Source organism: Pseudalkalibacillus sp. NRS-1564 (assembly GCF_050467905.1).
GTDB classification, from domain to species: domain Bacteria; phylum Bacillota; class Bacilli; order Bacillales; family Guptibacillaceae; genus Guptibacillus; species Guptibacillus hwajinpoensis_B.
In genome coordinates, this window is the sequence record NZ_JBITPM010000002.1 from 1 (window position 1) to 115,343 (window position 115,343).

The following is a 115,343-nucleotide window of genomic DNA, read 5'->3' on the forward strand; positions in this document are numbered from 1 at the left end:
CGAGACCAGTGAAAAAGTCGAATTAAGACCAGACCGGTGAGTAAAATTTAAAATTCTCCATGAAAAAACCCCCTGAATGGTATAATGGGTACGACCAAATACCGACCATTAGGGGGTTTTACTTGTGCTTCGATTACAGTCAAAGCAATCAAGTTTTCACTCTGTATTATACGATAAAATTCCGGAAAATCATATCCTTAAGAAGATAACGACCGTTATTGATTTTTCTTTCATTAACGATCTTTTGAAGGACAGTTACTCCGAGCGTTTTGGCCGTCCTGCCAAAGAACCAGAGTTAATGTGTAAACTTTTATTTTTACAACATTTATATAATTATTCCGATGAACAAATGAAGGCAGAAGCTGAACTGAACCTCGCGTTTATGTACTTTCTCGGTCTCAATCCAGAAGATTCCCTGCCAGACAAAAGTCTTCTGTCCAAGTTTCGAACGCAGCGACTTGGAGAAAATACTCTTGATGAAATGATGACTGAAATGGCGAGACAATGTGTAGAACAAGGAATCCTCGAAGGAAAAAGTGTCAGTATTGACGCTACTCATATCGAAGCGAATACTAAGAAGAAAACACCTGAACGATTGATGAAACATCTGGCCCGGAATATCATTCATACACATGAACGAGAAACCGGGCAATCACTTGAGAATTTACCAGAGGTTCCAGATTATCAGGAGATTCCGGATCACCGAGAAGCGAAGGCTGTGATGAAAGATTATTTATTGAACGTAATGAATCTAGTAGAAAAACAAGCATCAAATAACAATCCAAACACAAAGGAATCAATACAAAAAGCTCAGGAGATCCTAGCGGATCCTAAGTTTCTCAACCAAAAAGGCATTCGGTCCCTTATTGATGAAGATGCGAGAGTGGGCAGGAAAAGTAAGACGCAAGACTTCTATGGATACAAAACTGAATTTGTGATGACAACAAACGAACGAATTATTACGTCCGTACGTACATCGGATGGGGCTTACACAGATGGTAGTTATGCCAAAGAAATGTTAGCTCAAACCTTAAAATCAGACATGATCATCACGGAAGTGTATGGGGATAAAGCTTATTTCAGAAAATCTATACTGGATGATATAAAATCCTTAAAAGCGCACCCTTATATACCTGTAAGCTCCCTTGTTTACAGACTTGATGAAAGTCAATTCACCTATAACAAAGACGCTGATGAATGGCAGTGTAGCCAAGGGAATATCACCGAAAAGAAGAAATATTTCAGAACGAACGGAAAAGATGGTGGCCGTGAAGGATACAAATATTACTTTGGATTGAAGCAATGTAAAGCCTGTCCACTTCATGATAAGTGTGCAAAAAAGCGTGCAAGAAGATTACTGGTTGTAGGGATTAACACAGCGGAATTTTATGAAATATCGCAACATCAAAAGTCTGATACGTTTAAAGAAAAATATAAAAAGCGAGCTTCTATAGAAGGAAAGAATGCGGAGCTCAAACGATTTCATGGCCTATCTCGAATCAGGGGGTATGGTCTATTAAGTGCATCCATTCAATCGAAATTAGCCGCCATCGCGGTAAACATAAAGAGGATCGCTACGATAGCGTCCTCTTTTTTCGTGTATATTTGGTTGAAAATCTCCTATTACACTCTTTATTTAGAGTTAGCTATTAAGTCTTTGAAAAAAACGTTAGTTTTTCACTGGTCTCGAACCGTCCCGGCGATTCCGGCGATTCCCCTTCATTGGTATTATCAGTTTACAAAAGCAACGCCGACGATGATCAATAGAACGAACAAGACAACAATTAGGGCGAAGCTGTTATTGTATCCAGACATAGTTATCACTCCTGTGATTTTCAAGTTAAGAGGTAATGGATCACTCTCATTAATAGAATATGCAATGGTTTGAAAGGAGTGAGGACAAGTAGTGAAAATAGTCTTTAGTGGTTTAATGTATCGGGGGTCAGGTACGTGCCTGACCCCCTCTTTAGTTCCTGACCCCCTCTTTAGTTCCGGTTCACAAAAAGCTCATATCAGCTGATAATACAATCCGAATTTCGTATCATACCACAATAATTTGCCATGCTTGCTTTTAGGAAGGCGTGCTTGTAAATTCCATTCCGGATATTGCTTCATAATTCGAACTTGATCTCCAGTTGCAAAAGCAATAAAGGAGATATAGTGATTTTTAGACATCGGATGTTCGCTAGAAATATACCATTCATTGTCAATATCCATGATGGTAAGTTGGTTTTCAGTTGTTGCTTTCTTTGCTTCTAATCGATCTAATTTTCTTCCGCAGCAAGATATGGAAATATCTCCAGTTGCTAAAGCGATATTTTGACATAATTCACATACAAAGTAATTTGATTTTTTCATATTTCCTCCTACAAAATCATTTGACGCTAAATCACCATCTAAGATACTTTCAATGTTAACTCCTAACAGTTCAGATAACTGTGGTAATAGCGAAATATCTGGACAGCCATAACCTCGCTCCCACTTTGAAACGGTTCGATCAGAAATGTTCATTAGATCGGCTAATTGCTTCTGAGTAAGGCGTTTTTCCTTCCTCAAACTATAAATTAGTTCTCCCACTTTACTATTGTTCATCGTATTCTCCTCCTACTACGTTTCTATCTTAAAAGCTAATAAGCTCAGTAACAACAAACGTTCCGTAGAGTTTTTTATAAAGAAACAGGGTGACGATTCGAGATTGAAAAAAGGTCTAATTTGGTCTTAATAGTTTAGGTCATTTTATCGTGGGTGATTCGCACTGATTTTTTCATATCATCCAAAGGTCACGCTTTTTATGAAGCTTGTAAAAATTGTTGGGAACATCTACTTAAAAATGAGAGAACGCTCACTAGCTCATATGAACCAACTTTGATTATATGTCTTTGAACGGTAGAACATTGTTTGAAAATTATGCTAGATTTAAGGCGCGCTCATACATAAAAGAAACATCCTGCTTGATAAAAGAGGTTACTACGCTTTGTTATGTCTCAGTTCTTTTTTGACTTAAAAGACTATTAATATCTCTTACGCCTGAACGAAGGTGTTAGGACATAAATAATCAAAAAAGTAGGAGGCATTACTATGTTTAAGAAATCAATTTTAGTTGTTTTTACGTTGGTTCTGTTGTTTAGTGGATATCAATTTGGACTTCCGTCCGCTCTTGCGATCCCTCCTGGAACGCCGTCAAAGTCTGCCGCTCAATCTCAATTGGATTCCTTGACTGTACAGTCTGAAGATTCTATGTCAGGATACTCACGTGATAAATTCTCACACTGGATTGGACAGGGGAATGGCTGTGACACGCGTCAATTGGTGCTGCAGAGGGATGCTGATTATTACAGCGGTGACTGTCCTGTAACGTCTGGTAAATGGTACAGCTACTTTGATGGCGTGCAAGTGTATGACCCGTCTGATTTAGATATCGACCATATGGTTCCGTTGGCAGAGGCGTGGCGTTCTGGAGCAAGTAGTTGGAGCACACAAAAGCGAGAGGATTACGCGAATGACCTTGATGGTCCGCATCTTATTGCAGTAACGGCAAGCAGCAACCGCTCCAAGGGTGATCAGGATCCGTCTACTTGGAAGCCAACGCGTTACAGTGCTCACTGCGGGTATGCAAAGTGGTGGATCAATACGAAGTATGACTATGATTTAAGCCTTCAGTCTTCAGAGAAATCGGCTCTTCAAAGCATGCTGAATACGTGTAGTTATTAATTCGGGTTAGTTGATAGTTTGATCGTTTCGACAAGCTGAGGAGGTGCGCTCAAATGAAACAAAAGTCGTCCATTTTCACTGCAACTCACGGTGTTATGACCGAAGAAGTAGGTGTGATTAGCGGGGAGCTTGAACTGGTGACTTCCTGTGATGAGAAAGGCGATCTCACGCTTCGCATCACGTATGTAGGAGCAGAGGAGTGGTACACGCTTCCTGGGAAAGAATATCGCTTACACGATGTGCGTGACCATGAAGTCATTCACCGTTTGCTCGTTTCGGTGCTTGAGCGCTCATAAAATTCGACAAGTGACAGGCACCAAAAGGGGTCAGGTACGTACCTGACCCCTCCATCTCAACCATGCATCCCCCCAACCAACCAACTCTTAGCCCGATGAAACCCTACAGGAATTTGAATAATTGTCGTTTTCTGTGCAGCTTCCAGTTCATAAATGTCATCACAACCATTGATATCAAAACCAAGCAGGGGATGACCGTTCATACCAAGTGCGCTGGCCGTTAATAATAGTTGCTGAAGAAGCATCCCAGCTTCCATATGTTGAATGCGATAGCCTCTGTAGCCAAGTTCTGCTTTGTGATACGTGCGATCTCCGACTAAATGCAGGCAGATCGGAACTTGATGCAGATTAACGTTGTGAAGGGACATTCCAGCTTGGAGGTCTAAACGAAAGTCACCCTCTTTAATGGGTAAAAGGGAATGAGAAGTAGGGTCATACCGATAAGCCCCATTTGGAATGCCATCAACTTGATAAAAGCATCCGTAAAGAGAGACGCGTGACAATTGATTTTCTCCCTTATCTAAATCGTTAGCGTACGTGTAGGAATCGGTGCTTTCCTTCAGAAGGGAAGCGAGCTGAATCTGATCGATTCTTTGTCCGTTAAAATCCATTTCTGGTGAATAGCGATTCTGGCAAACGTGAGCTAAATCTTTGGTGATCGCCCTTGCTTTAGGCAAAGCAATCTTTGACTTGTTTTCGAATTTCTCTTCTCTTTTTTTAAGCCCCCGTATCAACCCGGTAGATTCAAGCAGCGTGGCGTGATGAAGCTTTGCGATTTCAGGAAACGGTAGGACGTTTTGTGAACGCTGGTAATGCGTTGGTTTGATTATAGGGATTTCTTTCACCAATTCTGCTGCTGAGCATTCTCCAGGCGCCTCTTCATGCACAATATTATGCTTTGATAGCGGGATGACCGCGTAAATACTTTCCTCCAGATCCTTTATTCCCAGTAGGTGATTGATCGCTGAATCTAGAAATTGAAAATTTACTTCTGATGAAAAGGAGAAACGTTTACTAACCTCCAATAGCTGACCAATAAGCGCTCCCGCATCCAACCCTTGAAGACGATAGGAAAAGTTGTTGTATTTAAAAAAGTTCTTCCAAAACATCGTCGTGATGATGACGACCCCAAAACAGTTTGAAAGGTTAGAGCTACTTCCTAGTGCGCTGTTTAAGTAAGAATCAAAATGACCTTTACGTAGCAAAAGAAGGCGATGATGAGCTACATCATAATGGTAAATCCCGTTCGGTAGTTCATCTAGTTTAAGATATAGATACAGTTCACTCGGATATAAGCCGCCTCCTGATGGGGAGAAGCGGCGGAATGATTGCATCGTTTCCGCTGATTCTCCGTCCGTGTCAGAGGGAAAAGCTGTCTGGCTAATCTGAGACAGCCCATAAACATACCAGAGAAAAGTACCCATTGTCTTCAGGTTCGGTGGTTGGTGAAGTGACTGGTCTTGAAGCACAAGTGGAATGTCGTAAGAAAGTCGGTACTCCGGCAAATGACGATAGATCTTAAATGGCAGGGGAGCATCGTCCCAATCCACTTCCCAGTTCGGTGGCGTCACAAGGTCATTTTGGAAATGCAGTTGATGTAAGAACAAATCAAGATCCATCACTAACCTCCTCGCCACGTTAAGGGAACGGGTGCGGATAAGGGTTGAGCTCCTCAACTGTTAGTTCTCGATCAACATATCCGAGTTCTTTTGGAACTTTCAATACTCGGCTTAAGCCGGTAACGCGCCTTAAGTGATGGCCAAATGTCATCGGCAGCATGCCTGGAATGATGACCTTTGCGCAGTGAAGTCCGTTCCGATGAATTTCAGGTGTAGTTTGATCAACGACGATGACATCCAAGTGCAAATGGCGAAAGGTTTGTAACATCGTATTTAGATCATCCGTGAGGTCGGCATGACATTTTGACGGTTGAAAAGCTTCTTGGAATGTTTGCATAGGTCGATTCTGATTTAGTAAAAAGTGAAGGCGTTCTTCCGCTTCAGGAAGTCCGTACACCATGCCGTGATCATCCATTTTCTTCACGAGAGAAGAGTCGTGATACATGGCTAGAAATTCATCTTTCTTGTTTTTAAAATCTTTATTTAACGGTGGGATAAGTCCAACACTCTCAAAGATTGCACTTTTTACAGCTCTCACAGGGTCGAGATGTGCGCCAGCCGCACACATCAGATTTAAGCGATCGGTATGAGAAGTGCGGTTCCTCGTAATCGTTAAGATGCAGGGGATGTTGTGTTCCATCGTTGCATTGTATAAATAAAGATCATAGCCTAGTACTTCTCGCATGCGGTCGATCATCAAATGCAGCTCTTCGTCATTTGATGAGACTGGATCAATCCGAGGAAGAGAGAGCTTTGCATACCATGTTAATAGAAAAGAGTCGCGTTCAAGTACTTCCATCATGCCATAGAAAATGGCTTCTTCAAGACTTCCTCCGATTGCACAGCCGTTGGACGTTTCAAACACAAACCCATCCCCGCAGCCCATGCTGTAATAAGCGAGCCGCTCTGGCACGAGAATCGGCTTTTTTTCAATAAGAGAGTAGCCCCACACCCAGTTCATTTTTCGATCAGGATGAAATGGAGCGAATGGATAGCCTTGCTCTGCATACTGTTCATCGGCATGAACGCCGAGCTTAAGAGGGTTCAAGGCTAGATCCAGATTGCGATAGGAATCGTGAACAACGGTTCTTTTACCTTTTGGATCAATGCCACAAGACCGCTCCAACCCTTCCAATATCGCTGTCATTTCACTCATCGCATACGAATTTGTTCTTCCTGCAGAGCCTTCATTTCCATTAAACAGAGGAAGGTTAACGATCGCATCAGCATACGGTGTTTCAAAATCGATCATAAGACGATTTAATAGACCTGTTCGTGGATCGAGATAATCTCTTGAAAGTACGTTGCTTAAGTCGTCCATCGAACGACATCGATAGCTATCTTCACTAATTTTCAAACTTGGTTTAAGCGTAATCATCGCATCCGTTTCGGAGTCTTCGGGCAAATGACTGCAAACGGAACAATAGGCGTCTGGTAAGATACGATGGCGAGAGCTCTCAAGGGAACCTAAATTGGTAAATTGAATCGCCCTTTCTAATTGAGGAGACTTAAGATGTACCACATTGTGCACTTCATTTTTGATCAGTTGAGCCATTTGAAGAAGTCCCGTTTGAGAGAGCCATTCATCACGAATATCGTCAGCAGCCTTGCTTAAAACCTGTTGAATTTTCCATAGATCTTCCCGGTCGGTTGCTGCCATCATCTTTCTTGTATCCGCACATTGTGAACAGCCTTCACGACCGGGGCGAACGAGCGGACCAACGACACCTTCACCAAATGATAAGAAGCCCCGTAGCCAATCGATACCGTGTTCTCGCGCCACTTCCTCCGCAAGTTTATGGATCGATGGATTCCAATAGTCATGGATGACAAGTAACAATGTCGTCTGCTTAGGGATCGGCGCATCCAAATCTGGAAGAAGCGTGAGGTGAAGGTGGGGAGCGAGTTGTTCCGCTATGCATTCTCGTAGCAGGCCATTTCCTACTAATGTAATGTTAGCACTCACATCGTCTCCCCCTCTCTTAACAGAACGCCATAGATATTTACTGCTTCATCTTTTTTTAAAGTTTCAAGATTCACTTTTACGAAGGAAATCTCTTTTCCTTGTTGTTCAAAAAGGGTGAGGACAGACCGAAGAACATCAGCCTGAAGGCTTGCATCATAAGCAGGAATAGCGATGGATTGGATCGGTTTATCTTGAAACGGAATCGTTGAAAAAGAGAGTGCTGCTGAAATGGTCTTGTTTTGAGCTTCTTTCACGGCTTGTAGGAGCGCCCTTCGTAAAGCGAGCACGAGAGTCAGTCCGACGCTTCCGTACCAGCGCTGATCCTCGGCTTTTCTCCATACGACAGGCAGGCCGTTCGAATCTTTCCCTAAACCGAGATCGGGAACTTTCTTCATGGTCGTTAACACCTTCAAATAGAAGCGGCAGATATCGTCTTCAACTTTATCGACTGCACATCTCGATAGGCTTTCCATGCACTGATCGGCTTTCTGGTTCCATTCCTCTTCTACCATTGTTTGCAGTGCCCGATTGATCGCCTCAATGAACGTTTCTCCAGCACCGATGTGGAGATCGGTTTGCGAGTAAGTAGCTTTTTCATAAGGAGAGGGAAGTGACGAGATAATCTCCTCTTTTAACGGGAGGACGTATGCTTCTATTCCACTCATTCCGGCTTCCCGCCTTGCTTCTTCGTGTGTTAAAGCTGCACTTATAAACCTGGATGATTCAGCTGATTTAACGTTCACCGTCTGGATTTCACATTGAGCTAAAGGTAGTTGAATTAGCTCTCCTTCTTCCCACTTATGAAAAATGCCGATCTCACTTGAAGTTAACTGACTGAAATAGTAGAGAAGTTCGTTTTGATCTTTTTTCTCCATCCTTTCACTAGATTGTATAGAAACGGTTTCGACTTCGATCTTTCCTGATACTAGTGGATGAGGTTGATAGGAATGCCACTTACCCTCAAGCGTTTCTGAGTTAAGTAGAAATACATGATTGTTCGAATGCGTAGGGACGCCTGTGCTCTTTTTAAACCATTCAAAAACGATCACATTCGCTAGCATTGCACCAGCGGACGGTGAAAAGGAGCTCGTGTTTAGTGATTCATGATGTAAGCTTCGCCATGCGGATTCCCAGCAGCCGCTGTCTGCAGTAACGAGCGGGCCTGCGATTCCAACTCCTTTTGTATAGATGGCGGGAAGAAATGGTTTTTTCTTTTCTTTACAGGCATGCAGAAGACTGCGGAGCTCCTGGACATTGTCATCTGAGGAGACGTATAAAACTGCATCAAATGGTTCGATCTGCTTCTCCCAGGAGATTGGGTCTCTTTTTAACATGACCTCAATTGAAACTTCAGGGTCTGATTTTCTTGCAGCTGCTTCGAACTCTTTGATTCGGTGTTGGCTAGTCTGCTCATCTGTTAGCAGTGTATGGAAACGAGGCAAACCGGATGTAAGTAATGACGAAACCAGTCCAATTAGCATCGATCCTTCTCCAACAATGAGAACGTTTTTCTGACGGTATTGCTGAAACCGATAAGATCCAGAGTCAGTAAAGCTTTCGATGAACTCAATTTGTGAAGCAAACTTTTCCACGACCTTTGGTTTCAACTGGTGGGGACGATCTTGGCTAACGTCACGAAGGAACCCGTTCGTAAAGAGAGAGTCGGTAATCTCGTAAACCCGATCACGATACGGCTTTGATAGTCCATCTGTGAGACTTGCCAGCGAATATTCCCCGTTATACATCGGAATCAGTTTTTCAATCCATTGATGAATCGTGGTCCCTTCCATACGAAATGAACCTGAATTGTTCCTAAAATAAACGCTCCCGCTCGGCTCCGGCATGAAGAAAGTGCCCTTCTTTAGCTTTAAACGCATAGAAGGATGAACATTCATCATCAGACACCTCCTGCTTCACTGATCTGACTTCATACTAGGAGTCTATGTTCGTTGCTTTGTCTCATATGTGTGGACAAAAACAAGAAACGATGCTAGCGAACTTCATAAGATTTATTCGAATTGTTGTTAACGCCACTAGTCCATTCCGATAGGTTTCAGACATAAGGTAAATTTGATTTTAGAAAGGTTGTTAAATGGATATTTATGTTAAAGTTGGAGTGAAGCGTGATGAAATCATTACTGATAAGGACAGTGATTTTAGAAGACTCCGTTCCGAGATAACAAAACGCTTGAAATCAAATTTGATGCATATCGTATGAAAAATGAGACAAAAAGTGAAAGTTTAATAGAGGAAGTACTGACTCGTATAGGAGCAATGGCAACCAATAAAATCCTTCAATGTTGCGATAACTGACAATGAAATCGACGAATGAAGGGAGTATGAAAAAATGAAGAAAAAGAAGAAACTCATCCATTCCGAATGGAGATTGAGTGTGATGGCTTTGGCGGTTTTCATCGGAGGGAGCTTTGGAAGTCAACTCGTCTTTCTGCCTGATGTGCCCTATCTACCTCCTATATTTGGGTATTTAACCGGTTCTTTAATAATGGTCGCCGCTAATGCGATTTACGTGGTTTATAAGCGAAAGAAAATTACTAGGACGGGAGATCAGAAATAGAACCACGGGTAAGATTATACGAATATGAGGTGAAAGAATTCGTGAAGCTTTCGATATGAAAAGACAAGGTTAAAGAGATGGTCAAGACTATGAAAAGGAGGCTTCTTATGAAAAGCGAACAGAGCAGTAAACGGAATAACGTTCAATGGACTGCATTTGGGATTGTTATGCTCACTCTCGTTATTAGAATAACGTTAATACTATCGGGAATAGCACAGGATTTAGAATACAGCACAATGAATGCGATAACTTGGACAGGATTTGCGGTAGGAATTATTTTTCTATTGGTTTCTTACTTGTTTCCAAAAGAGACCTAAACCGTCATAGCGTAAACTAAATCGGAGCGAATCCAAAACTATATAACTTTAAGTAGATTACAAACATATTTAGAATCCACGTAAAGAATGATGGAAATATTGATAGGAAATAGGGGTTCTATATGAGGATTTTGCACAGGCAGTGGGTAAGAAGTTTACTTTTAGTATTTGTTTTAGCTTTTCTATTAATATGGGACTGGATTGTCTTATTTATTCTAGGGTTATTACTATTGGGCTTAATAGAGATGGTGGTTCATAAAAGTAAAAAGACCTCTTATTAGCGAAATTTTCACCTAGGGAAATTTTTCGTTTAAACATTGTACATCGATCGTTATTGGCATTCTAGCATATAGAAGAATGTAGGTTGTAAGTAAGAAGAGGTAAACTATCTTGTTTACGAGGAAAGATATCTCTTATACAACATTGAAGTGATGTGGAGGTTCAGCAACTGTTATTGATGTATCTTTAGGGGGGAATGACCAGGTGTTGAAATGCAAGATGTTCTTCATTATGACTGCTCTAACTCTTACTTTGATAGGTTGTTTTCAGGTTGAAGAAGGGACGTTTATTAATGGGGAAATAACAGAAATCAACAAAGAAAGTGGGGATATGGAAATTGATATCCAAGCTTGGACAACAGTTAGCGATGCAGAATCCTCGACAGAGTCATATCAATTTAAAGACAAACCAGACTCACCTACTATACGAGTTTCCGATCCTGAAAAATATGATGAGGGGCAAAGAGTAGAGGTGAAAGTGATCAAAAATTATGAAGAAGATGTCTGGGATTTAGATCGATTAAAGTTTGAAGTGGAAGAGGTGAATTAGATATTTAACCTATTAAATGCGTTAGTTAAAAATTGAGATCGAGTCTTCAGTCATCTCGGAGCTTATTCGTATATGAATAGGCTTTTTCTAATGTTAAACAAAAGATTGAGAAAAGTGTATTAGTTTGAAATAATTGGTACTAAGGTTTTTGGCAGAAAGGACGGGTTTTTATTGTATGGGATTGATCAGGGATTTTGGCTGAAGTTATTGATCTTAATTACAATCTTAGGGCTATTAATCTATTCTTTTCAAGCAATTATGAGAAGGTTGCTAAAGGTTGAAAAGAAGAAATTCTTTTCCAACCACCATCTCAACGAAACGCATAAGAAAGTGGATCGGAGTATTAGGGTCATCGTTATCGGCTTGCTTATTATTGGTTATGTTTATAATGTCACTAGACTGTCTACCGAATGGGTATGGTATTTGGAACCGTGGTTCTTAATGTGTCTCATGGTCGTTACTACTGAATCATCTACAGCATTGATGGAATGGAAATACGCAACAAATCGAAAGGATTATCTTTTTACAATTAGTCAATTACTCTTTTTTATCATATTGATGGTGTCAATGTTTTCTAGCAATTTTTTTGGATTGGTGTAAAGGGTAATCTTAGTTATGTGAAATGAGTGAATTGCGATAGGAGGAGTCCAGTTGTTACTTTTCACACCCATTAATATAGCTAAACATCGTAAAGAAGTCATAACGTTTCGTAAGGATTCCTTTCTAGTGAGTTTTGGAGATTTAACAAACTTTGGAGATGAAAATAAATACTTAAATTGGTTAGAAAATAAGGTGAATGAATTTCCAGGTGGTTTCGTTATGGTAGAAAAAGAGTCTGAATTCATCGGACAGCTCGAATTAACTGTAAAGGAATATGAAGGTAGGAAAATTGGCTATGTGAACTTATTTTATTTAGTCCCAGAAAGCCGTGGCATCGGTATTGGCAAAGAGTTACACAAATACGCTTCCAATTATTTTGCGGATCAAAATCTTAAAGAATTTCACTTGAGAGTATCACCGTCAAATCCATCTGCATTAAGGTTTTACCATAAACTTGGTATGGAAGAGATGGGTTTAGAGTTGGATGGAACAGTGATAAGGATGAGAGGGTTTATCTAAACGGCTAGTTAAAGAATAGAGAAGCGCTTGCTGATTAAAAGGTAAGCGCTAAACGTACGTTTAGAGCAAATTGGTTGAATAAATCATCAAAAAGGGATTGATCATTATCGGGTTTTCACTAGTGTTTTTAATGGTTTTAGGAACTATTGCCATTTTGACATTTATCGTTACTCCAATTAGAGCTGCTAGAAATAATGAGAAAGGAAAATCCCCTCGAAAAATCTCTTATGTTATCGTAGGTTTGTTGGTTTTGCACTGGGGATTTTTCTTATGGGGTGGTTACGCATTATTACCTGTGAATATAGCAGATGCCCTATTTATGCCTGTATGGGTAGTGCTTTGTGTCGCAGGCTTGATAATAGCGATCTATGAGTTTAAAAACAACAAAGTTTTTTCAATTCCCGTGGCTGGTTTTACAGCAATCAGCTTATTATTTAGCATCTTCATTAACGGCATATCGAATATGTAAGGAGTTCATTCCAGTGATATAGAAATTTTTATTTTTCGAGAGGTGGATCTAAATATGGATAGTATTATTTTTGATTTAGATGGAACGATTTGGGATCCGATTGATACTGTACTTGATGCGTGGAATGGTTGCATCAAGAAGCATAGTCAAATTAGCAGAGAACTAACTCGAACTGATTTTGAAGGAACTATGGGGCTACAAGTGCACGACATTAGTGAAAAATTGTTTCCGCATTTGGCAGAGGAAGTGCGTGACCAGGTGATGCATGAGTGTTTAAATACCGAGGAGCATTACTTAAAGAAACAAGGGGGCAAACTTTTCCATAAGGTAGAGGATGTCCTTAGTTTACTTTCGAAGAAATACAAACTCTATATCGTAAGTAACTGCCAGGATGGATACATCGAATCGTTTTATGAGTTTCATAACTTAGGTGATTACTTTTCGGACTTTGAGAATCCAGGGAGAACCGGGCTATCTAAAGGGGAAAATATTAACTTGATTATCGAAAGGAACAACCTAACTAATCCTATATACATCGGCGATACAGAAGGTGATTTAAAGGCATCAAGATATGCTGGGATACCTTTTGTTTATGCAAAGTATGGGTTTGGAGAAGTAAGTGAATATGATGAGATTATAGACAGGTTTGAAGAACTGGTGGAATTATATGGATCTTAAGAGATAGGGGTGTTTGTTGTGAAAGAAATGGTTGAGTGAGTTGTTCTATAACGAAATAAAATGGTATTGGAGTTACTTTGAATATTAGTAAAAAATTGAATAGTGAAGCTGTAAGACTAGTGACAAAAGGAGAATTAATAGCGTGTTTAAAGATATCTTCAATACACGGTTAAAATGTTCTGCGTGTGATCGCTTATTAAAATCAGGTGATGAAATTTTTGTACATATGACACTTCCAAATGAGAAAAAAATGCCTGTTGGTGTTTTAGATAAAATGTTAAGCAAACATGCCAACACCGTTTACTGTAAAACGTGTTATAAGGAATAGCCTTGTTATTCTCGGCAGATAAGTTAGTCATAGATTTAATGATACTCTCCGGAACAACAAGTATATATACGAAAAGTTATTAGTTCAATCAGAAAAACATACTTTCAAAAAGCGTCTTCTTGAGTAAAGATGCTTTTGTTTTATTCTAGATTGCTTATCTTTATTAGGATTAATATCGTGGTCTACAGTTTGAACTGTAGGCACTATATTTAAGAGATTGTGTTCTATTCCTTTAGAACTCTCCAGTAATGGCGACTAGCACCCTCTAGAATCAGATCCTTTTACCAGTCTTACATTAATAAATTCCATCTGTTTCATAAGAAGGAATGTCCTAACCCCCACCTTCATAGACTTAGAGAAAAGAAGGGAGGTGGTCTCAATAATTGAGTGGAGTGTTACCCTTGTAGCCATGGCGTTTATTGTTCTAGTCGTCTATTTGGTTTTGACTTTACGAAAAGTTATGACAACATTGGCAGAAACAAAGGAGACGTTGTCTGGCGTCCGTAATTCAGTAAACGGCATTTCAGACGAAGCAGAAGAACTGATTCATAAAGCCAATGAAATTTCGGTTGATGTCAAAGGGAAAATGGAAGCTGTTGACCCCTTAATCGAGTCCGCTCATGATGTGGGCGATATGATACACGACGTAACAAGCTCAATAAAAAGAACGGCACTGCAGAAGAACCGTAAGAAAACCATCCATACACAGGAAAGCAAGCCGGTACACATTAAATTGAAATAAGGAGAAAGAGACTGGGAATAGGTAGTGACCCCTGAAAGTTAGAGTTAAAACTAACTTCTGGGGTGCACTACCAAACCGGTCTCTTTTTAAATTTATGAGCTTCCGAGGCTAGGATTTATCTATATTGTATAGATATTTTTAGGCTGTTCACTATATCATTAGTCCTGTACGACGGCCATGCAGCTTTAATGAAATGAAAAAGAGCTTGGAAGCATTGTGCCTCTAAGCTCTTTTCTGTGGGGTTTTAGTTTATGATGTAATTCGTTTATCAAAAGCGTGATTAAAATCAATCCAATTTCATTTTATGTTAGGAATTGATCCGATCAGCGTCCACCACAACGACCACCGCCTCCACCGCAACGACCGCCACCTCCACATCTTGCGGCACAACCGCCGCATCCAGCGCATCGAGCACAACGCGCGCAGCCGCCGCCGCACCCGGCACACCCCGCACATCCAGCACAACCCGCGCATCCAGCGCAGCCTACACAACCCGCGCATCCAGCGCAGCCTACACAACCTGCGCATCGGAAGCAGCCATAGCAAACAAACCCGATTAAGCGGGAATCATTTGGATCAACATTTGTATGATAGTTGACTTGCTCACATGGTACTAAATTTTGGGCATGGTATTCTCCGACATCTAAGTGTTGAAGATCATTTTGAAATTGATTCATTTATGTCACCTCCACCGACGTTCTTTTCTAATGGTTTGAATATCCTAGTCGATTATCTAGTGAAACACTTTCTCCAACAAAATATGTAGAGTGACTGGGTAATGTTCCTAATTAAGGAGCGGAATACATCGGTACAAACTAGTGGGAGAAGGGACATTTATGAATAATCGCATCGTGTCAACGGTTCGCAGGATGCCTAACAGTCAGATCAAGTCACTCATTTATTAAATCTCTCAAGAATGCTCAACCAGGACCTCATGGTTAAATCCCCCCTTTTAATTTGTGGTAAAACCCTTGAAAGAAAATTAAATACGTCTAAATGAACAATATATATTGCAAAAAGACATTAATAATATATAATGGAAAAAGAAGGATAAATTAAATTTATAAAAGGGAGGAAGGGTAATAATGGGATTTGGATTTAAGGGGAAGCAGAAAGACGAACGGCTGACGACTCTTCAAAATAAGATTTACCGGGAAATGTATATTCTCATTGTGGTGATTTGTGCTCTATCAGTTTTGTATAAACAGTTTCTGGTTGAGGACGGAATACAGCATGTATGGACGGAGATTATTATTTTTAGTGCCAGTTCTGGGTATTATCTTATACGATCAACGATCCTTGGAATTTTTTCAGATGAGGTAGAGATGCACGATCGATCGAGGAAGGTGAGCTTTAGTAAACGGAATTTCTTGATCAGTCTTCTCTTGGGAGTGGGGTTTTCTCTTTTCCTTGCGGTTAGAAACTCTTTGAAGTATGGAGAAGGTGCTGAGGAAACATTTTATTTTTTTCTCAGTATTTTATTAGGGTGCTTAATGATTTACATTCCTGTCTTATTTGTCATAATGGTGGTACCCTATGCGGTAGCGAAGTATAAAAGTGATAAGATAAATGAGCAGGAATTAGAAGAGTTGGATGATGAAGATGTGCGGTGATCAGTTGTGAAAAATGTGAGACTAAAAACGGCAAGAGTGGAGCATGATCTCTCCCAGCAGGAGCTTGCCAAAAAGGTTGGCGTGTCGAGACAGACGATTGGGCTCATTGAGCTCGGAAAATATAACCCGACGCTGCAGTTGTGCTTGTCCATTTGTTGGGCGTTAAATAAATCGCTTGATGAGCTGTTTTGGATGGATCCTGAATAGAAGAGAAGCTACGTTGTTCTACGAGGTGTAGTGTAACGTAGCTTTTTTATTCTTATTTTGTTTTCTTACCGAAATTTTGGGCAAGCGAAATAATGCCTACAAGATAACAAGGAAAACTGACGAGTAAGGCCTCAAACCATGAATTTTCGATTGTACGGTATAAGAGAATGACGAAGATTGCAGCGATAAAGTAAGTAGGTACGAATTTTTTTGATAAAAGTAATTCACTCAGAATGAAACAACTCCTCTTAATCGGAACTATTTTTTCCGTATCCGGTTATTTTATCAGAAATGCCACCTCATAATATAGTAAAGTTAATCTATCGAAAAGGAAATCGATTGATCATGGAGGTCAAACAAATGCGACAGCGTCTTGTTGGTATTTTACTGTTTAATGAAGTAGAAGTCTTGGATTTTGCGGGTCCCTTTGAAGTCTTTTCGATTACAACTACATTAGAGTCGAACGTAAAGCCTTTTGTGGTTAAAACGATCTCAGAAAATGGGGAAATGGTTACGGCGCGTAATGGATTAAACGTGCAACCCGATTATGGTTTCGACGACCACCCTTCGTTTGATATCGTTATTATTCCTGGTGGGTATGGCGCTGAACAGATTGAAATCAACAATCCTCGGATAATTGCATGGATTCAAGATCAGAACTCAAAAGTGGAGTTGATGACATCGGTTTGTACGGGAGCTTTGCTGCTGGCGAAAGCAGGTGTGCTTGATGGAAGAAAAGCGACAACTCATTGGATGGATCTGGATCGATTAGAAGAGGAATTTCCAGAGGTCTTTGTTCAACGGAATGTGAAATTCGTTGATGAAGGTTCGATTTTAACATCAGGGGGCATTTCTGCAGGTATCAATTTGTCGTTCCATATGATTGCTCGGCTACATGGTAAGGAAGTCGCATTAAAGACAGCAAAACAAATGGAATATGATATTACGATCGAGTGATTTGTTAATCATGAAAAGCGAGCAATGTACCGATAAAGGAGTGAATTCAGTGGAGATTATAGTAGATGATTTAAGAGGACCTGAAGTGGCTAAATTATTGAATGACCATATCCAAAGTATGCAAAAGCATTCTCCACCGGAAAGTAAGCATGCGCTGGATCTAGAGGGGTTACGGAAGCCTGAGATTACGTTTTGGAGTGCTTGGGAAGCGGGTGACTTAATTGGATGTGTAGCGCTTCAAAGATTGAACAGCCTCCACGCTGAGATTAAGTCCATGAAAACAGCTTCTGCTCATCTAAGAAAGGGTGTCGCAAAAAGACTTCTTCAACACGTTATTGATGAAGCGAAAGCGCGTGGATACGAACGGTTGAGTCTTGAAACAGGTTCAATGGAAGTCTTTCAGCCGGCCAGGCGTTTGTATGCAAGCTTCGGATTTCACGAGTGTCAGCCGTTTGCGGGGTATAGGGAAGATCCGAATAGTGTGTTTATGAGTTTGGAGATGTAAGATTGTTTTCTATGATGTGTCATTTAGAGAGAAGTAAAAGGAGTGCTAATGGTTCAGTCAATTAGCACTTCTTTTCGTTGTAGGGTGGCATCTTGTATTAATTCAGAGTAATTTTCCTTTTTAGGAAATACGAAAAAGCGTTCATCGATAAGATAATCGTATAAAACAGGGTAGCCTGTATGGGCCGCTGGAGTTTTTTTATGTTTTTATGCTCCTCTTGATGGAAACAATAAAATCCAGGTTAGTTTACTCCTGACAAGGGTAGTTAGTAGAAGTGATATAAACTCTTAAGAACAGAATGGTGATCAAATGGGGTTCTTTTACTATATAAAGAAATATTTAAAAATGTCGAGACGTCAGCGGAAAAGTGAATTGAATTCAACCATTTGGTTTATGCCATTTTGGTATATTGTTGGAGCTGTAGGTTTATCTATTTTTACCTATTATCTCGACTATGTTGTGGATGTTAGCTTGTATCTGCCAGTTGGAATTGGCTTTAGTGGACAGACGCTACAGGTTCTATTGAGTGCACTTGTAGGAGGGGTGCTGACACTAAGTGCCTTTACACTTAACTCCTTACTTGTTGCCCTGACGACGTTTAGCGGGCAGTTTTCTTCTAAAATGCTTGTCAACTTCGTTAGTGACCGAGCGACGCAGCATGTACTCGGTATTTTTAACGGAAGTTTTATTTACGTCCTCTTAAACTTCTTATACGCGACGCACGGAGAAGAGGAGTATGTAGTTGCGACACCTGTTTTATCCATTCTGACAGCTATTACAGCCGCCATAACGTTTATTTATTTCATCAACCATACTGCTACGTGGATGCAAGTTCATAATATCAGTTTCAATATGAATGCTAAGTCAAAATTAGTGCAGGCTTCTCTTGAAGAAGAATTAAAGCCTTATCACCTTGAGAAGGAAGTACAGAAGGAAGACATTCCTTCAGATCCTGATGGAAAAGTTATCAAAACCAACCAATCTGGTTATCTTCAAGTCGCTGACTTTTCAAGGTTGATTAAACAAGCGAATAGAGACGACGTTCTCCTCAGGTTCGATGTTAGAATTGGAGAATTCGTCATAGCAGGCACACCACTGCTTACTTATTGGGAACATGGACAAGTGATGAATCCAGACCGCTACTTGAAATCCATTGAAATCGGGGTCAAACAAACAGAGATTCAAGATCTGGAATATGGTCTTATTAAGCTTGCCGAATTAGCTATTAAGGCTTTGGGTCACAATGATCCGCTTACGGTGACGAATACCATTCATCAGATTGCTGATTTGCTGAATAGTATTGGCAAATCAAAGAATTTCTCTCCCTACCTTTTTGATCAGGAAAAGAAGCTACGAATTATCTTAAATCAAAAAGACTTTAGTTATTACCTTCACAAGGGATTTGCTTCCATTCGTGAATATGCCAATCAAAACACAACAATTATAACGGCGCTTTTAACGATGATTGCCCAGCTAAGTAAAACAATGGATGAGGAAGCACACAAAGATCTATGGGAATTTGCCCGCCAGACGATTTTAGGGTTTGATAACTACAGCTTGTACGAAAATGATTGTCTTCACATTTTAGAGCCTTTATCCGTACTTGCTAAAAAGACGGGTAATGAGAAGGATTATCTGTTCCTGCTTGAATATATGCTGGAGCGGGTTAGTTCGAAGAGTGCTGCTAAGATGCCTTCTTCAAATTAAGCTATCATGAAAAGGAACAACCACGTTAAAGATAGTTTATTTCCTGGTAGGTATTGAAAAAACGATAAAAGACATCCTGCCGTTTTTCTTCGCAGGCATTGTGATTGTATTGCTTGTTACCTATATTCCATCTCTAACGCTTTGGTTGCCTGAGCTGTTTGAGTAAAGGAAATTGTTGGATGCAAATGAGAAAAGGACTTATCCGTAGAAGCGGGTAAGTCCTTTCTCATTTATTTTGAAAGTACTGCCTTCCTCACTTTCTGGCCATACTGAGGCTATTCGTTAAAAAAGAGGTGGGTCTTATGGATATATTCATGGATGCCTTGAAGGTCATCTTCCGGATAGTAACGATTCTTCCGTTCATGCTCGCCATCGGACTCTATATGGGGAAGCGGTCTATTGGAGAACTACCTGTATTTGATTTTCTAGTCGTTCTTGTATTTGGTGCTGTGGTAGGAGCGGATATCGCTGATCCTGAGATTGATCATATTCACACGGTTATTGCGATGATTGCGATCGGATTGCTACAGAAGTTAATTTCAAGGATAAAGATAAAGCATCAGAAGTTAGGAAAGCTTCTTACGTTCGAACCTACTGTTGTGATGTACAATGGAGTATTCCTTAAAGACAACATGAAGCAGATTCAATATTCGATTGATAATGTCCTTCAGATGCTTCGAGAAAAGGACGTTTTCCATACAGAAGATGTCGAGCTTGCCATTGTGGAGGCTAATGGAAGACTTAGTGTGAAACTATATCCAAGTAAAGAGAGCGTTGTTCGTGAAGATATGGCAATCGATAAGCAGGCGAATGATGTTGAGATTCCTGTTATTTTGGATGGGCGAGTACAGAAGGATATACTGCAGCACTTAGGGTTTACTGAAGCATGGCTAATGGATCAGCTTGAAAAAAGAGGGGAGCCTTGTGCATCTTCGTTATTTTACGCCGGAGTTAATGCAAAGCATGAGTTAGTTATTTCTAGGAAGGATCAAGCTTCAAATCATGTTCCGCCTTTTCGACACTGAACAGAGGGAGCGGCGACTAATACAAGAGGCTTGGATAGAAGCTGCATAAAGAAACTCAGGCGTTGGCCTGAGTTTCTTTATGATTTCCGCTTTGATTTGGTTTCTAGTGGACGACCACCTTGTTCACCTTGAGAAGGAGCAAGATCGGCTTCATTCGTGTACGATTTCTTACTAGCAAAAGGCTGCTTAGCATATTGTTTCTTGTTAAGTTTCATTTGAATCACCCCTGATTGTTAGAGTGTCTAATAGGAGCGAAACTATACATAGAGCTTAATCGACAAGTAATGACAGGAATCGGGAGGTGACAGGCACTCGCGACTCGCGAATTCGCCAAACTCCGTGCATCCTGAAATGGAAAAAGCTATGATGATAGTGGAACATTTAATTTCAGTGAGAACGATACAAAAACATCGAGTGAATCAGATAGGAGTTGGAGAAATGATCGAAGTGATCGTACAGAACAGAGAAGAAGCGATCGAGGCAGAAGCATTCGGAGCAGGTCGAGTTGAGCTTGTGACTGGTATTGAAGCTGGAGGGTTAACGCCAAGCTATGGAACGATAAAGTCGGTAATAAACAGTGTTACGATTCCCGTTCAGGTGATGATTCGTCCAAACGGATATAGCCACTGCTACAGCGAAGGGGAGAAAGAGGTTATTCTTAACGATATCCGCATCTTAAGTGAACTCGGAGGCAATCGGATTGTTATCGGAGGAATAACGAAGGATCATACCATTGACGGAGGGTTACTTGAAACGATCATTCAGCAGCAGCCGGATATCGACATCACCTTTCATCGAGCGTTCGAAGAACTCTCTTCTCAAAAAGAAGGGTTTAAAACCCTTGCTCAATACCGAAATGTGAAGCGAATTCTTACATCCGGTGCCAATCAGGAAGGGCAAGAACGGATCGCTCAGCTTCAAGAGCTTGTGCGCTACTCGGAAGAAAGTGGACCAACGATCATGCCAGGATCAGGACTTTCACTCGCTACTATTGAGAGCATTCACCAAGCGGTGCAAGCAGAAGAATATCATTTTGGTAAAGGCGTAAGAGTGGGAGAAGATTTTTCAAATCACTTTAGTGAAAAATCGATTAAATCGATTGAACAGGTGCTAAACAAAAGGAAGTAATCGTGGTTCATTAAATGCAAGAAGGGGTTCTTACATATGCTTCTCAGCAAATTCAAAACAGCACTGCTGACCGCCCTAATCACGTGGGTATTCGGCATTGTATTCACAACGGTAGGGTGTCTCATCTATCTACTGAGCGGGGGAGACGGGGATATTTCTGTCGCTATTGGTGGTGCTTTTTTAATGATTATTTATCTGCTACCGTTCCTATTAGTAGTAGGAATTGCGATTTCAATCGCCTCTGATGAGCTCACACGCGAAAGTAATCGCAGGAAGCGATATGCCTATATCATCCATGTCGGCCTCGGGATCATGCTATTCTCGTTTCTCTTTCCGATTACAAAAGTAGTAACGGACTTTGGTTATTTCATTAGTACGAGTCCCTGGCTGTTTACCGTGATTTTTACTGCTTCAGTCTTTTGGAAGTTTGATGAAAAGTCAAAGGGAAAGTTAGCGCGTACTTCTTTCGAGGTTTCGTAAACTCAATACAACATGTAAAGGTAAGGTGATGAGCAAATGGATGACGCAAAACGGAAACAGAAAGAAAAATGGAATGTGACGGTGCTTGTGGTTTTAGTCTTCCTATCATTCCTTTTTCAAGTCTCAATCGTATATGGCTTCTTAAGCTATACTATCTATTTGTTTATCAGCTACTTTTTCTTTTATAAACCAATACGAATGTGGGATGTTGTTTTTTATTTAGGTATGGTTATTGCTTTATTTATTGCACTTAAATTAACCACTTAGCGCTACCAATGTAAACAGCGACCTTCTCTCTAAACAACTGTAGCAAAGGATTTATCGTTCCAATCAGTATTCCGCCATCGATGCTTTCAGTTTCAATATTCTAAAAACATTCAAGAAACCGGTTTACAAATTTTTAGAATAATGTTGCTTTTCTAACGATATAATCTTATAATCAGTTTATGAAAACGCTTTACTTTGATGTGAATCGTTCATTTTTTTATTCATTTAGGAAACCGGTTTCCAAGCGTTTTTAAAAATCGCATGAGGGGGAAGTAACGGTGAAAATCAAAAGCAAAAAGAAGTGGTTGGGGTTAGGACTGGCGTCGCTGCTTGTATTTTCTTTAGCAGCTTGTAATGGAAATGACAGTACGTCTGGCGATGGCGGTGATGAAGAGGTTACGTTGAATTTCTGGGCATTTGGTGCAACGAATTATGAAGAACTTGCGAAGGAATACGAAAAGGAACATCCGAACGTGACGATTAAAGTGAGATCTGCAGAATCAGCAGAGCATCATGATGCGCTTTTTACAGCTTTGTCTGCTGGTAATGGGGCACCTGATATTGCGGCTTTGGAAGTGGATCTACTGGATCGATTCAAAGAAGCGCAGGGACGTTTTGAGAATTTATATGATCTTGGTGCGAAGGATGTGCAGGATCAATACTTAGATTGGAAATGGGAAGCTGGCGCGAATCAAGAAGGCGATTTCCTAATTGGTCTACCGACGGATATTGGCCCGAAGGCACTGTATTACCGCACGGATCTCTTTGAAGAAGCTGGACTTCCAACAGAGCCAGCGGAAGTAGAATCCCTTATTAATTCCCCTGAAGCATTTAAAGAAGCGGGAATGAAGCTGAAGGAAGAAACAGGAAAACCATTCGTGGATAGTATCGAAATGGCTTATCGCGCTTATTTAGATGCTTCTGAAAAAACATACTTAAATCCTGACGGTGAACTATTGCTAGGTGAAGAAGGAAACGACGTGAAGAAGGCATATGACTATGCTGTTGAGTTAGATGAAGCAGGCATTGTTGGCAAGCTTGAAATGTGGACACCTGAATGGGCGAACGGCGTCAACAAAGGTGAATTCGCAGCAGAGCTTGGAGCAGGATGGTTGAAGGGATGGATGGAAGGAAATGCCCCTGACGCGGTAGGAAAATGGCGCGTGGCAACACTTCCAACTGAATTCGCAGCGAACTGGGGAGGCTCTTATATTTCCATTCCAAGTGAAACAGATCATCCACAGGAAGCATATGACTTTGTTGAGTGGCTTGTATCCCCTGATAATCAGCTGAAATCATTCCAGAGCAAAGGCTTATTCCCTTCCGCTACTTCTGTCTATGACATGGAAGAGTTCAAAACGAACGAAGATGAGTTCTTTGGTGATCAAGTAACATCAACTGTTTTTGCTGAAGCGGCACAGGATATTGATGGCGCGGTCTTCAAAGGCGTGAAATACTTCCCTGTTCATCAAGAAGTATTAAATGCGCTTCATAACGTTCAAGAAGGTGGCGATCCTGAGAAAGAATGGAAAGCTGCGATTAAGCGTGCTGAGGAATTAATAGACCGATAGAAGCAGTATTTGTGATGGGATATGGTGGAAACCCACCGTATCCTACTTAATCACCGGAAGTGGGGAGAAAGCGTGATTTCAATGAGTGGACAGGAAAGAGGGGTTAAGAAGAAACGATATCGTTCTGAAAAGAAAAAGGATATGATTTCAGGCTATTTGTACGTAGCGCCTTTTTTCATTATTTTTGGAGTGATTGGTCTTTATCCCGCTATATTCAGCGTTTATCTTGCGTTTCAGAAATGGAACGGATTAAGTCCAATGAGCTTTGTTGGGCTCGATAATTTTCGGATCGTTTTAGAGGATCCTCTTTTTTGGAAGTCAGTATACAATACGATCATCATGGGATTAATGGGCACGGCGCCACAAATAGTCGTCGGCATTGTGTTGGCGTTTCTATTAAATCTTACATTCCTTCGATTTAAAAATTTCTTTCGAATTACGATCTTTATGCCGTATATCACCTCGATGGTGGCGGTCGCCCTTATATTCAGTGTGTTATTTAGTAATCACGAGTCATCACTCGCCAACTACATGCTAGGCGTCTTCGGATTTGATCCGGTGAATTGGTCCACATCTGAATGGGGAACGAAAATCGCGATTTCCATTATGGTGTTCTGGCGCTGGGTTGGGTACAATACGATCATTTACTTAGCGGGGATCCAAAGCATCTCAAATGATTTATATGAAGCCGCAACGATTGATGGCGCGAATAAGTTTCAGCAGCTTCTCTATATTACGATGCCTTTGCTGAAACCGTTTATCATCTTAACAGTGTTCTTCTCAACGGTTGGGGCACTCCAGCTCTTCTCTGAGCCGACGATTTTCTTAGGCGCTGGGGCATTTACACGAGACGAAGCACTAACGGTCGTTATGTACTTGTACCGAGATGCCTTTAAGCTTCAATCCTTTGGTACGGCCTCTGCGACAGCTATTATCCTGCTTGTGATCATTCTTTTCTTTGCAACGATCAATACGCTCATCACATCAGGCAATGGCCGTAAGAAGAAGGGGGTAAGGTAATGGCGAATCGAAAGGAACGAAAAAAAGTCTCTTTCAGTAAAGTGCTCATCTATCTGTTTCTAGGACTTGCGTCACTCTTATCCTTGTTCCCATTCTACTGGATGTTTGTGATGGCAACGCGTCCGAGTGCAGCTTACAATTCAATCCCGCCTACGATCACGCCAGGCGGTATGCTAGTCGAGAACTTCCAGAAAGTCCTGAATCAAATTGATTTCTTTCAAGCGATGTGGAACTCCTTTCTTATTTGTTCCATCGTTACGCTAGTTGTGCTGTTTATTAGCTCGCTAGCAGGATTTGCGTTCGCGAAATTTAAATTCCCAGGCAAGAACGGATTGTTTATTGCGATTTTATTAACGATGATCATTCCCCCTCAATTGGGACTGATTCCACAGTATTTTCTCGTATCGAAAGCTGGCCTTCTCGATACGCTTGCTGGGGTAATGGTCGTGTTCTTCCTTAATCCGCTCGGCATCTTCCTCATGAGACAATATGTGAGTGAGTCCGTTCCGGATGAGCTGATTGAGGCTGCGAAGCTCGATGGCTGTTCGAACTTTAAGATTTATCGAAGCATCGTTGTCCCGATTATTCTTCCGGCTTTTGCAACGCTCGGCATCATTGTGTTTACAGCGGTGTGGGGAGAATTCTTATGGCAATTTACGGTCTTAAGGGACCCGGAGAATTATACAATCCAGGTTGCATTAGCTTCCTTAAGTAACACGTTTAATATTGATTTCGGAATGATTCTCTCAGGCGTGTTCTGGGCAACGATTCCATTGCTCATTATTTTCTTATTGTTTAACCGCCTATTTATTTCGAGTATTACAGAAGGATCAGTAAAATAGAGGCTCAGCCGATATAGAAATTGCTTCACATAGCGTTTCTTAGTAAGCTATCAGTATAAATTCTATTATGATGTCAGAAGGGATAGCGATGAGCCTAACGATTAAAGATATTGCACAAATGGCAGGAGTATCAAGAGCGACCGTTTCGAAAATTATTAACAATTACGGTGGCATTAGTGAAGGAACGAAGAAAAAGGTTCTTAAAGTAATCGAAGAAACAGGCTTTCAGCCAAGCTTTTCAGCTAAGGCGCTAGCGACAAAAAAATCGAATCTCATTGGCCTAATCTATGCTGGCCGAGTGAACGTTGATTTTACACATCCTTTCTTTATGGAAGTTGTAACCGCATTTAAGAAAACAGTCGGTTTACTAGGATATGACATCTTAATGTTCTCGAATGAACAATTTTATCAGGACAATGGAAGCTACCTTGCAAGGTGCAGGCATTTTCATGTGGATGGCTGTTTGATCATCACAGGTGAGGAAATTGAAGATGCCATTTATGAACTAGTGGAAAGCGACATCCCGTGTATGGGCATCGATCTAGAACTCAATGGCCCAAGCTCAAGTTATGTGATGACAGACAACATTAACTTGTCTACGAAAGTGATTCAGCATCTGTATCTTAATTCGGTAAAAGATATTGCTTTCATCGGTGGGGGATCAGATTCTGCGATTTCTAACTTGCGAGAAAAAGGATTCCTACAATCGATGAATCAATTTGGTCTAGAAGTGAGAAAAGAGTGGATTCAGTACGGTGATTTTCATGAAGAGAGCGGTTATGCAGCAATGAATCGCATTCTCCAAGGAGAGGCTAGACCTGAGGCGGTATTTGCGGCTTCCGACATGATGGCCTTTGGTGCGCTAAGAGCAATTAAAGAAGCTGGACTCTCGGTTCCTGAGGATATCCGACTAGTTGGATGTGATGATATCGATGCCTGCCGCTACAGTGCTCCGCAGCTCACGACTGTAAGGCAGAATAAAGAGCTGCTCGGTAAGCTTGCTGCTCATATGCTTCATGATTTAACAAATGGTAAAACAGAATTGAAACCCGTTTTTATTGATTCAGAATTGATCGTGAGAGAATCTTGTGGAAGTAAAGTATAACGAAACAGTTACTGACGTGATAATGGAGGGAAGACAATGGCAATTATACAATTTCCAAATGATATGAAGTGGGGCGCGGCAACCGCAGCCTATCAAATCGAAGGGGCCGTAGATGAAGGTGGACGTGGCCAATCGATTTGGGACACCTTTTCGCATACGCCTGGAAATGTGAAGAACGGAGATAACGGAGATGTCGCTTGTGATAGCTATCACCGTTATGAAGAAGATATTGCATTGATGAAGGAGCTAGGCATTGAAATGTATCGCTTCTCCGTCTCCTGGCCGCGTATTTTTCCGAATGGCACAGGGAAGGTCAATGAAGAAGGTCTTCAGTATTACCATCGTTTTGTTGACGCCCTACTCGATCATGGCATTGAACCTATGTGTACACTTTATCACTGGGATTTGCCGCAGGTCCTTCAGGACAAGGGTGGATGGGCAAGCAGAGAAACGACGGATGCGTTTGCTGATTATGCCGAGCTTATGTTTAACGAATTTAATGGGAAAATAAAGCACTGGATTACGATCAATGAACCATGGTGCGTGTCTTTCCTATCAAACTTCATCGGCGTTCACGCACCAGGCAATCAGGATCTCCAGCTTGCGACTACTATTTCACATCATCTTCTATTAGCGCACGGAAAAGCGGTTACGAGATTCAGAGAGTTAGAAATGGAAGGTAACATCGGGTATGCCCCAAACCTCGAATGGAATGAGCCTTTTAGTAATAAGCAGGAGGACATTGACGCCTGCAATCGTGGGATGGGCTGGTTTATCGAATGGTTCTTTGATCCAGTCTTTAAAGGACGGTACCCGGAATTTATGCTGAATTGGTTTGAGAAAAAAGGCGTTTCCCTTACGCTTGAAGATGGCGACCTTGACGTTATTAGTCAGCCTATCGACTTTGTTGGAATCAATTACTACACAGGCAGCGTCGGAAGGTATAAAGAAAACGAGGATTTATTTGATTTAGAGAAAATCGATATCGGCTATGCTAAAACGGATATTGGCTGGAACGTATACGGAGAAGGCTTCTATAAGGTCCTCAGCAAATTAAAGGATCAGTATGGCGATGTTCCAATTTATATTACCGAAAACGGTGCCTGCTATAACGACGGCGTTGAAGATGGTCAGGTTAAAGATGAGCGTCGGATACAGTATTTAAAGCAGCATCTTACTTCGTTAAGTCGAAGTATAGAAGCAGGCGTGAACATTAAAGGCTACTTAACATGGTCTTTGCTTGATAACTTCGAGTGGGCAGAAGGCTATGATAAACGCTTCGGACTCGTCCACGTTAATTTCCGTACGCTAGAACGAACGAAGAAGGATAGCTATTATTGGTACAAGCAGACGATTGATAATGGTTGGTTTGATATGGAGTAGGATAGTTCCCCTCACCGTGTGGCGGTGGGGGGATTTTGGTTTACCGTAGAGTCTCATACTCTATATTAGTCGAATGATGGAAAAAAAGAGGAGGACCCTTAAGAGAAATCGAAATAGCAAGACGGAGGGATTGTATATGAACTATGCCGTATCGGTAACAGATACAACAAAAACAAATGAGATTGAAAAGAGCGGACTACAGCTATTAGCATTTCTTGATACATATGAGAGTGCGCTGCAAGAAATTACGACCGTTGAGGAGCCGGCAAGAGGGATTGTTTTCCACGATTTAGAATCAGCCACAAAGCTGTATTCGACGATTCCATTGCCCGCCTACACTTCGAGAGACTTGATCCACTTAACCCTATTACGAGACACGTGGAAGGATATTTATCTATCCACGGTAAAAGATGTGAAAGAGGCAGCGGATTATTATGAAAACCTTGAAATGGTCGATGTAGCAGAGCTTGTTGCCCATGAATTCACGCACCACGCTGACTTCTTCCATTCAGAATTCGATGATTGGGAAGAAGAGAATGCGAATGATATGTGGTTCGAAGAAGGGATTTGCTTCTACTTACCTCGAAAACTCTTAATGTCAGAAGAGCGATTTGAAAAAGTGATGAAGGTGGAGCGATTGTTAATTGACGCTCATAAAGAAAAGTATGGGGAATACACGCTAGACGCATTTGGAGAAGCGGGATATCGAGGTGGAGACGACTTTTCTTATTCGGCTGCGTTTTATGATTATTGGAGAAGTACGAATACAGTTGCTGAGCTAATTGATAGCTACTGCGAAGGCAATGTACGTGAGCTTATTCGCTTGTATCGCAAGTGGGTAGAAGGCGGAGAAAAAGGCCGCCTTCAGGATTACTTTATTAATAGGTTTGGACTTTCGGATGAAGTGGCAAAAGGGCTTTGGTTGAGGTGAGATAGAGTTGTAGTTTGGTTCGACATATTATGACGTAAAGCGGGTGGTGCCTGGCACCACCCGCTTTTCTCTTATAGTGCTTCACGTATAACTTTTTTATAGTAAGCGACTGATAACCCGCCGAAGATTGAATAAAGCAACGTATAGATTCCCGTAACGATCAGCATTGGCGTATACAATTCGGTTCCAAAGAAGAACCAGCCGGAACGAACGGCAAAGTAGCCGTGAAGAAGTCCAACAACAAGGGGGATGCCGAAGTTAACAAGCTGCTTGCCGCGGATGCCACGTGAGAGATCCGCTTGTGTGAAACCGAGTTTTCTAAGAACAGTATAATTCGGACGTTCTTCTTCTCCTTCATTCATTTGTTTAAAGTAGAGGATACATCCTGACGTGATCAGGAAGGTAAGTCCTAGAAATCCGACGATAAACATGATAAGACCCATGTTTTCCTTTTGCTCTTGAAAGGATTGATATTGAGAGCTTTTACCCTGGTCATGATCGAAGGAAAGTGACTGAAATAGCTCAGTTGCTTCTGGTAACGTTGACTGATTTACAAGGTTATATCCAAAATAGGTTAAAGGCTCATCTTGTATTTCTTCATCCATATCTTTTTGAAGAGAAGCAAAGGTCGTTTCATCCACTACAACCGTAGGTAGTCCACCATCAGAATAAGAATACGGGAGGATGTAGTCACTTTTCAATCCAAGATAATCTTGAGCTATTACCTTCTCTTTTCCTTCAATTTGAATGACGCCAGCGTTATCAAAACGAATGACGGATTCAAGAATTTTGCTAAATCCGGTAAAAACCGCTTCATTAGAAGACACATCTATTTCTTCAAGTGTTTGATCACTAATGACAGGTAACACCATTTCGGATGCATCAAAAGCCGTCCCAGACTGTTGTTTAGTAAGGATTTCTTCTGTCAAAACGGTCGCTTGAAGAACTTCCATTTCTTTGGTCGTGAAATCATAGCCTCTAGCCTTCAATTCCTTTTCAAACATAGCCGCATTTTGTTCCTCAGCAAGGGAGAAATGGTCCGGAATGTTTTGTTTCGATGTTTTTTCTGCAGAGTAATATGAAATATAGCTAAGTGAAGAAAGAGCGATCGCGAGTGCTGATACAGTCGTAATAATTGTAAGTAGAAGCGAGTTGGATTTCATTCGAAACATAATTGATGATAGAGAAAGTACATCATTAATGTTCAGATAGCCTTCTTTACGCTTCCGAATTAGGTTGGCGACGAATCGAATGGATCCTTTGTAGAAAAGATAAGTTCCCAAAATAACAGAGCCAAGTATAAAGGCCATCGCAAAGAGAAGTTCATTCATGTCTGAAAAGTCCCCATCAAACAGCCTGCTCGATACGTAATAACCTGCAATAATCAGAATGAGTCCAAGCACACCCAAGATGATTTCTCGAATGGAAATGTTCTTTATCCGTTCTTCAGATTTAGAGGTCACGTGGAACAGAGAGAGAATACTTTGTGCTTTAATAAAGATCCAGTTCGTTAGCAAAATGATACCGAAAATGGCGAAGAAAACAATCACTGTTTGCAGCAGGGCAGCAGAGGAAAAGTTCAGACTTGCCACCCCATCAATGCCAGTAGCTTTGAAGAGGATCATTTGGATCAGCTTGGAAAATGCAAATCCGACAAAAATACCTAAACTCATAGAGCCAATATAAATAAGTAAATTTTCTACGGTTAAGATTCGGAAGATGCGTCCTTTTGTCATACCAATTAATTGAAAAAGTCCAATTTCTTTTCCACGTCGCTTAATAAAAATGCTGTTTGCGTACACTAGAAAAACGGTTACGATTACGACAAGCATGATTGAAGCCGCTCGGATGGCGGCTGTCATTTTAGCTGAAGTTTCCATGTTTTCAACACCCGGGTCATATTGAAGAGTGACGAAAGAAAAGTAGAGTCCGACACTAAAGATCAGGGCAAAGACGTACAAATAATAGTTTTTCATGTTCTTCTTTAAGTTCTTCAGAATTATATGATTAATGTTCATACTGCACACCACCGAGCACGCCTTGAGTCTTCATGATGTCTTTTAGAAACGATTGACGTGATTCTGTTCCTTTATTGAGCTGCGTATAAATCCGCCCGTCGCGTATAAAGATAACGCGACTGCTGTAGCTAGCTGCAATGGGATCATGGGTTACCATTGCAATCGTAGCTTCGCGCGTTTCGTTTAAGTCGCTTAGCTTATTCAGAAGATCGGAAGCTGACTTTGAATCGAGTGCTCCAGTAGGCTCATCGGCGAAGATAATGCTTGGGTTATGAACGAAGGCTCGAGCGGCAGAAGTACGCTGCTTTTGTCCTCCTGATAGTTCATTTGGGTATTTATCCTGGAGATCATGAATGCCAAGCTCACCTGCAAGAGCCTCAAAAGCTGCAGTAGCCTCTTGTTTAGAAACTTTCGCAATCGATAGGGGAAGCAGGACGTTCTCTTTCACGGTTAACGTATCGAGTAGATTGTATTCTTGAAAAATAAAGCCAAGATGTCGTTTTCGAAATTCAGCGAGCTGCTTTTCTTTTTGCTTTGTCATTTCTTTTCCTTCAATTTTAATCGATCCGCCACTCACACGATCGATGGATGAAAGCACGTTTAGTAGTGTTGTTTTTCCAGACCCAGATGCCCCCATAATGCTTATAAATTCCCCGCGTTCGATCGAAACGTCGATACCCATTAATACTTCTTGCTTCAAAAACTTATTTCCATAGCTTTTTTGAATTTTACTTGCTTCAAGTACGGTAGTCATCCAATTCCTCCAATGTTTAAGTGATAGTTTCATTATAAAAAGGAGGCGCAACTCTTTCCCTCGATTCACCGAACAATAAGAGGAGGCATGTGACATTGTTGTCACATGCCTCGAATTTGTTCAAAGTAATTAAGTTCCGGAAAGGTAAGAGTGAAAGCTGTACCGCTCCCGGGCTCTGAATCGACCTCGATGGTAATCTTCAGATAGTCTGCAGCTTTTTTTACGAGATAAAGGCCTATTCCAGATGCTGCTGAATCATGATGATTGGAAGTCGACGTAAATCCTTTCTCAAAAATGCGAGGAAGATCACGATTCATAATCCCGCGTCCCTTGTCCTCAATGGTAAGGAAAGGTTTTTTTCCATTCCTGCCGCTTGTGATACGGATGTCACTGTTTTCGCTGTACTTAACAGCGTTTGTCAGTAGTTGACGAAGCATAAAGGAGAGCCACTTGGTGTCGCTAAGTATTTCACTGACAGGCAAGTCAAGATCAAAGCCAATTCGTCGCTGTTTGCACCATGTACGTAGTGGAGAAATTTCGTTGACCAGAATCTTTTGGAGGTCAACCCATTCGATATACAGATCATTTTCAATCGCTGGCATCCGCTTCTGGTGAAGCTGCTGATCAAGAAGAAAGTGGATGCGAAGCCATTCATATGTAAGCTGCTCATTTAGCTCTCGATCTTGGACGCGTTCAATCAGCAAATGAAGAGCTGTAAGCGGCGTTTTCACTTCATGAATCCAGGCGACAAGATCATCTTTCTCTACTTCGAGCTGGTGTTTCATATGATTGCTTTCGTTTCTAAGCTGCTCGATTTGATCTGTCGTGACATGCTCTACCACTTTTTCAAAAGGGGTGGTGGCCTGTGGAATACTTGTTAGATCATGGTTGTTATCCCGGTCTTCCAGCTCTTTGTAGAATTTCGTTTCCTTCACGAAACGTAATAGTAGAAAAAGAAAGAAGAGGAGAAGGGTTAAAAAGACAGCATATAGAACGGACGTGAACGGGATCGTCGGATCAATTAAGGTAATGAAAAGAAAAGCCCCTTCTATGAAAAGAAAGAAAGCAATCCAGCTACGGCGTTCCTTTAAAAATCTCCACATCATGATGTTTCCAAGGCCAAATAGCCCTGTCCTACTTTTGTTTGAATAGCGTCAGCAAGATCGATCTCCGCTAATTTTTTCCTTAGTCGGTTTACATTTACCGTGAGCGTATTGTCACTAACGAAACGCTGGTCGTCCCAAAGACGATTAATCAGTTCATCTCGGGTAACAATCTTGTTTTTACGTTCAATTAGCATAAGGAGAATGATCATTTCATTTTTTGTTAGCTCGATTGCCCTTTCGTCAAACGTCACCCGATTGCGCTCCGAATCAATGGTGGTACCGTTCCAGGTTTTAAGTGTATTCGTCTCAGTATTGTAATTGTATACGCGCCTGAGTATAGCCTGAATTTTTGCAACTAGAACATCAAAGTGGAAAGGCTTCTGGATAAAATCATCTGCCCCAAGGTTCATTGACATGACCATATCAGTTGGATGATCGCGAGAAGAGAGGAAGATGATCGGAACGTTTGAATGATCACGAATCATTCTGCACCAGTGAAAGCCGTCAAACTTTGGGAGTTGTATATCAATAATTGTTAGGTCAGGTTTCACTGTAGAAAATGTTTGCATCACCTCACTAAAATCGCTAATGCCATAGACCTCATATGACCATTGCTCGAGGCGCTCTTTGATTTCGTGGAATAGGGATGTATCATCTTCAATTAATAGAATCTTAAACATTGAATCACCACACTTTGCTTCGTCATCTATGTCGATTATAGCAAATAAATGGTAAATAAAAATAATAGAAATGAAAATGATCGATTCGACAAAAAAGAACAAAAACCGGGTGGTGACAGGCACTCACGACTAGCGTATCCTTAAAAAGGATGAAAATAGGAATTGGGGGAGTACGATGAGTTGGTTCAATCGAAATAAGAATGACATTAAGTGGACAGAGCTTGATGAAGAAACACGTGAAGAGATGCTGGCATTTACGGGTAAAAGGGATAAAGTTTATAAAAAGAAGTGGGAAAAGTTATCGACTAAGAAGTCACCTATTTCGTGGAACTGGGCAGCATTTTTCTTAAGCTTGTTTTGGTTTACATACCGTAAAATGAACGTATTTGCATACTTGTTCCTCGGTATTATCGTCATAGTGGACGTTTTATCGATTGTGTTTTTTAAGAAAGCACTACCAGGTTCAACGATAGCGCCTGCTTATATTGTATTGGCTCTATTTGGAAATAAGCTCTATTTTGATTTTGCGTTAAGCAAAGTAAAGAAGCTGAAAGACCTTTATCCTGATCGTGATGAGCGTCTTGCCGTGATTAAAAAGCGTGGAGGCGTGAGCTGGTTATATGCGCTTCTATTTGTGATCGTCATGATGATCTACGGTTTTGGAAGTGCGGCTCTAGAAGAGGAAGTTTACTATTCCTACATGGAACCTAAATTCACAGAAGCTGCTGAATTACAGGATTCAGGTGAATTAGATGAAGCGATGGGCATTTACAATGATATCGAAAATGACAACATACCTGTGTCATCCATTCACTTTAACAAAGCGCTTATATATGAAGAGCAAGGAGAATTTGAAAAAGCGTTAAGTGAGATGAATACATACATTGGATTAGAACCTGAGGATGAAGAAGCAATGGAAATTAAAGAAGAGATTGAGGCGAAAATGGAATAGAGGGAAGAGAGAGGGGTCAGGTGCGTACCTGACCCCCTTCGCGTACATTTGTCTTTTTCATTTACATATTTCTCCTCTTTTAATCAATAATAAGAAAAAACCGGATGATTAAAGGAGTGGGTAATATGGAGGAAGTAAACCAGCAAGTGTTACGAGAAGCCCATCAGGCATGCGGAGATATTGAAACCATTCGTCAGCAGTTGATAGATGCGAGGCAAAGGGGAGATTTGAATTTAGCTCAACAGGTTGAGCAAGAGTTAATTCGTGCCGAGCAAGTCGCCAGAGAGTGCCAAAGGAAGCTTCAACAAACTACAGCAGGAAGTCTTGAGGGCGAGCAAATTCTTCAGCAAATCACTCATGACTTAACGACGTGTGGTCAAACATTGCGCCAACAATAAGAAATTGAATCCATAAAAAGCGGCTGACATATGCCGGCCGCTTTAAAATTTTAAAAGATGTGAAGTGCTAATGCAAAAAAGTCTACCGACGCTGCTCTAAATCTTTCGCCGTCTGACTCGTCTGTACATCCTTTTCATTTTTTAATGTGCCAAACAGTACATCAACGAACGGAGTAGAAACACCGTACCAATAATTTTCGTTTTTATAATGATGCAAAATGTGCGTTTTCTTGATCCACTGCCCAAACCTTGTTTTGGGCTTAAACGGTCGATGGGCAATGTAATGTTTCCATTCGTAGACGAAGAACATAGCGAGCAATCCTGTGCTAAAGGAAAGTGTGAAAAGTAGAGATCCAGAAAGGACATAGAAGATCAAACAAAGGAGCAGCAAATTCGGAAAGCTATACCAGATCGGTAGGAATAATAATTTGAGATCATTCGGCATTTTGTGATGGTCGTAGTGCAACCGTTTAATAAGCTTAAGAAGTAATGGATTGTTAGGTGTTTTAATGTGAAACAAAAAGCGGTGTGTGAGGTATTCACTAAACATGTAGGTGACAATCCCAATGATGATAAACACAGGGACAAGGTGAGAGAGGGTCATTGTCAGTAAGGAGCCAAGAACGATGAGAAACAGGATAAACATGATCAAGATATCAAGGTGGAAGAAAAAATCACGATACAATCCTTTTGCTTTCAAGTTATATGCCCCCGTTCATTTTCGTTTTCCAGAGTTCCAGGCTCGTAGACATCATCTCTTTCGTCAGAAACTCTGCGTGATCAAGATCTCCTTTTAACGTAGCTTCGAGAAACTGCTCATAATAGTGCTTTGATGCTTGACGATGAGAAGGTTCTAGAAAGTATTTCTCAGCCATTTTGCCATAGATGTCTTGAAAACTATTAAGAATTAGAAGAAACATGGGATTATTGGAGAGCTCAGCAATGTTTTTCTGTAGATTCCAATCAAAATTAGCGTATGATTTCGGATCGTCTGTTAGTTCTTCAAGTGGAATGAAAAGCGAAATGATTTGGAGTCTGTGATGAAGAAGAGCATCCCGGACATAAGCAGGTGTTAACGTAATACGTAGCTCGAGCATGTAAACGATAAACTCATCAGGTATATCTTCGTGGTGCTGGAGGATGTTCACGATCGTCATTAAATTGCCATGCTTCCAGTAATCATTTACAATCGCTGGCGCACCTTTACGAATCGTAATCCACCCGTCTCGCTCCAGGCGCTGCAGAGCTTCACGAACGGTAGGGCGGCCGACTTGATAATGAGTAGCAAGTTCTCGTTCAGAAGGGAGCGGATCGTTAGTCGCCCATTCTTGTTCTAAAATAGAGTGTATGAGCTGTTTAGTGATTTTTTCGGACGATCGTTCTTTCATTGAGTGTGATCACCTCGATTCTGGTAAGACCAGAGTTTTTTTGGTAATACCATTATAATATAAGGGAAAGGGAAAATGCGGGTTTTTGTTTGAAAATTCTGTTTTGTAATTAATGATAGAATACAAAAAAACTCTACAAATGAAATTTTTGTAGAGTTTATCAAAAGAGGTATTCGATAGAAAGGGAAGTTGTCAACTATTTTCCATTTGATAAGAGGCATACGCCCCTATATCCTTGAGAGTGTTTTCCCACTGTTCTTGATCAACCAAATAAATATAAACGGGTTTCTTAGGGTCTTCTGTATATTCACTAATCCAAACGCCTTTTGATGAAGGGAGGAAGAAAATGATATTTTCTAGATAAATTTCTTCTTCAGGTGTCACGATGTTAAAGTTGGAGATGTTGAATAGAGTCCAGTCGAATTGTTTAAGGTCCTCTGTGAAACAGTTAAAACTAGTTTCTTCTGATGGTGTGAATTTAGATTTCTTTCTTACTTTATCTATTTTGTTAGGATTACTTAACAGATCAAATGATCGATCGCTAAGAGAAAATGGCTCTACTTTTTCATAGTTTTCGTATGTAATGCCGTAAAATGCTTTCATATGATCTGAAATCTCTTCGGAAGAGATCAAAGAAAACTCATGAATGATATCACGATCAATAATATGGGAGAGCCATTCGTCTCCTTCATAATGGTGGAGCATTAAAACAGCTTTTTGTGGAGCGTTTGAACAACGAATCATCCGTTTAGAAGTGACGTACTTCGTAAGAAAATCAGTTGTTTCTTTTGTAAGAGGATTTTCTCCTTTTGACTCTCGTTCTTCATCCCACATTTGCTTTAGAATTAGTTGTTTACTTGTTGCTTCTAAAATAGCAATCCATTCTTTCTCGGACTTTTCACCGATAGCCGACTCCGCTATTCCTTTAGCAACACTTTGATGGCCAATCGCACTAACCATAAGGGCTAGCTCTTCTGTTGTGCAGGTTAGTAGGTGGTTCATTTATATACCTCCAATTTTCATAAAAAAATGGCTTTTAAAGATCGGTAGATAACTTGATACACAATGATAGATAGTATGATTTGAATTATCAAAGCTGACAATAGGTAGATTTTTCTTAGGAACCAATTATATTTTGCGAATTTTGAATACCAATAATAACCAGAACCGATCGTTATTTTCATAGATAAATTCATTGCTTTATGAATTATATTACTAGGGTTTTGGACAAGGGTAGATAAGTAAAAATTCACCATAGTTCTTTCGAGTAATAGAATAGTGACCCCATACATAACTTGTATCCCTAATATATAGAATAATAAAATTCTGATAATTTCTATAAACTCATTCATTGTAAATCCCATTTTTTGCTCCATTTTTATTAATCAAATGATCAAGCTGTAACATATTAAACTGAATCTGCTTAGTGTTATAAGAATACTGCTTTCATCGATCTATATATAATTTGATAAATAACAATAGATAAAACCCCTTGAACAAAGAGTGCAATTGCAAAGAAGGTTTTTCTTAAAAACCAATTGTAATGTGCTACTTTTTTGTAAATAAAATAAGCAGAACCTGTTACTGACATGGATATAATATTTAATGTTTTCTCTAGAAAATTACTTGATTTTCTGTCTATATCAAAAACATATGTATTAATCATTATTCTTTCAAGTAAAAGAACACCCAGTCCAAACATAAATTGTATCCCTAATAGGTACAAGATTAATATTCTCGCTATTTCAATAAATTCTCTGATGGTAAATCCCAAAACGTTCACCTTCTTAAATATGTTTATTAATTAAACCAACTTGTAACAGATTTTCCAACTTTGTTTATCATACCATCAACACTTTCTCCTATCTCTTCTCCTAAATCTTTTATTTTATCACCATATTTCGAACTAACAATACCACCTACTAATCCGCCAATTGCACCTCCAACCACAATACCAACTGGTCCTCCAACGCTTCCAATAGTTGCACCGACCTTAGTGCCAACACCAATAGCAACAAAATTAGTGCCAAATCCGAAAAATGCTCTTCCAGCCTTTTCTGCAACACTCTTATTTGCATTTTCAGGAGCAGAAAATTCACCTAAATTAGATACTACAGAAATTCCTAAACCTACAATTGAAATCCCTTTAGCAGCTCCACTAAAGCCTTTTGCACTTGCAGTGTTTGCTAAAATATCTTTAGTCCCGGTTTTCATTCGATCTACGGTTCCTTTTAATAAATCTGACCCACTTAATTTATTAAAATTCTTAGGAAAGCCTGCAACATGCTTATAAAGGTGTGCTGGACTATCATATGAAGATACAAATTTATGCATCGGTTTCATGAATGGATTTGTAGGAGAAGAGGCTCTTGAAAAATCTAAGATTTTTTTTGCAAGAGGTGAACTATGGCCTCCTCTACTTGTCCAAGAGGGATCTGTTTTTACACTGAATTCATAGTTTCCTTTTATTCTATTCCAAATAGTTGGTTTGCTACCGAAATAATGAATATCTAATTTTCTTGATACTAAAAGTGTTGTTGCAGATGCTAAAGTTTGATAACCGACTAACAAGTTATCTCCAAAGCTCATTTGCTTATTGATGTAATCAAATGGAGACGTAAACATATTACCATAGCTTGCTAACTTTTGATTTGTTAGTTGGGATTGGAGACTATTGTAGCTTGATAAGTTATCTGACTGTTTGTCAGAATAACTATTGATGTTTATACTCCTGCCATTAAACATCTCCCGAACGTCTTCAATAAATGCTTTAATAGTATGCAAATCTTTCTCAACATTGTCTAATGCTTTCGTTTGAGCTTGATCGAATTTCATTAAATCTTCAACGGTTTGATCAGATTCTTTTAATGCTTTTAGGTATGTACTATGGAAACGATCATCATCTAACTTTGGAGCATAAATAATATCGCTTACGCCGCCAATAATTGCGTTTGTTTCAGTAACTAGTTGTGATGTATTGTTATTCGCTTTGTTCAATCCGTTGGTTAAATCATTTTCGATGAAGTCTTGTCTTATGAAACCTTTTTCGGAAGACTCAAGAGTCAGTTCAGCATCTTTTATTTGCGTAAGGGCATTTGAGTAACTCTCTAGAGCATAGGAAAAGGCTTCAAGAAGTAAAAAGTGGAAGTCTTGATAAAAAGAACGGACTGATTCACCACCCTTACCACCAAACGCATCATCTAAGTTAGCGAACTCTTTTATATTATCCATTAGACTTTGAAGTTGATCATTTTGAGTTGATAGTGCTTTTTCTAAATGATTGATATCAGATTGAAAAGACTCAGCATCTAAGACTTTCATAAACTCATATGCCTCCTATCGCAATTTAATGGACGAAGATAGTTGTTGATCAGTATTTTCCATATCTGATAGAGCTTTGCGGACAGATTCATTATTTGCCACAAGAACTTCTTTGTAAGAGTTACCTATTTCAGTTAGGAGCTGGTTCAGTTGATTCATTCGATCAACAACGTCTAATCTATTTTCTGTTGCAAGGTTATGTGGTACTTCTGTTTTAAGGGAATGCAGTGTTTTTTCAATTCTTGAAATGGATTGTTCTACTTCACCATATTTGATTCGTATCTCTTTACTCATTGAACGGATGTCCTTTCTTTTTCTTCGTTTTTAAGCCGTAGTTTTTCGTGGGAAATACTTGATTCTACCATTCCTATTTCTATACGCAGTCTCGTTATTTTGTCTTCTAATGTTGATTGGACTGAATTAAGTTGAGAAATCGATATATCGTTATAAGCTTCTTTCATGTCTTCACGGTTATTTTTAAAAGAATCTGCTAATGTACCGTGCCAGGTGGAAGGGGTCAATTCAGGATCGTCAACCATGTGTCGATTATGTATAAATTCATCCTGTATACTATCAAGATTTCTAGTACATGTTTCCAATCGGGCTAATTGTTCCCTTTTTTCAGTTAGGTCTGATTGTAATTGAAATAAATAGGACATTTGCGCTATCCCCTTTGTATGGTTGATAAGAAAAATCATACTCAAGCAGTAGTATATGGTACCAAATGGAAGGGTTCTGGTAAATAGGTTGTTCTACCTGTTCGTGAGACTGACGTACGGGGTACTTGTACCTATACCCGTTTTCTGATTCTTAGTAACCATATTTTTGTAAAAATGGTAATAGTGTTAATCGGTGGTTTTTATAGCTTCATAGAGTTTACGTAGCCTTCACTAACAGGTTTAATTATGAAAAGGAGTTAGATGTTAAATGGTTAGGGTGTTCGTTTATCGGGAAAGTACGGAGTAGACTCTGTTAAAGAATGTTCATACTTTTGCCATAACAAAAACGAGATTGGCGCTGTTATAATTAGGATAGAAGTCATGAATCAGTTCACCTAGAAAAGGAAAGAAGGAAAAATCATGAGCACAGAATCTGAATCTAAACTATTGTTTTCATTGAGCATTGTGCAGTTTATCCTATCTGCGTTAATACTTTTACTTCCGATTATGTATCTGATTACTCCTGAAGAGGAGAATTTACTATTATACGGCATTATGGGATTTGGCGTAATTAATTTACTTGCTGGTATTTCGAAACGTATCAAAGGGGAGCACCGTTCTGGTATGTTTTACTCCATCGCGGGAGTTGTCCTGTTTGCGATTGGTGTAAGCATGTTGATGTTTTAATAGATTCTTATAGTAGACAGACCTATTCTCATGTGAGAGTAGGTCTGTTTTTGTATGGAGTAAGGAGTACGTTTGGCTGTATCTTTTCATTAAGCGCAGGTGATTCGACAGGAAGTTACATAAAGCGGGTGGTGACAGGCACTCGTGGGTCTTATCTACTAAAAAAAGTATTTGAATATTTCGGAATATTATCTATAATCAAGGTGAAGGGTGGAAATATTTACAAGGGTATACAAGGGCGATTTGAAGGCATGTATTTCTTGCTTTTGAGGAGGTGATGAGAAAAGTGAATGGATACATAAAAGCCCCAGAATGTTTTGTCTTGGTGGACACATTCTGGGGCAGTTGTTGGCGTGCAAACCAACATTGATTTTAGTATACCCTGTATTCAAGCAGAGGGGAACCGTAATGGTGAATGCGAATGAATCTTATACCCGATTTAAAGGGACGGAAGGGAAAAGTAGGCATGGTCAATAACGAGGTAGAAATCTTAAATGACTATGAAATTAGTAAAACGACCAGGGCGATTGTAGTGGCGAAAGAGGTTGGGTTTAGTTCGAGAATTTATGATCGATGCGGTATATTTTTATCAACAACATCTCCAGTAGATTTAATTAGGCAGGCTTGTCTTGAAGCTGGGGTTACGTATGAAGGGCGAAGAAAGGCGGTTATCTATCATTTGAAGTACGAACAGCAGACGCCCATCATCGTTTCTAATTGGAATGCGATTTCGGTTTTTCCAACAGAGTCACCTGAAAGCATCGATTGCTGCTGGGTATTTTACCAGCATGTTAGAGATGTGTATGCGATCACGAAGAGTACTACAATGATTTTGTTTCAGGATGGTTTTGAGCTCCTGGTTCCTGTCTCAAAGGGCAGACTACAAAAGCAAATGGAGCGAATGGGGCGCTGGATTAGTCATTATTCGAATAATCCTGTTTATTGTTGAGAGCGTTGGAGGGGTCAGGCACGCGCCTGACCCCTTCCAGAGAAAAAGGTGGCAGTGGATGGTTTTGATCAGGATGGTTTGCTTGATGTGTTTCCTGGGGGAGGTTGTGATCCTTTATGGATCGCAGTGATGAGAGTTAATCAGGAACGCCTTGATGAAGATATAAAGAAAATGGTGAGAACGATGCGTTGGAAGTATTTCTTCAAAGGTATTCCTGAGGAAGAGTATGAAAAAGTGGAGGATTATGTTCACTTTGATTCGAAAGAGGCTGTCCTTCAATCAAGGAATCTATCAGAAGTGAGAGCTTTTCTGCAGAAAAAAATGAGATAGAAGCACGCGCCAACTCCATTACGAATTACTTGAAGGATTGAAACAAGTAAAACGAGAAGTAGTTAGTGTGATAGACCATGGTGTTGGAGGTGGAGGTAAATGGAAGATACAGTGTTCTGGATTATGATCGGCGGTGGTTTACTGTCCCTCATTGCCTGGGGATGGTATTATGGGTCACTCGGAAAACGAATTGCGAAAGAAGAAGAAAAGGCAGGACGAGATCTCACGTATGAAATCAATCCGTTTACGGGGAGTTCGCACGGTGTTGATTCGAAAAAGAAGCAGGATTGTAAATAAGGTGATACTCTGCTAAGTGCTTGGAGATTTTGGTTTGGTGATCAGTTTGTTCTTGATCCTCACTTATATTGAATTCCTGAAAAAGAAGGCGGGATTAAGTAGGAAATACAGATGGACAAGAGCGATGGGATCGATGATGTTATTTACTTGTCTCACTATCTATTTGTATTTGAAATAAAAGGAAGGAGTGAAAAAGCTGCGTTGTAGCGCAGCTTTTTTCTGTCGATTATTTTCATGTGGAAAGGGTGAACGAATAGTGGATTTGAAGCTAGCATTGGAAAAATTGAATTTGAACGATAGGCAAGGAGATCTTGATCACCTTATTAATAATATGCTTCAGCAAATCGGTAGTACAGATCCTGTTTTAAGAGATGAACTCATTTATACGACGTTTGGCAAACTGGTTATGATGGATTTCTTAAATGAAGAACAATTGACTCATCTATTGAACGTTTGTCTTGATCAAGATCACCTTTTTTATGAAATGGGAGAGCGAGGGACAGACTCGGTTTTCACACGTTCTTTCTCGGTTTTGGTGGTTGCACTTGTACTCGAAAAAGATCGCTCAAATCGTTTCCTGAAGAAAGAACAAATCGAAGCTTCGATAGAAGGAATTATACGTTATTTACAAGAAGAGCAGGATACGCGCGGGTTTGTAGCATCAAAGGGATGGGCGCATAGTATCGCTCACGGAGCTGATGCTCTTGCGGAAGTAATCAAACACCCGCTTTTTGATAGGGAGAAATCGGTTGAATGTCTTAATGTAATTCAAGAGTGTCTTTTCAAAGAAGGTACATATGTGGACGATGAGGACGAACGGCTTTTGTTTGCGATCGAGGCGCTTTTGGAGAAGGGAATGAAGGAGGAGGAGCTGAGTAATTGGGTGACGTCACTTAGTGACAATCTTGAAGCCCATTTTGAAGTGGAAAGGTATAGTGTGCAATTCTTTCATAAGAAGAAGAACGTACTAAGTTTCGTGAAAAGCTGTTATTTTAGGCTGTTGATCAGGGATACGTGTTCTAATGCGAGACGTGTAATTGAAGACGTCGTGGAGAAATGGACGAGGAAGATTTATTTAGGGGATTGAGTGAGGTGCATAAGCAGCGGTGTTACAACGATCTAAGCGTTATGGAATAAACCCTTAGAAAGGAGTAGTTTCAGTGCCAAAATCATTACCAGGAAAGCTAGCTTTGTTTGTACTGGGAGTAGTTGTTGTTCAGATCATAGTTTTTGTATGAATTAACACTTGGGGGGTAAAAGAATGATGGGAATCGGATTAACGATAGTACTGTTTATTGTCAGTCTGTTTATTCTATATGTCGTAATCGAAGCGGCTGTTAGAAAGGGGATTAATAGTTCTGTTATTGGTAAGTATCTCGAGGAAAAGCATGGTTTGAAAGAAGAGCAAAAACCGTCTTTTTTAGATCATGATCTGGATAGTGATGAGTGAGAGTTCGTTCAGAAAGTAGAAGTCAGCAAACAATAACACACAGGAAAAGGAGATGTTTCTCTCGATGAGAAACATCTCCTTTCTCCTTAATGCTTAAATTTCAATAATCTAAGTGCATTTAAAATAACGATTAAGGCTGCGCCGGTATCGCTTAATACAGCGATCCAAAGTGTGAGCCAGCCCGGGAAGATGAGGGCAAGCGCGATCACTTTAATAATGATCGAGAACCAGATGTTTTGTTTAATAATTCTTAATGCTTTTTGGCTTAACTTCATTGTATGTGGAAGTTGATCAAGGTTATCGGCCATAAGAATAATATCGGCTGTCTCCATCGCTGTGTCAGTTCCAGCGCCACCCATCGCAATGCCTAGGTCGGCAGTTGCAAGTGCAGGAGCGTCATTGATGCCATCTCCAACCATAGCTACCTTGTACCCTTCTTGTTGTAGCTTCTTAATGGCGGTTACTTTATCTTCAGGAAATAGCTCCGCAAAATAACGATTCACCTTTGCTTCTGAAGCAATTGTTTTGGCCGTTCCTTCATTATCTCCTGTTAGCATGACCGTTTGTTTGATGCCGCTTTGTTGTAATGCGTCTAAAGCCACGGCAGATGTATTTCGTATTGTATCAGAGACGGCAATCGTCCCAAGAATTCCTTGCTGTGTTCCGATAATGACGACGGTTTTACCGTTACGCTGCATTTCTTGTACATCTTTTTCTATTATTGTTAAAGGAACAGATAGTTCATCGAATAATTTTGGATTCCCAGCGTAATAGATCGTGCCATTGATTGTGGCTTGAACGCCTTTTCCAACGATAGTTCGAAACAGCTCACCATGCTGTGGTTGTAAGCCTTTATTGTTTGCATAGTTTACAATCGTTTTTGCAATCGGGTGAGTGGAATGGTTTTCTAATGTTAAGGCGATGGATAGTAATTCTTGTTCTGATCCGTTTGACGCCTTAATGTCGGAGACTTTCGGTTTACCTTCAGTTAATGTTCCTGTTTTATCAAATGCAATAGCGGTGATCGCACCTGCTTTTTCTAAAAACGTACCGCCTTTAATTAATACGCCATTCTTAGCAGCATTTCCAATTGCTGACACGATCGCAACAGGTGTTGAAATAACGAGTGCACATGGACAAGCGATAACTAGTAATTCAAGCCCTCGATAAAACCACTCTCCCCATGTTCCGATGCTGAGTAATGGTGGTAAAACCATTACGACTAAGGCGAGCACGAACACGATCGGTGTATAAATCGCTGCGAATTTATCGATAAAGGCTTCCGTGGGCGCTTTCTGTTCCTGTGCTTCTTCAACGAGATGAATAATTTTGGCGATCGTCGTATCGTCAGCTAACTTTGTAACTTTAATCTCAAGAGAGCCGTGTTCATTCATGGATCCAGCATAGACGGTATCGCCGATTCCTTTATCAACAGGAATTGATTCACCTGTAATCGGAGCCTGATTAACGCTTGATTCTCCTTGAATGATTTCCCCGTCCAATGGTAGTTTATCACCTGGTTTAACGACGATAGTTTCACCAACAGTAATACGCTCTACAGGTTTCTTCACCATTTCTGAACCAGCTTTAACCCAGGCTTCTGGAGGAGCTAGATCCATCAAGTTACGAATCGAATTTCTTGTTTGTTCAATGGATTTTGTTTGCAGGTAGTTTCCGATAGCAAACAGCCAAACCACGACAGCCCCTTCAAGCCATTCTCCGATTAACGCAGCGCCAATCGCAGCGGCAGACATGAGAACGTTCATGTCGAGTGAACGACTTTTAATTGCAAAGAAGGCACTTCTAACAGGTTTAATACCACTGATCACAATCGCAATGGCGTATAGAATGGTTGAAACGATTGAAGGGATGATCGTAAAAGAATTTATGAGCCCTAGTGCTATTAAACTACCAGAAACGATCATTGAAGCATTTTCATTATTCTTCTTAGTATGTGTTGATTTTTTAGTATCTGGAACCGCTTTGAATCCAATTTTGGAAACTTCTTTCATAATGCTTTCCTCTTGAGTAGAAGCGTCAATTTTCATTTTCCCCGTGGAAAAATTAACGCTCACTTCTTTAACGGTTGGCAAGGTGTTAAGGTGATTTTCGATACTTTTGGCACAGCTTCCGCAGTCCATTCCTTCAATATGAAATGTTCTATAATCCTTTTTCTGATTGATCGGTTCAACGGAATATCCAAGTTTTTTGATCTCTGCCTCAACCGGAGTAAAGGCATCTACAGAACTTGCAGCCACTTGCAGTTTTGCTGTACTGTAATTGACTTTTGCTTCAGTCAGGTTCTTTATTTTACTTAACGCTTTTTCAATGGTTTTCGCACAGGCAGGGCAATCCATTCCATGAACTTGATAAGTCTTTTTCTCCTCAGAAGTATCGGTGGAATAAGCGTCTGTTTTCTCTAGCTGTTGTTGTTCGCTACTGCAACAGCTTGTTTTTTTTGAGTTGGTGTCTTCAGTAACATCAGTGTTACTACTGCAACACTGATCCGCTTCTTGCTTGTATTCATTCTGAAGTGAAGAACTGCAGCAGCTTGCTTTTTCGATAGAAGAATCGCTGCTACATGTGTTTTTTTCTTCCTTATTATCGTTACAACATTTATCTGCCAAGGAAAGTCCTCCTAATCAACGTGACGTTCACAGCAAGCGACATCATTTTCAACATCATCTAGTATAAGATCGAACATCGTGAGTAGATCTCGAATTTGTTGGTTTCTTAAACTGTAGTAGCAATACTTTCCTTCATTTCGACCTACTATAATCCCGCAACCTTTCAAACAAGCAAGATGCTGTGAAATGTTTGACTGGTTTCCATTTACTTCTTGAACAATCTCAGAAACGGTTTTTTCAGCATCCTTTATGGTCTCAAGAATTTGAATTCGTGTTTTATTAGAAAACCCGTGAATAAGCTTTACTTTCATATCAATATCAAAAGTTTGCATATGTGCCCTCCTGACATATTAGTAAAAACGAATATGTATGTTCTCTATCATATTAGCAATCTCTAATATGTGTGTCAAACTAGTGTGAATTTTTTCGAAGTTAGACAGTGAAGGTGCAATAGGTGATGTCTATATGAAATAAGAGATTGAGATATTTGTATGATTTTGGAATAATTAAAAATGGTAGTCATTGCGAAGTAAAATGATATTTCATAAAAAGATGATAGTGTGAAGGAGTCATATAAACGATGAGATTGCTTACATCCAAAAAGGTGGCAGAGTTTGAACTTATTCAACAGGCTTTAATCAATGAAGGCTTACCAAAGTTATCAGATGACGCGGGTATCAAGAGGTTAGGGGAAGGTGCCTGGCACTGTGCGTATTTGATTGAGCGGGAGGGGCTTGTTCTTCGCATTCCGAAGAAAATAGCTTACGAGCGAGAGGTGATTTATAATCGTAAGGAATTAATAGCGGAGTATGCCGCGACAGAAGCATTTTACAAGCATGCTAATAAAGCGAAGAACGACATTTGCCCTAACTATTTTAAGTACAGCGTTAATGAAGAATTAACGTACACGCTTGAAACTTATGTAGGAAAATCAATTGATCTTAGCACCCAGACGATAGAAGATGCGAAAAGATACGGAAGAGAGTTAGGAGAGTTCTATCTTGCTCTTGAATCGTTCACTCCATCATTTAATGGAATCGGATATTTGCATCTTGACGAAAAAGGAGGATTAACGGGAGCGTATGGTCTAACTTCAAGTGAATTTCTACTTGAAGAAACAGAAGAGTATCGCGACGAGTTACATACGCTGATTGCAAGTCCCTATCAATTTGATAAAGAGAAAGTAAAGGAAAACGGGGGCGCGCTTATTTCTAATCGCTCGATTGATCGCGAATCTATTATTTTCACAAATCAAGATGCTTCACCAGAGAATCTCATTTTCACGAAAAGTGGCGTTAAAATGATCGATCCTTATCCTCTTCTAGCTACTGGAACGTCGCTTGCTGCTAATTATGTTTTCAACTATGAGACGTTATTTCCTACGTTTTATAACACAGAAAGGTATCGGAAAGGGGATTACCATCAACATGTTTCAAAGCTAAAAGGGAATGCAGAAGGGTTTAGGGAAGCGTATATCAGTAACTTGCACCAGAAGCAAGAAGCCCTACATGTTGAGGTGTTTTTAAAACTTCTAACGATGACGCATGATCATCTTCTTTTGTTGCAGAAAGCATCTCTCACTCGTGAAGAAGTGATTCGTTATGGGACGAAGGGTCAAATGGAGAAACGTTACTTGCTTTATTTGAAAGAGCTTGAGAAATATCCATACTTATAGGTAAGTTAATCAAAAGAGGTCAGACGATTCATTAGATGAATTGTCTGACCTCTTTGATAGAATGGTTATTTCGATTTCTCTTCGTTCTCATCCATGTTCCATGAATATCCTGATTTTCCCATATAGTAGAGAAATCCAGCAGACGATAGGATCGTTAGAATCGCAATGATTAATCCGATCATGGGCCCTCCTTTGAATATTGGTCTTTACTTTCTTTGTGCAATAATTGAGTTTGCGATTTCTACCATGTCTTCCTTCGTGAATGGAGATTCTTCTCCTGATGGTGTGAATCCAGTCACTTTGTATAGCGCATTTTCGTTTTTACTTAGCCACGTGATCGTTAAGAGGTGACCATCTTCAGCTTCTGAGTATGTGCCATTAACATCTTGATCAAGTTCCTCGTTCGTTTCCCCTATAGAGGTATCGATTCCCTTTTGGTTCTTGATCATAACGTTTAGGCGTTTATCATCTTCTCCATAATAAATATCCATTCCATATGCTCTAATTCCGTTTCAGCTACAGCCTCTACATCATTGACTTCTAATGGGAATTTCTCCATATCGGGTACGGTAATTTCGCTTCTAAAATCTTCAGGAAGTTTCTCCACTTCAGTCTTAACCTCAGGGTAATTCTCTTGAAGGGAGTCTAGATGATTTTCAGTAGACCCTTCTTCCTGTCCACCGCAGGCTGCGAGGATAAGTATTAATCCGAATAGAACTGATGCTAATTTCAATTTCATATGTATCCCTCCTATTCTGTACTACGAAATACGCTAGGAAAAGTTTCAGATTAATGCCATTTGTTAGGTTTAATGGTATTGAATTGGGATTTTCATAAATAGAAGAAAATATCTCTTCACTACAAAAACCTCGCTCATCTTTTCATGATAGCGAGGTTTTTTAGTTCACATTAGTCTATTATTCTCTTAAGCCAATAAACGCTCATAAATAACTTCTTTCGTCTCTAAATCAATAGCGTCTACTTTAATTTTCACTACCTGGTTATCATCATTCTTCTTAGCGCCCCAGAGACGTATGTAGTTATTACTATTATGATCTAGGAAATTCACCTGAACGGTTCTAACATCCCCGATTTCTACTTGTTTGTCCTCAATCCAACACTCTTGAAAGACCATTGTTTCTTGGGGTTGGCTTAATAGGTAGTCATGCATGAACTTTTCAAACTCAGGAAAATTCATCTTTTGATCTTCAATACAAACCTTGTTAAATTCATCGCGATCCGTAATATGGTAATTTGCTTTTGATTCGTTATTCATTGTAATTCCTCCTCGTAAACACGGTTGATAGATAGTTATTTCCCCGAAAAAGATCTAGGTAAAACATCGAGAAAAGGAAAGATTCTGATCGGTTGGGAGGAAAAGTTTACAACCATCTTTGCGAATGTAGGGTGGTGAAATAATAGTGATTTGAAATTTTGGAAAAGAAGGGATTGTGAAATGGTCAGCGAATGTATGAAATGCTGATGGAAAGAGGTGAGTGGCATGGATAAAAAAGTGATGAGAAATGAGTATATACGGTAGTGAAAAATGTAAAGAAGGAATGATGGAATTGATTAGAAGGTATCAAGTGATTGACCGATTTCCAACCAGCGACGAATATGTACGGTTGTGTTTATCAGTCGGTTGGAATAATATGAATTTTTCTGTAGCGGAAAAGGCGGTTCGTCAATCTATTTATGCGACGGCGGTATCTTATGGAGATGAAGTTATTGGCATGGCACGTATCGTTGGTGATGAGGCGATGTATTTTTATATTCAGGATTTCGTCGTTCACCCTCTGCATCAGGGGAAGGGAGTAGGGAAAATGTTAATGAACCAGCTTTTCTCCTATTTGAAGGAACATGCTCCTACGCAAGCCTTCATCGGTCTTTTTGCAACAGAGGAGGGAAGTCACTTATATAAGCAGTTTGGCTTTGAACAACCGGGTGATATGAATGGAATGTTTCGCTTAACCCCTATTGAATCATAATGCACCTAGACGGTGGCGGTGTCTTCGATAAGAGGATATCGTCACTTTTTAATGGTAATATTTGAAACTTTATAGGGGTTCCACACGTAATTAAACAAAAGGGGGAATGGAAATGACAGCATTTATTGTAATATTACTCGTTATTGCATTTATCGCATCTGGCTTTTCAAAATCGTCGTCAACGCGACGTTCTCCAGGTGGAACGGATCATTCAAGCTATTATAGTGGTGGGCATCAAAGCTCAGGATGCGATAGCTTCGGTGGAGATGGTGGGGGATGCGGTGGTGGTGAGTAATCAGGAAGCTTAGTTGTTGAGGTGAGAGAATGTTGAAAGGAATCAAACGTATATTGGCGCTCATAACGCTAGCTTTAGCGGTAGCTGCTTTCGTGAAGGGTAATGTTGAAATGCTTGCCCCTATGCTCCTTTCTCTGGGTCTTTTTATGGCTGTTTTAGGGATTGAAGAGCGTGGAGAAAGGCGAAGAAAGAAAGCTGGAGTAATTTTTTTAGTGTCAGCTCTGATCATTCTGACTTCTGTTTATATCTTTTAAGGATGTGTGAAAAGGTCATTTCAAAAGGAGGGATTGTCATGAGTTCTCATTTTCGTGTAAAGCCTAGTAAAGTTAGTTCCATGATCGGAATGATTGCTGGCTTTATTTTTGTAATTATCGGTATTGCATTTGTTTCGCAAATAGGCGCATTCGGTATTGTTTGGACTGTGTTTGCGATCCTTATCACGGGATACCATGCCCTGAATGTTTTTAGTAAAAATGGTGTTTCAACGTATCAAGCTGATGTTGATCGTGACGATGATAAGGGTGCGGCTTCCGATCAAGACTACGAGTCGAAAATACGTCAACTTCATCGTTTGAAGGAAGATCACATCATTACGGACGAAGAGTACCAAAAAAAGAAAGCAGAACTCTTGAATCGTAAGTGGTAGAATAAGAGTAGCGAATGAAATACATAAGAGACATGAAGGTTGCTTGCCATGTTGAAAGGAGCACCATGTGAAGACAGAGATCATAAAGTTAACGAAACCAACTGCTCAATTTGTTGAAGTCCTGAATCGGTGGGAAAATGATCGAGAATTGATTCCGCTGATTCGCCCGAATAAAAGCAGGGAGGAATTAGAGCGGCGCGAGACGATCACTCTTGAGGGAGTGAGGGAGCGTCTTACGTATCAGCAGATATTCCAGATCTTTGTGAATCACGAGATGATCGGAGAAATGAATTACATGGTGGATCCTCCACACCTTTTGAAGCAAGAACCAGGAACGGCATGGATTGGAATTACGATTGGCGAACCTGAAGGTAGAGGCAAAGGAATTGGATATGAAGCGATCCAACATTTAGAAGAGCAAATTTACCAGCAGGGTTTTAATCGTATTGAATTAGGCGTGTTTGAGTTCAATACGAATGCGCAAAAGCTCTATCGAAAGCTTGGATACGAAGAGATTGGCAGGTTAGAAGATTTCACCTACTGGCAAGGAAAAATGTGGTCAGATATTCGAATGGAAAAGTATTTATAAGAAAGCGCCGATCAATTAGTGGTCGGCGCATTTTTTGATTACGGCGGGCCCAGGTACGTATCTGACCCCGTTCTGCTTATAATATAACCACACCAATGATGATAAACGCTATAGAAAGAAATTTTCTTCTTGTAGTTTTTTCGTTGAATAAGATGAGACCGGCTATGGTTGTGCCGACGATAGAACCACCGGACCAGATCGCGTATGCCAGGCCAATTTCGATGGATTGGACAGAAAGAGTGAGAAAGTAGATGCATAGCCCGAACAACACAAATGAGGCGAGGCCTGGAATTTTGCGCGTGAAACCAGCTGATAGCTTTACGGCGATACTGCCAATTATCGAAAATGCGAGTGCTAAAATTAAGAAAATCATATCGTTTCCTTCCTTTTTTCTTTATAGCGAGACTTTGTATTTAAGCCAACGATGCCAATCACAATGAGAAAAATGGCGAGAACTTTTGAGGGTGAAGTAGACTCTTGAAAGAGTAGAATCCCAGCCACGGCAATGATCACCGTACCTCCCCCAGACCAAAGTGCGTTAATGATACCCAATTCGTGCTCTTTCGTTAAAAAAATATAAAAGAGGATTGCGATAGCATAACTCAAGATCACTATTAAGCTTGGTCCCCACTGGGTAAATCCATTACTGTATTTCATGAATGTCGCCCCGATCACTTCAAATACAATAGCGATACTAAGCCAAGTATAAGCGCTTTTCATTGTTATCCCCCAGTTCTTGATCATATTCTAATTCTAGAATAACGTGTGATCGAGGAGAGTTGGTAATATCAATAAATGATGGATCGATAACTTCAGGTTATAATATAGGGGAGAATCATATGAAAGAGGAGAGTGTTTATCTTGCTTCCGAAGTTAGCCTACTTTATTAAAATTGCTGACGAGAGAAGTTTCACTCGCGCAGCAAAAGCTTTATTTGTTTCCCAGCCGGCTCTCAGTAAACAGATGAAGAAGCTTGAAGAGGAGCTTGGTTTTTCTCTTTTTAACCGATCAATTAAAGGAGTAGAGTTGACTTCAAAAGGTCAAGCTTTTTACGAAGATATTAAACCGCTGTTAACGCAGATTAATCAGACGGTCGATCGCTATAAGAAATTTGATCAGATACGATTTGGCTCGACACCGATCTTAAGCACCTATTTTTTGCCTGGATACTATGAGCAGCTTCAGTATTCGAATGTTCATGTTACGGCTATTCGAGAAGATAGTTTGGATTTGGTGCCGCTGTTAGAATCTCATGAAATTGATGCGGCGATTGTTCAGAATACCTCAGCGATTGAAGGGATGTATTCAACATTTTTATTTTCTGAACCTTTTGTTGCGGCTGTACCGGTTTCTCTTTCATTAGCGAATAAGAAAGAAGTGACCCTAGAAGAATGTTCCCGGTATACGCAAATCATCCCTCCTACCGGCCATCTTTCTGAGCAGGTAAGAGGGCTATTGAATGACCATTTATTTGAGGGAGACGTGTTAGAAACGCACTATCTCGGGATGGGGGGACTTGTGTCGCTTGGAATCGGGATTGCCTATCTTCCGAAAATGATGGGAGAGGCGATTGAACAGAAAGGAGTTGTTTTTCTGCCTATAAAAGGAGAGGCGCTTAGTAGAGATATGCATCTTCATACGAACAGCCCGGCTCTTCTTTCTCTTTTATCAACATCATTTGAACGGCGTTAACGTTCGAGTGGCAATGAAATGGTAACAACGGTTCCTTCGCCAACAGAACTATTAAACAGAATGGTCCCCTTGTGTTCGTGAATGATTTTATAACAGACGACTAGTCCAAGGCCAGTACCAGTATCTTTATTCGAAAAGAATGGCTCCCCAAGTCGGTCTAATCGTTCTTTCGGAATGCCTACGCCTTTATCAGCAATTTTGATGATCAGGTGCGTATCGGAGTTGCACGTCGTGATAGAGAGTTGCCCTCCATCTGGCATCGATTCAATACCGTTTTTGATAATGTTCATAAGGACCTGGGTCATTTGATTTTTCTCACAGCGCATCATGAGGGATGGCATATGGAAAGTCGTCTTCACATCGACATTGTTTAATAAAAGCTCTGGCTCCATGAGTGAGACGACGTTACGGGTTAGCGTCATAATATCAGTTTGTTGGTACGTAACGGCCTGTGGTCGCGCGAGTGATAGGAATTCATTGATGATTGATTCAATCCGATCCATTTCAGATAACATCAGATGCAATATATCATTATGGATCCGATCTTTGTACAGCTGAATAAATCCTTTTACCGATGTTAATGGATTGCGAACTTCATGAGCGACAGCTGCTGCTAGCTGTCCGATTGCAGAGAGCTTTTCTGAACGAAGGAGAAGCTCTTCTGTTCTCTTACGATCGCGTATATCTCTTGTAATAGCGGACATTGCCATGATATTCCCCTCATGGTCTTTAATCGGTGAATAGGTAATGCTTACGTCGATTAGCGTTCCATCCTTTTTCTTCCTTACCGTTTCGAAATCCACAACACCGTCACCGTCAGTAACAGCTTCTATGATCTGATCAGCCTCTTCTTTATTGTCATCAGGGTAGATGTCATAAAGATGACTTGTCATGTTCTCATCTTTATAGCCGTAAAGTCGCTGGAAAGCGGGATTTACTTTAATGATTTCTTTATCAAGGTTACTAACCGATATAGCATCAGCATTATTTGTGAAAATGGAGGCAATAAGCTCCTGTGTTTCAACAAGTTCCTTTTCCACCTCTCTGCGTGCTGAAATATCCCTTCCAATAGCGATTAGATATTTCCGATCACCATCAGCGTTGTACGTTGGGGCTTTAATAATTTCAAATGTGCCTGTCTCTCCATTAGCTAGTTCAAGCTCATATTCGTATTCCACCTTTTTTTCTTCTTCCCAGGCAATCCAATCTGTTTTTGCATTGTTCTTAAGTAGATGGTGAGCATCAACGCTTCTGCATTTTAACTCATCACACGTTTTTCCTTTATATGCTCCCTCTTCGATTCCAAATATTAATTTCGCATACGCATTCATTTCAAGAATTCTTCCTTGTTTATCTTTAAAAATAATGAATTCAGGTATGGAGTCAATGAGCGAGCGCAATTGTTCTGCTTGATCAATTGTATCGAACTGAGCATTTTTGAACTCAGTGATGTCTTTTACGATTTTATAAGCACCGCGGAAGTGTCCATTTGTATGAATGGGAATGGTTTTGATCATAAGGTGAACCTTATTGCGGTAAATGTCATACGCCTCAATTTCGTAAGAGCGTTGATCTCCATATAAGGCTAATTCGAAATGTCTACCGATCTTAACAATTGCTTCCTCATTTACCACATGCTGAGGTGCTTTGATCAGGTCTTCCAATGAATAGCCAAGCATTCTGTGAAGGGCTTGATTGATTAGGGTTAGCTTTAAGTGTTGATCAACAAAAGCAATCCCATCAGGGTTTTCATCAATTAATGAGTGAAACCGCTGTTCAAGCTCTTCGGTAGGAATGCTTTCATTGTTATCTGAAGGTTCACCGGTAACTTCCTTGTAGAGAGCCTCTTTATCCTCAATAATGACAAGTGTCACATGGTTCGAATCTATTGGGGAGAAACGAATCGCTTCCTTCGTAAAAGGGAGAGGGAGTTCAATAAATTTTCCCGGCTCCATTGTAAAAGCTCGATCGAGGTGTGCTTGGATTTGGTTCTGTTCGATTGATAAAATACTTTCAATGCACTGTATGGATTCTGTTTTTTCATAAGAGGAGAATCTTGAAATCGCATACTCATTACGATGGACGATGCCCCCGTTCCGATCAAGAACCACGAGGGGCAGAGGAATGGCATCGTAATGGGCGTAATAGGAAGCAGTATTCATAAATGTAACCCTCCAGATCTCGTAAACTATTTTACTATTATAACAAATGAAAAGGGGAGGGGGGTCAGGTACGTACCTGCCCCCCTCCCCTTTATTAAAATGTTATCAAATTCACATTGCTGTTTATCACATAACACTGTATGATACATAGTATATATGGTGTATGACACACAGTAAGAAGGTTGGTGAGGGTGTGACGTTATTAAATTCATTCATAACGGAGCTCAGAAGAGGCACGTTAACGCTTGCGGTCCTAAGTCAATTAAGAACTCCTCAATATGGCTATTCTCTCGTTCAATCGCTTGACAAATCAGGCATATCCATTGAACAGAGCACGCTGTACCCTCTGCTTCGGAGGTTAGAGAAGCAGGAGATGGTGATGAGCAGTTGGGATACAACGGAAAGCAGACCGCGTAAGTATTATGTATTAAGTGAGTATGGAAGAGAAATTTTCGAACAGCTGAAACTAGAGTGGGAGAAAACATCGAGCGAATTAGCTACCTTGTTGAAGGGGGAGGACGAACGTGAATCTGATTGAGGTTTACATTGGTGAAGTGACGAGAAGACTTCCTGAATCCATTCGGGAGGACATTGAACTTGAATTAAGATCAACAATTGGGGATATGCTGCCGTATGATCCTTCAGAAGAAGAAGTGAAGAGCGCCCTTAATGAACTTGGGAGCCCGGTACAAATGGCGAATGGATTTCGGGATTGGCCAATGCATCTCATTGGTCCTCAATATTTTGAGCTTTACATGAAGATTATCAAGATGGTGCTACCTATTTCGCTCGTTGTCACATTTATCACATTTATGACGATTAATGTGATCGACTACAATGGCACTGGGTCGCTTGGAGACGTCTTTTTTAATCTGATGGGTGATGCTATTGGAGGCCTATGGAATACCGCAATCCAAACGTTGTTTTGGATTACCCTCATTTTTGTGATTTTGGAACGGACCGATATAAATATAAACCGAGCGCTAAAGGGATGGTCAGCGGATGAATTAGAGAAGGTAACCTCTGTGCCCAAAAAGAAGAAAGTTGCGAAATCGGAGCTATTCGCCGACCTTCTCTTTGCGGCAGTTTGGGCAACGCTTTATTTTAACGCAGACAACTTACTTGGCATCATTCGAAACGGTAAGTTGGATGTGCCTTTCTTTAATAATGATGTGCTTTTATCTTACTGGCCACTTGTAAGTCTGACTCTTCTAACGACGGTGCTGCTAGCTTTATATAAAGTGATTGTTGGCTATTGGACGAAGCGTTTAGCGATTGCTAATGCTATTCATCATGTCTTTGCGACGACAGTGATCGTGATTATGTTATTAAATGATCAGCTGATTCATCCAGATCTAACGAACCTATTGTCTCTTTCAGAAACGTATCAAAATATGATTCTTGCAGCAATTGGGCTATTCTTTATTCTGAGTACCGGCATGGATATTGTAAAAGGATTTTGGAAAGCGAACTTGTAAGTTTAGTGCTTTTTTCTTGGAATATTTAAAAATAGTGCTAGAAATGCAAGGGTTTAATTAACTGAAAAAAATAAATTTTAATAGAATCGCAGGAATTGCGATTCTTTTTTTCATGATGTAAACCCTTTATTACCAAGGGTTTGAAGGATTTATCTATCAAATAGAACCGTCTGTTTCATAATTAACAGAAAAATTTTTTAAACGTTTCCATTGATTTATGAAATAATAATTCCTATAATGAAGAAAGTTGGAAGGGTTTTCAATGGAATTAATGTAAACCCTTTATTTTAGAAGAGGTGGGAGTTATCATGGAAATCTACTTATTAGCAATAACACTCATATCAATTGCAATCGTAATTGTAGGAGTTTCTGTATTTCAGTGGCATGCTTTCATTGGTTTAACTGTAGCGGCTTTATTCCTGGCAGTCATGTCGGGCATGGAATGGGTCGATATTATAGGTTCATATGAAGCGGGTGTTGGTGGCGTACTTGGTCACTTAGTTGGTATTCTAGCACTTGGTACGATTCTAGGAAAACTGCTGTCTGAATCCGGTGCAGGGTTGCAGATTGCGAATTTCTTTATTCGCGTCTTTGGAGAGAAAAAGTTGCCGTGGGCGATGTTCTTCTCAGGATTTATTATCGGAATTCCAGTATTCTTTGAAGTTGGTATTTTAATTCTATTACCACTCGTTATTTCGATTCAAAAGGCAACGAAGAAAAACATTTTATTGATTGCGCTACCAGCTGTAGCGGGTTTGTCGATTGTGCACGGATTGATTCCGCCGCATCCGGGTGCCGTTGCTGCGATTGGTATTTATGAAGCGGATCTTGGTAAAGTTCTATTGTATTCACTAGTTATAGCGCTTCCAGCTGGTATTCTTGGTGGTCCGGTATTTGCCAAATGGATTAACAAGCGCGTAGTTCCTGTAGGTGAGCCTGATTTGATCAAAGTGGAAGATCAGCAGGATCCATCTAAACTACCTGGTACAGGCATTTCATTTACAACAATCATTATGCCGGTGTTTTTACTTGTTCTAGGTACGTTCGCTCCGTTCCTACCGTTACCAGGTAGTGCGGAAGGGATTTTAGAATTTATCGGTAGCCCACTTGTGGCACTGTTATTATCTTGTTTCTTTGCATTCTATTTCCTTGGCTTCCGTCAGGGATTAGACAAAAAACAAATTAAAAAATACGTAGAAGAATGTATTCTACCTGTTGGATCAATCATCTTGATCATCGGTGCAGGTGGTGGCTTTAAACAGATTTTGATCGATAGCGGAATTGGAACGATTATCGGGAATCTTTCTCAAGATCTTTCGTTATCACCGCTCGTTCTTGCCTTTATGATTGCAGGTCTTATTCGAATTGCTACAGGTTCCGCAACTGTTGCCTTAACAACAGCGGCTGGAATTGTGTCACCGATCATCGCAACGATGTCAGGTGTCAATCTAGAATTGCTCGTTATTGTTACAGGTGCAGGTTCACTTATGTTCTCGCATGTAAACGATGCTGGTTTCTGGATGGTTAAAGAATATCTAGGCTTAACCGTTAAAGAAACGTTTAAAACGTGGACTGTGCTGGAAACCGTGCTTTCCTTTGCAGCATTTGGCGGAGCATTAATTCTGAACATGTTTGTATAAAAGCGAGAGGGGGTCAGGCACGTGCCTGACCCCCTCTTTTTTTCATTCCAGCATAAAACGCTCCTATTTAGGAAATGTTAACCATATCAAATACGATAGGGTACATGATGGGATGTTGAATGAAGTGAAGAATAAGATGATTGAACTTCATACTTCAATCGAAAAATTAAACGATGGATATAGCACCCTTTGGAAAGAAGAAATGTTTCTTGCCTGGCAATGGTGGTTGAACGTTTTACTTCTTGTAGGACCGTGGGTTATTTGGCTGATTCTACGAAAAAAGGAAAGCACGAACCGTTTATTATTAGCAGGATTATTTGTTTATGTGATTACATCAACGCTGGATTCGATGGGCGTTGCTTATGGTCTATGGTTTTATTTGTATACACCGCTACCGTACATACATACGTTTTTTATGCCATGGGATTTAAGTTCTTTCCCAGTTATGGTTATGTTGCTTATTCAATACAAACCAAACTTCAGTCCACTATTGAAGGCGGTGTTCTTTTCGCTAATTTGTGCGTTTGTATTCGAGCCGTTATTTATTAAATTAGACGTATATGTTCCTCTTAAATGGGAGTTATATTATGGGGTGCCAGTCTACATTATCATTTATCTTATTGCCCACCGTGTTAGTAGGAGAGGTAATTTCCACGAGTTAGAATAGAAAAGGGGGAGCAGGTACGAACCTGCTCCCCCTTTTTTTGGATTCTATTACTCGTTACAGTTATTTTCTTGGTCTTTTATTTCTGATGTTTCACATTCGATTTGAATGGTAGTGTGCGAGAGGTCAAATTGATCATGTAGTTTTTGCCCAGCGATCTTAAGCATTTGATCTCGATTTACCCCCTGGTTAACCACAAGGTGACAGGTGAAAGATGGAAAGTCGGAGGTAATGTTCCAAATATGCAAATCGTGAATAGAATTCACCCCATCGATTTCAACTAGCGCTTTTTTCACTTTTTGAAGATCGATATTAGAAGGGGTTCCTTCCATTAATACGTGGAAAGAGTCCTTCGTGACTCGGATCCCGCTAATTAAAACGAGTATAGCGACAATCGCACTCGCAATTGGATCGGCGTAATTCCAGCCTATGAACATGATGAGCAATGCGGCAATGATTGCGCCGATTGATCCAAGTAAATCACCTAATACATGGAGAAAAGCACTTCGTAAATTGAGATTCTCAGAAGTGTCTCCTTTCATAAGGATCCAAGCTACGAGAATATTGACGATCAGGCCAATGGCAGCTATAACGAGCATACCTGTACTTGCTACATCCGGTGGATCGATAAAACGATTAATGGATTCCCACAAAATATAGAAGGAAATCGCAATAAGCGCAATCCCGTTTAAGAACGCCGCAAGAATCTCAAATCGCTTGTATCCATATGTTTTCTCAGTATCAGATTTTTTCTCACCGAGTTTAAAGGCAAGTAAGCTCATACCTAGTGCAACGGCATCGCTAAGCATATGTCCTGCATCAGATAAGAGTGCGAGACTGTTGGTAATGATCCCGCCAACAACCTCTAGAATCATAAAAGTGGCGATAAGTATAAAACTAATGAGTAGTGCTTTTTTGTTTGCTGAATGAGTGTGTCCGTGATCATGGGAATGATTATGCCCCATCGTAATGCCTCCAATCGATTACCAATAAAACGTCATACATGAGTATATGTTCATATATTGATTATACCACTAATGACTGTGGTTTTAAACGTCTTTTGAAGGGGTCAGGCTCGGGCCTGACCCCTTCAAAAGACAACTGTCTCTATTATGCGGATTTTCGTTCTATTAGTATGTATCAAATGATCAAAATAGGGGACTTTAATGTGATAGAGGAGCGTGGTGATGGTGTCAAAGGACAAGGGAATTCTTTATTTGATTTGGATAGTGACTGCAGGACTTTTATTTAAATATATCCCTAGAAATAAAATTCGACACGGTCTTGTGATTATGCTCTTTAAGCATGTTGTGACATGGTTTTTTGGTTTACTTGTCGTAGAGAAAGGGTTAATTCAGTATCCAGTGCGATTCTTTCGAAAGGCAAATCGCACAAGTTTTACGTTCGAATACTTTGTTTATCCTGCTTTTTGTGCCATTTTCAATTTGAATTACCCGGAGAGCAGAAATAAATTCATACAGCTTCTCTATTATCTTTTTCACGTTGGCATTATTACCACAGGAGAAGTGATCGCGGAGAAATATACGAATCTGATAAAGTATGTTAAGTGGAAGTGGTACTGGAGTTTCATCACGCTTTCGCTTACGAATTTTAGTTCTCGCGTGTTCTATCGTTGGTTTTATAAAGATGAGTTTAAGGTAAAGGAATCAAAATGAATAATCATTTTTGGCTTCCTCATTTTGGAGGCTTTTTTTGTGCAAAAAGATGAAGATAAAAATTCATATAAGCATCAGTTTTAAGAAAGAGTTTGTACATACTTTTTCTCAAAAAGACAGGCTTATATTTACTGTCTCCCATATGGTATCTTTCTTATGACCAATCTGAAGTAAGAAGGGTGTTACGATGAGCAAAAATATAAAATTAGAACGTCCCAAAATTCCGACTATCTTGGAAGAAGGTCATTTTCGTGCGATTTATAATGATGAAGACTTAACGCTAATGAATTGCGAGATTATAGGTGAAGCGGTAGACGACGTTGAGCTTGACCGTGTGATCTTATCGAAAGTGGTGTTCAGAAACGTTACATTTACAAACGCCACGTTTCCTCAAATTGACATGATTGATGTTATATTCGATAATTGTAACCTTTCCAATGTGAACTTCACTGAAGGCATCATTCATCGCGTGAAGTTCACGGACTGCAAGTTAATGGGTGCTGATTTCTCGGAAGCAAACCTTGGAAACGTTACGTTTGAGAATTGTATGGCAAATTTCAGTAGCTATGTGGATACCAGGCTGAAACAAGTGAAATTTGAAGATACGTCTTTGCAAAGCGCGAACTATCATGGCTGTCAGTTTACAAAGACAATTTTCAACAGGTGTGACGCAAACGATGTGAATTTCGTACAAACGCTCTTAAAGGGTGTCGATCTTAGCACGTGTACATTTGAACGCCTTCATGTTGATTTGGAAAGCCTAGATGGATGTGAAGTTTCACAGGATCAGGCGATTGGGTTTGCGAAGTTGTTAGGATTGAAGGTAGTTGAATAGCGGGAGGGGGACAGGCGCGTGCCTGTCCCCCGCTGCGTTACTTCATAAAAGAAGTGATTGAGGAATTGGCGAATATTTGAAATAATTGTTAGTGGATATAACCTGCGATAGAATATAGAGGTTTACATATAGAAATAGGTGATTCCAGACAAGCTGCTAAGATTGGAGGGTTTTATGAACATTCGTCATGTGAAGCAATCAGATTACTATGTGATTTCTCCACTGATCAATGAATGGTGGAATGGAGGACAAATGATCGACAAGCTTCCTAAAATGTTCTTTGATCATTTTACGAATACGAGCTTTATTGCAGAAGAGAACGGTGAGATTGCCGGGTTTCTAATTGGTTTTCTTTCACAAACTCATTTAGAAGAAGGGTATATTCACATTGCTGGTGTTCACCCTTCTTATCGAGGTGGTCACATTGGACGTCAACTTTATGAGTCGTTCTTTCAAACAATGAAAGTTTATGGCAGAAGCTTAGTGAGGTGCGTCACCTCGCCGGATAATAAGAATTCGATTGCCTACCACTTTAGAATGGGTTTTGAGATTGAAGGAGGAAACCGAGTCGTGAATGGAATTGCAGTTCACTCAAACTATGACGGGCCAGGGCGTGAGCGTGTGGTGTTTGTGAAGCGCGTATAAATGTCCGCGGCGGGGGTCAGGTCCGAACCTGACCCCCCGCGCTTTTTACAGAAACATGAAACTAATTCTCGTTCGTTTCGTATGTAGTAATACGCAGAAAACTTATTCAACCCATATTCTCTAATCGTTTCACTCTGAAAAATACGTAATGCTTGGAGGAGAATTTATGGCAGAGGGAATGTTTTTGCTTATGATTGTGTTTATAACCGTTTTTATCATTGGGAAAAAGAAGAAAAAATGATTTGTAGGTTTGATTTTTTTCTTAGGGGAGTGTTTGCTAAGTTTATCGCAAACGCTCCTTTTATCCATTAGGTCATTTACATAGCACAAAAGTGAAACTTTATTCTGAGGAAGGGTTGAATTTAATGAAAATAGAAAGCAAATTGTATGAGGAAGCAGTGAGTTTAGTAGAGTCTCGTTACCCGTCTGGTTGGGGAGGGGCTGCAGCGATGTATACAAGCGGGGGTTCTATTCTAACGAGCGTTTCTCCAGAGAACATTAATGCTTCTGCAGAGCTTTGTATTGAAACGGGGGCTATCCTAGAAGCCCATAAATTAAACACAGAAATCACGCACTCCATTTGCGTCGTCCGTGATGATGAGAATTCTCACTATAAGATATTAACTCCGTGTGGTATTTGTCAGGAACGACTGTTTTATTGGGGAGCAAATGTTAAAGCAGCCGTATTTACGGAAGACGGTGCGCTACACTTTAAAACGTTGAAAGAAATACAACCTTATCACTGGTATGAAGCATATGAGGGAGAGTAATGAGATAAGAAGTAGAGGAGCGTTAATCTAAGGAACCAGTTCCATTTCCAGGAGCTCAAAGCAAAGTGTTCATCCGTATAGGGGTAATCTTAAGGATGTGAGAATTTCAAGTTTCCTTAGAAGGGATTTATTCCCTTTTATAGAAATGTATTTGTGATAAGTAAATCCTGGAAATGAGGGATGGCGATGATTGAGACGCTCTGCTTTTTCTGTAAAAAGAAATTTCATATTAAGCCCTCTGATTCACAGTTTCGGAAGTTGAAGCAGAACCCTGATGCGAGCTATGTGTGTAAGGCGTGTAACCAATCGATGCAGCGAGAAGCACAGCAAAGTACGGGAATTCATCCAGACCAAATTGATCAGTATGATAAATTATTCCGTTAAAATGACCGGAGGGAGTGAAGATGTATGAAAAGATGGCTTGCATTCTTGCCCGTTCTTCTCATTCTACTCACCAGCTGCAATGGAGATGGTCAAGCTGTGACGAAACCGGTTGTTCAAAAAGAAAATCAAACAGAAGTAAGTAACACTTTCACATCAGGCTCTTATAAGATGATTGGTGAAGAAGAGCGGATCGGCTTTATATATGATGATGCGTCAGCATTCAAAGCTGGTGAACCTAATAAGTACATGTGGCACTTGTGGGGAGATGAAGACGAACTAAATGGTTCTCTTAAAGTAATCGGAACACATCAGGAGACAAATGAGGAGATCGTGGTTTTTGAATCAGATGAGTTGGCGGGTCCGCATAACGGGGCGGATGCTCACGTCCCTGCAACGATGCAACTTCCTTCACCAGGTGTTTGGGAGCTAGATGCTTATGTTGGGGAAGAATTTTTTGGAACCGTTGTGGTGGAGGTCATGTAATTGCCTTACTTTAATCAAGAAATAGGTGTACAAAAAGAAGGGTTGGAACACATTCTTTATCAGAATCCAGCCATTGAAAAGGCTCTCGGTGTACTAAGGGAAGAGTTCGATCATGCATACATCGGAGCAGGGTGTATTGTGCAAACGGTTTGGAATGACTTAACGAATCGGCCGTTGGATTACGGCATCCATGACCTCGATGTTGTGTATTACGATGATCAGGATTTGAGCTTAGAAAAAGAGGTCGAGATAGAAGAGCATCTTCGGAAGTTGCTTTCCGACATTCCTTATAAAATTGACGCCAAAAACGAAGCGCGCGTTCATCTCTGGTATGAAGAGAAATTTGGTCAGCGTATCGCCCCTTATTCTTCAGTAGAAGATGCTATCAATAGCTGGCCTACTACTGCAACATCAATCGGTGTCAAAGTAGGAGAGGATGGTGCGTTTCAAGTATATACGCCATACGGATTAAATGATTTGTTTGGGTTAATTGTGCGTGCAAACAAGTTTTTAATTACCCGCGATGTCTATGAAGCGAAAGTGGAAAAATGGACGCGGAAATGGCCAGAGCTTGAGGTGATCGCTTGGGACAAGTGATGAAGGTGCAAAGGAGTACTCTAACAATTTATAGTGGTCTCTTATCTACTGTTTGGAGGCAATAATGGAAGCGAAAAAGTTCTTATCTTTACTAGGGTGGGTGATGCTTGGATCGTGGATCATTCATTTTTTTATTTACTATTTAATCGATTTAGATCGAGAAATCTATTCTGTAGAAAAGATCGTCTCAGGGATTGTGTTTATTCTTATCGCAGTACCAATCTATTTTACTAGTGTTCACCTGTATTATAAATTTAGCGAGGAGCGTTCATAAGATGAAAAAAGGGGTTGGGGGAGATCTGATTTGCAGAGAGTGGAAAACATAGAAGGAAGGCGATGTGGTATGACGCATTTTGATTTAGAAATGATACTACCAAAACCCCCGCTAAAGGAACCCTTTCTACTTGGGATCGATGGGTTAAGTCGGTCAGGTAAAACCACGTTCGTCTCCGAGTTAGAGCACTTACTTGAAATGTCAGGGTATCGCTCTGTTACATTTCATATAGATGATTACATAGAGCCAAAGGAAAAGCGGTATAACACGGGCCACGAAGAGTGGTACGAATACTATTTTTTGCAGTGGGACGTCGCTAAGCTAAAACAGCAACTTTTTGACAGCATAATGGAACGAATACCGCCCGAAAATTTGAAGGTAGATTTGGTGTTAATCGAAGGGGTTTTTCTGCAAAGAGACGAATGGCGTTCTGCGTTCGATTGCGTGCTTTTCTTGCAATGTGAAAGAGATGTGCGGTTTGGACGAGAGAAAGAAGAGACTCAGAGAAATCTAAAGAAATTTGAAGAGCGATATTGGAAAGCAGAAAAGTATTATATGGATACCGTTAAGCCTTTGGAGAGAGCGGATTTTGTGGTTGAGTCATGATCGTTCAAGAAAGGAATAAACGGATTAGCATTCCTTCAGTAGGCTTATTCTTGCAACTGTTCCTTGTATTATTTGTCACTGCGCTAAACGGTTTACGAACTTCACTGATGAATCATTATTCAATTTACCCAGTTGCCTTTATGGAGCTAACGATTGGCGTCATCAGCTTATGTTTTGGTGTCTACGGGCTCATTCAATCAAAGTATTCAGCTCTTTCATGGATCGTTGTCATGATCGGTGCAATGACGTGCTTTCTATTTGTTTTTGTGTATCTACTTCCAGAGGCAGGTACTCCGCCTCTCATCGGATGGTTATGAGGTCATTTGAATCCAACGAGCGAATGTTAGTAGCGCTTAAAAAGATAGCTGATTATGACATGGAGTGGAACGAAGTGTATCAAGAAATAGTAGAGGCTGCATTAAAATTGGAGGAAAAATAGTGAAAATGAAAGTTCTGGCTCCTTTCATTCTATTAGGAACGTTACTGTTATCAAGCTGTGCGAGTAATGAGAATAAAACGGCTGAGATTAAGCCTATGCCTGATTTGGATTATGTAAAAACATTCGAAGAGTTGAATCTTGGTAATCTATTCGATTTTGAATTCGAATTAGAGAATGCGGATAAACGCTGGGTAAGGCTTTGGGTTGAGCGGTATCAAGATGGAGAGAAAGATAGTGAGCCTATCACGGAACTTATCTACGGTGAGAGTCCGATTCCTGATGAAACGTCCAAAGGGCATTTAGGGTTTGGAATCATTCAGTCTAATGAAGGTGAACCGTCTTATTTTCTTTATTCACCAGGCGTTAGCTCAGCTCCGAATAAAAGCGTTGAAAAAACGAAGTCAGAAACATCAATGGCCACATTTGACTATGCGTTTCCAGATGAAAAGGTGGATTTACTATTGAACGAAGAAAAAGTGCTTGCAGCGTATCGGAGCACTTCATCGAATCAAATGAGAACCTATGATATAGGAAACAAGGATGATGTTAAGAAAATGATTCAAGAGGATACGGAGGTTTTGTTGTTAAAAATCTTGATTGAAGAAAGTGATGAGGATAACTAATGGTTTTTGTTGTGTCGGTTTAATAGTCATAGGATTTTAGTATGCTGAAACTATAAAGAGAATTTAACGAAATAGAGGCGTTTTTGTGGGAAATGTATTCTTTTTTGGAGGACTAGGATTAATATTTATAGTTGCTATGTTTCTTATAACATGTGGCGTCACTGCTCTATATAAATTAATGGCAAAGTAAAAAATGAAATTCCGTCTATCATTATGAGGGAAATTTAATAATAAAGTGAAGAACAGAGCTTGGAATGGCTTTTACGCCTCCAAGCTCTATTTTTATGTGATTTTACGTTTTCACCTCTGAAAAAAAAATGAATGTATTTTCCAATTAGTGGTTGCTTTATATATCATTACCTGATATATTACATTTATTGATATATCATTAAACGATATATGATTGGAGGAAGCTAATGCCAAGAAATGATTCTCTTGAAGTGGGAGAGCTAACAGATACATCTTATTACATTCTCCTATCACTGATGGAGCCTAAACACGGATATTTAATTATGAAAACAATTGAGGAAATGACAGACCACGCGGTTGTGGTCGGACCGGCGTCTATGTATACCACGATCAAAAAGCTACTTGGGGCAGAACTGATTGAGCTGCATGATAAGAGTGATAAGAAAAAGGTGTATGTAACGACAGAAAAAGGTGTTCAGCTAGTAAAAAAAGAAATCGAACGAAAACGCCAAATGATTCAGCACGGGGAAGAAATCCTCGCAAATAAAGGAGAGTGAGTATATTGGGGAAAAAGAAATATGTGATGAGTAGCGGTTTAGCTTTTTTTGAAGAGAAAGAGATGGAGCGGCTCGGTAAGTTTGCGCAAAAAGGATGGTTTTTAGAGAAGTTTGCGTTCTCAGGTTTTAAGTTACAAAAAGGAGAACCACTGGACGTGATTTATTCACTAGACTATCAATCGGAAGCAGATGAGGAGTATTTTAGTTACTTTGAAGAAGCGGGATGGAAGCATGTTTGTACTGGAGCGGGTGAAATGCACATCTTTTCGGCCGCACCAGGCACTACCCCAATCTATTCAGACCAGGCTTCCGTCAAGGAGAAATATAAAAGGGAAAGCCAATCAATGAAAAAGGTCGCCCTGCCAGCATTTCTAATAGCTGTTATGCTAGTCGTGTTGCTGTTTAGTAGTGAGAATGGATTTCTCCCTACTGTTGTTGGGGATATAAGTGAATATGCAAGTTACGCGGTTTATATTGTGTTGATCTTCACAGGAATGCCCTATCTTTCGTATCAATATAAGTTGAGGAAGTTGGAGAAGCGTAATGTTTAATAGGGGACAGATGCAAATAAAGTAATAGAACTGTCCGTGGTGATGGGACGATTGTTTGTAATGGGGGTCAGGTACGCACCTGACCCCCATTACGTTTCACACTCATTTTCTCTTCCTCCCAATCAACAGCGAGACTTGCGCCATTGTAAAAGGCAGGGATGATTTCTTTCGATAGGCCATGTATTTGCGTTCCCAGGTGTGGGCGTATTTGCCTTTGAACTTTCGTAAGCCCTGAAAATGATAAAAGATATGACCATGAAGAAAAATTTGGGCAGCGATTCGCTCACTTAAGAAGGAGAACTTGGATTGACCCACGTTCGAAAGTGGAGCCATTCCTAAGTTAAAGCGCTCGTAGCCTTCAGTCTTAGCCCATTCAAATAAAGAGAGAAACATGACGTCCATTGTGCCTGAAGGGGCATCGTGTAGAAAACGCATTAAATCAACAGATACCGTTTTGTTGTTATCGTAGACAGGCATAAGGCTAGTAAAAGCAATGATCCTATCGTTTTCTTTCATAACAGCGATCTCTGATTTGTTTAGATAATCCACATGATAGAATCCGAGCGAAAATCCTTTCTCATTTCTTCCCTGTAGCCATTCATCAGATACGTCTTTTAGCTTCTGCAAAAGATCTTCACTGTGCGGAGGCTTTACTATTTCAACTTGAAAATTCTCTCGTTCGAATTTGTTTTTAACAGCACGCAATGCTTTCATTCTCTTACCAGATAGCGTGAACTGATCTAAATCTACGAATGCTTCTTCACCGAGCTTAAAGAAACCAAAGCCTTTTTCGTGGAGAATGGGAAGCAGGCTGTTACTAACTTCATAGAACACTGGGGTATAACCCTGGATATCTGCCAGGTGTTGAAACTCTTCGATAGCTTCAGGAAATGCTTCTTTCTGTCCGATCGGATCGCCGAGAACGACGAGTTTATCGGATGATTTTTGGAAGCAGATTAAGACTGTTTTTTTGGAGTTCCAAAAGATTGATTTATCGTGCAGGAAAATTAAGTGAGCTAACGTATTTCCACCGTAGGTTACAAGGTGCTCTTGTATTTCATTATCATGTTCAGGTGATGATTCCTTGATTGGGTTTCTCGGTTTAATCACGGCGGTCCCAATCACAAAAACAATTAGCGCAATCATTAAACCAATTAATGCACTATAAAACAGCGTGTGGTAATCCGTAATAACATATGGTAAGACTTGTGGTGGAATAACGCCGTTTGATGAAGGCAAGCTTAAATATCCAATTAACACATACATCGACGTGATGAATAAGATCACTAGCCCATCAATAATGGTTTTGCTCCACGTTAATACATAGCTCTCGCGATAGAAGCGCGTTCTCGACATATAGAGAATGAAGGCAACGAGTAAGAGAAAGATTGCTTCCTCATAATCGATCCCTTTAGAGAAGGTAAAGGCAGCTGCTGCGAAAAGGACGACGATGGTGAGATAATATGTTCTTTTCACCTTGTACTCAATTCCTCTTGATAACCCGAGTAAAGCAAAGCCAGCTCCAACGGAAAGGTGATGAGAAAGGTTAACAAGAAACGGTAGAGAATGCATTTCTTCTAGAATTTTTAACCGATCGATTATACCAGGTAAGGCTGCAGACAATAGTAAAATTAAGCCCGAAATAAACACGAGTAGCGTAAGCATCACATGACTTAGCCTTTGAATAAGGGCAAGTGGGAGGCTATCCCAGTTTGCATTCCATCTCTCCCAATAGTCTCTTACAAAAAGAATCGCAGCGAGTAAGAATGGAAAGATAAAGTATCCAACTCGATAGAGAATAAGTAGAAAAAGGACTTTCTCATCTTGGACACTAACAAGCTGGGTTCCCCAAATGAAGATCAAATCGAACGAACCGAGTCCGCCCGGGATCATGCTCACAATCCCAACGCATGAAGCGACAACAAAGATGGGGAATAACTCGTGAAAAGAAATGCTCAGTTCAAGTATGTTTGCTAGTAACCAGACGGCAAGGAACGCAAATGTCCACTCAAGGAGAGAGACAGCGATGAGCTGGAATTTCGTTCGTGAACCAAAGAACCGAGGAGAGCTTTTATCACGATGACGAACGAATTGAAAAAGCAGGACAGGCAGATACAGTCCAACCGCTATAACAACGACATAAAGCCATAGGAACTTTTCCAAAAGAAGGCTATCTCTATAGGCGAAAAGAATTGTGAGTGCAAGGAAAGATAACCCAGTCAAATAAAAATACGAAATGTTTCCAATGGATTTAGATAGTTTCTGTTTATCTACCTCATAAGTTTGATAAAAGTATTTTCTAAGCATACCGCTAATAATTCCACCAGATCCGATCAGGTTAGAGAAAGCATTGACGATAAACGATTGCTTCAACAGCTGTTTTTTCGGAAATGTTTTCTGCAATGATTTTAAGAGCAATGAGTCGTATAAGAACATCGGGCTAACGGCTCCCATAGAAATTAATAAAACGAGAACAAGTTTGCCTATGTTAAACTGATTAACTTCATTTCGAAGAAGCTCCGGGTTGATGCTAGACATGAAAGGGATGATTTCAATCACTGCTAGCACAAAAAGAAAAAGAGGTAAGATGAATTTCAAATAATGAAATAAATACTTGTAAAAAGTTGTTTTCATAGTTCACTCCTTTATCTTGATTTTACATGAATCTTAGAAAGTTCACTCAATAAATTTGAAAAAGGTGAAAATTTTTGCCTTTGGGAAGAAAATCATAAACCATCCCCGTTTAAAATATGTATCGAAAAGTGTAGTATAGCAGAACGATTCACTCACACAAAAAAACGTTCAGAGGATTTCCTCTGAACGTTTTTTACTTACATTTCTTCTTGTGCTTTTTTCTTGCCTCTAAATCGATATAAAACAAGGTAAAGCATCGGAACCATAATCAGCGTTAAGATAGCTGAGAAAAGGATACCTGATATGATCGTAACGGCAAGCGGTGTAAAGAGCGCATCGCCACTTACGGCAACTGGGATAAGGGCAACGATTGATGTAATCGCGGTAAGGAGAATGGGGCGTAAGCGAACACGACCGGACTCAATAACTGCGTCTTTTACATCCATGCCTTTTTTCAGTGCTTGTTCGATAAATTCAATTAACACGACCGAGTTTCTCACTACGATACCGGTGAGTGATACCATTCCCATCACACCAAGGAAACTGATTGGCGTTTGGGTAACGAATAGTCCAAGGATCGCACCCGCAATCGCAAGGTATACGGCAACAAGGACAAGGAACGGTAGTGAAAGTGAATTAAATTGCAGGGCAATCAATAGGTACACTAGGAAGAGTACGATGATGAAGAGTACGGTAATTTCAGCAAAGAAATCACTTTGAGCTTCATTTTCACCGCCAAGTGTAATGCTGTAATCAGCGTCATCTAGCTGATCGCGCTGATCTTCCACAATCTTAGTTACGTTAGCTTCGTAATTCTCCTCGTCTTTAGGGAAGGCACGAAGCGTAATCGAGCGTTCACCATCAATGTGAGGAATCTTTTGGATTTGTTCACTTTGTTCTGTTGTCACAAGCTCATCTAATGAGATGAGTTCAGGTGGTCCACCTGTTGATGCGGCTGGAAGCTCAAGGCTTGAAAGATCGACTTCATCTTCGCTACCTTCTAGCACGATATTCATATCACGCTTTACAACACCATTATCAAATGCTTTTAGTGGAATACCAGCCGTTGCAAGTCGAATTTGCTGGCTGATCTGATTGACCGTAATGCCATTTTCTTCGAGTGCATCGCGATCTGGTACATATTCGAGCGAAGGTTCAAAGTCACCTACGTTATCAACGACAAGGTCTGTTTCAAGTCCTTCGATCTCTTTTGTTAGCTCATCTCTAAGGTCGATAAGCTTATCGATTTCTGGTCCAGAGACGGTAACGGTCACAGGTGCTCCTGCAGGAGGTCCCTGCTGGATCGTTTCCATGAAAATTTCAGCATCCGGGTACTCATTTCTGAGCTTATCTGTCCAGTCGTCAATGAGTCCTTGCGTTGTCTGGTTTTCTCGATCGACTCTGGCAACGATTTGGCCAGTATTTTCACCAGTGCTCGTTAGCGAGCTGTTGAAGAGACCAGGAGTACCTGTGCCTGTGAAGACGCTTGTTTCATATACGCCGTCATCTGTTTTCAGTTTTTCTTCGATTTCTTGAAGCGTATCGTGTGTGTCTTCGATCGGCGTACCAATTGGTAGCGTGATGTCGACCGTTACTTCTTCCTTATCAGCAGCCGGGAAGAACTCAAACGGTGTTAAGACGACTAATCCGAAGATCGCTGTCGTGAGCACAAGACCAAGAATAGAAACAAGAATTGGTTTTTTTGAAAATTTCTTTAGAAGCTTGTCGGCATAAACATCGGCAAGCTTATTTAACGGTTTGCCAAGAAGTCCTGGTGCATCTGACATTGGCTTCTTCGATCGACGGCTTAAGAAGTAGCGCAAAATCGGTACGAAAATGAGTGCCACTAATGTTGATGCAATAATCGTTGTAATGAGCACTGTTGGCAACGCGCGTATAAATGCCCCGTTACCACCTGAAAGGAAAATTAGTGGCAAGAAGGTAAAGACGATCGCTAGAGAGGAGGTCACGATGGACACCCAAATCTCTTTCACGCCATTAACGGCTCCCATTAAACCTTTATCGCCGAGCTTATATCTTCGCTGGATGTTGTCGTTTATGACGATCGAGTCATCAACAATAATCCCGAGTGCGATGATTAACCCGATGACGGAGATCTGGTTAAGATCTACATCCGCAAAAGGTAGTGGAATAAAGCCCATTAGAACGGAAATCGGAACAGCAAGTGCTACGACGAGCGCACCCGATCCAGATAGTCCGAGAGATGTTGCCACAATAACGGCAAGCACAGAAATCGCTAGAGATAGGAATAGGCCATCAAAAATGTCCGTAACGATGGAAGCTTGAGAGTAATAAGACTCCAGTTCTACGTTCGAAGGCAGGCTTTCTGAAAGCTCATCCACTTTATCGCTCACACGCTCGTCAACAGTTGGGATATCTTCTCCGGACTTTACGTAAGCGGTGAAGGAAACAGAGGCCTTTCCTTCAAAAGTGATAATATCTTCAACGTCTTTTGGACTAACTTCAACGCTTGCAATGTCTTTTAAGTAAACCGCGTCTCCATCAGGGTTTTTACCTACAAATAACTCTTCCATTTCATCGAGTGAATCGTAGTTTTCAACAGAAAGCTGAACAACTTCCTCATCCATTTTCTGTTTTCCTAGAGGAGTTGGGTAGTATTCATTATTAATGGCACTTTGAACATCGGTAACGTTCAAGCCGGAATCTTTTAATTCCTCTTGTTTTAATTCAATTAAAATTTGTTCTTCAGGCAGTCCTTTGATCGTAACGCCAGAAACGCCAGATAATTCTTCGACTTCCTCTTTCCATCGATTTAATTCTTCTTCAAGAGAGAGGAGGTTGTCGCGGTTATCGCTTGTAAGATGGTAGGAAACAATCGGCATTTTTGCCGTTGATTCATTTACATCTGGTTCGAAAGCTTCGTCAGGAAATGAAGTCGAGGCATCGGAAACGGCCTGGCGTACGTCACCAAACACTTCCTTCTTACTTTCTCCTTCCGCTACTTCGATCACAATGTTCGAAAAGCCTGCTGCTGAAGAAGATGTCACTTCAGCGATGCCATCGATCGAACTGAGCGATGACTCGATTGGGTTCGTAATTGATCGTTCAACTGTGTCCACCGTTGCACCAGGATAAACGGTGCTAATCGTTCCGATATTTACTGTTGTTTCCGGAATTTCACGCTGTGGAAGTTGAATGAATGTAAACACTCCAACAATGACAAATAATAGAATAAATATCATAAAGAGCTTGGACCGTTGTAAAATCCATTTCAACATATGAGAGCCTCCTCTGTTCGTTTTCGACTGTTCGGTCAATCTGATGTCATTTATACCCCATATTTGTTGAAATATAAAGTTTTAATGTGCTTGACTCAATAGTCATTTTTACTGAGATTAGCTAGGAAGTCAAGAAATGAGTGTGCTAGAAAACGAATTCGAAAGGGTGAAGGTTAGTCAGGTATGATTAAGTAAACTTCTTCTTTTAATCGAGATATGCAGTTTAAGCTCGAGGGCATATTGTGACTATCATTCCACTCATCAAGTAGTGTATTCTGATGGAAGAAGATATCGAGGTGAACGATATGGATAAACGAAAAGCAATATTAGAAGCGGCCGTTGAATTGATTGCAGAGAAAGGATACACGCATACATCGATGCAGCAGATTGCTGATAGTGTGGGTGTCTCAAAAGGTTCGCTTTACTCATTTTTTCCATCAAAGGAAGATTTGATTATTTCGATTTATGAACACTATCAACAGCTCGTTTTTGAACGTGCTTTTGTTGTCGGATTAGACGGTAATCTACCACCTTATGAGCGGTTTGCAAAACAATTCCAGGTCCAATTCGAAGGGATATTGGAATATAAATCTTATATGAAAATGCATATGCGCGGGGAATCCGCTCAAAGCAGTGAGGAGCTTGAAGGAATGGGCCATCGAATGAGGGGTCGACTTTTTAGCTGGCTAGAACGAAATTTGATTGATTTATATGGGGAGAAGATTGCCCCATATAAATGGGATTTGATGTGGATGACGCAATCCATTTATACCTCCTACACAGGTCTTATGATTTCTTCTGAGAGCCTGCTTTCTCCAGAAAAGCTTGGAAAGCACATCGTTAGGCAGATTGATATTCTAGCATCGGATTTTCTAGCAGGAAATAGCGCGCCTCTTCTAGATGATGAAATGATGCGTCCTTTTTCCGTAGGGATGGATCGAGAAGGTGCTTTTACATCGTTTGAGAAAAGAGAGAGTGCCTGGAAGGCGCTCTATAATAATATCCATGAATTAAAGCAGCCTCAATATTATCTAGAGGTAACGGATCGCATATCAGAAGAATCTAGAAAGTCAAAACCTGATGAGATTGTGATGAGAGGGCTGTTTCATTTACTGAAAGAAGAAGATGTGCTGAAAAGAAATGCACAAGCACTAGAGGCACAAATCCTTCCGGCGACAGAACATTAGGATGGTTATTTTCCAATTTTTTCGGGTAAATAGGGTGTAGAGAGAGATGGTTATCACCAAAGGAGAGAGAGACAAATGTCAGAGAAACCTTCATCAATCAATGGAAGCAGTACCTTTATTGCAATTGTTTCCATTGTAGCGGGCTGTCTTGCTGCTATCATTGCAGGAAGCTTCCTATCCGGAGCTATTGAACTAGCAACAATTGAAATCTTCCCTATATTCTTCCCCATCATTATTTGCGCTGTCGGCATTTTTCTAGGAGTGGTTGCTTTTCGCATTTCAAAAAGAAGACTTGCAATAATGGGGATTGCCTTAAATGCTGTTGTTCTTTTACTGCCATCGGGCTTTTTAGTTGTGAAGTTATAGAGGAATGAAGAAAGCAGTTTAGATTATGAGTTTCTAGCTTTAATCACATGAGAAAAAAGATAACAATGAGCGCTGAATAGTATTTCAATTCAGCGCTCATTTTTTATTCTTTATTCAAGATTCGGAAGGTTTTTTTAATTATTCTGAATAAAATATGGATAATTATGTTAACGTTAGGGGGTGCTATAAAAACTGGGAGGGATGTTAGTGAGAAATACACAAACAAAGCAGTGGGATTTAGACAGCGTTTATCCAGGAGATAAAGTAATTTCATTAAAAGAACAGGTCTCTACTATCATTTTACATATTGATCAAGTGCAAACAGATTTGGAAAATCAAACTCATCCTCAAGAAATACTTGAAATGGTTAAGGCGATAGAACTTGTTCAACGCATCAACACAAACGTTTTTGAAATGGATGAGTATATTATTTGCAAATTTTCAGTCGCCGTTGATGATCCAGAGCTACAAACGCTTAATGAACTAAGCACTCGGATGAAGTCACGGATGGAGACGCTATTGCTTACTTTTCGTCACTATCTCGCAGCTATTTCAGATGATCAGTGGCATGCATTGCTCAAAAGTCCAGAAGTTCAAGGAATTGAAACGTTCTTAACGATTCAACGCCAAAAGGTTAAAGACCAGTTAAGTCCCGATCTGGAGAAAGTCATTCACTCTCTTTCAGTAAATGGTTTTGATGGATGGGAAGACCATTATGAACAGGAATTTGCTCAACTTACAGTGCCTGTGAGTAATGAAGTGGGGATAGAAAACATATCTTTTGATTCGGCATTTATGCGTGCAATGCTCTCAAGTGACCGAAAGATTAGGGAGGAGATTGCTTCATCAATGACAAACGTTTGTCGTGAAAACGAAATACGTTTTGCATCAATATTTAATCACCTTGCAGGTTATCGGAACGAGCTTTACCGTTTAAGGGGGTGGTCAAACCCTTTGAAGGAAATGTATGAACAAAACCGAATCAGTGAAGCTTCAGTTAATAGTATGATGCAAGCACTCCATCAAAGCAAAACTTTGCTACATCAATTTTTAGACCGGAAAGCGGAGTTAAATCAACTAGAGAAGTTGAGTTGGTTTGATATTTACTCTCCAACGTTTACTTCTAAGGAAACTGTTACATATGACCAGGCAACAGAAATCGTCATAAGTCAGTTTTATCGATTTAGTGAAAAGATGGGCAAATTCGCTGAACGAGCTTTTGAAGAAGGATGGATTGATGGAAAACTCTCTGATTCTAAGCGACATGGAGCATTCTGCGCATCGTTGCCAAATTCGAAGGAAAGTCGAGTACTCCTATCTTTCACAGGAAACTATCAGGATGTCGTTACTCTTGCTCATGAGTTAGGGCATGCTTATCATAATTTTCACCTTCATGAAGAACCAGGATTTGCTCATCAAACCGGAACGGGATTAGCAGAGACAGCATCGACTTTCGCAGAGAATCTAGTACTTGATGCCGCAATCGAATTAGCGGATTCAGAAGAAGATAAATTATCCTTGCTAGAGTTGAAAATTATTAATGGATTAAAGTACATTGCTTATATTCCCGCTAAATTCGAGTTTGAACAGCAGTTTTACGAAAAGCGTAAATCCCAGATGCTTTCAGCAACGGAATTGGCTGATTTGATGGAAAAAAGTGAAAGAGACTGGTTTCGGGATTCATTAGAAGAGGTGAATACCCATAACTGGATGACGATTCCGCATTTCTTTAATACAGAAAAAGCTTTTTTTAATCTGCCATATACAATTGGCTATTTGTTCAGTAATGGGGTTTATTCGCTTTATTTGTTAGATAAAGAAACGCTTCCTGAACGATATAGTCAACTACTCAGCTCTTCAGGCAATAAAACGATGGAAGAATTAGGCGCTGAGTTCCTAGATCAAAATTTAACCGAACCATTTTTCTGGGAGACATCGATCAAGCCTTTAGAGAAAGCCATTTCAATATATCTCGAGAAAACCAAGGCTTATTTGAAAGCAAGAGACGTTTAGTGATATGCCGTTTCATTTCTTGGTTGTTTAAAATACTATTTTTAATAGATGAAAGCCAGGGCAATCTGATCTGGCTTTTTGGCTATGCTTCGTTATAGAAAGGTGGTTCTTTGTTTGATTTCGCTCTAGGAGACTAGTAGGCTCTTGTTATTAATTAAACGATTATTGTTCGTCATTACCGTTGGCTCGTTTTGTTAGCGTAATGTTCCCATCAACGATTTTCTTCTTTCAATCTCCTCCCATTCACGGTTATACTAATGCAAGAGTATTGGATCAACTATGGGACACAACACCCCTTATACAGAGAGGATTTAACAGCATGCTTGATTATAAGCTTTACAAAAGTAAGAAGGCGAACTGCAGTGAAACGATCGTGTTAATTCACGGTCTTGGTGGGAACTATGGGATCTTCTGTAACCAGATTGCCACATATAAAAAAGAATATGATGTGCTTGCTATCAACCTACCGGGGCATGGGAAATCACCGAGTACTGACAGTTATGACATGCCTTTCAATAGAGAATTAGTCGCAGACGAAGTGATTCTGCTTCTAGATGAGTTGAAGATTTCTAAAGCACATTTAGTAGGTATTTCACTAGGCTCTGTTGCTGTGCATCATTTGCTTCAACGAGTTCCTGAACGCATTCAGAGTGCTGTACTAGGAGGCGCAATCACACGATATTCACCTCTAGCTACCTTCATGCTCCGCGCTGGAAATGCAGTGAAAGCGTTTGTACCATATATGTGGCTATATAAAATGTTTGCTTATATTATGATGCCTAAAGCGAATCACGCTAGCTCTAGAGAGTTATTTATCAGAGCAGCCCTTAAAATGAATCGAAAAGACTTTCTAGCTTGGTATGCGTTAACACCTCAAGTAAATGCAGCATATGCGAACGTTCAACAATATAGCCAAAACATTCCGAAACTCTACATTTCTGGAGAACAGGATCATCTCTTCTTAGACCCTTTATTAGAAGATACGAAAAGCGATGAACAGGCACAGCATTTGATCTTAAAGCAATGCGGTCACGTTTGTAACGTGGAAAAACCAAGGGAGTTTAACGATGCTTCGCTTGCATTTTTTAATCAGCATAGCTCAACCCAGTCTTCCATATCATCCGCCTTATAAATGCTTTGAGTGCCTGTCACCAAGCAAATTTAGACCTATTTGTAACCTTTTCACCGTTTAACTCGTTTAGATAGAAAAGGGTGAGCGAATGGAGGGCTTAATGGTGAAGATCAAGCTTCTACCGATTTTATTGGGAACCTTATTATTCGTTGGGTTAGCCGGCTGTGGAAATAATGAAGCTCAAACCGTAAACACATCAAAGGATGACGTGGGGGAAGAGACGACAGCTCCCGCTACATCAGAAGGTGACTTCTCTCAAGAAGCAAGAATGATGGCGAATGATGAGAAACTTATTGAAATGCTAATGTCTACAGGAGTGATCAAGGAAAATGCGACGCCAAGTGAGATACAGAAGGCGTTAGAAGAGTACTTGAAGGAGAAAGCAGAAGGGATTGACCAGGGCGCAAAACCAAGTGAGAAATATATCGAGGATTTGAAGAAACAAATTCAACAAGACTTAGAAAAAGAAGGTTCGAAAGAGTAATCTTAGACGAGAGCTTTGGTTCTAACAGTTCAGAAAAGGAGTGCATTGAATGGCCTCCTTTTTTGAACTTTTTTTGTTCATTTTAAGAAGTAAAGAACATGGAGCTTGGAACGAAAAGTTAACTGGTAAATATATGGTATTATTAAAGTAGTATAGTACTAGATGGGAGTGAGTGAAGTTGAATAAACCTGTAGTCATTTGCCTTCTCCTTTTTAGCGCACTGTTTTTAAATTTTCAAGACAGCGCATTAAGTATAATGATCTATAATTGGTTGCTAACGCTACTGCTGATGTTCTACATATATACGATTCAAGGTGAGGAAATAGATGGATATGAATCAGTCACATTCTAGCAAAAGCCCTGCAAACGGATTCTCTTATTTGTAGGGCTTTTGCTATTTTTTACTCAATTTAACGTGTTGAAGCGTTATTGCGAAAAAACAAAATAGTGATGAGCAAATGGTGCTTTTGATCTGATTTATTAGTGTGAAAAATGGCTCACTACTTGAAAAAATAGTCATAAAAAGGAGAGTTTTAGGAAATATTGAGACTTTTGTATCATTCAAATTTTTCTGAAAAAGGATTATAGTATGATTATTGTAAAACTATTGTAAAAAACATTTTCTGGGGGGAATGAGATTTTGAAGGGGAAAAATGTACTGTCAATGGCGATGATTGCTGCGCTAACGCTAAGTGCTTTCACAGCACCTGGAGCGAGTAGTCAAGCTAGTGTAGACACGCCGCATGTGAAGCAAGAAGTGAAGGAAGAAGTTGTACATAAGCAAGGTCCGTTTGATCTAGCGATTGCAAATGAAGAAAAGCTAATTGAGATGCTGAAAGAGAGTGGGAAAATCTCTAAAAATGCATCTGCGAAAGAAGCAGAACAAGCATTGGATGTGTTCTTGAAAGAAAAGTCTGAGTCGCTTATGGAAAAAGACACGACCGGGGAATTAGAAGATGAAAAGCTTGAAGTTGAAGCTGACATTAAAGAAAAGTTAAAGAATGATAACAAAGGTAAGGGAAATGACAACGGGAAAAAAGGCGGAAAGAAACTTGATAAAGTCGTTGAAGAAGACTACCACGGTGATGTTCGTTCTGATAACGTCCTAGTCCTTTTAGTCGAATTCCCTGATTTTCCACACAACAGTATTCAGCCAGATGAATCTGATATGTATTATGAAGATTACGTGAAGGAACACTATCAAGATATGATTTTCGGTGAAGATGGGTATGAAGGTCCGAATGGTGAAGATCTTATCTCTATGAAACAATATTATGAAGAACAATCAAATGGCGCTTACACGGTAGATGGCACTGTTGCTGGATGGTATATGGCATCCAAAAATGCAGCTGAATACGGTGGTAACTATCCGACAGAAGATGATAGCGACAAGAATGCGCGTGGTCTTGTGAAAGAAGCTCTGAATGCAGCGGCTGCTGATCCTTCTGTCAATCTAGCAGAATATGATCAAGAAGATCGCTATGATCTTGACGGTGACGGTAATTTCCGTGAGCCAGATGGTCTTGTTGATCACTTGATGGTAGTTCACTCAGCAGTTGGAGAAGAAGCTGGGGGCGGACAATTAGGATCTGATGCGATCTGGTCTCACCGTTGGAATCTTGGTAGTATCTTCCCGATCGAAGGATCACCAGAACCAGAGGAGGATTACTTTGGTGCAGGTTCCATGTATGCATATGACTATACTATTGAACCAGCTGATGGAGCAGCAGGAGTGTTCGCTCATGAATATGGTCACGATTTAGGTTTACCGGATGAGTACGATACACAATATTCTGGGGCTGGTGAAGCAGTATCTTACTGGTCAATCATGGCGAGCGGAAGCTGGGCTGGTGCACTTCCTGGAACAGAACCTACTGGTTTCAGCGCATGGTCTAAAGAATTTCTTCAGGCTGCTCAAGGTGGAAATTGGTTGAAGTATGATGAAGTTGATTTAGATGAGATTGACAAAAAAGGTTTGGAAGTTTATTTGGATCAAGCGAACACGAAAGGGACAAACCTTGACGCGCTTCGTATCAATCTTCCAGACAAAGAAACAGAAATTAATACGCCATTTAGCGGCGAATTTGAGTATTTCAGTGGAAGTGACAATGATTTAGATAATTCCGCTGTGATGAATGTCGATCTGTCTAATGCGGAATCAGCCGAATTGACGTTTAAGACATGGTATGACATTGAAGAGGACTGGGATTATGGTTCGATTCAAGTAAGTGAAGATGGTGAGAACTGGACAGCGATCCAGGGAAATATCACGACAGAAACTAATCCGTATGATAATAATCCAGGACACGGCATTACTGGTCTATCCAATGGGTGGATTGATGCTACATTTGATTTGAGCGCTTATGCAGGAAAAGATGTACAAGTGAAAATGAACTACTGGACAGATGGAGCTGCGATTAATCCTGGCTTCTATGTTGATGATATTCGTGTAACAGCGGATGGGAACGAGCTTCTCTTTGACGATGCAGAAGGCGAGCCTAAAGTGGAGTTAGATGGTTTCACAAAGGATAAAGGAGTGAAGGTTTCAGAACACTACTACCTTCTTGAATGGAGAAATCATCAAGGTGTCGATGAAGGACTTGATCACATTCGTCGTGGTGCTAGCTTGATGTCTTATGATCCTGGTTTAGTTGTTTGGTACGTGGATAACAAGTATTCTGATAACTGGACAGGCGTTCACCCTGGCGAAGGGTTCCTTGGGGTTGTGGATGCGGATCAGCACGAATTGTTCTGGAGTGACGGAACGGTGGCCCAAACACGTTACCAAATTCATGATGCTGCATTCAGCCTTCGTAAAGATGAGAAGATGTTCATTGACTACAGCGAGCTTCTTGGTCGCACAATGACAGATAAGAAAAATCAATTTGTGAAAGAGTTCAACGATAAGAAAAGTTATTTGAATGAAGCCATCCCTGATGCAGGACGTAACGTACCTCAATATGGCTTGAAATTCAAAGTAACAGGTGAAGCAACGGATCGTTCAGTTGGACGTGTGTTGATCACAAAAAAATAAGAAGTGAGGGGGACGCTTAGAGATAAGCGTTCTTTTTTTTCGTTAAGTAGAAGGGGATATCTCTAACACTGGCCAAAATAATTGATGTAGTGTACTTGACTAGGTGGTGTACCCCGCAGTTTAAGATTAAGGGGGAGGAGACATGTATAAAATAAGTGAGTTTGCCCAGTTAACAGGGTTAAGTAAAGAAACGCTTCGCTATTATGCAGAAGTTAAGCTATTAGAGCCTGCCTATATTGATCCGAAGAACCGTTACAAATACTACGATGATGGCAGTTATTTTCTTGCCTTATTATTAGGAAAGCTACGGAGATTTGGATTTACAATTCAGGAAATGAAATCTGTGATGGATGATGAGTCGTTTGCTCATTTAGAAGATCTTTTGAGTCAAAAGAAATTGCGTATAGAAGAACAAATAAACGATTTGCAACTTCAACTTAACGACATTGATGAGTTTCTTAAATCAGGGAGGGAAAAGAATGATTAGCTGGAAAGAAGAGAAAATGATTCATGTGTCGATCGAAACGGTTTGGGATTTGTTTAGAGATGAAAATATTCAAATGATTATGCCGAAAGTTGAAGAGCATGTATTAATGGAATTGGAAGAGGATCAAGTCGGAGCGAAGCATCGTCAAACGTATCGGGAAGGAAAAAGACTTGAAACTTACATGGTTGAGACGATCGCCTACGAGGATCGAGAAGAGTATAAAGAGAAACGGATTAAGTTTGTATTGGGAAAAGCGTTTGAAATATCGCTTGGTTTTATACTAGAAAAAGTGAGTGACAGTGAAACTAAATTCATTTACGAAGGCCATAATAAAGGAGTGAATTTTGTGGGGCGCGCCATGCTTAAGCTAAGCCGGCAGAAGGATCAAATGACTGTTGTTCAAGAGTTTATGGACCGGGTAGAAAGTGAAGCGATCGAGCGGAAGTAGATCGAGATTTGATCCGTACAGCATTTATTGTATTCGCATAGATATTCAAGTGGATGCCTATGCGAAAGAAGAGATCAGAAGTAGCTTAACGTTTGGCCTTCTTTACGTCGTATAAAAGTCAGTTAGTAGTATAGCCGCCTGGGAAACCAGGCGGCACATCTCATTACGTAACTGAACGTTCGCAAGCTTCAGCCACTCTCACAAAATACCCTTTTACTAATTCATCGAGCGCAGCAACGGATTTTTGGTCAAGCGTTTGATCGTCCCTCAATGAACAAAGAACGCTTTCAATGAGAAATTCTCGTGACTTCTTAGAATGAAGAAACTCATCCTGGATAAAATCTAGAAGTTCTATTGATTTTGTGTGTTTCTCGTTCAAACCCTTCTTCAGGGTTGCGATTGTTTGATGAAGTTTTTCTTTAAAGGTTTCATCGGATTGTGTCGCATTTGGTAGCCATGTACTCATCTGCTCGGGTTTGTTCAGCTGTACTCCTGCCGCAGCGGCATCGTTAACGATGTTCACGATACGTTGGACGCTATAGTGTACAACGAGGGAAATGTCTACGCTCGGACCGTTTGCAATCGAATAGTACTTGACATTGTGATGAAGTACGCCCAGAAACATGATCGCCCCATCAAGTAGATATGGTCGCTTATCCTCGCCGAATAGCTCAAGAAAACGAGTGAATACCCACTGAATCATTCTCTTTTGTCCTTCTTTAAGGAAATCCTTCAAATCCTCATCATTCGAGACAAACACTTCTTCAAAAAGTGTAATCAGCTTGTTTTTCTTATTCGTATTCATTTGTAGTTCAATTTGTTTAATAAAGATAGTAAGGTCAGCACGATCCTGGCCGATCATCAATTCATCCCGGCTTGTTTCCATTGAGCCATAAAGGGCTTTGAAAAGAGCAATTAATAACTCATTTTTCGATGAGAAGTAATTGTAGAACGTGCCTTTTGAAATGCCGCTATATTCGAGTATGTCTTGAATGGATGTTGCCTGAAAGCCTCTTTCAATAAAAAGCTGATGCGCCATCTTAATAACGTGCTGTTTGCGATCGTTCATTCTATCACCTTTTACTTCGTTATATTTACATGAAATTTATTGTTGTACTGCCGGTATAAAATTGATCATACCTTATTTCTTGATTAGAAACAAATCCTTTCAAATCAGGAAGAAATAATGATTGCAAAAGTTGAACTCATGGTATATGATATTAGAGATTTGAACCGATGGTATAAATAATTGAACTAAAGGTATATGGGGGAATGATGATGAGTCAATCAGTGAAAGAGACGCCAAAACCAAAGTACGGCATTCTTGCGATTCTGATTGTTGGTGCTTTTATTGCGTTTTTAAATAATACATTGCTTAATATTGCGTTGCCATCGATTATGGCAGATTTACAAATTGAAACGGCTACGGTTCAGTGGCTTACAACAGGATTTATGCTTGTGAACGGTATTATGATTCCGGCAACGGCATTTCTTATTGAAAAATATTCCGTGCGTCGCTTATTTCTTGTTGCGATTGGATTATTTACAATTGGTACAGTTGTTGCGGGGATGGCGGAGATCTTCCCGGTTCTACTTGGAGGAAGAATGCTTCAAGCTTCAGGTTCAGCGATTATGATGCCGCTCTTGATGAATGTCATGCTCGTTAGCTTTCCAATTGAAAAAAGAGGGGCGGCAATGGGCGTTTTCGGTTTAATTCTCATGGCGGCGCCAGCAATTGGTCCGACGCTCTCTGGTTGGATTATTGAAAACTACGATTGGAGAATGCTTTTCCATTTCGTGACGCCAATTGCTATTACGATTTTCCTACTTGGTTTCTTCTTGTTGAAAGATAAAAAGGAAAAGGTAAACATTCGTCTCGATCTCTTTTCACTGATCTTATCAAGTATTGGTTTTGGAGGTATTCTTTACGGCTTTAGTTCTGCAGGGAATAAAGGTTGGGATAGCCCACAAGTTTACTTAACGATTGGAATTGGGGTTATTTCTCTGACGACGTTTATTATTAGACAGTCGAAACAAGAACGACCAATGTTGAATTTTTCGATTTTCAAATATCCAATGTTCGCTCTTTCATCTTCCATTACAATGGTTTTAAATATGGCGATGTTTTCAGGAATGCTGTTGCTCCCGATTTACGTGCAAACCATTCGAGGCATTTCACCACTTGATGCAGGATTGATGATGCTTCCGGGTGCACTTGTGATGGCATTTATGTCTCCGATTACAGGTCGCTTATTTGATAAAATTGGCGGACGCATTTTGGCGACAACGGGTCTAGCTATTACAGTTGTCACAACATACCTGTTTAGTACATTGTCTATGGATACGACGTATAACTACATTATGATTCTTCATGCTGTGCGCGTGTTCGGAATGTCAATGGTTATGATGCCTGTATCAACGAATGGATTAAATCAGCTACCAGCTCGTTTTTATCCGCACGGTACAGCGATGAACAATACGTTGAATCAGGTAGCGGGCGCCATTGGTACAGCGCTTCTCGTTACGATTATGTCTAACCGAACAGAATCCGCTGCGGCTGATCTTGCGAGGGAAGCAGCGACGAGCGGAGCGGTAGATCCTACGATGCAGCAACAAATTGCCATGCAGGCGATGCTTGAAGGGATTAACTTTGCCTTCTTTGTTGCTACATTTATTGCAGGTCTTGCGTTTGTGCTCTCATTCTTCATTAAGCGCGCTGGCCGTGAAGAAGTGAAGCAGCCGATAGTGCCAGAATCCAAGCCAGTTGAGCTTGTGACAAATTCATAATAAATCAGCTACAAAAACGGATGAGATCCCTAGGGATCTCATCCGTTTTTATTCGTTAGAAGAAGCTGTTTTCGTTTTATTATGATAATGCTTTTTGGCTTTTGTCCGATTTCCGCAAACCTCCATCGAGCACCATTTGCGCTTTCCCTTCTTGTTGACGAAAAAGGCCAGGCAATTTTCACTTTCGCATGCTTTTACTTTATCCAATACACCACTCGCTTCATGATCAAGCATCTGATAGGCAATGAGTGAGAGTAAACCTTTCGTTCCACCCTCAATAGGGAGCGGGGTAAGGGACTTTTCATCGATCGTAAAAGAAAGTGGGGTCGCTTTTGTCACATTACTTAGCAATTCGAAAAAATCGACTTGAGAAAGGTTTGAAGCGAAGTATTCACGACATTGATTCCGAAAGTGTTGAATGTCATTTGTATAAATAGGATCCTTCTTAATGAATTCTACTTGTTTCTTGTTTAACAACCCCTTGTTTTCCATTAATGTGATCCACTGAACGACGTTCTCTTCCGTTAATAGCAGATCGATAGGGTTTTGATTTTGTATTTTTAATGTGTTCATTAAGTTAATAAATAGAAAATTAGAAAAATGGGAAAAACTCGTTTCGAGTATCATGTTGAAACACACCTTTTGCTTTATCGTTGACATCGATTATAACATAATGTAGTATTCTAACCACTAAATTAGTTTTTAGTAGTTATAAAAATAAGGTAAGAGGAGAGATATAATGGCAGTACAAAAAGTAACGGACCAAAACTTCGAAGAAGAAACAAATCAAGGACTCGTTCTAGCAGATCTAGGAGCGCCCTGGTGTGGCCCATGTAAAATGATCGCGCCAGTGTTGGATGAACTAGATGAGGAACTAGGCGAGCAATTAAAAATTGTCCAACTTGATGTGGATTCAAATCCAGAAACAGCAAGAAAGTACGACGTGATGAGCATTCCAACATTGCTTTTCTTTAAAGATGGCGAACTTGTTGAGAATGCGGTTGGATTTCGAACAAAAGAAGAATTAGCAGGTATTGCTAAAAATCACGGCTAACTTTCCAATAAATAAAGCAGCGCTTCTTATGAAGAGCGCTGCTTTATTTATTGATTACGTATGAAGTTGATTGGCTCTCATTAATTAATATCCTGAGTCCCATAACCTGTTATGGTGAGATTCACGTCTATATTAACAGTAAGGGAAGGGAAAATGCTTTCCCAATTTTTCTCGTGTTCCTTCCAGTACCTAGGTTGTTTGATTTTTACCCATGTGCCAATTTCCAGAAAATCGAGTTGCTGTTCTTTCTGTGCGATGGAAAGAACGCGTTCAATATCTTTCTTGACGACTTGTTGTCCCTTTTCTTGGAGTGGCGTTTCCCATCCTTCTTTGAAAACGTCGCGTTCTATATCCCAGTCCTCCGCAAGTCGCAAAGAACTTTCTACAATAAGGTCGACGGTTAGCTTTCCGTTTTCTACATTTGGCTTAACGGTTGTGTTCGATTTCATTATTTCTAGGACAACTTGATCTTCTCTGGACTCTCCCGCTTCAATGGTTACGAGACCACCCTGAACTTCATCTGTCACCCATTTGAATCCTCCAACTTCTTCTGGTGAAAGCCAGCCAACTAATTTTTCTTTTTTATTTGATATAATTCCGCCCCCAAGCAACCGCAGTCTATTTTCGTGAATTCCTACTTCAGGAATGACGAAGCTTGCATCTTCTGTAATCCTATTGGAGGCTTCTCCGAATTTAAGATTATCCAATACATAAAGACTCCGCTCTTTGTTTTGAGTGAGCTCCTTCAACTGCACAGCAGGAAACATTTCTTTTGTTGGTTCGACATTTAGTATCGAAGCGGCAGGCTCCCTTGAAATAAATAAGGAAACGGTTCTCCTAAATTCATGATCACGCAAAAAGAAGCTGATTAGTTGCTTGATCGGTTCTTTTCGTAGAAGCTCTTCCGAGAGAACCATTGATTTGAGATGTGTATAGTTAGGTGGTCGATCAGTTTCAAGTGAATTTTCTCGAATCACTTCAAAGAAATTATTCCCATTTAAAGTAATGTTCTGATAGGGTTGATCTCCAGTCGTACCGGTCTCTGTTCCCTGAATATTATTTGGAACGACGTATTGATTAGTTAAGGCAAACACTTCCTCTTTTTCTTCATGGTAATCAATTCCAACCGCCATGATCATGCCGAGATCTTCAATTTCGTTACTATCCCAGCATGCCGTTAGCAAGATGAGTTGAAGGGCAGCTAGAAATAAGAAAATTCTCTTCATTAAGCAGTCCCCTTCCTAAACGAGAGCGCTAGAAGCAATAGGGGGAGCGCGATGAGAGCGGTGTAGGATAAATAATTCACGTATGTCCCGTAAGAAAATAGTTCAGTAATGCCTGACGGTAATAACGAGAGCATCAGAATGATGAACCCAATCATGATATTCATAGGGAGGGTGTTTTTTACCTGAAACGTTTTCCTCATTCCAAGCACTGCCGAATAGTAATAGGCGGCTAAAGTCGTGAAGATCGTAATGATCCATCCGAATAGGAAGAGAAGTTCGAATCGCTCAAAGAAGAATCCCTGAAACTCGATTGCTTTTGCCATTTCAATTGTTGGAAATGTAATCACCTTCAGTTCCTCGATACTAAGGACCCCGATGTTAAGAATGAAGAAGAGGACATAAATCACACAAACGCTCCCAATACTGATGCTGAAAATTGTGAGCATTGGTTTCCATTTCGTAAACGTAAATTTACCAGACAACACCATAATCAGTTCATATCCAACAAATGAAAAAAAGGTTGTATGAGCTCCTTTTAATATTTCGAATCCATCAAAATAGAAGATGGGGCGTAAGTGGGTTGGTTCAATATTTTTGATACTAAGAAGAGTTAAGACAAAAAACATGAATAAGATAATTGGAAAGTACAGTTGAAAAAAAAGAATAATATTGGAAATGCCGCTAGATACAAGATACATACATGAAACGACGAGTACGAGTAAGACGACGAACTTCGGCGTATTATCGAGCAGGTAGTAATTCACGATCTCGGCCATTGTTCGAATGATGTAGGATGAGATGGCGATCGTGTAAGCAACAAAAATGAGATTAATCCCTTTTCCGAACCATTTTCCAGTTAGTTCTGTGCCTATATCAAACACTGTTTTCATAGGAAATCGTTTAATGAGCATAAATAGAAAAATCGCATTTATAAACGCAATGCCGGCTCCTAGAATAACGCTCATCCACATGTTTGGTTGACCGACGACTGCTGCGGTTTGTCTTGGCAACGTTACAATTCCAACACCGACGATCGTTGATATGATGAAAATGATGATTGGAAGGGAGGTATGGTTATTTTTCATGTAGTTTCCTATCCTTCTTTCCCACACGATAATAAAGACGTACAAACGAATCTTTCCAGCTTTTCAGCTGAATAGGCGCAAATGGTTCCATGTATGGCGTTCCAAAGCTTCTAAGTTTGATTAAATGAGTTGTTACGATAAAGATAGCGATTAGCAAACCATATACACCAAGTATGGCTGCGGAGAACAGGAAGAAGAAGCGAATTGTTCTTAACGCCAGGCTGAGCTGATAATTCGGAATTGCGAATGAACAGATCGCTGTGAATGAAATGACCATCACCATCATTGGACTAACGATACCTGAGCTGACCGCCGTTTCACCGATAACAATAGCTCCTACAATACTAACGGTGGATCCGATTGGTTTTGGTAACCTTACACCTGCTTCCCGTAAAATCTCGATCGTAAGCTCCATAATAAAAGCTTCAATAACCGATGGGAAAGGTACACCTTCTCTTGTTTTAGATAAAGAAACGGCCAGGCTAGTGGGAATAAGCCCGTGGTGAAACGAGACTAAAGCAATGTAAGTTGCAGGCAATAGTACAGAAATAAGTGCAGTAAAATAGCTTAATAATCGAATTAATGAAGCGGGAATCCATTTAAAGTAGTAGTCGTCAGGTGTTTGAAGAAGCATGTTAAGCGTTGTAGGCGCAATAAGGACAGTGGGAGAGCCGTCTGTCATTATGGCAACGCGTCCTTCAAGTAAGGCGTTTGCTACCTTCGTTGGATGCTGGGTTGATGTTAATTCGGGAAAGACTGATAACGGATTACGCTCAAGGAGCTGTTCAAGTATCCCTGCATCAGTTATATAATCTGCATTAATTTCATTTATTCGTTCTCTGATTTCTTCAATTAATTTTCGATCGGCTTTTCCTTGCAAATAAGTTAAAGAGATGTATTTCACAACGTCTTTTCCAATCAGATGTTGTTCAAATAAAAGGTCGCTTGTTTTTAAGTGAGCACGTAATAATGCTTTGTTGTCTTGCAGGCATTCTATAAAACCATCCCGTGGACCGCTAATCGTCGGTTCATTGACCGGTTCATCAGGTGAGCGCTTCACAGAATAGGTCGTTTTCACAGCGTAAACAGTGTCAATGTCTTCCTCACGAGCAATAATAACGGTGCATCCATCCATGAGGTGCCTTGAAATGAGGCTATTATCTTCAATGTTGTTAATCGCAGCCATAGGAATAAGATCAGGAAGATCAGCTGCGCTAATCTTTGTTTGATCGTCTGAAATGGTAAGAAGTGGACTAATGATCGTCTTTTGAATCACCATTCGATCAGAAATATCGTCAAGATACACAAGTGTCAGTGTGAGCCCATCGAGTTTAACGGTTTTTAGCTTGAGGTCTTCGGTGTTATGAAACTCCTGCCTTATTTGATCCTCCAGCAATGAAGAGGATCGTGTAAAACGCCTTCTTTTCATATCGCCATCACTCCGAAAGTTATCTCCCTTTATCATTAACGGAATAGGAGAAACTATCCGTTCTTTCCATCATGTATTGAAAACTCTGTTAGGATATATGACCAATTTGTTATTTTCAATTTTCAAACATGGTACGATTTTGCATATTGATACAGCTTTGAAAGAAGGGGATAGTGTGAAGAAACGACTTGTCGTAATCGGAAACGGCCTTGCTGGAATTCAATTTCTTGAACGCTTGCTATCGAGAAAACCGTCAAGTTTTGAAGTAACCGTCATTGGAAAGGAGCCTGCTTATAAGCGATATCTTTTATCGCGCGTTCTACAGAAGGAAATACCCTTTGAAGACGTCAAATTGGAGGATGATGGTTGGTATCTAAAGCGTGGGGTACGTTTGTTAAAGAATGAAACCGTTGTGACAGTTGATCCCCTCGTACGGCATGTGAAAACCGATCGAGGTCGAAAAATGACTTATGATCTTCTCGTATTTGCAACAGGTAGTCATCCGCATCTCCTTCCCGTCAAAGGAGCAGGGAAGGAGGGCGTGATGACCTTTCGAACGATTGAAGACTGTATGACATTAATGAACGCTCCAAATCATTACCAAAAAGCAGCGGTCATTGGAGCGGGTATCCTTGGGTTAGAAACGGCGATGGGACTCGTTCAACGCGGAATAAAAACAACCGTAGTGCATCATCAGCCGAATGTGATGAACAGACAGCTAGACCGGCTTGCGTCTGAAATGCTTCAGGAAGATTTAGAACGTATGGGTATCCAATTTTCATTAAGTAAGCGAGCGAAGGAGTTCATTGGAACTTCGCATGTAGAAGGGATTCACTTCTCCGATGGAACGAGTCTGCCAGCGGATCTTGTCCTCATGTCTGTTGGAGTAAAATCAAATATTGAACTTGCTAAGAAAAGTGGGCTAGACGTTCACCGTGGTATTCTTGTGGATGATTTTCTTCAAACGAGTGATCCATCGATTTATGCTATTGGAGAGTGTGCAGAACATCGTGATATGACATACGGTCTCACTGAACCGATTATTGAGCAAGCTGAATATCTTGCAAGAACGCTCGCAGGATATCCAGAGCCGTACACAGGCTCAATCATGTCTACAACCTTAAACATTGAAAGCGTAAAAGTGTTCTCAACAGGGCATGTTCTTGAAACAGAGGAGACAAGAACTTTTCAATGGATTGACCCGATTCGACACATTTACAAAAAAATTGTGACCTTACATGGACGAGTGATTGGAGCGATTCTTTATGGTCATACTTCAGAGGCAACTTTAATAGCAAAGCTTGTGAATAGCCATGCTCCCGTTTCTGAAATTCCAACCAATCAGCTATTTCCAGAACCAAAAATAACGCGCAATACGTTAGCCCTTGTCCCTAAAGATGGGAGATCATCTAAAACGGCACAAAGCTAATGATGCATGTGTAAAAAACATTGCTTGGGAGGATGTTTCTGATGCCGGTTCATGCCGTAAAGATCCACGTGGGAAGAACGCGTGATTTTATCCCTAATTCTAGTCGAGCGATTGATTTACTCCAGCTTTCGATCGCCGTTATTTGCTTATCGGATGGCACGTTCCATGCTATTCACAATCGTTGTCCATATGGTGGAACGGTTGTGAGTGGGAAGGTTTGCGATCATTCTATAATATGTACAAACCATGACTGCCGAATTGATGTTAGGACAGGTAAACTACTTTCACCTCATAATGGCGAGGTAGAGACATTTCCGATTGAAATAGAAGATGGCTTGATCTACGTAACGCTTGAGTGATTTGTAGTTGATCATCTCATTGAGGTGCTGTACGCTCTATTTACGTATAAGTGAAGGAGATGGTACAGTCGTGGGCTTATTTAACAAAACCATAGCGGTTACCGGCGGACGAAAAGGGGAAGAAATGCGCGCACTTATCCAAAAACAAGGTGGAAAAGCGCTCATTCGACCTGCACAGGGGACTGTTTTTACGAATGAAGAGCATGTCGTTCAATCTTTACGAGAAATAATTGAAAATCCTCCAGATATGTTGATTTATACGACTGGTATGGGAGAAAAAAGAATGGCTGAGCTTGCGGAATTAGCTGGGCTAGAAAAAGAATACAATCACTTGCTTCGCTCGATTCCAATCGCCGTTCGCGGTACGAAAACGCTCCGGCATTTTAAACAAAAGGGCATTACGCCACAAACGGTGGCGGATCGCGGGACGATGAATCAATTGGAGAATGCCTTAACGATTGAGAATCAATCGGTTGTTCTCCAAATGCATGGTGAAAATGTGCCAGGGTTTATTGAGTCGCTTGAAGCTGCGAACAATACGGTTACGACAATTTATCCATACGAGCATACACCTCCAGAGCAAGCGGTGCTTAAGCAGTTAATTGAGGAGATAGAAAATGGACAGCTTGATGCGGTGGCGTTCACAAGCGCCATCCAGGTACGGTACTTTTTTGAATATGTTGATAGGGTTAAGAAAAGAGAAAGGATCCTAACTTCTTTAACAGAAACGATTCTTCCTGTAGCTGTTGGAGAAGTAACAGAAGAGCATCTAAAAGCTCAAGGAATCGAGCATGTTCTCACACCAACTACACCACGTATGGGCGCGATGGTGATGGAAATGGCTAAGTATTATAGAAATCTAGCATCATCATAAAAAACGCCGCCATCCTTTCAATAAGGGTGGCGGCGTTTTGCGATTTAATCATTTAGTTCGTTTGATCTGCTAGCTTAACGAGAACGTGTGCCATATGTTTACGTTCTTCTTCGTTTGCTACGTTCCAAAGCTCGTTGAGTACTTTTTGTTCACGGTTACGCGGATCTTCATGCTTGGCAAGATAATCTCCAACGCGCTTAGCACCTTTTGAGAGTCCTTCTTCGCCAAGACCGAGCTTCTCACCTTTGTTTACTTGATCTCCAAGATAGTCTTTAAACGATTGGAAGTTCTGCATGATGTCTTCTTTCTTATCCTCACTCATGTTAGCTACTGCTTGTTTTGGATCTTTCTCTGCCATTTTCATTCATCTCCTTTTTGTTAAGTACATAGGGTATGTAACCGGAATTGAGAGGTAATAAACCCATTAAATGGCTTGTGAGCACATTGGATGTGCTGAATTAACTCAGTGTTTTAATTTAAATAATAATTTCAAAAATCTCTACTATGATGAACGAAATGTTTCTCGCTTTGCCTAGGCTATGTGGGAACTGTTGATTCAGATCTTTATTTGACTGAAGCGGAAGAAAATATGATGAAGAGTATATGCATAATTGAAAGCGCTATAACAAAAAGTCTAAATATTACCTTTTCCTTTACCTGAATGATAGGATGGCAGTATCAATTAAAAGAGGTGATTGCTTTGAAAAAGATTAAGCTAGGTACAAGTGATTTAGAAGTTGGCGAGATTTCACTAGGTTGTATGCGCATGAACGAACTTAGTGAGAAGGATGCAGCTTACGTGATTGAGAATGCGATGGACCATGGAGTGGATCTGTTTGATCATGCTGACATTTATGGTGGCGGGAAATCGGAGGAAGTATTCGCAAATGCTATTTCTGCAAACGATGATCTTCGTGAGAGAATGAAGATCCAAACGAAGTGCGGCATTCGTAAAGGTTTTTTTGATTTTTCGAAAGATCATATTCTTGAATCGGTTGATGGAAGCCTAAGTCGACTAAAGACTGACTATGTTGATACGTTGCTTCTTCATCGCCCGGACGCTCTATTTGAGCCTGAGGAAGTAGCCGAGGCCTTCTCACATTTGAAAGAGAGTGGAAAGGTGCGTCACTTCGGCGTAAGTAATCAAAATCCGATGCAGATCGAACTGCTGAAAAAGTATTTGAAGGATGACTTAATCATCAATCAGCTTCAATTGAGTATCGTACATACGCCAATGATTGATGCTGGATTTAATGTGAACATGCAAAATGATCCAGCTGTTGTTCGAGACAGCAACATTCTTGAGTACTGTCGTTTGAACGATGTTACGATTCAAGCGTGGTCTCCATTCCAGCACGGCATGATTGAAGGGCCATTTGTCGGAAACGACGCCTTTCCTGAAGTAAATGCAAAGCTTCAGGAACTTGCTGAGAAATACAATGTGACTGATTCAACGATTGCGATCGCATGGATTTTACGTCACCCTGCTAACATTCAGCCTGTTGTAGGGACTATGAATACAGAAAGATTAAAAGATATTTCAAAAGCTTCTGATATGGAGCTTACGAGAGAAGAGTGGTATGAGCTTTATCGTGCTGCGGGGAATAAGCTTCCATAAATAAAAAGCTTTTACCCTCTAGAGCGTCATTCTAATGAAAAAAATGAGAGAACAAGGCTTTCGATCTGGTTAAGAGGAAAGCCTTCCGTTTTGAGATAGTGAAAAGACCTCGCTAACGAAAAAACAAGCTAGAATTCCTTTAGTAAAAGGCGTTCTGGCTTGTTTTTTTTATGGGATTTTATTTATGGACGAGTATCTCGACCGGACATTTGCCATGGAGAGCCAAAGGTACATTTTAGGATTTTAGCTTCAAAAACCTATCCCTTTTGACGCGAAATGAATATAACTATACAAGGTGGGACATGCAAGAGCTTTTTACTAGATTAAGAAAGGCGGCTAGATATGTCATTAGGCATAGGAATACCCATATTTGTGTTCGTCGTAACAATGATGGTCATATTTTGGAGACCGGGCGGGATAAATGAAGCATGGCCAGCCTCGATCGGAGCCCTTATCATCTTAGTAACTGGAACTGTATCCCTTGGAGATATAGCTGATATCCTAAGTAAAATAAGTGGCGCATCCATTACGATTATGGCGACGATTGTCATGGCTGTAATATTAGAAAGCTTTGGTTTCTTTCACTGGGCAGCTGCAAGGCTAGCTGTACTATCAAAGGGCTCCGGCTATCGTTTATATTGGTACATTCAGTTACTCTGTTTCTTAATGACCCTTCTTTTCAATAACGATGGAAGCATCTTAATTACAACTCCAATCTTAATATTGCTACTGAAAAACCTTCGTTTAAAGCCACATCAAATGATTCCTTATTTGTTAAGTGGTGCACTCATCGCGACAGCTTCCAGTGCTCCGATCGGTGTGAGTAACATTGTTAATTTGATCGCTTTAGAAATCGTCCACATGACGCTGTATATGCATACGGCCATGATGTTTGTGCCAGCAACATTAGGATTGATCTTTATGTCATCATTTATGTTTTTCGTCCTGAAAAAGAAACTTCCTAAAGAACTACCGGGTGCGGCTTATGACATTGAAGAGATGTTCTTTTCGAAGCATTTTCATCCGTTAAAAGGGAAGCTTTCCGTAGAAACGAAAAAGAAACGCACGCAGTTTATGATCAAGCTTCTCCTATTTGTTTTTATAATGCGCTGTCTTCTCTTTGTCGCATCTTACTTCGCGATCCCCATTGCACTCGTTGCTGTTCTTGGATCAGCTGTCTTGCTCGTGTGGAGATGGTATGCACTTGGCACAAATCCTATTGATATCATTAAGAAAACCCCGTGGCACATCTTAATATTTGCTTTCTCGATGTACGTGATTATCTACGGACTTCATAATGCAGGGTTAACCGCATTGCTTGTGGACATGTTAAATCCGATCGTCAATCAAGGATTGTTAGCAGCTAGTTTTATTATGGGAGGGTTAGTCTCCGTTCTTTCCAACCTCTTTAATAACCACCCGGCTCTTATGGTTGGAACAATTGCGTTAACGGAAATGGGATTAGACCCGATCACATTAAAAACCATTTACCTTGCCAATATTATCGGAAGCGACATGGGGTCCTTGCTATTGCCAATCGGAACGCTTGCATCCTTGATTTGGATGCATATTTTGAGACAGTATCATATTAAAGTGACGTGGAAAGATTACATGAGCGTATCTTTTATCGTCATTCCTCTAACGACTGTTTTTACACTGTTTCTACTATTCTATTGGGTGCAGCTGATATTTGGGTAAGAATCTTGGAGAGGAGCCTGTTTGAATGGATCGACTAGTTAATTTATTAGGAAAACATGTGGAAGTGAAAATTTCTGGAGGAACAGTGTTTATCGGAATTCTAACCGATAGTGGACCAGACATTCTCGTCCTTTTCAACGGGGAAAATTATCTCTACTTACCGCTGCTGCATGTTCATAAACTGTATCGCTATACGAAATCAGATACTGTCGAAAGCCCAAGTGCACCTTCACTTTCGGATGACATCGATTCGATTTCGTATCGGAAAATACTCATGAACGCGAAAGGAATCTTTACTGAAATTTATGCGACTGGAAACTTATCTTTCCATGGATATATTACGAACGTTCTGAGTAATTACATCTCATTTTATTCCCCAGTTTATAAAACAATGTATCTACCTTTAAGTCATATAAAGTGGATAACCCCATACAGTCAAAACAATACACCCTATACGCTTTCAAACGAAAAACTACCAGTTAATCCATCTAACATTCCGTTGCTTCGATCGTTTGAAGAACAGCTAAAGAAAGAAGAAGGGAAGCTCGTCGTGTTTGATGGTGGGAGTGACCCGAATAAAATTGGCTTATTAACAAAAGTAGAAAATAATTTCGTTGAGTTGGCTAATGCCAGTGGAGAGACTGTTTATTTAAGATTAAACCATATTAAATCTGTGCAGTTGCCTTAAGGGGGTCAGGTCCATCGGGATTTGATGCCGTTCTTCCGAGATCATCGGGTGTATTTATCCGATCAGGAATAAAGTAGACAAGGAAACCCCTCCCATCACCTTGGGAGGGGTTTCGCTTTTAGGTATCTCAAGCTTTGTACTAGAATGAATCATTGAAATAGCGATTTTTGATCGTGACGAAGACGCTTTATGAAAAGAGGAATGCGAAGTGAAAAGGAAAGCGACAGTGCCTGGAAGGGTACTGTCGCTTTTTTAATAGATTTAAAGTTTCAGAAATTCACCAGACTTAATTGCATGTTCTTCAATCGATCCTTTCGGTAATTCAAGAGTGGACTTTGCCCCTTTAACCGGTGCTATAAAACCCCAGGGTTTAAGACTTTGAACAACCTTTACAACCTCGTTCTCTTCGTTTAAAAAGACAACATCGATCGAAAAGAACATAAAACACATGTGAATGGAATTGCAAGGCGTGATCAGAAGCGCTTCGTGTTGAAGAGGAGTTTTTCGAAACATTAGTCCTTTTAGTCTTTTTATAAAAGTATCAGCCTTCAGCACTCTCAGCGGAAGTGTTCGATATAGTGTATCATCATTTCTCTCCAACATGACTATTCTCCTAAATTATGACGTTATCTATACTATAATAGATGTCTATTTAATACTCAATAACGAATATATTACTATAAAAATTGTAAAAAAAAGAAAAAAAGTTCAAAAAAGGACTTTACAAATTCTCTATAACGAATTATTATGTATTTAAGGTTGTTCGATAAAAAGAACAAGTTAATAATTAATAGACACTATAGTGAACAAAATCTTACCTTAGATAATGTTCGCCGTTTTGAAAGGGGGAACCAGAGGATGAAAAGATTCAGCTGCTTTCTTAGAGCAAGAGGAGGTTAACTGAAGTCACTTCGCGATCATCTACGTAACTGGTTTCTACTAGTAAACAGTCGATTTGTATTCTGGTATTTATGATTTCTTAAATATAACGATTAAAACAAAAACTCTAAGGGGGAAATAAGAATGTTGAAGAAAATGGGACAGTTCGTAAGAGAAGAAGAAGGACAAGGTATGGCGGAGTATGGATTGGTTTTGGCTGGGGTAGCGGTTGTTGCAGTTGGAGTGTTTTTTACTCTAGGCGATAAAATAGTCGAAATCGTTGAAAATATTACTGAATCTTTTGATGGTCCAGCTGGTAGCTAGTAATATAAATTGATGAATCTATGGCCCCACTTACTCAAGTGGGGCCAAATTTAAAAAGCAAAGAGGGACTGCGATGCTATACAGTATCCTGGGCATTGTTTTACTCATTTCATTTATAACAGATGTGCGCAAACGACGCATTTTAAATATCGTTACATTCCTTGCAATGGGAATTGGTTTATTTTACTACACGTTAACTCTTGGTTGGAAAGGTTTTCTGTTTAGTGGTGCTGGACTTCTTGTTGGATTTGCACTTCTTCTGATTCCATATTTGTTAGGGGGAATGGGGGCGGGAGATGTGAAGTTGCTTGCGGCGATTGGCGCCTTAACGGGCACGTCGTTTGTTCTTCACTCTTTTTTTTATACGGCTTTAATTGGCGGAGTGATTGGTCTTATTTTAATTATGAAAAGAATGGAGTTTTGGAAGTTCTTCAAATCTCCAACCTATACGCTATATTCTTTAATGAATCTGAAAGGTTATAAATTCAATAAAGAAAGCAAGCTAACCTATCCTTACGGCGTAGCCATTACGTTCGGTACCTTGTGTGCGGCTTTTGTAGGAGGGATGACATGAGGTCAGAAAAAGGTCAATCAATAGTAGAGTTTGCGCTTGTCCTTCCAGTTCTTGTAATGCTTTTGTTTGGCATTATCGATTTTGGACGTATTTTTCATACGTATCTTGCGATTGACCATGCAAGTAGAGAAGCGGCAAGGACGGCAAGCATCGGAGAGAACGATGCAACGATCGTCTCTACGGCAGTTTCGAGTGCCTCCAGTATTCACCTTACTTCTGGTCAGGTAGCGGTTTCACCAGGTGGTGCGAAATCTTCAGGAAGTGATGTGACTGTTACGATCACTTATCCGGTTCGTTTTCTTACACCAGTTGTTTCAAGCGTAACCGGACCGATTACCTTATCCAGCTCAACTGTTATGAGGGTTGAGTGATGAAAAGGACTCGCTTCTTTTTCGCGAATGAAAGAGGGAATGTGGCCGTTATGCTAGCGCTAAGTTTAACCGTTTTACTTGGCGTAACCGCTATGGTCATCGATGTTGGGCGACTATATCACGAGAAAAGAATTCTTCAAAACGCGATGGATGCAGCGGCACTTTCCGGGGCTCAAGGATTGTTAACGAGTGAGGTAAGTGCTGCTTCTATTGCAAAGGAACTTGCTAGTAAAAATACATTTCCAGTCGACGATGGTGATCTAACGATTACAAGTCAGTCGATCAAAGTATCAAAACAGTCGATTGTTCCGATGACGTTTGCACGCGTATTTGGAATCCAAGAAGCTTCAGTCAAGGCTTCAGCCAAAGCTGAGGTCGGTTTGTTGAAGTCTGCCAAGCGGGTTACGCCTATTGCGATCGAATATACCGCTATTCCGAATGAGACAGAGTTAAAATGCGAAAATACTGGAAAGCATCACGGGAACTGTGGGTACCTTGATATCAACAGTAATGGGGCAAGCGGTTTAGCTGAGAATATCATCAATGGTGTAGAGCTTGAAGTTGGGACGAACGTCCAAACAGAACCCGGGCAAAAATGGGGGCCTGTCAAGAACGCGATTGAAACACTCATTAGTAAGGATGCTGGCAAAGCAAAATGTCAGGCTGCGGCCACAGCAGATTATTCCTGTGCGCGTATCATTATCATTCCGCTTATTGATTCATGGGATGGCGTGAATGGAAAGTCGACGGTTAAGGTTGTCGGATTAGCAGCTTACTGGATTGAACGTTTAGATGAACCGAAGCGAATTGTTGGCAAATTTAAAAAGGTTGTTACTACTGGTGAAATAGGCGGCTCAGGGCCGGGTAATTTATATGGCGTGAAGCTGGTTGAATAGGTTGAAGAGAAGTGAGGGAGAAGGGTATGAAAACAAAAAGAATTTGGATGTGGTCCATCGTATTTGGAGCATTCGCAACAATCATTGTGTATGTTGCCCTATTCACGAATCTAACTACAGACGCAGAAACTGAGGTTAAGAAAGTAGAGGAACCTGAGGTTGCGGCAGAGACGACGATTTCGAAGCGAGAAATACCGAATTCAATGGTTGAAGTGAGCGAGGGACATCGCGCGATCTCGCTAAATGTTGAATTAGCGAGCGGAGTTTCAGGTTATGTACAGCCGGATGACTTCGTTGATGTCATTGCTTATGAAACAAAGATTGATGAAGAAAAGAAGGAATTCAAATCTGCGGTCCTTATACTGCAAAGTGTAAAAGTACTAACGTCAGGTAAGGCGCCTGACACCATGGAAGAAGCTCTCCATTATGAAACAGTCACTCTTGAAGTCACACCTGAGCAAGGTGTGAGCTTAAGTCTAGCCGCTAAGGATAAGGACGGATTTTACCTCATGTTACGGAATGGTGAAGATGATGGAACAGTGAAAGAAGGACTAAAAGAAACAAGACGGGTTTATAAGGAGAATGAATGACAATGGACCTAAACTGGTATTTTTACTCTGACACAAATGCGCATGCAGATGAATTAGAAGCGCTACTTATGAAGAAGAGTCATACTTTAAAAAGCTTTCAACTGTTAGAGGATCTTTTTCATCAGCTTGAGCGAATGCCTCATTCTATTCTTTTTCTTAAAGCCAATACGACTTACAACGTATATGATCTTTGTCAGGAAATTTCAGTTAAATTCCCTTCCACCTATTTGATTATTATCGTACCTGAAAATATGGAAAATACGAAAAAAGCGATGCGAGTTGGAGCTTCAAATATGCTAACGTATTCTTCTGATTCAGAAGAGGTCAATGAAGTGATCATTCAAACACAAACATTTGTGAAACAACGTGCTGACCAGAAGGGAAGCGCTCATCCTCATCTCCAAAAGAAAAATAGCCGAGTGATGTCAATATGTAGTTCTAAGGGTGGGGTTGGTAAAACCACATTATCTGTCAATCTAGCAAATGCTTTTGTGAAAGATGGAAAGAGCGTAGTGATTTTAGATGCGAATTTTCAGTTCGGAGATGTTTCGATGTACGTGGACTTGAAGCCGAAAAGGTCGGTTTATGAATGGGTAAAGGAGGGGGTTGAGCGAGAACGCTATGGAATTGAAAATTATTTAACGCATCACTCAAGTGGTGTTGCCATTCTCTCTACACCTCCTAGACCGGAATTTTTTGAGATCATAACAGAGGAGCACCTGGAGCTTGCCGTTAGTGAACTACGTAAAAGCTATGATGTTATTCTGATTGATACCCCGACGTACATTTCCGAGATTCATCTCAAAAGTCTTATGCTCTGTGATGAGATCCTCTTAGTCACGACGGGCGATTTACCAGTACTAAGAAATACGAAACTTTACTTGGATATGCTGGAATCCCTACAACTAAATGAGAAGGTTAAGATTATTTTAAATAGAGACTCCAAGCACCGCGTCATAGAAGCGAAGCGAATGGAAAGCATTCTTCAAGAGCCAGTCTATGTTTCGTTGCCAGACCAAGGAGTACACATAGCTACAACGATTAATGAAGGTCTTCCACTAGTGATGAAAAATGGGCGGAATGCTTTTTCTAAAGGTATGTTCATCCTTGCGCATCAATTAATACCTGTTAGTAGTGAAGTAGAGAAAAAGCCAAAACGATTCGCTCTGAGTCGATGAAGGGGGAATTTCGTTGTCACTTTTCAAACGATATGCTGAAGAAGAGTCATCAATAGTTGAAGAACGAAAAGAAGTGCCGATCGTGAATACGGTTGAATACAAGCAAGTAGAAACGAAATTGCAAGCTTTTTTGCTAGATGAACTAAAAAAGCACCAGTTTCAAGCTGAAGAAGAATCGAAGAAAATTCGAGAGTGGGGGAAGCTCTTTTTAGATAACGAAGCTGAAAGGCTTACCTTTGAAGAAAAGAAACGAATACTTGAATCAGTAGAGCACGAATTGCTCGGGTATGGGCCGATTACGCCTTTATTGGAAGATGACACTGTTTCAGAAGTGATGGTGAACGGGGCGGAGGCCATTTATTATGAACAGTATGGAAAATTGAAGAAAAGCTTTCTAACTTTTCGCGATGATGATCATTTAAGTCGTGTGATCGAACGAATTGTTTCTCCTCTCGGAAGAAGAATCGATGAAAGCTCTCCGATGGTAGATGCGCGACTTCCTGATGGATCACGTGTAAATGCCGTTATTCCACCCCTTTCCTTGACAGGGCCTTCCCTTACGATAAGAAAATTCTCTGCTACGCCTCTTCAAATGCACGATCTCATAAATTATCAGACTCTAAGTGAAGACATGGCGGAGTTTCTAGAAATTTGTGTTCAATCGAGATTAAATGTTTTTATTAGCGGGGGAACTGGCTCGGGAAAGACATCAACACTTAATGTGCTTTCTTCCTTTATCCCGAACGATGAGCGAATTGTAACGATTGAAGATGCAGCGGAGTTGAACTTATCTCAGGAGCACATTGTTTCATTAGAATCGCGGCCTCCTAATATTGAAGGCAAGGGGGAGATTTCGATTCGAGAGCTTGTCCGGAATGCGCTGAGAATGCGACCTGATCGAATTGTTGTTGGTGAGGTCCGTGGGGCGGAGGCGCTTGATATGCTTCAGGCGATGAATACAGGGCATGACGGCAGTCTTAGTACAGGACATGCCAATTCACCAAGAGATATGTTGTCACGACTTGAAACAATGGTGCTGATGGCTGGGTTTGATTTACCTTTACGAGCCATTCGAGAGCAAATTGCTAATGCACTGGATCTTATTGTTCAACAGGCTAGAATGAAGGATGGATCGAGGAAGATCACCCGTATTACCGAGGTGATTGGTATGGAAGAAAACATCATTGTTCTTCAAGATTTGTTTGTTTATAAGGAAACGGGACGAAACAGCGATGGTAGCGTAGAAGGGCATTTTGAAACAACCGGGGTAAGACCGAATGTATCAGAACTTCTTGAACAAAATGGCTACAAGATTTCATCATCTTGGTTTAAAGAGGTGTGGTGAAATGAATGATTGGGTTCTCCTTGTAGTGATTTTTGTTTCAGTGACCTTACTCTTTTATTTGATTTCCAAAGGGGTTATGAGAAAGAAAAAAACCAATGAGCGTATTAAGAGGTTTATCCCACAAGCCGTCGCTGTCACTGAGGTTAAGGAAAAGCAAAAGAATGAAACATTTAGAAAATGGATTGGTTCATTTGCAAAAGCATTTTCTGGCATACAGTTTAGCCAAAAAACAAAGAAATCTCTTGAACAATCGGGAAGTTCATTAAAAGCAGAAGAGTTCTTTGTTATTCGCATTTTAAGTGCGATGGCAGTGGCTGGATTGCTCTATGTCCTTGATGTACCATGGTTTGTTAGCATTCTATCGCTTTTGATCGGTTTTATTATTCCTGGTATCTATATCACGATTAAAGCAAGGAAGAGAATCAAGCTACTATCCTATCAGCTTGTTGAGGCGCTTGGTACGATGTCCAACTCAATGAGGGCAGGGTTTAGTTTCGTGCAGACGATGCAACTCATTGGGAAAGAAATGCCAGATCCGATTGGTCCAGAATTTGATCGTACTGTTCGTGAAATTGGAATGGGTATACCTATGGAAACCGTGTTTCAAAGCCTGTTAGAACGTTTACCAAATAAAGAGCTTGAAGTTGTTATACAAGCTATTCTTGCGCAACGTAAAAGTGGTGGGAACCTGGCGCAGCTTATGGATACGATGGAAGATACTATTCGAGGGAGGATCCGGATTCTCGAAGAACTAAAGACACTGACGGCACAAGGAAAGTTATCATCCTGGATCATTACTGCTCTCCCTCTTGTGATGGGAATCTACCTCTATTTTGTAAGTCCTGAATACCTTGAACCAATGCTTACCTATCCATTGGGCTGGTTTCTTCTAGTAACAGGGGCGATTTCACTATTCATCGGCTGGTTTTTAATTCAAAAGATTGTTCGGATTGAGGTGTAACCAATGATTGCTATTCTGTTTATGCTTTGTACGATGGTTTGTTTCGTATTGTTTATTGCTGCCCTTCTTAAAACCGTTTATCGAAAAGAACTTGCTCTTGAATCTCGCGTTGAGCACTATTTTGGCAAGGAAGAAAAAATTCAACGTAAAACCGAAAAAAGAGAAAGTGGATCTTACCATCCACTACTTCGTAAATATTGGGGAATGGGTATTGAACAGGTGAGTAAAACATTTGCAAGAAAGGATCGAAAGAAGTTAGATATGCTCCTCCATGAGGCTGGATATGGAAACCGTTCGGCAGTTGAATTCCGACTTATTCAACTTCTTCTCAGCATCGGTGGAGGGTTCTTAACTTACTTGCTTATGGTGCCTGTGACGGATGGAAATGCTTCTATGACACTTGTATTAGCACTTGGGGTTGTTTTCTTATTTTATCGATATCCTTTGTTTTACTTAGCGAAGAAAAAAACGCAGCGCGTTAAAATAATCGATATGGAAATGTCCGATTTCTTTGATATGGTAAGTCTACTTCTTGAAGCAGGCGTAGGACTTGAAGGGGCGATCAAAAATGTATGTGCAAGAAAGTCTGGCCCACTTGCGGATGAGTTTAGTCAGGCATTAGATGAGATGAAGCGAGGGAAATCGCGACGAGAAGCATTTTATAATCTGAAAAAACGTGTTCCTTCAGATTATTTTCAAAGTGTGATGATGTCGATTATTCAAGCCGATCATCTTGGAATCGGAATGTCAAAAGTTATTAAAAATATTACGGCACGCATTCGTGAACAGAGACGTGAACGAGCACGCGAGCAAGCGATGAAAGCTCCAGTGAAAATGCTCATACCTATGGTTCTCTTTATTTTTCCACCCCTCTTTATCATTATCCTTGGACCGATGGTAGTGAAGATCGTCGTGGATGGCTTTGGTTAAGAGAAGACGAACACCTCCATTTCTACTGCAATGCAAAAAAATCACCTTTTCTAAACGACGCTTCCATTTGGAGGTGTCTATTTTTGTATGTAGTAGAAAAAATACGAATACAAAACTTCAAAATGATAAAATGGAAATAAGAAATTTCATCGAGGTTTGTATTTTAAGGAGGACAATAAATGCAACAGATTAAACAAATTGGCAATCGCTTTTACTATCAAACACCAGTTTCCGAAACGGACCGACCGATTCTAGGAATGGTGATTGGAGATAGAAAGTCTCTGATGATCGATGCTGGGAATTCAGAGGACCATGCTCGTTATTTTCTAAAAGAACTATCGGAAAAAGGATTCAAGGAACCGGACATGGTCGCGCTCACTCATTGGCATTGGGATCATATCTTTGGACTATCGGCGCTGAAAGATGCAGTCTCCTTATCCTCGCATCAGACGAAAGAGGAAATTAGTAAGCTTATTCCATTAGGATGGTCTGATGATGAGTTGGATGAGCGGGTGAAAGAAGGCACTGAAATTGAATTTTGTGCAAATGCGATCAAGAAGGAATTTGTGGATTCTCGAGACATTACGATTACGCTACCAGATGTAACGTTTGGTGAGAAAATGGAGATTGATCTTGGTGGTGTCACGTGTATTCTTCACCCTGTTGGAGGCGATCACGCGGCTGATTCGGTTGTGATTTATATGAAGGAAGAGAAAATCCTTTTTCTTGGAGACTGCTTTTATCCTGATATTTTTTCAGAAAAAGTCAACTACACTGTTAACACAACAAATCGACTGCTTGATCAATTAGAAAGCTTTGAGGCAGAATGGTTCATCTTATCACACGGGGAGGCAATCTCTAAGGAGGATTTTAAGAACGAAGTGAACCTTTTACGTGCTGTTGCTTCTATTACTGAGGAGTGCAATGGTGATGTTACACGTATGCAAAAGTTGTATGAGCATAATGTTGGCAGAGACTCACGCGAAGAGGAGCTTGAAGTGATTCAAGAATTTGCTAACGGGTATACGATGTAAAAAGCGCTAGTTGGAATGACTTTCTTCAAAGAACGGAGTGGGATGTATGGCAATCATTCATGTAGAAAATGCTTATTACACACGTGAGAAACAGATGATTTTATCCGATATTTCTTTTTCCGTAGAGAAAGGACAGCATCAGGCCATTATCGGATTAAATGGATCAGGTAAAACGACACTACTTCAGTTAATTCACGGCTCGATCTGGCCACTGCTTCGCTATGATCCCGTCGTTGAAGTATTGGGGCATCGTCTTGGGAAAACTGATTTGAATGAGCTTAGAAAATCTATTGGCTGGGTGAGCAACGCTTTCACTGAGCGTATCTCGCCGATGCAGGAGCAGGTGACGGAACAGGAAGAATCGCAAGCGATGAAGATGATGCAGGAATGGGGGATTGCTCATTTACGCGGTAAACCTTTTCGAATTTGCTCTCAAGGTGAGAAGCAGAAAGTCCTGATAGCGAGAGCTTTGATGTCTTCGCCAAAGCTTCTTATTCTAGATGAACCGTGCAACGGACTTGATCTATATTCACGCGAACAGTTATTAGCTCAGGTTGAACGACTTGGAAAAGAGGAAGATGGTCCAACCATATTGTATATCACTCATCATATTGAAGAGATTTGTCCCGTATTCACTCACGCCATGATTATGGAAAATGGTCGAATTGCAGTGAATGGCAAGAAGAAAGATGTGTTAACAGCTGAACATCTTAGTAAAAGTATGGGCGTCCCTTTAGAAGTGACGTGGAACAGAGAGCGACCTTGGGTTCAGGTGAATTCAAATGAGATGAAGCCAGCTTATCCATCTGCATAAGGACCGTGTATCTCAAAAATGCCCAAATTCGTTCATCGTCAAAAGGAGGTATGTATTGAAGGATTTTGATTCGCTAACTCATAAAGAAATTGCGATTCGATATACGGTATTGACGCTGTTTCTATCGTCTACCATTTTTATAGTGGATTACGACCTTCCACTCTGGGCGTATGTCATATGCATGCTTCTATCGATATTTGGTATTGCGGTGAACTTGTTGAAATGGAAACGTGGGAAAAAAGTTAACGTCACATTTAAAGATCATGTCATTCGCTCCTGCGTTTTTTCTTTCATGGCCTTTCTCTTGTTGGTGCTGCCTTTTGACTACAGTTGGTTGATGATTCTTATGATTCTATCTCTTGTCATGGCGAATACGATTGATTTCATGCGCATGCGGAATAGGATACAAGAGGGGCAACGGCAGGGATAAAAGACCTGAATCATTTGGATTATTTTTCATGAAGATTGCTGGTGTTATCGCCATTTAGTTAATTGAATGATGATAATTTTCTAATAATATATTGACTTTTATTCGATCACGAGATAACATTTGAACCAATCATTGTCATTTACAATTTGATAGCAACATTTCTTATCAAGAGAGGTGGAGGGACTGGCCCTATGAAGCTTCGGCAACCGATGAGATGATCCTTCATCTCATACTGTGCCAAATCCAGCAGGTTTATCCTGAAAGATAAGAAGACTGGCTTCGTACTTACAAACCTTTCTTCTTATGTTTTGAGAAGAGAGGTTTTTTGTGTTGAATGGGTTAGGGGGAATGCAGACGAATTTATTTGCTATTAATTCCGAGTAAACTACTTTCATTACATTGAATTAAATTTTAGTATTGTGAGGTGGATTGTATTGCAGTTACAGGTTGTGAATAGCCCTTTTGACAAAGAACAAACGGAGCTTTTAAATCGTCTCTTACCAACATTAAATGAGACGCAGAAAATATGGCTGAGCGGATACCTTTCCGTACCAGGTAGCTCTGAAGCTGCGGCAGCTACTGAGACGATTGCTCAAGGTGTTTCTGCTTCAGAAGCATTCTCTAAACAAGAAGCAAAAACACGTGAGCTTACGATTCTCTATGGCTCACATACTGGCAATTGTCAGTCACTAGCGGAATCTTTCTTTGAGCGATTGGAAAACGAGAAATACAACGTTACCCTTTCATCGCTTGATGATTTTAAGCCAAAGTCGCTTAAAAAAGTAGAAGATTTATTATTGATTACAAGCACCCATGGAGATGGCGATCCTCCTGATAATGCGTTAAGCTTCCATGACTTTGTTCAAAGTAAGAGAGCCCCTGAATTAGATGGTCTCAGATTCTCAGTCTTATCACTTGGTGATAGCTCCTATGAATTTTTCTGCCAAACCGGGAAAGATTTTGACAAGCGCTTTGAAGAATTAGGTGCAACAAGGCTCTATCCTCGTGTAGATTGTGATCTTGATTTCGAAGAGCCTGCAGAAGAGTGGTTCGAAGGCGTGACGGGAGTATTGAAAGAAGATCAGTCTACGAGAGAATCGACTTCTGAAACAAAACCTGATGAGTCGAATCAGACGTATTCCAGAACGAATCCATTCAAAGCCGAAATTCTTGAGAATGTTAATTTGAATGGACGTGGATCGAATAAAGAAACACGGCACATTGAGCTTGATCTTGAAGGATCGAACCTTGAATATGAGCCGGGTGATAGCCTTGGTATTTACCCGGAGAATGATACTGCTCTTGTCCGTCAGCTAATCGATGAAATGAACTGGAAGCGAGAAGAACAGGTTACGGTGAACAAAAAGGGTGACGTTCAGCCACTTGAAGAAGCTTTAACGAAAACATATGAGATTACGAGTCTCACAAAGCCATTGCTCAAGAAGATTGCAGAGCTGACATCAAGTTTTGAGCTTAAGCGCATGGTTGAAGCGGAAGGCGAAGAACTAAGAACATACCTTTACGGTAGAGATTTAATTGATTTGGTGAAGGACTACGGACCGTGGACCGTCTCGGCACAGGAGTTTGTAAACGTTCTGCGCAAAATTCCGGTTCGTCTTTATTCGATCGCAAGCAGTTCAAACGCAAATCCAGATGAAGTTCATCTCACAATTGGGGCACTAAGGTATGATGCACATGGTCGAGCTCGTACGGGCGTATGCTCTGGCCAATGCGCAGAGCGCTCACAAGCGGGGGATACACTCCCAATATTTGTGCAGCGAAATCAAAACTTTAGACTTCCGGATCATCCTGACACCCCTATCATTATGACAGGCGCAGGCACTGGCGTAGCGCCGTACCGGGCATTCTTACAAGAGCGAGAAGAAAGTGGCGCAAGTGGAGAAACGTGGCTATTCTTTGGTGAACAGCATTTTGTCACAGACTTTCTTTATCAAGTCGAATGGCAGAAGTGGTTAAAAGATGGGGTGCTTTCTCGTATGGACGTGGCGTTTTCTCGTGATTCAGAAGAGAAAGTGTATGTTCAGCACCGCATGCTCGAGCGAAGTAAAGAACTATACGAGTGGCTGCAAGAGGGTGCGCACGTCTACGTATGTGGAGATGAAAAGTATATGGCAAAAGACGTTCACGTGGCACTCGTTAACATCTTAGAGCAACAGGGGAATTTCAGTGAATCAGAAGCAGAAGCTTATCTTGCAGATCTACGTAACGCGAAACGCTACCAGCGCGATGTGTACTAAGCGCAACAGGGAAGGAGATTGACCATGTCCAAAAAGACGGTAACAGAAGACGGCAAACCGAGTGAAATGGAGAAAATCAAAGACGAAAGTGATTACTTACGTGGCTCGCTTGTGAAAAGCTTTGCGGATCCCATCACCGCTTCCATCCCAGATGCAGATACAAAACTATTAAAATTTCATGGGAGCTATATGCAAGATGATCGCGATATTCGTCAGGAGCGAAAACAGCAGAAGCTTGAACCAGCTTATCAGTTTATGGTTCGAGTGCGACTACCTGGTGGAGTAGCTACGCCAGAACAATGGCTAGTAATGGATGATCTTGCGAATCAATACGGAAATGGAACGCTAAAGCTAACAACGCGCCAAACGTTCCAGATGCATGGGATCTTAAAGTGGAATATGAAGAAAAGTATTCAGGCAATGGACCAGGTTCTGATGGATTCTCTTGCGGCATGCGGTGACGTGAATCGTAATGTGATGTGTAATGCCAATCCCTATCAATCTGATATTCATGCCGAGGTGCATGGGTGGGCACGGAAGTTAAGCGATGATCTTCTGCCGAGAACGAGAGCGTATCATGAAATCTGGTTAGACGAAGAAAAAGTGCTTGATCGAAAAGAAGAGGAAATTGAGCCGATGTATGGTCCTCATTACTTGCCGAGAAAGTTTAAGATCGGGGTCGCTGTTCCACCATCAAACGACGTGGATATTTTCTCACAAGATCTTGGTTTTATTGCAATTCTTGAAGATGGCAAGCTACAAGGATTTAATGTCGCAGTAGGCGGCGGCATGGGTATGACGCATGGGGACACAAGTACGTATCCTCAGCTGTCCCGAATCATTGGTTTCTGTACACCTGATAAGATTGTTGATGTTGCTGAGAAAATCATTACAATTCAGCGGGATTATGGCAATCGCTCAGAGCGGAAGAACGCTCGCTTCAAATATACGATCGATCGAAGAGGACTGGACTGGGTTCGGAACGAATTGAATAATAGACTGGGCTATGAACTAGAAGAAGCTCGTTCTTATCATTTCGATCATAATGGTGATCGCTATGGATGGGTAAAAGGTGATGGAAAGTGGCATTTAACGCTCTTTATCCAAAATGGTCGTATTGTGGATTTAGAAGATTATCAGATTATGACAGGGCTTCGTGAAATTGCAAAGGTTCACGAAGGAGATTTCAGACTAACGCCGAACCAGAATCTCATTATAGCGAATGTATCAGAAGAAAAGAAAGCAGAGATTGATGAGCTTGTGGCAACATACGGTCTTACAGATGGGAAACAAAATTCAGCACTGCGCCGTAATTAGATGGCCTGCGTGGCGTTCCCAACATGCGGTCTAGCGATGGCAGAAGCAGAGCGTTATCTACCTTCTCTCATTGATAAGATTGAAGAGATTGCAGATGAAGCGGGACTGAGAGAAGAAGAAATCGTAATCCGCATGTCGGGCTGTCCAAATAGCTGCTCACGTCCGACGCTTGGTGAGATTGCCTTTATTGGGAAAGCGCCTGGTAAGTACAATATGTACACGGGAGCAGGGTTTGTTGGGGATCGGTTAAGCAAGCTTTATAAAGAAAACATTGGCGAAGAAGAAATCCTTGCTTCACTAAAACCGATTCTATTTAACTACGCGAAAGAAAAAGAGCAGCATGAGCATTTCGGTGATTATGTGATTCGTGCAGGGTATGTGGAAGAAGTGCGATCAGGACTTGATTTTCATAGTTAGTTATGACGAAATGAAGCCCGAAGTTCATCAAGTGTGAACTTTGGGTTTCAACACGTCTTTCATTAAATCGTTGGAGGTGCTTCAATGCCGTATAGTATGGTTTCTCATTTAGTGTGTCCAAAGTGCAACGAGACATATGATTCAGATACGATTCAACAGCTTTGTGTTTGTGGTTCACCACTTCTTGTCGAATATGATCTTGATGAGGTGAAAAAGCGTCTTACAAAGGAAATGATTGCCGGACGAGAACAGTCGCTCTGGCGCTATCATGAATTACTTCCGGTTAAAGAAGAAAAGAATAAAGTTAGTTTTGAAGAAGGGATGACCCCTTTCCTGCCACTACCATCCCTTGGTCAGAAAATGAATCTCTCAAACTTATACATAAAAGACGAGGGAATGGTGCCGACGGGTTCATTTAAAGCTCGGGGAGCGGCAGTCGGCATTTCGAAGGCAAAGGAGCTTGGCGTTCAGAACCTTGCGATGCCGACAAATGGAAATGCTGGAGCTGCCTGGTCACTTTATGCAGCAAAGGCTGGGTTGGACGCTCATATCGTTATGCCTGTTGACGCACCTGAGATTACGAGAAAAGAAGTGAGTATTTCTGGTGCTCATCTTTATCTAGTCAACGGGTTAATAAGTGACGCTGGTAAAATAGTTGGTGATCTCGTGAAAGAGCAAGGATTTTATGATGCATCTACCCTAAAAGAGCCCTATCGCATTGAAGGTAAAAAAACGATGGGGTATGAAATAGCGGAACAGCTGAATTGGGAGCTTCCTGATGTAATTCTTTATCCAACAGGCGGTGGCGTTGGTCTTATTGGGATCTATAAAGCGTTTCTTGAGCTTCAGAAGCTTGGTTGGATTAAGGATCAAAAGCTTCCAAGATTAGTTGCTGTGCAATCGGAGGGGTGTGCCCCTATTGTGAAGGCATTCGAAGAAGGAAAAACTGAGTCTGAGTTCTGGGAAAATTCAACGACGCATGCGTTTGGTATCAATGTACCTAAAGCGATCGGAGACTTTCTTGTATTGGATGCGATCTATCAAACAGACGGGTGTGCCGTTGCTGTTTCTGAAGAAGATATTCGAATCTCTCAGCGAGAAGTTGCTGCGTTAGAAGGGCAATTTATTTGTCCCGAAGGAGCGAGTACATTCGCTGCTGCGGAAAGATTAAGGGAACGAAATTGGATCAAAGAAAATGAACAGGTTATTTGTTTAAATACGGGCCTTGGTATTAAATATCCAGATGCTTTTGAAGTAAATGTGAAAACAATGGAGACGAATGAAAGAATCAACGTCTAATATCTTAGCCATACCAAAGGTAATGCACCACTCTGAGATTTTCTTAGAGGGGTGCATTTCTATTTAAGCTAAATATTGTTTTGAAGTGAAAAATTCTTCTTCCATTAACACGTAAGGGTGAGTTTCCATCAAAATGTTAATGAGGTAATCAGGCATTCTTTCTCCATCGTATGCACAAATAAGAGGGAAGGAAAGATCGTTAACTGCTTCGTCTACAATTTTTTCGAAGTCTTCTATAAGGTGAAGAGGGTCTTCCATCGAGGCCCATTCCACATGTGCCCATGAGCGGAAGGAGAGATTAGATTCCACATAAGGTTGAACGGTCTTTTTGAAATATTCATGAATAGCAGGAGGATGATAACTGCCGCTAGAAAAGTAAAAGTCGAAGCTGTTCACTCTGTGGACAAACTTCATTTCGTTAGCCGTTAACCTTGAGGTTAATTCTTTCTCAATCATCGGATACAGGCGATCATTTTCGATTAAGATGACGTAATCTCCGTTCGCGACTCCTTTTTCAGTATAACTAACGACTTGTTCGAGGTAATTCTTCATCCCATGGTAGGCATAAAGCACATGAACACTTTTTTGCTCCTCGAACAGCTGATTCATCTTGCTAGTCAAGTGATCACCCCTTCGTTTTCTTCTACCTTTATTTTACTACAATTCTTCGAAGAGATACATGGCGGTATGAGTAGGCATGAGGTTTTTATTTCGGTAAAGGTGAGAAAGATCGTGCGATATGAAAAAAAGCCAGATTCTGTGTGAGAACAGAATTTGGCTTTTATCCTTTACGTTTAATCAATTGGATCGACGGATTTTCCGTATCGAAGAACATCGAATACGGCCATCCCATCACTAGGTCTGCCATTGTCATTACGGAAGGGCATAAGTGAGAAGAAAATAAAGTAGATAGAGAAATAGGTGAACTGATAGAAAAACAGCGTTACAGGTATTGTGTTTGAGGTAATCAAGTAGTTAATGATTAAAATCACAATGAGATTAAATAGACTGCCACCTAAATAGATCGCAACGTGTGCCCACGTTTTGTTGTAGGTTAATTCTTCGTATTGGCACCAGCCTTCCATGAAATACTTTCTTCTAATTTCCAGCGGTCCTATATGAAAGAGCGTGCGTCCTGTACCGATGCAAAATTTCACTTTGCCTCCAAATAGCCGCGCTATGAGCACGTGACCCGCTTCATGGACAAGAGTGACAATTGGTAGAATAATGAAGAAATTCACAAAGAACATGGGAATATCATTTAAAGTAAACATGGTTATACCTCCGAGATGTAAGTATCAACTAAAGTTTGGTATGACTATAAAAAGGAACGTTCCCGATTTACTCGTTTCCTAACTGATTTTCGATAAGAAACATGAAACGGTAATAAAAGAAATGCTCTTGATACATCTTTACTTGTAAGGGCATAGCGGTAATAAGCTTTCGGAATTTGCGATTGTTGAACTAAGGAAAATAAAAAGGAATTAACGAAAGGGCGGAGTAAATAGTAAGTGAAAGGTGATGAAATAAAGGGGGTATTTTGATGTATGAACTGAAAACGAAAGAAACGGATAACAGTGTGATTGAATTCATCGAAAGCGTTGATCATCCAAAGAAGCGGGAGGATGGCTATCGTTTGTTAGATCTTTTTACTGAAACAACAGGGTATGAAGCGAAAATGTGGGGACCAAGTATTATTGGATTCGGAAGTTATCATTATAAATACGCTACGGGACATGAGGGGGATGCACCGCTCGTTGGATTTTCTCCTAGGAAGGCTAAGATTAGCTTGTATCTCGCTCAAGGAGAACCAGAGCGCGAGGAAGCTTTAGCTCGATTAGGAAAACATAAAACGGGGAAAGCTTGCGTTTATGTAAATAAGCTTGCGGACATCGATCTTGAAGTACTTAAAGAGCTAATATGTCAATCAGTCGAATATTTGAAAAAGCTGTACCCAGAAAAATAAGGTAG

The 115,343-nt window shown here is 40.5% G+C and carries 126 protein-coding genes, 2 pseudogenes and 1 riboswitch; of the genes and pseudogenes, 90 read left to right on the plus strand and 38 right to left on the minus strand.

Annotated elements, in window-relative coordinates; all coding sequences use genetic code 11:
* Positions 1–124: 124 nt before the first annotated feature.
* Positions 125–1,594, plus strand: a pseudogene (locus ACIFPW_RS00320) (IS1182 family transposase); the annotation flags it as partial.
* A 137-nt stretch (positions 1,595–1,731) separates the two neighbouring features.
* Here the strand turns inward: ACIFPW_RS00320 and ACIFPW_RS00325 are convergent.
* Positions 1,732–1,815: a YjcZ family sporulation protein gene (locus ACIFPW_RS00325; protein ID WP_194222236.1), complete on the minus strand. Its 84-nt coding sequence runs from the start codon at positions 1,813–1,815 to the stop codon at positions 1,732–1,734.
* A 192-nt stretch (positions 1,816–2,007) separates the two neighbouring features.
* Positions 2,008–2,592 carry a helix-turn-helix domain-containing protein gene (locus ACIFPW_RS00330; RefSeq protein WP_430241147.1) on the minus strand — a complete coding sequence of 195 codons (585 nt, stop codon included), beginning with the start codon at positions 2,590–2,592 and terminating at the stop codon, positions 2,008–2,010.
* A 486-nt stretch (positions 2,593–3,078) separates the two neighbouring features.
* On the opposite strand from ACIFPW_RS00330, the gene ACIFPW_RS00335 reads away from it, so the two are divergent.
* A complete protein-coding gene (locus ACIFPW_RS00335) occupies positions 3,079–3,711 on the plus strand; it encodes an HNH endonuclease family protein (protein WP_283152621.1) in 633 nt (210 codons plus the stop codon).
* 53 nt (positions 3,712–3,764) lie between these two features.
* The gene (locus tag ACIFPW_RS00340) at positions 3,765–4,007 is read left to right on the plus strand and encodes a hypothetical protein (protein ID WP_371019008.1); all 243 of its coding nucleotides are present in this window, start codon (positions 3,765–3,767) and stop codon (positions 4,005–4,007) included.
* A 56-nt stretch (positions 4,008–4,063) separates the two neighbouring features.
* Here the strand turns inward: ACIFPW_RS00340 and ACIFPW_RS00345 are convergent, their stop codons facing one another.
* The 3 genes from ACIFPW_RS00345 to ACIFPW_RS00355 are packed head-to-tail and all read right to left on the minus strand — an operon-like array spanning position 4,064 to position 9,490.
* Positions 4,064–5,626 carry a SagB/ThcOx family dehydrogenase gene (locus ACIFPW_RS00345; RefSeq protein WP_430241150.1) on the minus strand — a complete coding sequence of 521 codons (1,563 nt, stop codon included), beginning with the start codon at positions 5,624–5,626 and terminating at the stop codon, positions 4,064–4,066.
* Between the two features lie 19 nt (positions 5,627–5,645).
* Positions 5,646–7,592: a TOMM precursor leader peptide-binding protein gene (locus ACIFPW_RS00350; RefSeq protein WP_430241152.1), complete on the minus strand. Its 1,947-nt coding sequence runs from the start codon at positions 7,590–7,592 to the stop codon at positions 5,646–5,648.
* On the minus strand, positions 7,589–9,490 hold the full coding sequence (locus ACIFPW_RS00355; RefSeq protein ID WP_430241154.1) for a putative thiazole-containing bacteriocin maturation protein: 1,902 nt from the start codon (positions 9,488–9,490) through the stop codon (positions 7,589–7,591). Before ACIFPW_RS00355 ends, ACIFPW_RS00350 begins: the two co-directional genes overlap by 4 nt.
* A gap of 449 nt (positions 9,491–9,939) precedes the next feature.
* Here ACIFPW_RS00355 and ACIFPW_RS00360 point away from each other — a divergent pair, with 449 nt between their 5' ends.
* The 8 genes from ACIFPW_RS00360 to ACIFPW_RS00395 all read left to right on the plus strand — a co-directional run bounded on the left by ACIFPW_RS00360 (position 9,940) and on the right by ACIFPW_RS00395 (position 14,648).
* Complete coding sequence (locus ACIFPW_RS00360) at positions 9,940–10,167, plus strand: hypothetical protein (protein ID WP_430241156.1); 228 nt, start codon at positions 9,940–9,942, stop codon at positions 10,165–10,167.
* A 107-nt stretch (positions 10,168–10,274) separates the two neighbouring features.
* Positions 10,275–10,484 (plus strand): hypothetical protein, encoded by a 210-nt coding sequence (locus tag ACIFPW_RS00365; protein ID WP_430241158.1) that lies wholly within the window; start codon positions 10,275–10,277, stop codon positions 10,482–10,484.
* 483 nt (positions 10,485–10,967) lie between these two features.
* The gene (locus tag ACIFPW_RS00370; RefSeq protein ID WP_430241159.1) at positions 10,968–11,312 is read left to right on the plus strand and encodes a hypothetical protein; all 345 of its coding nucleotides are present in this window, start codon (positions 10,968–10,970) and stop codon (positions 11,310–11,312) included.
* 171 nt (positions 11,313–11,483) lie between these two features.
* Positions 11,484–11,912 (plus strand): DUF4181 domain-containing protein, encoded by a 429-nt coding sequence (locus ACIFPW_RS00375; RefSeq protein WP_430241161.1) that lies wholly within the window; start codon positions 11,484–11,486, stop codon positions 11,910–11,912.
* A 51-nt stretch (positions 11,913–11,963) separates the two neighbouring features.
* A complete protein-coding gene (locus ACIFPW_RS00380; protein WP_430241162.1) occupies positions 11,964–12,431 on the plus strand; it encodes a GNAT family N-acetyltransferase in 468 nt (155 codons plus the stop codon).
* Positions 12,432–12,552: 121 nt separating this feature from the next.
* Positions 12,553–12,900 carry a hypothetical protein gene (locus ACIFPW_RS00385; RefSeq protein WP_430241164.1) on the plus strand — a complete coding sequence of 116 codons (348 nt, stop codon included), beginning with the start codon at positions 12,553–12,555 and terminating at the stop codon, positions 12,898–12,900.
* A gap of 54 nt (positions 12,901–12,954) precedes the next feature.
* Positions 12,955–13,578, plus strand: a complete 624-nt coding sequence (locus ACIFPW_RS00390; protein ID WP_430241165.1) for an HAD family hydrolase — start codon at positions 12,955–12,957, stop codon at positions 13,576–13,578.
* Between the two features lie 698 nt (positions 13,579–14,276).
* Complete coding sequence (locus ACIFPW_RS00395) at positions 14,277–14,648, plus strand: DUF948 domain-containing protein (protein WP_430241168.1); 372 nt, start codon at positions 14,277–14,279, stop codon at positions 14,646–14,648.
* A 323-nt stretch (positions 14,649–14,971) separates the two neighbouring features.
* Here the strand turns inward: ACIFPW_RS00395 and ACIFPW_RS00400 are convergent, their stop codons facing one another.
* On the minus strand, positions 14,972–15,325 hold the full coding sequence (locus ACIFPW_RS00400; protein ID WP_430241169.1) for a heterocycloanthracin/sonorensin family bacteriocin: 354 nt from the start codon (positions 15,323–15,325) through the stop codon (positions 14,972–14,974).
* Positions 15,326–15,733: 408 nt separating this feature from the next.
* Here ACIFPW_RS00400 and ACIFPW_RS00405 point away from each other — a divergent pair, with 408 nt between their 5' ends.
* The 6 genes from ACIFPW_RS00405 to ACIFPW_RS00430 all read left to right on the plus strand — a co-directional run bounded on the left by ACIFPW_RS00405 (position 15,734) and on the right by ACIFPW_RS00430 (position 20,662).
* Positions 15,734–16,261 (plus strand): DUF6773 family protein, encoded by a 528-nt coding sequence (locus ACIFPW_RS00405; RefSeq protein ID WP_430241170.1) that lies wholly within the window; start codon positions 15,734–15,736, stop codon positions 16,259–16,261.
* Positions 16,262–16,267: 6 nt separating this feature from the next.
* Positions 16,268–16,468, plus strand: coding sequence for a helix-turn-helix transcriptional regulator (locus ACIFPW_RS00410; RefSeq protein ID WP_430241172.1), 201 nt, complete (start codon positions 16,268–16,270; stop codon positions 16,466–16,468).
* A gap of 360 nt (positions 16,469–16,828) precedes the next feature.
* Positions 16,829–17,425, plus strand: coding sequence for a DJ-1/PfpI family protein (locus tag ACIFPW_RS00415; RefSeq protein ID WP_430241174.1), 597 nt, complete (start codon positions 16,829–16,831; stop codon positions 17,423–17,425).
* Between the two features lie 49 nt (positions 17,426–17,474).
* Complete coding sequence (locus ACIFPW_RS00420; protein ID WP_430241176.1) at positions 17,475–17,930, plus strand: GNAT family N-acetyltransferase; 456 nt, start codon at positions 17,475–17,477, stop codon at positions 17,928–17,930.
* Positions 17,931–18,239: 309 nt separating this feature from the next.
* A complete protein-coding gene (locus ACIFPW_RS00425; protein ID WP_430241177.1) occupies positions 18,240–19,637 on the plus strand; it encodes a DUF2254 domain-containing protein in 1,398 nt (465 codons plus the stop codon).
* A 302-nt stretch (positions 19,638–19,939) separates the two neighbouring features.
* On the plus strand, positions 19,940–20,662 hold the full coding sequence (locus ACIFPW_RS00430; RefSeq protein WP_430241179.1) for a DUF421 domain-containing protein: 723 nt from the start codon (positions 19,940–19,942) through the stop codon (positions 20,660–20,662).
* 77 nt (positions 20,663–20,739) lie between these two features.
* Here ACIFPW_RS00430 and ACIFPW_RS00435 read toward each other — a convergent pair whose 3' ends face one another.
* Positions 20,740–20,877 (minus strand): hypothetical protein, encoded by a 138-nt coding sequence (locus tag ACIFPW_RS00435; RefSeq protein WP_430241181.1) that lies wholly within the window; start codon positions 20,875–20,877, stop codon positions 20,740–20,742.
* A 223-nt stretch (positions 20,878–21,100) separates the two neighbouring features.
* On the opposite strand from ACIFPW_RS00435, the gene ACIFPW_RS00440 reads away from it, so the two are divergent.
* From ACIFPW_RS00440 to ACIFPW_RS00480, 9 genes are all read left to right on the plus strand, one after another.
* A complete protein-coding gene (locus ACIFPW_RS00440; protein WP_430241183.1) occupies positions 21,101–21,790 on the plus strand; it encodes a copper homeostasis protein CutC in 690 nt (229 codons plus the stop codon).
* 36 nt (positions 21,791–21,826) lie between these two features.
* A complete protein-coding gene (locus ACIFPW_RS00445; protein WP_430241185.1) occupies positions 21,827–22,270 on the plus strand; it encodes a hypothetical protein in 444 nt (147 codons plus the stop codon).
* A 36-nt stretch (positions 22,271–22,306) separates the two neighbouring features.
* Positions 22,307–22,537 (plus strand): hypothetical protein, encoded by a 231-nt coding sequence (locus tag ACIFPW_RS00450; RefSeq protein WP_430241187.1) that lies wholly within the window; start codon positions 22,307–22,309, stop codon positions 22,535–22,537.
* Between the two features lie 284 nt (positions 22,538–22,821).
* Complete coding sequence (locus ACIFPW_RS00455; protein ID WP_430241378.1) at positions 22,822–24,108, plus strand: ABC transporter substrate-binding protein; 1,287 nt, start codon at positions 22,822–22,824, stop codon at positions 24,106–24,108.
* Between the two features lie 81 nt (positions 24,109–24,189).
* Entirely contained in the window at positions 24,190–25,128 is a 939-nt protein-coding gene (locus ACIFPW_RS00460) for a carbohydrate ABC transporter permease (protein WP_226612502.1), read from the plus strand.
* Positions 25,128–25,970 carry a carbohydrate ABC transporter permease gene (locus tag ACIFPW_RS00465; RefSeq protein ID WP_226612072.1) on the plus strand — a complete coding sequence of 281 codons (843 nt, stop codon included), beginning with the start codon at positions 25,128–25,130 and terminating at the stop codon, positions 25,968–25,970. Before ACIFPW_RS00460 ends, ACIFPW_RS00465 begins: the two co-directional genes overlap by 1 nt.
* Positions 25,971–26,058: 88 nt before the next feature.
* Positions 26,059–27,075, plus strand: coding sequence for a LacI family DNA-binding transcriptional regulator (locus ACIFPW_RS00470; RefSeq protein ID WP_430241189.1), 1,017 nt, complete (start codon positions 26,059–26,061; stop codon positions 27,073–27,075).
* Positions 27,076–27,111: 36 nt separating this feature from the next.
* Positions 27,112–28,458 (plus strand): GH1 family beta-glucosidase, encoded by a 1,347-nt coding sequence (locus ACIFPW_RS00475; RefSeq protein WP_430241191.1) that lies wholly within the window; start codon positions 27,112–27,114, stop codon positions 28,456–28,458.
* A gap of 136 nt (positions 28,459–28,594) precedes the next feature.
* Positions 28,595–29,389 (plus strand): hypothetical protein, encoded by a 795-nt coding sequence (locus tag ACIFPW_RS00480; protein WP_430241193.1) that lies wholly within the window; start codon positions 28,595–28,597, stop codon positions 29,387–29,389.
* A 71-nt stretch (positions 29,390–29,460) separates the two neighbouring features.
* On the opposite strand, the gene ACIFPW_RS00485 is transcribed toward ACIFPW_RS00480, so the two are convergent.
* From ACIFPW_RS00485 to ACIFPW_RS00500, 4 genes are all read right to left on the minus strand, one after another.
* On the minus strand, positions 29,461–31,407 hold the full coding sequence (locus tag ACIFPW_RS00485; RefSeq protein ID WP_430241195.1) for an FtsX-like permease family protein: 1,947 nt from the start codon (positions 31,405–31,407) through the stop codon (positions 29,461–29,463).
* On the minus strand, positions 31,397–32,161 hold the full coding sequence (locus tag ACIFPW_RS00490) for an ABC transporter ATP-binding protein (protein WP_430241197.1): 765 nt from the start codon (positions 32,159–32,161) through the stop codon (positions 31,397–31,399). Before ACIFPW_RS00490 ends, ACIFPW_RS00485 begins: the two co-directional genes overlap by 11 nt.
* Before the next feature lie 101 nt (positions 32,162–32,262).
* Entirely contained in the window at positions 32,263–33,267 is a 1,005-nt protein-coding gene (locus ACIFPW_RS00495) for a sensor histidine kinase (protein ID WP_430241199.1), read from the minus strand.
* Positions 33,264–33,947, minus strand: coding sequence for a response regulator (locus ACIFPW_RS00500; protein WP_430241200.1), 684 nt, complete (start codon positions 33,945–33,947; stop codon positions 33,264–33,266). The genes ACIFPW_RS00495 and ACIFPW_RS00500 overlap by 4 nt, the downstream gene beginning before the upstream one ends.
* Positions 33,948–34,122: 175 nt before the next feature.
* On the opposite strand from ACIFPW_RS00500, the gene ACIFPW_RS00505 reads away from it, so the two are divergent.
* Positions 34,123–34,899 (plus strand): DUF2628 domain-containing protein, encoded by a 777-nt coding sequence (locus ACIFPW_RS00505; RefSeq protein WP_430241202.1) that lies wholly within the window; start codon positions 34,123–34,125, stop codon positions 34,897–34,899.
* Between the two features lie 125 nt (positions 34,900–35,024).
* On the plus strand, positions 35,025–35,297 hold the full coding sequence (locus ACIFPW_RS00510; protein ID WP_430241204.1) for a hypothetical protein: 273 nt from the start codon (positions 35,025–35,027) through the stop codon (positions 35,295–35,297).
* Between the two features lie 82 nt (positions 35,298–35,379).
* Here the strand turns inward: ACIFPW_RS00510 and ACIFPW_RS00515 are convergent, their stop codons facing one another.
* From ACIFPW_RS00515 to ACIFPW_RS00545, 7 genes are all read right to left on the minus strand, one after another.
* Positions 35,380–35,997 carry a sterol desaturase family protein gene (locus ACIFPW_RS00515; RefSeq protein ID WP_430241205.1) on the minus strand — a complete coding sequence of 206 codons (618 nt, stop codon included), beginning with the start codon at positions 35,995–35,997 and terminating at the stop codon, positions 35,380–35,382.
* Position 35,998: 1 nt separating this feature from the next.
* A complete protein-coding gene (locus tag ACIFPW_RS00520; protein ID WP_430241207.1) occupies positions 35,999–36,685 on the minus strand; it encodes a GntR family transcriptional regulator in 687 nt (228 codons plus the stop codon).
* A 192-nt stretch (positions 36,686–36,877) separates the two neighbouring features.
* Entirely contained in the window at positions 36,878–37,687 is an 810-nt protein-coding gene (locus ACIFPW_RS00525; protein WP_430241209.1) for a hypothetical protein, read from the minus strand.
* 427 nt (positions 37,688–38,114) lie between these two features.
* Positions 38,115–38,459 carry a hypothetical protein gene (locus ACIFPW_RS00530; protein WP_283152571.1) on the minus strand — a complete coding sequence of 115 codons (345 nt, stop codon included), beginning with the start codon at positions 38,457–38,459 and terminating at the stop codon, positions 38,115–38,117.
* Between the two features lie 26 nt (positions 38,460–38,485).
* Complete coding sequence (locus ACIFPW_RS00535; protein WP_430241211.1) at positions 38,486–40,006, minus strand: T7SS effector LXG polymorphic toxin; 1,521 nt, start codon at positions 40,004–40,006, stop codon at positions 38,486–38,488.
* Between the two features lie 15 nt (positions 40,007–40,021).
* Positions 40,022–40,300, minus strand: a complete 279-nt coding sequence (locus tag ACIFPW_RS00540) for a DUF5344 family protein (protein WP_283152569.1) — start codon at positions 40,298–40,300, stop codon at positions 40,022–40,024.
* Positions 40,297–40,665: a YwqH-like family protein gene (locus ACIFPW_RS00545; RefSeq protein ID WP_283152568.1), complete on the minus strand. Its 369-nt coding sequence runs from the start codon at positions 40,663–40,665 to the stop codon at positions 40,297–40,299. Before ACIFPW_RS00545 ends, ACIFPW_RS00540 begins: the two co-directional genes overlap by 4 nt.
* Before the next feature lie 420 nt (positions 40,666–41,085).
* Here ACIFPW_RS00545 and ACIFPW_RS00550 point away from each other — a divergent pair, with 420 nt between their 5' ends.
* The 6 genes from ACIFPW_RS00550 (at position 41,086) to ACIFPW_RS00575 (ending at position 44,378) form a co-directional block, all read left to right on the plus strand.
* The gene (locus ACIFPW_RS00550) at positions 41,086–41,352 is read left to right on the plus strand and encodes a hypothetical protein (RefSeq protein WP_194220877.1); all 267 of its coding nucleotides are present in this window, start codon (positions 41,086–41,088) and stop codon (positions 41,350–41,352) included.
* A gap of 415 nt (positions 41,353–41,767) precedes the next feature.
* A complete protein-coding gene (locus ACIFPW_RS00555; protein WP_430241213.1) occupies positions 41,768–42,301 on the plus strand; it encodes a competence protein ComK in 534 nt (177 codons plus the stop codon).
* Between the two features lie 48 nt (positions 42,302–42,349).
* Complete coding sequence (locus ACIFPW_RS00560; protein ID WP_430241215.1) at positions 42,350–42,631, plus strand: hypothetical protein; 282 nt, start codon at positions 42,350–42,352, stop codon at positions 42,629–42,631.
* 99 nt (positions 42,632–42,730) lie between these two features.
* Positions 42,731–42,928, plus strand: a complete 198-nt coding sequence (locus ACIFPW_RS00565) for a hypothetical protein (RefSeq protein ID WP_430241217.1) — start codon at positions 42,731–42,733, stop codon at positions 42,926–42,928.
* A 256-nt stretch (positions 42,929–43,184) separates the two neighbouring features.
* Complete coding sequence (locus tag ACIFPW_RS00570) at positions 43,185–44,015, plus strand: DUF2785 domain-containing protein (RefSeq protein ID WP_430241219.1); 831 nt, start codon at positions 43,185–43,187, stop codon at positions 44,013–44,015.
* A 174-nt stretch (positions 44,016–44,189) separates the two neighbouring features.
* Positions 44,190–44,378: a hypothetical protein gene (locus tag ACIFPW_RS00575; protein WP_430241221.1), complete on the plus strand. Its 189-nt coding sequence runs from the start codon at positions 44,190–44,192 to the stop codon at positions 44,376–44,378.
* Between the two features lie 86 nt (positions 44,379–44,464).
* Here the strand turns inward: ACIFPW_RS00575 and ACIFPW_RS00580 are convergent, their stop codons facing one another.
* Positions 44,465–46,942 (minus strand): heavy metal translocating P-type ATPase, encoded by a 2,478-nt coding sequence (locus ACIFPW_RS00580; protein ID WP_430241380.1) that lies wholly within the window; start codon positions 46,940–46,942, stop codon positions 44,465–44,467.
* Positions 46,943–47,016: 74 nt separating this feature from the next.
* On the minus strand, positions 47,017–47,337 hold the full coding sequence (locus tag ACIFPW_RS00585; protein WP_430241223.1) for an ArsR/SmtB family transcription factor: 321 nt from the start codon (positions 47,335–47,337) through the stop codon (positions 47,017–47,019).
* Between the two features lie 248 nt (positions 47,338–47,585).
* Here ACIFPW_RS00585 and ACIFPW_RS00590 point away from each other — a divergent pair, with 248 nt between their 5' ends.
* A complete protein-coding gene (locus tag ACIFPW_RS00590) occupies positions 47,586–48,680 on the plus strand; it encodes a hypothetical protein (RefSeq protein WP_430241225.1) in 1,095 nt (364 codons plus the stop codon).
* Between the two features lie 206 nt (positions 48,681–48,886).
* Here the strand turns inward: ACIFPW_RS00590 and ACIFPW_RS00595 are convergent, their stop codons facing one another.
* From ACIFPW_RS00595 to ACIFPW_RS00605, 3 genes are all read right to left on the minus strand, one after another.
* Positions 48,887–49,171 (minus strand): hypothetical protein, encoded by a 285-nt coding sequence (locus ACIFPW_RS00595; protein ID WP_430241227.1) that lies wholly within the window; start codon positions 49,169–49,171, stop codon positions 48,887–48,889.
* Entirely contained in the window at positions 49,135–49,419 is a 285-nt protein-coding gene (locus tag ACIFPW_RS00600) for a hypothetical protein (protein ID WP_430241229.1), read from the minus strand. The genes ACIFPW_RS00595 and ACIFPW_RS00600 overlap by 37 nt, the downstream gene beginning before the upstream one ends.
* 186 nt (positions 49,420–49,605) lie before the next feature.
* Positions 49,606–49,956 (minus strand): hypothetical protein, encoded by a 351-nt coding sequence (locus ACIFPW_RS00605; RefSeq protein ID WP_430241231.1) that lies wholly within the window; start codon positions 49,954–49,956, stop codon positions 49,606–49,608.
* Positions 49,957–50,203: 247 nt separating this feature from the next.
* On the opposite strand from ACIFPW_RS00605, the gene ACIFPW_RS00610 reads away from it, so the two are divergent.
* From ACIFPW_RS00610 to ACIFPW_RS00630, 5 genes are all read left to right on the plus strand, one after another.
* Positions 50,204–50,668 (plus strand): GNAT family N-acetyltransferase, encoded by a 465-nt coding sequence (locus ACIFPW_RS00610; protein WP_430241233.1) that lies wholly within the window; start codon positions 50,204–50,206, stop codon positions 50,666–50,668.
* A 112-nt stretch (positions 50,669–50,780) separates the two neighbouring features.
* Positions 50,781–50,963 carry a hypothetical protein gene (locus tag ACIFPW_RS00615; protein WP_194220888.1) on the plus strand — a complete coding sequence of 61 codons (183 nt, stop codon included), beginning with the start codon at positions 50,781–50,783 and terminating at the stop codon, positions 50,961–50,963.
* A 29-nt stretch (positions 50,964–50,992) separates the two neighbouring features.
* Positions 50,993–51,217, plus strand: coding sequence for a hypothetical protein (locus ACIFPW_RS00620; protein WP_430241235.1), 225 nt, complete (start codon positions 50,993–50,995; stop codon positions 51,215–51,217).
* Between the two features lie 38 nt (positions 51,218–51,255).
* Positions 51,256–51,609 (plus strand): SHOCT domain-containing protein, encoded by a 354-nt coding sequence (locus ACIFPW_RS00625; protein ID WP_430241237.1) that lies wholly within the window; start codon positions 51,256–51,258, stop codon positions 51,607–51,609.
* A gap of 67 nt (positions 51,610–51,676) precedes the next feature.
* Positions 51,677–52,198: a GNAT family N-acetyltransferase gene (locus ACIFPW_RS00630; RefSeq protein WP_430241239.1), complete on the plus strand. Its 522-nt coding sequence runs from the start codon at positions 51,677–51,679 to the stop codon at positions 52,196–52,198.
* Between the two features lie 76 nt (positions 52,199–52,274).
* On the opposite strand, the gene ACIFPW_RS00635 is transcribed toward ACIFPW_RS00630, so the two are convergent.
* Together ACIFPW_RS00635 and ACIFPW_RS00640 are read right to left on the minus strand one after the other, a co-directional pair.
* Entirely contained in the window at positions 52,275–52,571 is a 297-nt protein-coding gene (locus ACIFPW_RS00635; RefSeq protein WP_430241241.1) for a DMT family transporter, read from the minus strand.
* Positions 52,568–52,918 carry a DMT family transporter gene (locus ACIFPW_RS00640; protein ID WP_430241242.1) on the minus strand — a complete coding sequence of 117 codons (351 nt, stop codon included), beginning with the start codon at positions 52,916–52,918 and terminating at the stop codon, positions 52,568–52,570. The genes ACIFPW_RS00635 and ACIFPW_RS00640 overlap by 4 nt, the downstream gene beginning before the upstream one ends.
* A gap of 141 nt (positions 52,919–53,059) precedes the next feature.
* Between ACIFPW_RS00640 and ACIFPW_RS00645 the strand changes: the two genes are divergently transcribed.
* Positions 53,060–53,890 (plus strand): LysR family transcriptional regulator, encoded by an 831-nt coding sequence (locus tag ACIFPW_RS00645; RefSeq protein ID WP_430241244.1) that lies wholly within the window; start codon positions 53,060–53,062, stop codon positions 53,888–53,890.
* On the opposite strand, the gene ACIFPW_RS00650 is transcribed toward ACIFPW_RS00645, so the two are convergent.
* Positions 53,887–56,052 (minus strand): PAS domain S-box protein, encoded by a 2,166-nt coding sequence (locus ACIFPW_RS00650; protein ID WP_430241246.1) that lies wholly within the window; start codon positions 56,050–56,052, stop codon positions 53,887–53,889. The genes ACIFPW_RS00645 and ACIFPW_RS00650 overlap by 4 nt on opposite strands.
* Before the next feature lie 193 nt (positions 56,053–56,245).
* Between ACIFPW_RS00650 and ACIFPW_RS00655 the strand changes: the two genes are divergently transcribed.
* From ACIFPW_RS00655 to ACIFPW_RS00670, 4 genes are all read left to right on the plus strand, one after another.
* A complete protein-coding gene (locus tag ACIFPW_RS00655; RefSeq protein WP_430241248.1) occupies positions 56,246–56,590 on the plus strand; it encodes a PadR family transcriptional regulator in 345 nt (114 codons plus the stop codon).
* A complete protein-coding gene (locus tag ACIFPW_RS00660) occupies positions 56,577–57,530 on the plus strand; it encodes a hypothetical protein (protein ID WP_430241250.1) in 954 nt (317 codons plus the stop codon). The genes ACIFPW_RS00655 and ACIFPW_RS00660 overlap by 14 nt, the downstream gene beginning before the upstream one ends.
* A gap of 308 nt (positions 57,531–57,838) precedes the next feature.
* Entirely contained in the window at positions 57,839–59,170 is a 1,332-nt protein-coding gene (locus ACIFPW_RS00665; RefSeq protein ID WP_194220898.1) for a GntP family permease, read from the plus strand.
* A 124-nt stretch (positions 59,171–59,294) separates the two neighbouring features.
* Positions 59,295–59,837 carry a CBO0543 family protein gene (locus ACIFPW_RS00670; RefSeq protein WP_430241252.1) on the plus strand — a complete coding sequence of 181 codons (543 nt, stop codon included), beginning with the start codon at positions 59,295–59,297 and terminating at the stop codon, positions 59,835–59,837.
* 47 nt (positions 59,838–59,884) lie between these two features.
* On the opposite strand, the gene ACIFPW_RS00675 is transcribed toward ACIFPW_RS00670, so the two are convergent.
* Complete coding sequence (locus tag ACIFPW_RS00675; RefSeq protein ID WP_430241254.1) at positions 59,885–60,799, minus strand: cation diffusion facilitator family transporter; 915 nt, start codon at positions 60,797–60,799, stop codon at positions 59,885–59,887.
* Positions 60,800–61,021: 222 nt separating this feature from the next.
* Between ACIFPW_RS00675 and ACIFPW_RS00680 the strand changes: the two genes are divergently transcribed.
* From ACIFPW_RS00680 to ACIFPW_RS00740, 13 genes are all read left to right on the plus strand, one after another.
* Positions 61,022–61,510, plus strand: coding sequence for a CBO0543 family protein (locus ACIFPW_RS00680; RefSeq protein WP_283152545.1), 489 nt, complete (start codon positions 61,022–61,024; stop codon positions 61,508–61,510).
* Between the two features lie 187 nt (positions 61,511–61,697).
* On the plus strand, positions 61,698–62,345 hold the full coding sequence (locus tag ACIFPW_RS00685) for a pentapeptide repeat-containing protein (protein ID WP_430241256.1): 648 nt from the start codon (positions 61,698–61,700) through the stop codon (positions 62,343–62,345).
* 174 nt (positions 62,346–62,519) lie between these two features.
* The gene (locus tag ACIFPW_RS00690) at positions 62,520–62,990 is read left to right on the plus strand and encodes an N-acetyltransferase family protein (RefSeq protein WP_430241258.1); all 471 of its coding nucleotides are present in this window, start codon (positions 62,520–62,522) and stop codon (positions 62,988–62,990) included.
* 365 nt (positions 62,991–63,355) lie between these two features.
* Positions 63,356–63,760, plus strand: a complete 405-nt coding sequence (locus ACIFPW_RS00695; protein ID WP_430241260.1) for a cytidine deaminase — start codon at positions 63,356–63,358, stop codon at positions 63,758–63,760.
* Between the two features lie 186 nt (positions 63,761–63,946).
* Positions 63,947–64,144: a DUF2197 domain-containing protein gene (locus ACIFPW_RS00700; protein ID WP_430241262.1), complete on the plus strand. Its 198-nt coding sequence runs from the start codon at positions 63,947–63,949 to the stop codon at positions 64,142–64,144.
* 24 nt (positions 64,145–64,168) lie between these two features.
* Complete coding sequence (locus tag ACIFPW_RS00705) at positions 64,169–64,627, plus strand: DUF4871 domain-containing protein (protein WP_430241264.1); 459 nt, start codon at positions 64,169–64,171, stop codon at positions 64,625–64,627.
* Positions 64,628–65,224, plus strand: coding sequence for a nucleotidyltransferase family protein (locus ACIFPW_RS00710; RefSeq protein ID WP_430241265.1), 597 nt, complete (start codon positions 64,628–64,630; stop codon positions 65,222–65,224).
* A 64-nt stretch (positions 65,225–65,288) separates the two neighbouring features.
* Positions 65,289–65,498, plus strand: a complete 210-nt coding sequence (locus ACIFPW_RS00715; protein ID WP_430241267.1) for a hypothetical protein — start codon at positions 65,289–65,291, stop codon at positions 65,496–65,498.
* Between the two features lie 69 nt (positions 65,499–65,567).
* The gene (locus ACIFPW_RS00720) at positions 65,568–66,104 is read left to right on the plus strand and encodes a kinase (protein ID WP_430241269.1); all 537 of its coding nucleotides are present in this window, start codon (positions 65,568–65,570) and stop codon (positions 66,102–66,104) included.
* Positions 66,101–66,421 carry a hypothetical protein gene (locus tag ACIFPW_RS00725; RefSeq protein WP_430241270.1) on the plus strand — a complete coding sequence of 107 codons (321 nt, stop codon included), beginning with the start codon at positions 66,101–66,103 and terminating at the stop codon, positions 66,419–66,421. Before ACIFPW_RS00720 ends, ACIFPW_RS00725 begins: the two co-directional genes overlap by 4 nt.
* A 121-nt stretch (positions 66,422–66,542) precedes the next feature.
* Positions 66,543–67,166: a hypothetical protein gene (locus tag ACIFPW_RS00730; protein ID WP_430241272.1), complete on the plus strand. Its 624-nt coding sequence runs from the start codon at positions 66,543–66,545 to the stop codon at positions 67,164–67,166.
* A 416-nt stretch (positions 67,167–67,582) separates the two neighbouring features.
* Entirely contained in the window at positions 67,583–67,912 is a 330-nt protein-coding gene (locus ACIFPW_RS00735) for a PadR family transcriptional regulator (RefSeq protein ID WP_430241274.1), read from the plus strand.
* 5 nt (positions 67,913–67,917) lie between these two features.
* Positions 67,918–68,463: a DUF2812 domain-containing protein gene (locus ACIFPW_RS00740; protein WP_430241276.1), complete on the plus strand. Its 546-nt coding sequence runs from the start codon at positions 67,918–67,920 to the stop codon at positions 68,461–68,463.
* Between the two features lie 102 nt (positions 68,464–68,565).
* Here ACIFPW_RS00740 and mprF read toward each other — a convergent pair whose 3' ends face one another.
* Both mprF and ACIFPW_RS00750 read right to left on the minus strand, forming a co-directional pair.
* On the minus strand, positions 68,566–71,097 hold the full coding sequence (gene mprF / locus ACIFPW_RS00745) for a bifunctional lysylphosphatidylglycerol flippase/synthetase MprF (RefSeq protein ID WP_430241278.1): 2,532 nt from the start codon (positions 71,095–71,097) through the stop codon (positions 68,566–68,568).
* Between the two features lie 197 nt (positions 71,098–71,294).
* Positions 71,295–74,357 carry an efflux RND transporter permease subunit gene (locus tag ACIFPW_RS00750; RefSeq protein WP_430241279.1) on the minus strand — a complete coding sequence of 1,021 codons (3,063 nt, stop codon included), beginning with the start codon at positions 74,355–74,357 and terminating at the stop codon, positions 71,295–71,297.
* Between the two features lie 305 nt (positions 74,358–74,662).
* On the opposite strand from ACIFPW_RS00750, the gene ACIFPW_RS00755 reads away from it, so the two are divergent.
* From ACIFPW_RS00755 to ACIFPW_RS00790, 8 genes are all read left to right on the plus strand, one after another.
* Entirely contained in the window at positions 74,663–75,544 is an 882-nt protein-coding gene (locus ACIFPW_RS00755) for a TetR/AcrR family transcriptional regulator (RefSeq protein WP_430241280.1), read from the plus strand.
* A gap of 75 nt (positions 75,545–75,619) precedes the next feature.
* The gene (locus ACIFPW_RS00760; RefSeq protein ID WP_430241283.1) at positions 75,620–75,910 is read left to right on the plus strand and encodes a hypothetical protein; all 291 of its coding nucleotides are present in this window, start codon (positions 75,620–75,622) and stop codon (positions 75,908–75,910) included.
* Positions 75,911–76,117: 207 nt separating this feature from the next.
* Positions 76,118–77,923 carry a M3 family oligoendopeptidase gene (locus ACIFPW_RS00765; RefSeq protein ID WP_430241285.1) on the plus strand — a complete coding sequence of 602 codons (1,806 nt, stop codon included), beginning with the start codon at positions 76,118–76,120 and terminating at the stop codon, positions 77,921–77,923.
* A gap of 319 nt (positions 77,924–78,242) precedes the next feature.
* Positions 78,243–79,055 carry an alpha/beta fold hydrolase gene (locus tag ACIFPW_RS00770; protein ID WP_430241286.1) on the plus strand — a complete coding sequence of 271 codons (813 nt, stop codon included), beginning with the start codon at positions 78,243–78,245 and terminating at the stop codon, positions 79,053–79,055.
* A 103-nt stretch (positions 79,056–79,158) separates the two neighbouring features.
* On the plus strand, positions 79,159–79,539 hold the full coding sequence (locus tag ACIFPW_RS00775; protein WP_430241288.1) for a hypothetical protein: 381 nt from the start codon (positions 79,159–79,161) through the stop codon (positions 79,537–79,539).
* A 640-nt stretch (positions 79,540–80,179) separates the two neighbouring features.
* Positions 80,180–82,573 (plus strand): immune inhibitor A domain-containing protein, encoded by a 2,394-nt coding sequence (locus tag ACIFPW_RS00780; protein ID WP_430241289.1) that lies wholly within the window; start codon positions 80,180–80,182, stop codon positions 82,571–82,573.
* Between the two features lie 142 nt (positions 82,574–82,715).
* Positions 82,716–83,060: a MerR family transcriptional regulator gene (locus tag ACIFPW_RS00785; protein ID WP_430241291.1), complete on the plus strand. Its 345-nt coding sequence runs from the start codon at positions 82,716–82,718 to the stop codon at positions 83,058–83,060.
* On the plus strand, positions 83,053–83,508 hold the full coding sequence (locus tag ACIFPW_RS00790; RefSeq protein WP_430241292.1) for an SRPBCC family protein: 456 nt from the start codon (positions 83,053–83,055) through the stop codon (positions 83,506–83,508). Before ACIFPW_RS00785 ends, ACIFPW_RS00790 begins: the two co-directional genes overlap by 8 nt.
* Positions 83,509–83,671: 163 nt before the next feature.
* Here ACIFPW_RS00790 and ACIFPW_RS00795 read toward each other — a convergent pair whose 3' ends face one another.
* The gene (locus ACIFPW_RS00795) at positions 83,672–84,577 is read right to left on the minus strand and encodes a TetR/AcrR family transcriptional regulator (RefSeq protein WP_430241294.1); all 906 of its coding nucleotides are present in this window, start codon (positions 84,575–84,577) and stop codon (positions 83,672–83,674) included.
* 209 nt (positions 84,578–84,786) lie between these two features.
* On the opposite strand from ACIFPW_RS00795, the gene ACIFPW_RS00800 reads away from it, so the two are divergent.
* Positions 84,787–86,295 carry a DHA2 family efflux MFS transporter permease subunit gene (locus ACIFPW_RS00800; protein ID WP_430241296.1) on the plus strand — a complete coding sequence of 503 codons (1,509 nt, stop codon included), beginning with the start codon at positions 84,787–84,789 and terminating at the stop codon, positions 86,293–86,295.
* Between the two features lie 48 nt (positions 86,296–86,343).
* Here the strand turns inward: ACIFPW_RS00800 and ACIFPW_RS00805 are convergent, their stop codons facing one another.
* Positions 86,344–86,922, minus strand: a complete 579-nt coding sequence (locus ACIFPW_RS00805) for a CGNR zinc finger domain-containing protein (RefSeq protein WP_283152527.1) — start codon at positions 86,920–86,922, stop codon at positions 86,344–86,346.
* A gap of 112 nt (positions 86,923–87,034) precedes the next feature.
* Here ACIFPW_RS00805 and trxA point away from each other — a divergent pair, with 112 nt between their 5' ends.
* Entirely contained in the window at positions 87,035–87,349 is a 315-nt protein-coding gene (gene trxA / locus ACIFPW_RS00810; protein WP_194220923.1) for a thioredoxin, read from the plus strand.
* 80 nt (positions 87,350–87,429) lie between these two features.
* Here the strand turns inward: trxA and ACIFPW_RS00815 are convergent, their stop codons facing one another.
* Genes ACIFPW_RS00815 through ACIFPW_RS00825 form a run of 3 tightly spaced genes read right to left on the minus strand, consistent with a single transcriptional unit; the run spans position 87,430 to position 91,089 of the window.
* On the minus strand, positions 87,430–88,575 hold the full coding sequence (locus tag ACIFPW_RS00815) for a Ger(x)C family spore germination protein (protein ID WP_430241297.1): 1,146 nt from the start codon (positions 88,573–88,575) through the stop codon (positions 87,430–87,432).
* On the minus strand, positions 88,575–89,660 hold the full coding sequence (locus tag ACIFPW_RS00820) for a GerAB/ArcD/ProY family transporter (protein WP_430241300.1): 1,086 nt from the start codon (positions 89,658–89,660) through the stop codon (positions 88,575–88,577). The genes ACIFPW_RS00815 and ACIFPW_RS00820 overlap by 1 nt, the downstream gene beginning before the upstream one ends.
* Positions 89,650–91,089: a spore germination protein gene (locus ACIFPW_RS00825; protein ID WP_430241302.1), complete on the minus strand. Its 1,440-nt coding sequence runs from the start codon at positions 91,087–91,089 to the stop codon at positions 89,650–89,652. The genes ACIFPW_RS00820 and ACIFPW_RS00825 overlap by 11 nt, the downstream gene beginning before the upstream one ends.
* A 175-nt stretch (positions 91,090–91,264) precedes the next feature.
* Here ACIFPW_RS00825 and ACIFPW_RS00830 point away from each other — a divergent pair, with 175 nt between their 5' ends.
* The 3 genes from ACIFPW_RS00830 (at position 91,265) to ACIFPW_RS00840 (ending at position 93,751) form a co-directional block, all read left to right on the plus strand.
* Complete coding sequence (locus ACIFPW_RS00830) at positions 91,265–92,518, plus strand: NAD(P)/FAD-dependent oxidoreductase (protein ID WP_430241304.1); 1,254 nt, start codon at positions 91,265–91,267, stop codon at positions 92,516–92,518.
* A 41-nt stretch (positions 92,519–92,559) separates the two neighbouring features.
* A complete protein-coding gene (locus ACIFPW_RS00835; RefSeq protein ID WP_430241306.1) occupies positions 92,560–92,877 on the plus strand; it encodes a Rieske 2Fe-2S domain-containing protein in 318 nt (105 codons plus the stop codon).
* Between the two features lie 70 nt (positions 92,878–92,947).
* A complete protein-coding gene (locus ACIFPW_RS00840; protein ID WP_430241308.1) occupies positions 92,948–93,751 on the plus strand; it encodes a uroporphyrinogen-III synthase in 804 nt (267 codons plus the stop codon).
* Positions 93,752–93,803: 52 nt separating this feature from the next.
* On the opposite strand, the gene ACIFPW_RS00845 is transcribed toward ACIFPW_RS00840, so the two are convergent.
* A complete protein-coding gene (locus ACIFPW_RS00845; RefSeq protein WP_226612230.1) occupies positions 93,804–94,109 on the minus strand; it encodes a DUF3243 domain-containing protein in 306 nt (101 codons plus the stop codon).
* 342 nt (positions 94,110–94,451) lie between these two features.
* Here ACIFPW_RS00845 and ACIFPW_RS00850 point away from each other — a divergent pair, with 342 nt between their 5' ends.
* The 3 genes from ACIFPW_RS00850 (at position 94,452) to ACIFPW_RS00860 (ending at position 97,755) form a co-directional block, all read left to right on the plus strand.
* Entirely contained in the window at positions 94,452–95,369 is a 918-nt protein-coding gene (locus tag ACIFPW_RS00850; protein WP_430241309.1) for an aldo/keto reductase, read from the plus strand.
* 342 nt (positions 95,370–95,711) lie between these two features.
* Positions 95,712–97,067, plus strand: a complete 1,356-nt coding sequence (locus ACIFPW_RS00855) for an arsenic transporter (RefSeq protein WP_430241311.1) — start codon at positions 95,712–95,714, stop codon at positions 97,065–97,067.
* 25 nt (positions 97,068–97,092) lie between these two features.
* Complete coding sequence (locus tag ACIFPW_RS00860; protein ID WP_430241313.1) at positions 97,093–97,755, plus strand: DUF2642 domain-containing protein; 663 nt, start codon at positions 97,093–97,095, stop codon at positions 97,753–97,755.
* 261 nt (positions 97,756–98,016) lie between these two features.
* Here the strand turns inward: ACIFPW_RS00860 and ACIFPW_RS00865 are convergent, their stop codons facing one another.
* On the minus strand, positions 98,017–98,358 hold the full coding sequence (locus tag ACIFPW_RS00865; protein WP_430241315.1) for a DUF192 domain-containing protein: 342 nt from the start codon (positions 98,356–98,358) through the stop codon (positions 98,017–98,019).
* Positions 98,359–98,778: 420 nt separating this feature from the next.
* On the opposite strand from ACIFPW_RS00865, the gene ACIFPW_RS00870 reads away from it, so the two are divergent.
* The 15 genes and pseudogenes from ACIFPW_RS00870 (at position 98,779) to ACIFPW_RS00940 (ending at position 113,372) form a co-directional block, all read left to right on the plus strand.
* Positions 98,779–98,958, plus strand: a complete 180-nt coding sequence (locus ACIFPW_RS00870) for a Flp family type IVb pilin (protein WP_430241317.1) — start codon at positions 98,779–98,781, stop codon at positions 98,956–98,958.
* Between the two features lie 73 nt (positions 98,959–99,031).
* Positions 99,032–99,532: an A24 family peptidase gene (locus ACIFPW_RS00875; protein ID WP_430241319.1), complete on the plus strand. Its 501-nt coding sequence runs from the start codon at positions 99,032–99,034 to the stop codon at positions 99,530–99,532.
* Positions 99,529–99,903 (plus strand): TadE/TadG family type IV pilus assembly protein, encoded by a 375-nt coding sequence (locus tag ACIFPW_RS00880; protein WP_430241321.1) that lies wholly within the window; start codon positions 99,529–99,531, stop codon positions 99,901–99,903. Before ACIFPW_RS00875 ends, ACIFPW_RS00880 begins: the two co-directional genes overlap by 4 nt.
* Positions 99,903–100,799, plus strand: a complete 897-nt coding sequence (locus ACIFPW_RS00885; RefSeq protein ID WP_430241323.1) for a pilus assembly protein TadG-related protein — start codon at positions 99,903–99,905, stop codon at positions 100,797–100,799. Before ACIFPW_RS00880 ends, ACIFPW_RS00885 begins: the two co-directional genes overlap by 1 nt.
* A gap of 26 nt (positions 100,800–100,825) precedes the next feature.
* A complete protein-coding gene (gene cpaB / locus ACIFPW_RS00890) occupies positions 100,826–101,389 on the plus strand; it encodes a Flp pilus assembly protein CpaB (protein ID WP_430241325.1) in 564 nt (187 codons plus the stop codon).
* 2 nt (positions 101,390–101,391) lie between these two features.
* Positions 101,392–102,567, plus strand: a complete 1,176-nt coding sequence (locus ACIFPW_RS00895) for an AAA family ATPase (protein ID WP_430241327.1) — start codon at positions 101,392–101,394, stop codon at positions 102,565–102,567.
* A gap of 13 nt (positions 102,568–102,580) precedes the next feature.
* Complete coding sequence (locus ACIFPW_RS00900) at positions 102,581–103,912, plus strand: CpaF family protein (protein ID WP_430241329.1); 1,332 nt, start codon at positions 102,581–102,583, stop codon at positions 103,910–103,912.
* A gap of 1 nt (position 103,913) precedes the next feature.
* A complete protein-coding gene (locus ACIFPW_RS00905; RefSeq protein WP_430241331.1) occupies positions 103,914–104,873 on the plus strand; it encodes a type II secretion system F family protein in 960 nt (319 codons plus the stop codon).
* 3 nt (positions 104,874–104,876) lie between these two features.
* Positions 104,877–105,803: a type II secretion system F family protein gene (locus ACIFPW_RS00910; RefSeq protein ID WP_430241332.1), complete on the plus strand. Its 927-nt coding sequence runs from the start codon at positions 104,877–104,879 to the stop codon at positions 105,801–105,803.
* Positions 105,804–105,982: 179 nt separating this feature from the next.
* Positions 105,983–106,837, plus strand: coding sequence for an MBL fold metallo-hydrolase (locus ACIFPW_RS00915; RefSeq protein ID WP_430241334.1), 855 nt, complete (start codon positions 105,983–105,985; stop codon positions 106,835–106,837).
* 46 nt (positions 106,838–106,883) lie between these two features.
* The gene (locus ACIFPW_RS00920; RefSeq protein ID WP_430241336.1) at positions 106,884–107,651 is read left to right on the plus strand and encodes an ABC transporter ATP-binding protein; all 768 of its coding nucleotides are present in this window, start codon (positions 106,884–106,886) and stop codon (positions 107,649–107,651) included.
* A 55-nt stretch (positions 107,652–107,706) separates the two neighbouring features.
* A complete protein-coding gene (locus ACIFPW_RS00925) occupies positions 107,707–108,081 on the plus strand; it encodes a hypothetical protein (protein WP_430241338.1) in 375 nt (124 codons plus the stop codon).
* A gap of 159 nt (positions 108,082–108,240) precedes the next feature.
* Positions 108,241–108,352: riboswitch (SAM riboswitch) on the plus strand.
* 163 nt (positions 108,353–108,515) lie between these two features.
* Positions 108,516–110,339, plus strand: a complete 1,824-nt coding sequence (locus ACIFPW_RS00930) for an assimilatory sulfite reductase (NADPH) flavoprotein subunit (RefSeq protein WP_430241340.1) — start codon at positions 108,516–108,518, stop codon at positions 110,337–110,339.
* Positions 110,340–110,363: 24 nt separating this feature from the next.
* Positions 110,364–112,073 (plus strand): annotated as a pseudogene (cysI, locus tag ACIFPW_RS00935) (assimilatory sulfite reductase (NADPH) hemoprotein subunit).
* Between the two features lie 84 nt (positions 112,074–112,157).
* Entirely contained in the window at positions 112,158–113,372 is a 1,215-nt protein-coding gene (locus ACIFPW_RS00940; protein WP_430241342.1) for a threonine synthase, read from the plus strand.
* A 63-nt stretch (positions 113,373–113,435) separates the two neighbouring features.
* Here ACIFPW_RS00940 and ACIFPW_RS00945 read toward each other — a convergent pair whose 3' ends face one another.
* Complete coding sequence (locus ACIFPW_RS00945) at positions 113,436–113,993, minus strand: MEDS domain-containing protein (RefSeq protein WP_404682635.1); 558 nt, start codon at positions 113,991–113,993, stop codon at positions 113,436–113,438.
* Between the two features lie 173 nt (positions 113,994–114,166).
* Positions 114,167–114,646, minus strand: coding sequence for a site-2 protease family protein (locus tag ACIFPW_RS00950; protein WP_283152497.1), 480 nt, complete (start codon positions 114,644–114,646; stop codon positions 114,167–114,169).
* A gap of 269 nt (positions 114,647–114,915) precedes the next feature.
* On the opposite strand from ACIFPW_RS00950, the gene ACIFPW_RS00955 reads away from it, so the two are divergent.
* Positions 114,916–115,338, plus strand: coding sequence for a DUF1801 domain-containing protein (locus ACIFPW_RS00955; protein ID WP_430241345.1), 423 nt, complete (start codon positions 114,916–114,918; stop codon positions 115,336–115,338).
* The last annotated feature ends 5 nt before the right edge of the window (positions 115,339–115,343 follow it).

Coding starts and splice junctions, on each gene's coding strand:
- ACIFPW_RS00325 (WP_194222236.1), bottom strand. CDS start 1,815: ATGTCTGGATACAATAACAGCTTCGCCCTAATTGTTGTCTTGTTCGTT.
- ACIFPW_RS00330 (WP_430241147.1), bottom strand. CDS start 2,592: ATGAACAATAGTAAAGTGGGAGAACTAATTTATAGTTTGAGGAAGGAA.
- ACIFPW_RS00335 (WP_283152621.1), top strand. CDS start 3,079: ATGTTTAAGAAATCAATTTTAGTTGTTTTTACGTTGGTTCTGTTGTTT.
- ACIFPW_RS00340 (WP_371019008.1), top strand. CDS start 3,765: ATGAAACAAAAGTCGTCCATTTTCACTGCAACTCACGGTGTTATGACC.
- ACIFPW_RS00345 (WP_430241150.1), bottom strand. CDS start 5,626: ATGGATCTTGATTTGTTCTTACATCAACTGCATTTCCAAAATGACCTT.
- ACIFPW_RS00355 (WP_430241154.1), bottom strand. CDS start 9,490: ATGATGAATGTTCATCCTTCTATGCGTTTAAAGCTAAAGAAGGGCACT.
- ACIFPW_RS00360 (WP_430241156.1), top strand. CDS start 9,940: ATGAAGAAAAAGAAGAAACTCATCCATTCCGAATGGAGATTGAGTGTG.
- ACIFPW_RS00365 (WP_430241158.1), top strand. CDS start 10,275: ATGAAAAGCGAACAGAGCAGTAAACGGAATAACGTTCAATGGACTGCA.
- ACIFPW_RS00390 (WP_430241165.1), top strand. CDS start 12,955: ATGGATAGTATTATTTTTGATTTAGATGGAACGATTTGGGATCCGATT.
- ACIFPW_RS00400 (WP_430241169.1), bottom strand. CDS start 15,325: ATGAATCAATTTCAAAATGATCTTCAACACTTAGATGTCGGAGAATAC.
- ACIFPW_RS00405 (WP_430241170.1), top strand. CDS start 15,734: ATGGGATTTGGATTTAAGGGGAAGCAGAAAGACGAACGGCTGACGACT.
- ACIFPW_RS00415 (WP_430241174.1), top strand. CDS start 16,829: ATGCGACAGCGTCTTGTTGGTATTTTACTGTTTAATGAAGTAGAAGTC.
- ACIFPW_RS00425 (WP_430241177.1), top strand. CDS start 18,240: ATGGGGTTCTTTTACTATATAAAGAAATATTTAAAAATGTCGAGACGT.
- ACIFPW_RS00430 (WP_430241179.1), top strand. CDS start 19,940: ATGGATATATTCATGGATGCCTTGAAGGTCATCTTCCGGATAGTAACG.
- ACIFPW_RS00435 (WP_430241181.1), bottom strand. CDS start 20,877: ATGAAACTTAACAAGAAACAATATGCTAAGCAGCCTTTTGCTAGTAAG.
- ACIFPW_RS00440 (WP_430241183.1), top strand. CDS start 21,101: ATGATCGAAGTGATCGTACAGAACAGAGAAGAAGCGATCGAGGCAGAA.
- ACIFPW_RS00445 (WP_430241185.1), top strand. CDS start 21,827: ATGCTTCTCAGCAAATTCAAAACAGCACTGCTGACCGCCCTAATCACG.
- ACIFPW_RS00450 (WP_430241187.1), top strand. CDS start 22,307: ATGGATGACGCAAAACGGAAACAGAAAGAAAAATGGAATGTGACGGTG.
- ACIFPW_RS00460 (WP_226612502.1), top strand. CDS start 24,190: ATGAGTGGACAGGAAAGAGGGGTTAAGAAGAAACGATATCGTTCTGAA.
- ACIFPW_RS00465 (WP_226612072.1), top strand. CDS start 25,128: ATGGCGAATCGAAAGGAACGAAAAAAAGTCTCTTTCAGTAAAGTGCTC.
- ACIFPW_RS00470 (WP_430241189.1), top strand. CDS start 26,059: ATGAGCCTAACGATTAAAGATATTGCACAAATGGCAGGAGTATCAAGA.
- ACIFPW_RS00475 (WP_430241191.1), top strand. CDS start 27,112: ATGGCAATTATACAATTTCCAAATGATATGAAGTGGGGCGCGGCAACC.
- ACIFPW_RS00480 (WP_430241193.1), top strand. CDS start 28,595: ATGAACTATGCCGTATCGGTAACAGATACAACAAAAACAAATGAGATT.
- ACIFPW_RS00485 (WP_430241195.1), bottom strand. CDS start 31,407: ATGAACATTAATCATATAATTCTGAAGAACTTAAAGAAGAACATGAAA.
- ACIFPW_RS00490 (WP_430241197.1), bottom strand. CDS start 32,161: ATGACTACCGTACTTGAAGCAAGTAAAATTCAAAAAAGCTATGGAAAT.
- ACIFPW_RS00495 (WP_430241199.1), bottom strand. CDS start 33,267: ATGATGTGGAGATTTTTAAAGGAACGCCGTAGCTGGATTGCTTTCTTT.
- ACIFPW_RS00500 (WP_430241200.1), bottom strand. CDS start 33,947: ATGTTTAAGATTCTATTAATTGAAGATGATACATCCCTATTCCACGAA.
- ACIFPW_RS00505 (WP_430241202.1), top strand. CDS start 34,123: ATGAGTTGGTTCAATCGAAATAAGAATGACATTAAGTGGACAGAGCTT.
- ACIFPW_RS00510 (WP_430241204.1), top strand. CDS start 35,025: ATGGAGGAAGTAAACCAGCAAGTGTTACGAGAAGCCCATCAGGCATGC.
- ACIFPW_RS00520 (WP_430241207.1), bottom strand. CDS start 36,685: ATGAAAGAACGATCGTCCGAAAAAATCACTAAACAGCTCATACACTCT.
- ACIFPW_RS00525 (WP_430241209.1), bottom strand. CDS start 37,687: ATGAACCACCTACTAACCTGCACAACAGAAGAGCTAGCCCTTATGGTT.
- ACIFPW_RS00535 (WP_430241211.1), bottom strand. CDS start 40,006: ATGAAAGTCTTAGATGCTGAGTCTTTTCAATCTGATATCAATCATTTA.
- ACIFPW_RS00540 (WP_283152569.1), bottom strand. CDS start 40,300: ATGAGTAAAGAGATACGAATCAAATATGGTGAAGTAGAACAATCCATT.
- ACIFPW_RS00545 (WP_283152568.1), bottom strand. CDS start 40,665: ATGTCCTATTTATTTCAATTACAATCAGACCTAACTGAAAAAAGGGAA.
- ACIFPW_RS00550 (WP_194220877.1), top strand. CDS start 41,086: ATGAGCACAGAATCTGAATCTAAACTATTGTTTTCATTGAGCATTGTG.
- ACIFPW_RS00555 (WP_430241213.1), top strand. CDS start 41,768: ATGCGAATGAATCTTATACCCGATTTAAAGGGACGGAAGGGAAAAGTA.
- ACIFPW_RS00565 (WP_430241217.1), top strand. CDS start 42,731: ATGGAAGATACAGTGTTCTGGATTATGATCGGCGGTGGTTTACTGTCC.
- ACIFPW_RS00575 (WP_430241221.1), top strand. CDS start 44,190: ATGATGGGAATCGGATTAACGATAGTACTGTTTATTGTCAGTCTGTTT.
- ACIFPW_RS00585 (WP_430241223.1), bottom strand. CDS start 47,337: ATGCAAACTTTTGATATTGATATGAAAGTAAAGCTTATTCACGGGTTT.
- ACIFPW_RS00590 (WP_430241225.1), top strand. CDS start 47,586: ATGAGATTGCTTACATCCAAAAAGGTGGCAGAGTTTGAACTTATTCAA.
- ACIFPW_RS00595 (WP_430241227.1), bottom strand. CDS start 49,171: ATGGATATTTATTATGGAGAAGATGATAAACGCCTAAACGTTATGATC.
- ACIFPW_RS00600 (WP_430241229.1), bottom strand. CDS start 49,419: ATGAAATTGAAATTAGCATCAGTTCTATTCGGATTAATACTTATCCTC.
- ACIFPW_RS00605 (WP_430241231.1), bottom strand. CDS start 49,956: ATGAATAACGAATCAAAAGCAAATTACCATATTACGGATCGCGATGAA.
- ACIFPW_RS00610 (WP_430241233.1), top strand. CDS start 50,204: ATGAGTATATACGGTAGTGAAAAATGTAAAGAAGGAATGATGGAATTG.
- ACIFPW_RS00615 (WP_194220888.1), top strand. CDS start 50,781: ATGACAGCATTTATTGTAATATTACTCGTTATTGCATTTATCGCATCT.
- ACIFPW_RS00620 (WP_430241235.1), top strand. CDS start 50,993: ATGTTGAAAGGAATCAAACGTATATTGGCGCTCATAACGCTAGCTTTA.
- ACIFPW_RS00625 (WP_430241237.1), top strand. CDS start 51,256: ATGAGTTCTCATTTTCGTGTAAAGCCTAGTAAAGTTAGTTCCATGATC.
- ACIFPW_RS00635 (WP_430241241.1), bottom strand. CDS start 52,571: ATGATTTTCTTAATTTTAGCACTCGCATTTTCGATAATTGGCAGTATC.
- ACIFPW_RS00640 (WP_430241242.1), bottom strand. CDS start 52,918: ATGAAAAGCGCTTATACTTGGCTTAGTATCGCTATTGTATTTGAAGTG.
- ACIFPW_RS00650 (WP_430241246.1), bottom strand. CDS start 56,052: ATGAATACTGCTTCCTATTACGCCCATTACGATGCCATTCCTCTGCCC.
- ACIFPW_RS00665 (WP_194220898.1), top strand. CDS start 57,839: ATGGAAATCTACTTATTAGCAATAACACTCATATCAATTGCAATCGTA.
- ACIFPW_RS00675 (WP_430241254.1), bottom strand. CDS start 60,799: ATGGGGCATAATCATTCCCATGATCACGGACACACTCATTCAGCAAAC.
- ACIFPW_RS00680 (WP_283152545.1), top strand. CDS start 61,022: ATGGTGTCAAAGGACAAGGGAATTCTTTATTTGATTTGGATAGTGACT.
- ACIFPW_RS00685 (WP_430241256.1), top strand. CDS start 61,698: ATGAGCAAAAATATAAAATTAGAACGTCCCAAAATTCCGACTATCTTG.
- ACIFPW_RS00690 (WP_430241258.1), top strand. CDS start 62,520: ATGAACATTCGTCATGTGAAGCAATCAGATTACTATGTGATTTCTCCA.
- ACIFPW_RS00695 (WP_430241260.1), top strand. CDS start 63,356: ATGAAAATAGAAAGCAAATTGTATGAGGAAGCAGTGAGTTTAGTAGAG.
- ACIFPW_RS00700 (WP_430241262.1), top strand. CDS start 63,947: ATGATTGAGACGCTCTGCTTTTTCTGTAAAAAGAAATTTCATATTAAG.
- ACIFPW_RS00705 (WP_430241264.1), top strand. CDS start 64,169: ATGAAAAGATGGCTTGCATTCTTGCCCGTTCTTCTCATTCTACTCACC.
- ACIFPW_RS00715 (WP_430241267.1), top strand. CDS start 65,289: ATGGAAGCGAAAAAGTTCTTATCTTTACTAGGGTGGGTGATGCTTGGA.
- ACIFPW_RS00720 (WP_430241269.1), top strand. CDS start 65,568: ATGACGCATTTTGATTTAGAAATGATACTACCAAAACCCCCGCTAAAG.
- ACIFPW_RS00725 (WP_430241270.1), top strand. CDS start 66,101: ATGATCGTTCAAGAAAGGAATAAACGGATTAGCATTCCTTCAGTAGGC.
- ACIFPW_RS00735 (WP_430241274.1), top strand. CDS start 67,583: ATGCCAAGAAATGATTCTCTTGAAGTGGGAGAGCTAACAGATACATCT.
- mprF (WP_430241278.1), bottom strand. CDS start 71,097: ATGAAAACAACTTTTTACAAGTATTTATTTCATTATTTGAAATTCATC.
- ACIFPW_RS00750 (WP_430241279.1), bottom strand. CDS start 74,357: ATGTTGAAATGGATTTTACAACGGTCCAAGCTCTTTATGATATTTATT.
- ACIFPW_RS00755 (WP_430241280.1), top strand. CDS start 74,663: ATGGATAAACGAAAAGCAATATTAGAAGCGGCCGTTGAATTGATTGCA.
- ACIFPW_RS00760 (WP_430241283.1), top strand. CDS start 75,620: ATGTCAGAGAAACCTTCATCAATCAATGGAAGCAGTACCTTTATTGCA.
- ACIFPW_RS00770 (WP_430241286.1), top strand. CDS start 78,243: ATGCTTGATTATAAGCTTTACAAAAGTAAGAAGGCGAACTGCAGTGAA.
- ACIFPW_RS00785 (WP_430241291.1), top strand. CDS start 82,716: ATGTATAAAATAAGTGAGTTTGCCCAGTTAACAGGGTTAAGTAAAGAA.
- ACIFPW_RS00790 (WP_430241292.1), top strand. CDS start 83,053: ATGATTAGCTGGAAAGAAGAGAAAATGATTCATGTGTCGATCGAAACG.
- ACIFPW_RS00795 (WP_430241294.1), bottom strand. CDS start 84,577: ATGAACGATCGCAAACAGCACGTTATTAAGATGGCGCATCAGCTTTTT.
- ACIFPW_RS00800 (WP_430241296.1), top strand. CDS start 84,787: ATGAGTCAATCAGTGAAAGAGACGCCAAAACCAAAGTACGGCATTCTT.
- ACIFPW_RS00805 (WP_283152527.1), bottom strand. CDS start 86,922: ATGATACTCGAAACGAGTTTTTCCCATTTTTCTAATTTTCTATTTATT.
- trxA (WP_194220923.1), top strand. CDS start 87,035: ATGGCAGTACAAAAAGTAACGGACCAAAACTTCGAAGAAGAAACAAAT.
- ACIFPW_RS00815 (WP_430241297.1), bottom strand. CDS start 88,575: ATGAAGAGAATTTTCTTATTTCTAGCTGCCCTTCAACTCATCTTGCTA.
- ACIFPW_RS00820 (WP_430241300.1), bottom strand. CDS start 89,660: ATGAAAAATAACCATACCTCCCTTCCAATCATCATTTTCATCATATCA.
- ACIFPW_RS00825 (WP_430241302.1), bottom strand. CDS start 91,089: ATGAAAAGAAGGCGTTTTACACGATCCTCTTCATTGCTGGAGGATCAA.
- ACIFPW_RS00835 (WP_430241306.1), top strand. CDS start 92,560: ATGCCGGTTCATGCCGTAAAGATCCACGTGGGAAGAACGCGTGATTTT.
- ACIFPW_RS00845 (WP_226612230.1), bottom strand. CDS start 94,109: ATGGCAGAGAAAGATCCAAAACAAGCAGTAGCTAACATGAGTGAGGAT.
- ACIFPW_RS00855 (WP_430241311.1), top strand. CDS start 95,712: ATGTCATTAGGCATAGGAATACCCATATTTGTGTTCGTCGTAACAATG.
- ACIFPW_RS00860 (WP_430241313.1), top strand. CDS start 97,093: ATGGATCGACTAGTTAATTTATTAGGAAAACATGTGGAAGTGAAAATT.
- ACIFPW_RS00865 (WP_430241315.1), bottom strand. CDS start 98,358: ATGTTGGAGAGAAATGATGATACACTATATCGAACACTTCCGCTGAGA.
- ACIFPW_RS00870 (WP_430241317.1), top strand. CDS start 98,779: ATGTTGAAGAAAATGGGACAGTTCGTAAGAGAAGAAGAAGGACAAGGT.
- ACIFPW_RS00875 (WP_430241319.1), top strand. CDS start 99,032: ATGCTATACAGTATCCTGGGCATTGTTTTACTCATTTCATTTATAACA.
- ACIFPW_RS00880 (WP_430241321.1), top strand. CDS start 99,529: ATGAGGTCAGAAAAAGGTCAATCAATAGTAGAGTTTGCGCTTGTCCTT.
- ACIFPW_RS00885 (WP_430241323.1), top strand. CDS start 99,903: ATGAAAAGGACTCGCTTCTTTTTCGCGAATGAAAGAGGGAATGTGGCC.
- cpaB (WP_430241325.1), top strand. CDS start 100,826: ATGAAAACAAAAAGAATTTGGATGTGGTCCATCGTATTTGGAGCATTC.
- ACIFPW_RS00895 (WP_430241327.1), top strand. CDS start 101,392: ATGGACCTAAACTGGTATTTTTACTCTGACACAAATGCGCATGCAGAT.
- ACIFPW_RS00905 (WP_430241331.1), top strand. CDS start 103,914: ATGAATGATTGGGTTCTCCTTGTAGTGATTTTTGTTTCAGTGACCTTA.
- ACIFPW_RS00910 (WP_430241332.1), top strand. CDS start 104,877: ATGATTGCTATTCTGTTTATGCTTTGTACGATGGTTTGTTTCGTATTG.
- ACIFPW_RS00915 (WP_430241334.1), top strand. CDS start 105,983: ATGCAACAGATTAAACAAATTGGCAATCGCTTTTACTATCAAACACCA.
- ACIFPW_RS00920 (WP_430241336.1), top strand. CDS start 106,884: ATGGCAATCATTCATGTAGAAAATGCTTATTACACACGTGAGAAACAG.
- ACIFPW_RS00940 (WP_430241342.1), top strand. CDS start 112,158: ATGCCGTATAGTATGGTTTCTCATTTAGTGTGTCCAAAGTGCAACGAG.
- ACIFPW_RS00950 (WP_283152497.1), bottom strand. CDS start 114,646: ATGTTTACTTTAAATGATATTCCCATGTTCTTTGTGAATTTCTTCATT.
- ACIFPW_RS00955 (WP_430241345.1), top strand. CDS start 114,916: ATGTATGAACTGAAAACGAAAGAAACGGATAACAGTGTGATTGAATTC.